A 115,343-nucleotide genomic window follows, 5' to 3' on the forward strand; every position below is an offset into this window, starting at 1 on the left:
TTGAGAAGTTCTCTCCCAGGGAGTGGTACACTTTTCAATTCCCGTAACTGGTACACTTTTACGTTCCCATTGACACGGTGACTCTTGATCGTCATCCTTGGGTTTGAAGCTCTTGAGGGAGGCCCACGCCTGGATCAGGGTGCCGTCAACGCTGAAGTGATCTTTGGAAAGCAGCTTGTTGAGCTTGGCCTGCTCAAGGATTTCCGCCAGAAACTTTGCGGCAACATCGGTCTCGATCAACCGCTCCTGATTCGTGCTGAAGCTGGAATTATCCCAAATCGGCTCATCCAGGCCCAGGCCAAGGAACCAGCGAAACAGGATGCTGAAGTGAATCTGCTCAACCAGCCTGACGTTACTGGGAATCGAGTACAGCACCTGAAGCAGCATGGCTTTGAGCAAGCGCTCCGGCGGAATCGAGGGCCGGCCAGTATGGGAGTACATCTTACTGAACACCGGCGAAAGGTTTTCCAGTGCCGCATCTACCATCTGCCGAATCGGCCGAAGGGGATGGTCTTTGGGAACGAAGGATTCCGGCGAGAGATAAACGAACAAAGCATCAGATGGTTGCTCAAAACCGCGCATATTTATTCTCCTGGAATATCAGCTGGTTATGCGCAACATAATAGCACGAAACTGTGTCAAAGTGGTCGTAAATACTGATAGTTTTTCAAAGACCTGATATAGGATGCTTGCTTCTTATATAGGAAACCGCGGTGGCAACCTATATAGGAAACTCTTATTGACCAGCCCTGGCCATCCTATCATCTGCTGCCGAAAAAGTGAATTGATCCATAAAAGCTTTCCAATCGCCACTATATGACGTCTCTATATTCATGTCAAAGGAGAAACCGACCAAAACAAAGGGGCCGCGTCTCAATTCCGGACACTGTCACGAACTGAGACGCGACCCCTGGAATCGCCCTTGATTCAATGGGAGCTATCGCGTTTACCTCCTTAATCCAGCTAAGCGCATCACCCGAACTTCATTTCATGCACTACACGCAACGATTGATTGAATCATCGAACGTTCTCATGACCTTAACCAGCACCCCCTTCAGCCCCCGCGTTTATAGGCTTCAAAGTGCCGTTGAGAGGTAATCCCAAGTGTTCGAAACCTTTCTGACCCAGCCGGACTAACCGGTCAGTCAGCGTTTGATCAGGCGGAGCACGAACAGCAAAACGATAGCACCTACCGTTGCGGTGACGAGCTGGCCCAGCATCCCGTAGGCGGAGAGGCCGAGAAGACCGAACAGGAATCCACCGAGGAGTGCACCTATGACACCGACGATGAGGTCTCCGGCGAGGCCGAACCCACCACCTCTCATGATCTGGCCGGCCAACCAGCCGGCAGCTACTCCAATCAGTAGAAACCAGAGTATGCTCATTGTTCTTCCTCCTGGGTGAACGCCAAATGGAGGTCGATGGCCCTGAAACCCCTCTACCTCCCCAGCCCCGCCAAATACGCCACCAGAAACTCGTCCCAGGCGGTCTTCTTGGTGAAGTCCAGGGTCTTGTAGAGGGGTGAGAGCTTCCGTTTGGGGAAGTAGATGGAGATCCCTCCGGAGTTGTCCACGCCCGTCCCCTTGTACCCGGCGGCGACGATGGCAGCGGCGGCGGCATCCTTGACCTTGGCGCAGGCGGTTTTGGCCGCCGGGCTGGCTACCCCTTTGCCGATCAGATCGCAGAGGTCGAGGAGATCGCAGTAGTCGTCGTAGGGGCGGCTGTACTCCTGGACCTGTGACCGGGCATTGACGAGGGCTGTGCGGGAGGCGGCGTCGCCCAGGGTTCCCGTCAGCGCCTTTGCCAAGCCGTCCATGGCCGTGGCCAGGGGGTTGAGTGCCAGGAGTTTCATGGCCGACTGGGTCACGTTTTCGTTGGTCTTGTAGGAGGCCAGGTACTGGGCGACGATGGTTTTCGAGAGCTCTTCCGGAGTCATGGCCGGCTTGGCTGCCAGGGCCTTGAGGATGCGGTCGTAGGGCCACCCGTCGCCGGGCTCGGTCTCTTCGGAGCCGACGCTGTAGTCGGCCACGTCGCGCATCTGGTAGGCCACCTCGGCCATGCTCATGAGGCAGGCGTCCATGCCGACGATGTCGATCTTTTTCTTGAGCTTTTTCTTGATGGCGGTCATCACCTTCTTCAGTTCGATGTTGTCGAGGAAGTCCTGGGCCTGGTCGTCGAAGGCGATTCCCCGCTGCTTGATGGCGGCTTCCACCGTGGTGCTGAAGAGGGCACGGCGGGTGCGTCTGATGCCGGCCCGGGCCTGGGCCAGGGGAAGGGCCTTGGCGCCGGCGGTGGCCCCGCGGGTGGCCACGGGCTGGGCCTTGCGGGATACGGGGGGCGCGGCCCCGCTGAAGACGTCCCCCTGGTAGAGGTTGGCGTCATCCCACCCGGCGCCGTGGTTCCAGAGGACCAGCAGGTAGTGGTCGGCCGGGTAGTTGGCGACCCCCCAGGTGACGAAATCCTCCAGCACCTTCGGGTCTCCCATGTTGGTCTCCCCCAGGGACTGCACCGCATCCTTGGCCAGGGGGGTCCCCTGTTTCAGGCAGTAGCGGACGGTTGCCTGCTTCGCACCGGCCCGGTCGAACTGGGCAAGGACGGCGATCTTGTCGGTGGTCCCAACGGTTTTCATCTCCTTCAGGTCCACAACGCCGGCGCTGTCCAGGTTGTTGTCGCCGGCGAGATAGACCATGATGGTCCAGTTTCTTTGGGTATTTGCTTTCGTGGCCATGGCGTCCTCCTTGAGCTGTAAATACTCTTCATAAATGTAAGTATAGGGCCGAAATGGTCCGGTTCAAGAGGGCTCCAGGCATTTCATTCCGGCATCATCACCTTCCTCATATCGATTATGGCAAGTGTCGGAGCCTCTTCCGGGTCGGAGTATTCTATGAGTGCGATGACATTGATGGTTCCCCAGCCGTCGTAGGCGACGGTGAAATTGTCATCGGGTCCGGTCGCCACCAGTTGAACAGTGAAGGTGGGATGCGCCATGCGATAGGTGATGGAGGAAATCGACTTTTTCCCCCCAGGGATCGACGCAGGATCAGGAAAGAGCTTGAAGTTGTACACATCACGGCCGTCGGGGTTTTTGAACCCAAGGCTTTTGTACGTGACCTTGAACTTGATCTTTCTGTTGAAGAGTTCAGGGGTTGACGCGGACAGTCGGTCAAGATTCCTGAACGGTTCATCGGAAAGGGCAGCTTTTATCAAGGCAATGCTATCCTTGATTCTATGGAGCCGGTGTTCTGCCAGTCTCTGTGAACTGACTGCCATGTCCCGGGACCGGCCTGCTTCTGTCCGCTGCTGGAAGGCATAGAAGGTCAGACCGGCAAGGAGGGCCATGACGCACAGGGCCGCTGTGGCAACGATGCGCATCTGCCTCGACTTTACCTTCGACTGTTGAAGCTCCAGCTCCCGCTTTCTCTCTGCCCGCTCCTGGTCGTGTTTTTTCTGCTCCTCTCTCCGGATTTCTTCCACGGCCTGCTGCTCCACGAACCGCCGGCGCCAGTCCAGAACCGCCGGGGCGAGAACGTCGTGAAATATCTCGTAACTGGGCGGCGTTGCTGCCTGGCCCGCGGGCGGGGCGATGGTGCGGAGAATCCGGCTTTCCGAGAGGAGGGTTACCACCGGGATGACCTGGTCCGCCAGGTCGCCGGCCCATTTGCCCAGGTCATCGAGGCGGCAGGCGACCTTTGTGCCCGAAGGGGTTACCAACCGGTCGAAAAAGCCGGCGCACAGGGTCTGCTCCCGGGGCTCGAGCTTTGCCATCACCGCATCCAGATGGGTCCGCACGATCTCCTGGGCGCCCCCCAGCCTCTGGAGTGTCGCCAACCGGAGGGTGCGCGAGTTGGCGCCCAGTTCTTCCTCCCACAGGCGCGTAAGGACAAGCTGCAAAAAGGGGGTCTCGATCCGGGTGTCGTCCTCCGCATCTTGGGGCTGGCCGGCTCCCGCCGCTGGGGCGAGGGATACGGAGCCCGACCGAACCTGGTCGATGATGGTGCTGACCAGCTCATCCTCGATGGTCATGGCCGATTCTGGTTTGTCCTGACGATCGTTATAGGCCGCGAGCGGTTTGCGTATGGCATCCTCCGCGGCGGCTGCGTCCAGATGCCGCAGGCGCAGGAGATTTCCCATGAGGTTCGGTATGCGCGCCCGGAAGCGGTCAAGTCGCGACAGCCCGTCCTCCCGCAGGGCCAGGAGAAAGTTGGCGTCGATATCGTCGCGATTCACCGCCCGGGCAAATTCGCCGTCAAAGGGGTTAGACGCGTCCGATTCGGGGTGGTAGAGGAAGTACTCCTCGAACTGGTCGAGGAGGATGAGAATGGTGACGCCGGACTCATTGCCGGCGCTGAAAAGAAGCTCGTCCAGGGGGATATCCACGTTTGTCTTCACGGTCTTCCCGGTTGCCAGCGCAACGCTCTTCAGGCACTCGCCCTTGAGGGCGGTCAGGAAGTCGGGTCGCTGCCAGTCGCGGAACACGACCACGGCAGTCCGGGGCTTTGCCCGGAGCAGGGGTACGACCCCGGCCATGAGGACCGAGCTCTTGCCGACGCCGCTGGCACCATAGAGGACGGTCATGGCCGAAGCGTAGAGGTTTGAGGCGATCACGCGCTGGTCCCGCTCACGGCCGAAAAAGAAGTCCCGTTCCTCTTCCGTGTAGGGCTGAAGCCCCACATAGGGGCAGAATGAATCCGGCAGTGTCATGCTACCCTCCCTGCTGTTTCATCTTCAGGGTGAACTCATCCAGGGTGAGGTCGAAGATGCTGACGTTTCGCTTCTCCCAGAGCTTGCGGGCCAGTTCCGACGGCTTGAACTGTATCGCCCACGAGGGGAGCGTCTCCTCGTCCTCATCGCCTATGCGCCTGGGCGAAAAGCATTTGCTCAGGTTTTTCAGGATGACTCTCAGGTTCCAGTCACTGAGGCTGTAACCGAGGAAGAGGAAGCTCCTCTCCCGAAAATGATCGTAGAAGATGGCGGGGATAGCCGTATTCGCCGTCATCCGGGAGAGAAATTCCACGTAATCCTCCTCCGTTATCACGAAGTTGTCCCACTTGTCGGTATCAGGCTCCAGGGTGCCGTGCATCTTGTAGATGACGGTCGTCTTTGCGAGATCCAGGTCCAGGTCGTTGGGTGCCTTGATGAGCGGCTCGGTTTTGCCGTGGGGCCACCAGAGAACGGCATTGGCGATGTCTTTGCGGTCGGCGGGATAGATCACCAGGTCGTAAGGTTTGCCGGCCTTCTGGAAGGCCTGCTCAAGGAGGGTGTCGTAATTGGTTGCCACGATGACCTGATGGGCCGGAACGGAGGCCAGGAACGTGTGGAGCTCTCCGGGCTGATAGGCGTGGTTGAGGACTTCGCGCAGGCGTTCCCGGAGAAGGCGGCGCCCCGAAACATCGGCGTAGTAGGACGTTACCTTGGCCAGGTCATCCCGGTCTCCCGGATACTCGGAGGGGAACATGGTTTCGGTGGCGAGGAAATTCGACAACTCCCGCCCGCTGGGAAGGAATGCGGGGTTCCGGGGGTCCCAGGGGGTGTCCGCGGAACGCCCCGCCATGGAGGCTCCCGCTCCCAGAAACGGGACGACCTTCCCTGCTTTCATGCGGTTCCAGATGACGCCATAGGGTGGTTCAGCCATACAATACCTCACAAGAAATCATAGAGAGTTTGCTCGAAAATAAGCATTCCAGGCTCGCATCCCGTCTTATCCGGTCGCATTGTTCAGTATAGGACTGTCTGGCGACTCTTCAAGGAAACGGGCTGAAATGAGGACGTTATTTCAATGGCGCTTCTCCGTTGACACCCCGACATCGCACGGTAGTATTGGTTGTTGTTAAGATTTGATTCGTTGAGCCGGACCCTTCGGCAAGAAGGAATCTGATGATTCCCCTTCCGGCCCGGCGTCGACGGAAATGGCGACTGTTGTGGATTGCGGCTGACTTTTGCCGATCGCTTCTGCGGGGAGGAGGTGAAACAACCGCACCGGAATGTGCGTTGGCCTGTCTCTGCGGTGTCGGGTGCACCGTCGACGGTAAAAATTCTAACTCAAAGGAGGACCAGGGATGGTCACAAAGAGACTATTGGCTACGGCAGCGACGCTGCTTCTCACCGCCGGAGGAGCGGCGGCGGGGACATCGGAATTGACGTGCAAGGAAGCGGTGGGGAAGAAGATATTCTTCGACCAGAGGCTTTCCGTTAACAAGAACCAGGCGTGTGCCGCGTGCCACGCCCCGGAGGTCGGCTGGACCGGTCCTGACCAGGAGATCAATAAGCATGGCGCGGTTTATGAGGGGTCGGTCATGGGGCAGTTCGGTAACCGCAAGCCGCCCAGCTCGGCCTATGCCACAACGAGCCCCTTCTTCCGGCTGGTGAACGTTTCCGATGCGGCGTTTGCGGGCGGAAACTTCTGGGACGGCAGGGCCACCGGCGCGAAACTGGGGAACCCGGCCGCCGACCAGGCCCAGGGACCGTTTCTGAACCCGAAGGAGCAGGCCCTTCCGGATGCCGCATGCGTGGTGTACCGGGTGTGCAATTCGGACTACGGCATGCTTTTCCAGCAGGTCTGGCCCGGTGCGTGCGATATTGACTGGCCAACCACCATCGATTTCGAAAGCGCCTGTTCAAATCCGTCCCAAGGGCCGTTCAGCCTGGATGCCATGACCAGGGCGAAGGTTGATGTGGCCTACAACGACGTTGCGTACTCCATTGCCGCCTATGAGGACTCCAAGGAAGTGAACGCCTTCTCGTCCAAGTATGACGCCCACTTGAATGGGAAGGCCGACCTGTCGGACAAGGAAAAATGGGGGCTCAGGCTTTTTAATGGCAAGGGAAAGTGCGCCAATTGCCATATAAGCACCGTGGAACAGAAATGTGCCGGCGGCAATGACTGCGTCTCTTCACGATGCCCCGACCCTGTTGACCGTGACAGGATTTCTTGCGGGAAGGGATATCCTCTCTTCACGGATTACACGTTCGATAACCTGGGAGTTCCGAAAAATCCCGAGAACCCGTTCTACGGCCAGCCTGAAGGCGGCCCGAACTGGATTGATCCGGGGCTGAAGGGGTTCCTCTCTACCCGCATGGATTTTGCCATGTATGCCGACAAGAACTTCGGCAAGCACAAGGTGCCGACCCTCAGGAACGTGGACAAGCGCCCCTATCCGATGTTTGTCAAGGACTACGGGCATAACGGCTACTTCAAGAGCCTGAAGGAGATTGTCCACTTCTACAATACCAGGGACAAGTTTCCCACCTGCAACCCGGGTGATCCTGGGGAGAAAATGACCTGCTGGCCGGCTCCGGAAGTCTCCGACAACGTCAACAAGACCGAATTGGGAAATCTCGGCCTGAGCGACATGGAAGAGGACGCCATCGTCGCGTTCATGAAAACCCTCTCGGACGGTTACCGGCAGTATAATCAGGATTCTCAGTGAGCAACCGACGTGGAGTCCCGGCCGGGGCTCCACGTTCCTTCTTCCGGCCACGCTTTCCTTCTTCAAGTCTCATGTATGATCAATCTCTCCTTCTGTATTTACTTTAACTAAAATTAACATGCCCATGGTCTACTGCTGGTGTCGGGGGCAGGCGTTGATGTAGAAATTTGGTCATGTCAGCGTCTGTCCGCCAGGCTGTCACGAGCATGGGAATTATATGTTGTTCACTGTGCCTAAATTTTGTAATACTAGGGCGCCCCTGAACATCCTATGGAAATCCACCCGGAAGGAGTTGTTATATGAACAACCAGATGCAGGTGACCTACCTCAAGGAATGGCAACACCTGGAGGAGTGTGCCGAACGCATGCTCCCCCTGATCGGCAGGCTCTACCGCGAGCATAACGTCGTGACCACGGTCTACGGCCGCACCCTCGTCAACAGCACCACCATCGACATCCTCAAGTCCCACCGGTTCGCCCGGCTGATTCTCGATGACGAGCTTTCCGTGCTCGACACCTTTCCCATTGTGGAGGCAATGGCACGGCTTGACCTGGCCCCGGCCCGGGTCGACATCGGCAAGCTGACCGCCCGCTACAAGGCCGAGGGGGGCGGGATCGGCGTTGACGACTTCGTGCGCCGGGAGCTGGCATCGGTCAATACCGGTCGCAGCCCCATCCTGAGCGAGCCCCGTGACATCGTCCTCTACGGTTTCGGCCGCATCGGCCGCCTCCTTGCCCGGATCCTCGTGGAGAAGGCGGGAAGCGGCGAGAAGCTGCGGATCAGGGCCGCCGTGGTCCGCAAGGGAGGGGCCGACGACTTGGCCAAGCGGGCGAGCCTCCTTCGCCGCGACTCGGTTCACGGCCATTTCAACGGCATCATCACCTTTGACGAGGAAGAGAACGCCATCATCGCCAACGGCAACATGATCCGGATCATCTACGCCGACTCCCCCGAAAGCGTCGACTACACCCAGTACGGCATCCACAACGCCATTCTCATCGACAACACCGGCAAGTGGCGCGACCGTGACGGACTTGGCCGGCACCTGAAGGCCCCGGGGATCGCCAAGGTGGTCCTCACCGCCCCGGGCAAGGGGGATATCCCCAACATCGTGGCCGGCGTGAACAATGAGCTGATCACCCCGGAAGAGAATCTCTTCTCCGCGGCCAGCTGCACCACCAACGCCATCGTGCCGGTGCTCAAGGCGGTCAACGACCGGTTCGGCATCGTCAGCGGCCACGTGGAGACCTGCCACTCCTACACCAACGACCAGAACCTGATCGACAACTACCACAAGGCGTCCCGCCGGGGCCGGAGCGCTCCCCTCAACATGGTCATCACCGAGACCGGCGCCGCCAAGGCCGTGGCCAAGGCGCTCCCCGAACTGACCGGCAAGCTGACCGGCAACGCCATCCGGGTGCCGACCCCCAACGTCTCCCTGGCCATCCTCAACCTGGAACTGGCACAGGAGGCAAGCGTTGCGGAGATCAACGGCTACCTGCGTAAAATCTCCCTGGATTCAGCGCTCCAGAACCAGATCGACTACACCAATTCGTCCGAGGTCGTTTCCAGCGATTTCGTCGGCTCGCGCCATGCCGGCGTGGTCGATTCCCTGGCGACCATCTCCCAGGGGAAGCGCTGCGTCCTCTACGTCTGGTACGACAACGAATTCGGCTACAGCTGCCAGGTGGTCCGCATGGTCCAGAAGATGGCCGGTCTGGAACTGCCGTCAGTGCCGAACTGATAAGGCGACGCCATATCCTGGTTTGCAACGGAAGGGCACCCCACGGGGTGCCCTTTCTGCTGTCCGGCGTTATTCTTCACGAGCAGGCACTCCGTTCCAACAGTCTGCACCTGCAGACTTGCGGTATATGATTTGAGGATTGTAATAATTGTAAGTCCATGAAATAATATCTTCTTTTTTTGATTACCGTCACACATCCGGAGCCGACGCTCCCAGGAGGAATGATGCAGGACCGCCGCGAGGACACACTCCCCGCTAGAGACCGATTCGATTCAGACGCCAAGAGATGGGGTGTTGCGAAAGTAGTCGCCATCTACCTCTCATTCGGTGCCGTCTGGATGCTTGTCAACGCCGCATGGATGGGATCCGGAGCGGGGATGGTGCAGCAGGGGCTCTTTATTCTGTTGTCTGCCGGCCTGGTGGCGGTTCTCGTGCATCATCTCACGCGGAAGATAGAACGGGTCCGGAGCATGCTGCGGGAGGGTGAGCGCCGGTTCTATCAACTGGCTGAACTCCTGCCGCAACCGGTCTATGAGGCAGATCTGGATGGACGCATCACCTTCGCCAACCGCAAGGCATTCACGGCCTTCGGGTTTACCGAGGAAGATTTCGCCCAAGGGATAAATATCCTGAAAGCAGTTGCTCCCCACGATCAGGATCGGGTCAACCATAACCGAGCCGGCCTCCTTGCCGGAGTTCACACTCCCGGAACGGCCACCCAGTACACGGTCCGCCGCAAGGACGGAAGCACGTTCCCGGCAATTGTCTGCACCGCTCCTCTCTTCAGGAAGGGGAGCCCCGTCGGCACCTGCGGTGTCGTTGCCGACATCAGTGAACAGAAGCAGAGAGAGGCGGAGATATCCCGCCTGAACCTGGAACTGGAGCAGCGGGTTCAAGAGCGCACTGCCGAGCTTGCATCGGCCCTGAAACACATGGAATCGTTCTCCTATTCCATTTCCCATGACCTGCGGGCACCGCTCTGCGCCATCGAGGGGTTTTCCCGCGTTCTCATTGAGGATTTTGACGAGCAACTCCCTCCCAGGATGCTCCTGTACCTTCAGCGAATATCCCACAACGTCCATCGGATGGCCTCCCTCATCGACGACATTCTGGCCTTCTCCCGCTACAGCCTCGCTCCACTGCAAAAGCGCACGGTTCAGATCACGAACCTGGCACGTGCGATTCTGGATGACCTCCTCAACGGGCAGGAAAACCGCCGGATCCATGTAACGATCGGTGATCTCCCTCAATGTGAGGCTGACCCGGCCCTCTTGCATCAAGTCCTCTTCAACCTGCTGGAAAACGCGCTGAAGTATTCCCGCTACTGTGATCCGGCACATGTTGAGGTCAACGTGTTGCTGGACGGACCGACGCCGGTCTATTTCGTCCGGGACAACGGTGCCGGCTTTGACATGGAATATGCCCATAAGCTGTTTGATGTATTCGAGCGGTTACACGGGCAGGATGAGTTCGAGGGGACAGGCGTCGGGCTGGCTATTGTGAAGAACATCATCCAGCGGCACGGGGGCGAGGTATGGGCCGAAGGAGCCGTCGGCCAGGGTTCCACCTTTTACTTCACCCTGGCACCGGCATCGGATTGCCGTAGTTGCCAGTCATCTTGATGAAGCACTCCCCACAGATACCCCCCATTTATTCAATTACCTCCCTCCCTCCACCCGCAGCAGATGCACCGCCCCGGCCTCGTCGCCGGTGACGACGGTCTTTCCGTCAGGCGCGATGGCGGCTGGTACCAGCGCCCCGTCGCCGGTGAAGGTGGCAAGGGGCTTCAGGGTCTCCAGATCCCAGAGGATAAGGCTTCGATCGTCGGAGGCGGAGACGGCCCGGCGGCCGTCGGGGGTGATGGCGACGCTCCATATTTCCCGGCTGTGCCCCCGGAGGGTGTACATGACCTGGCCGGTGGCCAGGTGCCAGAGTTTCAATGTTCGGTCGCTGGAGGCGGTGAGGACCCGGAGGCCGTCGGGGAGGAAGACGCAGTCGTTCACCTGGTCCCGGTGCAGGGGAGGGTAGGGGCGGAGGCTCCCGGTGCGGAGATCGCGGATGATGAAGGTGGGGAAGTGGGCCACCAGGGCCAGGAGCGTGCCGTCGGGGGAGACATCGGTAACCCGCGCCGGGGAGGGGAGGCCCGTGACGCCGAGGGGCTGGAAGGTTTCCAGATCCCACTCCCGCAGGGTGGAGTCCTGGCCGGCGGAGAAGGCGCGCCGGCCGTCGGGGGTGACCACCACCGACCAGACTTCCGCGTCGTGGCCCCGGAAAACCCAGAGTTCCCGCCGCTCCTCCAGATCCCAGACCCGCACGGTGCGGTCGTGGGAGGCGGTGACGGCCCGACGGCCGTCAGGGGTGATGACCACGTCGCGTACCCAGGTTTCGTGGCCGGTGAGACAAAATATCTCGGTGCCGGTGGCGGCTCCCCAGACCTTGACTTTTCGATCCCAGGAGGCGGTGACGAACCGGTTGCCGGAAGGGGTGAATGCAGCGGTAGTGACCGTGGCGCCGTGGCCGGTGAGGGGCGGCGAGGCAGTGGCGCCGGCCAGATTCCAGACCTTGAGGGTGGTATCTTGGGCGGCGGAAACGGCGGTGGCGCCGTCGGGCGTTATGGCCGCGGCGCTCACCTTGAAGGTGTGGCCTCTCAGGATTTCCCGGGCCTTGGGTTGGTCCATGTCCCAGCGTCTCAGGGTGAAATCCCAGGAGCCGGAGACGATTTCCCGCCCGTCCGGGGAGACCGCGACGGAACTGACCCCGTCGGTATGACCGTAGTAGGTCCAGAGCTCGGTCCCTTCCTCCAAATCCCACCGCTTCAGGGTGCAATCCTCCGAGCCGGAGACGAACTGACGGCCATCAGGGGTTACTGCCACGGCCAGCACCTGCCGGCTGTGCCCCTCGAAGGCGCGGCGAAGCTCACCGTTTGCGGGGTTCCAGGCCTTGATGGTCCGGTCGAAGGAGGCCGAGAGGAGGGTCTGGCCATCGGGGGCGACGGCCAGGGCGTTTACCCCGTAAGTATGTCCCCAGATGATTCCGCGCTCCTGGCCGGTTTCCGGGTCCCAGAGCCGCACCGCGTTGTCCCAGGAACCCGAGGCGAGCCAGCTGCCGTCGGGCGCCACGGCCAGGGAGCTGACCGGCATGGTGTGCCCCCGCAGGATCAGGAGGCATTCGCCGGTTTCCGAATCCCAGAGCCGGACGGTGGCGTCCCGCGAGCCGGAGGCGATCCGCCTGCCGTCCGGAAAGACCGCCACGGCCAACACCTCGGACTCATGCCCCTTGAGAACCATCAGTTCTGCGCCGCTCGCCAGGTCCCAGACCCGCAGCGTCCCGTCGTCGGCAGCAGAGACGGCCCGCCTGCCGTCGGGTGTGATGGCGACACTCCGCACCGGATGGGTGTGGGTGCCGAGGACCCGCTCGACGGCCCCTCCGGCCTGGTAGAGGGAAGGGGTTGCCGGCTTCAGCCATCCATCGCCCCGCTGGGGACCGGCATGGGCGATCAACGCCTGGAGTTCCGGTTCCTGCCGCGAGATGAGTCGGCCCGTCAGTTGGCTGGCAAACTGTGACTTATCCACTGCCATGACGCTTGTCGAAAGCCGCAGGGCATGGGCCAGGTGGGCGATGGCCGGGTCGGTGGGGAGAAGGCTCAGATCCGCCAGGAGCGCGGCCACGTCGAGGGCCTGGAACTTGGCGTGGAGCCAGGTGAAATCCAGGAGAAGTGACCGCAACTCTGTCGTTGCGCCGGCGCCGGCAAGGTGGAAGGGGAGCTCGGCCAGGGGACGGGGGTGTTCCGTGTTCCACGAGCCGTCGGCACCGTTTTTCCGGGCCCCTGCCCGAAAGTAGCCGGCCAGCCGTTCGTGGGCCTGCTGAAAGTGTCTGCTCGGCGGCGAGTCCGGGGTAGCCATGGCCAGGTAGCGGCGGAAGGCGGCAAAGCGGAGCTGGTCGTGGAAGAAGCCGATGAGCCCTCCGCCCCCCTCCTCGCCGGATGGGCGGAGAAAGGGCTCCAGGGCGCGGTAGAAGCGGGTCCAGGGGAGTGGAGCCGTGGCCTCGCCCCCCTCCCGGAGAAGGTCGATGATTTCCGGTTCCAGAAGCCCGTCCCGGGAAACGGCCACGGCAGAGAGAGCCGCGGCAGCCAGGTCGGCGCCGTGGTCCCGCTCGAGCCGTTCGAGGATCTGGTCGAAGAGCTCCGTCACCGTTGGCGGCAGGGCCGCGATCCGCTCCGTAAGGGTCTCGAAGTCGCCGTGGCAGCAGAGTTCCTCCAGGGCCGCCACGAGGTAGAGGGGGAGGGCTGCGTCTGGCCGGGCCACGGTGTCAAGGAGCAGGGTCTGCTGGGGAGGCGAGAGCCTCTTGCCCCGCCGGGCCAGGTGCTCTTCCGCGAGAATGATGCGGGAATCGTCCGGCAGCGGGGGGAGGATGACGAGGTGATCGGCCGGAAGGTGCTCCGCCAGCTGGTCGAGGCAGGGGCCGCCAAGGGCGCTGGCCACCACCTTTACCGCCGGCGCCAGGGTTCGGGGAAACCAGTCCAGTTCGTGGCTCCCCCCCAAGGGGTCCAGTTGGTTGAGGGCGTCGATGAAAAGCGTCACCGGCCGCACCGCCCCGGCGGCGGCCAGGAAGGCGGGGAGCTGGAGCCGCAGTTTGGCGGGGTCGGGGGATGGTTCCAGATCCAGGCGGCAGGCGCGGCGGAGCTGCTCGCAGAGGGAGCGGAGCATGGCGGTAACCTCCGTGGATCCGGGGGCCGCACCCACAAACCAGGGGATCACGACCATGTCGGGGGATTTTTCCCGCAATCGCTCGACGCAAGCTGCCATAATTGTCGACTTGCCGCAACCGGGTAAGCCGGTAAGTATATATGGCAATTGGTCGCCCTGGTCCTGGATGTACCCCATGACCAAGGCTATCTCGTCGTCTCGGCCCAGGCAGCGGGCAGCCCGCTCCCGGGCGAACCGCTCGTGCCACGACTGTCCCGTGATCTCCGGGCGCTTCCCGTTTTTCAGGAGCGGCTCAATGGCCCACCAGAGATCGTTGAGGACCCGGGTCCCGAATTCCTCCATCCCCGTAAGGGCAATGGTGCCGTGGGCTGCAACCGCCTGGCGGGCTTTCTCGCTGATTGTGCCCCACTCCTCCGGCTGGATGACGCCGTCCTGCAGTGCGCTGCCACCCTCTGCTGTCGGCAGGAAGAGGGGGTCGATCCTGAATCCGCCGAATCCGGCCCGGTACTGCCGCACGATCAGGTTTGGTCCGGCTGCGGCGCGAAGTTCCTCCCGCAGTAGGGACAGCCGCTGCCGCGCCTCGGTGTCGGCCTCCGCAAAGATCGGGATGCAGGCCGGGGGGAATGCGGGGTGGCGATGGATTCCCTCGGAGCGGAGGAAGATGAGGGCTTTACCCTGAGCGAGGCTGCGGCTGAGTGCGCCGTGCCTCATCTCGAGGGCCGTTACCGACTCCCCGGCGCCGGGGAGTCCGGCCCGCTGCCAGAGGCGGGTGAGGGTGTCGGCCGTTTCCGGGGAGATTGCCGCGTCCCGCCGGAGCCGGAAACGGGCCGGCAGCGTGGTCCGGTCCCACTGGTAGCAGGCGTCCACAAGGTCGATCTCCTCCTCGCTCAACTGCCCGCCGTCCCGCACCGCAGCAAAGAGCTCCGCCGGCACCTCCTCCGGAGGCGGTACCCAGCCGTACCGCTCACCCAGGAGCCCCAGGAAGAGGTCACAGCGTCCGATCTCATCGAGGCAGACCGTCAGGGCGCCCCGCTGCCGGGCCTCCTCCTCCGTCACCCCCCAGCGGAGATCCACCCCCACGAATTCCGCCCCGCGGCGTCGGCAGCGGCTCCGCAGCTCCGGGAAAACGACCCGGTTCAGCCAGTCCCGCTCCGCGTGCATGTCGCGGAAGGTGGAGGATATGAAGAGGCGGATGGTTTTCATGGATAATGGAGAGATTCCTGGTTCAAGGGGCACCTATTGAGCGAAAAGTTTGTTCGTGTCGAGGACATGGACCTGACCGGTCCGCTTGTTGACTTCGTCGTGCATGTGCTCGGTGCCTCCGGGTCCATCACCACCCTTGCGGTTCCAGAGGCAGATGAAATGGACCCTCTCCTCACCCCAGGCAAGGGCCGTATAGAGGAGCCAGAGGTTGGTGCGGACGTAGGGGCTCAGGTCGGCAGGGCACGGCCCCAGTTCGTCGGGCATGATGAAGAGGGTGGTGAGGGGGTTGTTCTTTACGGCGAAGAAACGGTCTCGCCACCCTTCTCCGGCAAATGTGACGGACTGGTTGAGAAACTCGGGGATGTCGAAGGTGATCCGCATCCTAACCTGCACCCCACGGGCAAGGCATGCTTCGGCGAAGAGGAGGTCGCCGCCGCAGGCCCCGCCGCAGAGGGCCAGGTCGCTGGGGCCGGCGCCAAGTTCGTCCAGCTTGGCAGCGATGGCGGCAGCGGCGATTGGTTCTTTGTCCGGGGGGAAGCGGGGGTCAGTGCGGTCGAGAGCATCGATCATGTGGCCGCTGAAGAGAAAGACCTGTCGCGGTTCCCAGGGCGCGGGGATCACGGAGAGCGCCTGATCGAAGACGGCCATGGCCGCCTCCACCTGGGGAATGCGAAACTGGAGATCGCGCAGCACCTGTAGGTGCTGCCGGGTGGAGTCGAGGGCGTACCAGTCGTTTTCGGCGGCGATGGTGGCGCTGCGGTATGCCTTGACCACCACCGGGGTGTCGCTGGTGAGAACTTCCACGTCGCCGCAGGCGGCCCGGGCCCAGTAGTCTCGCCGCTCGGGGGTTTCCCGGGCGATAGCCGACTGGATCGCCCAGCGGACCGCCCCCTCCAGGGTGCGGATTTTGTTGTCGTCGCCGATTCCGGTCAGATGCCGCCGCAGGACGGTGAGGGTCAGGGCGTTGATCCCCGCGAAGAGGTGGCGCGGGTCCTTGAGGAAGGCCCGTTTGTAGGGGGAGATGGCGTCGTGGAGGAGCTCTTCCCAGGATGCCGCCTCGGCCACATTCTGCTCCGGTGTCGCTGCTGTCCGGCGCCAAGTGAAGATCCAGTTCTCCTTCCGGACCCTTCCCAGGAGCGCCAGGGTCTCCGGGTTGTCGGGGAACTGCTCAGCCAGGTCCTGGAGCCAGACGATCTTCTCGGCGAAGGAACCCTCCCGTCCCAGGAGCACTCCTTTCTGTTGGAGCGTCTCCAGGTCGTCGGGGTCGATGGCGAGGGCCTTCTCGAACTGCTCGAGGGCGAATGCGGTCCTTCCGAGCCGGTGGAGCGCCCGGCCGGCGGTGCGGTAGGCCTCCACCGCCAGGGCCTGCACCGGCACTTCCTCGGCCAGGACGATGATATCGCCGGGACGGTCCTTCTTGCGGGCTACCTCCACCCGGTCGGCCCAGTCGTCGTACTTGTCCCAGAACTCCAGGGCCTCTCCTACCTTCAGCTCCTTCCAGTCGGGTTCCTGCAGAAATTCAAGATGATGGAACACGGGGCTGATCTTTTTGCCGTGCCAGGAGGCGATGGTTTCGCGGGCCATGGCGGCAAGACCCTGCCGGTCCTTTTCCAGGGAGGCAGGATCGGGGCGTCCCCCGGCGAGCCGGTAGCGGAGGTTGCGGTCGGAGTAAACGTCGAAAGGCATCCGCTCACGGGTCGTGGCGCATATCTGAACCACCCCCCGGGCACGGAGGGCGTGGCGGACCCCCAGCTCATACCAGACGTTGGCGTTATCGATGGAAAGGTCGGCCACAACGAGATCGGCCAGGAGCAGTTCCTGGAACATGTCGGTGCGGATGTTGCCGGCGATGATCTCGTCGTCGGCCCGGTAGACCTGGAACCGTTCGCTCTCCAGGGACGGCCTGATGAGGTCGGCGTAGACGGCGTCGAAGTCGATCCCTTCCTTGGTGCCGTAGGGCATGATGACAAAGGCGTGCAGGGGCATGGGGGCTCCCGTGTGAGTGTGTTGTCTTTCATTATAATGGAAAATTGGTGTGTTGCTACCGGCGGATGGAAAAGTGCGGCCCGCCAGCCTGGGTAAGATAGTCTGAAAAGAGGGTAAATTTCAACTAATTCAATGGATTAGCTTGTGTGGAACATGGCGCGGTGAGATGCATGGCATGTTGACAGTGCCGGCTCTTTCGTGGCATAATCGTCAGAATTTTTTAGTCAAAGTAAAATCGTCCTCCCTCCTGCACGTCACATGGGTAACCAATGAGCTTTGTCCATCTCCATCTCCACACCCAGTACTCCCTCCTCGATGGCGCCATCCGCCTCAACGATCTGGTCAAGAAGGCCAAGGACACCGGGATGCCGGCCGTGGCCATCACCGACCACGGGGCCATGTTCGGCGCCATGGAGTTCTACCTCAAGTGCAAGGACAAGGATGTGAAGCCGGTCATCGGCGCCGAGGTCTACATCGCCCCGGGCTCCCGCTTCGTGAAGGAGGTCAAGGGAGGCGAGGCCGGCGCCGGCTACCATCTCCTGCTCCTCTGCGAGAACATGACCGGCTACAAGAACCTGTCAAAGCTGGTTTCCATCGGGTTCAAGGAGGGATTCTACTACAAGCCCCGCATCGACAAGGAGGTTCTGGCCGAGAACGCCGAGGGGCTCATCTGCCTCTCCGCCTGCCTGAAGGGGGAGGTGGCCTACCTCTGCGAGCGGAACCGGATGGAGGAGGCAGTGGGAGTGGCCCGCTGGTACGCGGACCTCTTCCCGGACCGCTACTACATTGAACTCCAGGAGAACACCCTCCCCGAGCAGGACAAGGCCAATAAGGGGCTTCTGGAGGTGGCGCGGGAGGTGGGGCTGCCGCTGGTGGCCACCAACGACTGCCACTACCTCAACCGGGAGGATGCCCGGGCCCACGAGGTGCTCCTCTGTATCCAGACCGGCAAGACCATGAACGACCCGTCGCGGATGCGTTTCTCCGCCGACGAGTTCTACGTGAAGACCCCCGAGGAGATGGCCGCCGCGTTCCACTACGCCCCCGAGGCCATCAGCAATACCGTGAAGATCGCCGAACGGTGCGACCTCTCCTTTGACTTCAAGACCTACCACTTCCCCCAGTTCGATCCCCCCGAGGACCAGACCCTCGACCAGATGCTGGAGGATGCGGCCCGCAAGGGGCTGGAATCGCGGCTCAAGGCGATCCGGATCAAGAACCCCGCCCTGACCCCGGAGCAGGAACAGGGATACTGGGACCGCCTCCGGATCGAGCTGGACTGCATCAAGCAGATGGGATTCCCCGGCTACTTCCTCATCGTGGCCGACTTCATCAACTGGGCCAAGGACCACGGCATCCCCGTGGGGCCGGGACGGGGCTCGGCGGCCGGCTCCCTGGTCGCCTACTCCATCCGAATCACCGACCTGGACCCGATTCCCTACAACCTCCTCTTCGAACGCTTCCTGAACCCGGAGCGGATCTCCATGCCCGATATCGACGTGGACTTCTGCCAGGACCGCCGCGAGGAGGTGATCCACTACGTCACCGAGAAGTACGGCCGCGACAAGGTCTGCCAGATCATCACCTTCGGGACCATGTCGGCCCGGGCCGTCATCCGCGACGTGGGGCGCGCCCTGGACATGACCTACGGCGAGGTGGACAAGATCGCCAAGCTGGTGCCGGAAGTCCTCGGCATCAAGCTCAAGGACGCCATCGCCCAGGAGCCCCGTCTCAAGGAGGAGGCGGACGCCGATTCCCGCGTGAAGGAGCTTCTCGACGTGGGCCTCTGCCTTGAGGGGCTCGCCCGCCACGCCTCCACCCACGCGGCTGGCGTCGTGGTGGCGCCGAAGGTGCTGGAGGAGTTTTGCCCCGTCTACAAGGACCAGAAGACCGGCTCCCTCACCACCCAGTACTCCATGAAGTACGTGGAGAAGATCGGTCTCGTGAAGTTCGACTTCCTGGGGCTCAAGAACCTGACGGTCATCCACAACGCGGTGAAGATCATCCGCGCCGGCAAGGACCCCAACTTCGACATCGCAGCCCTGCGCGACGACGACCAGGCCAGCTACGAGCTCATCTCCGCCGGCAACACCACCGGCGTCTTCCAGCTTGAATCGAGTGGCATGAAGGAGATGCTCGTCAAGCTGAAGCCCTCCTGCTTCGAGGACGTCATCGCCGCCTGCGCCCTCTACCGGCCGGGCCCCCTCGGCTCGGGCATGGTGGACGACTTCATCGACCGCAAGCACGGCCGCAAAAAGGTGGTCTACGATCTGCCGCAACTGGAGCCGATCCTCAAGGACACCTACGGGGTCATCGTCTACCAGGAGCAGGTCATGCAGATCGCCCGAACCCTGGCGGGCTACTCCCTCGGCGGCGCCGACCTGCTGCGCCGCGCCATGGGTAAGAAGGACCCGGCGGAGATGGCCAAGCAGCGGGACATCTTCCTGGAAGGGGCGAAGAACGGCGGCATCGACCTCCAGAAGGCCGGCGCCATCTTCGACCTCATGGCCAAGTTCGCCGAATACGGCTTCAACAAGTCCCACTCGGCCGCCTACGCCCTGGTGGCCTACCAGACCGCCTTTCTCAAGGCCCACTATCCGGTGGAGTTCCTGGCCGCCCTCCTCACCGAGGACATGGGGAACACCGACAAGGTGGTGAAGAACATCGCCGACTGCCGGGAGATGGGGATCGAGGTGCTGCCGCCCGACATCAACGCCTCGCACCTCTCCTTCCGGGTCCTGGGGAACTCCATTCGCTTCGGCCTCGGCGCCGTGAAGAACGTGGGGGAGGGTGCCATCGAGGCGATCATCGAGGCCCGCAAAGAGGGGGACTTCAAGGACCTCTTCGACTTCTGCGAGCGGGTCGATCTCCGCAAGGTCAACAAGCGGGTGGTGGAAGCCCTCATCAAGTGCGGCGCCTTCGACTCCACCGGCGCCCGGCGCTCCCAGCTCATGGCGGCCCTGGAAGATGCCATGACCATCGGGCAGAAGATCCAGCAGGAGCGGGAGAGCGCCCAGGTATCCCTCTTCGGCGCCGAGGAGATCGTCCGGACCAACGGCAACGGCAAGGGAAAGGTGCAACTCCCCGATATCCCCGAATGGGACGACAAGCTGAAACTGGGACAGGAGAAGGAGGCCCTCGGCTTCTTCATCACCGGCCACCCGCTGGGGCGCTACGAGAAGGAGATCAGGCGTTTCTCCACCGCCGACACCGCCACCCTGGAGGAGCGGGCCGACAAGAGCGAGGTGAAGCTCTGCGGCATCGTCACCTCCCTCAAGGAGCTGATCACCAAGAAAGGGGACCGGATGGCCTTCGCCACCCTGGAGGATCTTCTCGGCTCCGTGGAGGTGGTGGTCTTCCCCGAGGCCTTTGCCGCCGGCTCCGAGTACCTCAAATCCGACGATCCGCTCCTTATTTCGGGCACTATCGACAAGGGGGAGAAGAGCATCAAGATCATGGCCAACGAGGTGGTGCTCCTGCGGGACGTGAGCAGCCGGGAGACAAAACGGGTGATCTTCACCCTTTCCGGCGACGGCCTTGACCGCAGCCGTCTCGAAACCCTCAAGGGTATCATGCGCCGCCATCCCGGCAGCTGCAAGACGCTTCTGGCCATCGAGATCCCCGCCCAGTGCCGGGCCACCATCGCGCTCCCCGATTCGTACCAGGTGGCCCCCACCGAGGAACTCTCCCTTGAAGTGAAGAACCTCTTCGGCTATCATGCCGTGTCTTTTGAGTAACCCGCCCGACAGCGTTGACAATACATCGAAGGAATCGTGCAAAGGAGACTATTAATGGCTTCCCAATATCAACTCGAATTCGAAAAGCCAGTGTTTGAGCTGGAGCAGAAAATCCAGGAGCTGGCCGACATCGCCGCCGACAACGTAGAGCTGAAGACCGAGGTCGCCAAACTGGAGAAAAAAGTCGACAAGATGCGGGAGGTGATCTTCGCCAACCTCTCCCGCTGGCAGATGGTCCAGGTGGCCCGCCACATCGACCGTCCCTTCACCCTCGACTACATCAAGCACATCTTCACCGACTTCGTGGAGCTCCACGGCGACCGGCTTTTCGGCGACGACCACGCCATCGTTGGCGGTATGGCCAAGCTGGACGGCGAGCCGGTCATGATCATCGGCCACCAGAAGGGGCGCGACACCAAAGAGAAGGTCTACCGCAACTTCGGGATGCCGAACCCCGAGGGGTACCGCAAGGCCCTGCGCCTCATGGAGATGGCCGAGCGGTTCCGGATGCCGATCATCACCTTCGTCGACACCCCCGGCGCCTACCCTGGCATCGGCGCCGAGGAGCGGGGCCAGGCCGAGGCCATCGCCCGCAACCTCCGGGAGATGGCGAGCCTCACGGTACCGATTGTCGTCGTCATCACCGGCGAGGGTGGCTCCGGCGGGGCTCTGGCCATTGCCGTGGGCGACCGGGTCCTGATGCTGGAGTACTCCATCTACGCCGTCATCTCCCCCGAAGGGTGCGCCGCCATCCTCTGGTCCGACGGCACCAAGGGGGCCCAGGCCGCCGAGGCCCTGAAGCTGACCGCCCCGGACCTCAAGGAGCTGGATGTGATCGACGAGATCGTCAAGGAGCCCCTGGGGGGCGCCCACCGGGACCACGAGACCATGGCCAAGAACCTCCATCAGGCCCTTGCCCGGCACCTGAAGGAGCTGAAGGCCCTCTCCGTGGAGCAGCTCGTTGAGGGGCGGTACCAGAAGTTCCGCAAAATGAGCAGATTCGCCGGGTAGGCATCGCAAGGGCTGGATACGACGGGCTGAAGGCTAAAGGTGGAGGCATCTTTAGCCTTTCGCCTTTTCAGGAGACATGCATGGAAGAACGATTGCAGAAAATACTCTCCCAGGCCGGCATCGCCTCCCGCCGGGAGGCCGAGCGGATGATCACCGACGGGCGCGTGGCGGTGAACGGCAAGCCGGTCATCGAGCTCGGGGCCAAGGCCGACCCCTCCCGCGACGCTATCACTGTTGACGGCAAGCCGGTTACCGTGGACGAAAAGCGGGTCTACATCATTCTCAATAAGCCGGTGGGGTATGTGACCACCCTGAAGGACCCCGAGGGACGCCCCATCGTGACCGATCTCCTGAAGGGGCTCGGGGTGCGGGTTTTCCCCGTCGGGCGCCTCGACTACAACACCGAGGGACTCCTCCTTCTCACCAACGACGGTGCCTGGGCCAACCGCCTTGCCCATCCGCGTCACGAGGTGGACAAGGAGTACCTGGTGCGGGTGCGGGGAACCGTCGCCCGGGAGCAGATCACCCGTCTGGAGCAGGGGGTTGAGCTGGAGGACGGCAAGGCCGCTCCGGCACGGGTTTCGGTGACCAAGCAGAGCGACAACAATACCTGGGTTTCCATCACCATCCACGAGGGGCGCTACCGGCAGGTCCGCCGGATGTGCGAAGCGGTCAGCCTCTCCGTGGTGCGGCTCCGGCGGGTGCGGTACGGTACCCTCGCCATGGGAGACCTGAAGATCGGCGAGTACAGGCATCTCACGCCCGGGGAGGTGGTTGCGCTGGCAGACGGCATGAACGGCGCGCGCGGGAAGGCGCCGCGTCGTGGAACTTCCCCGCAGAAAAAAGGGAAATAGTGTGGCGCTGTCGTAACTGGTGTAACGATTGGCGGACACTGGTGCACATCTTGTGGGCATTGTTTTGCCGTCATGGGGTACGTATCGGCACACGGTGGGAGATTTCGGGCGGTAAAACCGGCATCCGGAGAAGGTTCTGGGAAAATCGTTCGTTGTTTGACTGTTGGCAAGTTCATTGCATGTTGTTTGGCAAGAGGCTGGCGCTTCAAACTGTTTCCCATGAAGGGGAGAAGGAGGTTGCCAATGTTCGTGAACTGCTACGATGGGTATGGGGTCTGTATGTTTTCCGTGACGCTCAAGGAAGGCGTTGAGGCAAAGAGGCTCGGAAATCACATCTATAGCCAGCATGAACTTGTGGATCACTGGAGTGTTTCCGATTGGCCCGAAGGGGCGGTGGTGAGGTACTGAGCAGGCTTCCTCCTGTCCGGCCGAGCCGATAGTGGCAATGGCATGCCATACGATACAGGTGACTCCCCGGCACAACCGAGGCGTTTACCGTTGAGACCGATGAAAAGAGGGCATCCCGCTGGGGTGTCCTTTTTTCGTTCAATCTCCAAGTATGCAGCGTAGGGGGGACGTACTGGATTGCTGGCTTTCTTCCTCTGGAAGTGTTCTACTTGAATTTTAATGATGACACGATACTGTTTAGTGTCATACGCGGATGGAGAGGGGGGGGCCGTTGAAGGAGGAAGACACCATTGGAAAGCTAGGGGAAGGTGACTGCTCTAGCGGGGAGAAAGAGCGGCATTGGGATGGGGAAGGCGGGGGCGAGCAGGAGATTCGTTTCCTTGCTCATTTGCTGGAAGGCTCCAGCCAGCCCTTTAGTATCGGTTATCCTGATGGCAGAATAGGTCACGTGAACGGGGCATTCGAGCGACTTACCGGCTATAGCAGGGAAGAGTTGCAACAAATGGGTTCGGCCGCCGCCCTTACTCCGCCGGAATGGCTGATGATGGAGCAGGCGAAGCTGGAGGAACTCTGTCGAACCGGCGAGCCCGTAACCTATGAAAAGGAATTCATCAGAAAAGATGGCTCGCGGGTCCCGGCAGGGCTTATCGTCCACCTCAGGAAGGATGGGGCGGGGAGACCACTCTATTATTACTCTTTCATACATGACATATCAGAGCACAAGAGGATGGATGAGCGGATCAGGCGTCTTTCCTATTTTCCGCAGTTCAACCCGAACCCGATCATCGAGACCGATTATGCCGGCAGGGTCATTCTCTGTAATCCGGCCACCTACAAGATCCTGGAGAGCATCGGCGTGGGGGCCGACCCCGGCCTGTTTGTTCCTGGTGATCTGGGCACTATTCTGCATGGGTGGGACAGGCAAAGCGAAACAAGCGCGATTCGCGAGCTTTCCCTAGGCACAAGGGTCTTCCGCGAGACCATTGTTCTTACACCCCTGTTTGCAGTCGTGCGCATCTATCTCCACGACATCACTGATATCAGGCAGGCCGAGAAGGCATTGCGCGAAAACGAGAAACGGCTCCAACTCTTCATTGAGCACGCTCCCGCAGCACTGGCGATGTTCGATCGCGACATGCGCTATCTGTGTGTCAGCCGGCGCTGGTTGAGAGACTATGGGCTCGGCGACCGTGACCTGCGCGGTCAATGCCATTACGACGTTTTCCCTGAAATTCCCGAGGAGTGGAAGGAGGCCCATCGCCGCGGGCTGGCGGGGGAAGAACTGCGGGCGGAAAGGGACCGTTTCGAGCGGGCCGACGGCTCGGTGCAGTGGTTGCGATGGGAGATTCACCCCTGGTACGACTCGTCGGAGCAGGTGGGAGGAATTGTCATTTTCACCGAGGATATCACCGAGAGCAAGAACGCGGAGGAAAGGTTTTTACAGTTGAACCGGGAACTGGAGCGGCGGGTTGCCGAATTGCAGCTTATCCTCGATACCTCGCCCATCGGTCTCGCTATCACCAATGATTCACAGGGCGCCATCATCCGGGGCAACCCGGCCCTGGAAAACCTGCTTGGCGTGGCGGTCGGCAGCGAACTTTCGAAAGGAGCACCAAGCCCGGCCAGATACCAGGTTTTTAGGGATGGTGAGGTGCTTGCTCCGTCAGAATTGCCCATGCAACGGGCTGCCCGGGGTGAGGCTGTCGCTGGAGAAACCCTCGACATCGTTCGAGAGGATGGGACATGTCTTAATCTTTACTGTTCCGCGGCAACGCTATGGGATAGTGAAGGACAGCCATGCGGTGCCGTTGGCGCCTTCATGGATATAACCGGGCACAAGGAGTTGGAGAATGTTGTCATCAAGAGTCAGCTCGACACCTATGCCATTCTCGACAACATCCCCTACAGCGCCTGGCTCAAGGATACGGAAGGTCACTACGTGAAGGTGAACTGGCCATTCGCCACAAGCTGCGGCTATTCATCCCCAAAAGAGGTTATCGGGAAAACGGACTTGGACCTCTGGCCGGTGCATCTGGCCGAGGCATTTCGAGCCGACGACCGGGAAGTCATGAAGAGCGGCCAGAGAAAGTTTGTTGAGGAGCACACTGTTGAGAATGGCGAGGAACGGTGGTTCGAGACGTTCAAGGCGCCCCGGTTTGACCAGAACGGCACGGTCATCGGCACAACCGGTATTGCTAAGGACATTACCGAACGCAAGAGGGCTGTCGAAGCTTTGCAGTCGGCCCACAACGAACTGGAACAGAAGGTTGCGGAGCGAACCCGTGAGCTTGCCGACGCCCTGAATGAATTGCGGAAAGAGAGCTCACACCGTATCCATGCTCTGGAGGCGCTTCGCGAACAGGAGCGACTCCTCATCCATCAGGGGCGTCTCGCGGCCATGGGGGAAATGATCGGCAATATCGCGCACCAGTGGCGGCAGCCGTTGAATACGCTCGGGCTCATCATTCAGGGTCTCTCTATGAGTGAAGAGTTGGGGGAACTCACGAAAGATCACCTTGATGAAAGGGTAAACCGGGCCATGCAGCTGATTTTTCACATGTCCCAGACCATTGACGACTTCAGGAATTTCTTCAGGCCCGACAAGGAAAAAGTCCGGTTTGAAATGAAACAGGCAATCAACAACGCTCTCTCCCTTATGAGAGATAACTTTAAGAGTCTCGGGATAGAGGTTTTGTTCGACTCCCCGCAGGGCATGTCCATAACCGGATATCCCAATGAATTTTCCCAAGCGCTTCTCAATATCCTCACGAATGCCCGGGATGCCCTCCTGGAGCGAAAGGTGGAGAAGCCACGTGTCTTGCTGCGCCTGTTCGCGGAAGATGACCGCGTTGTGGTCACCATCGCGGACAATGGCGGTGGTATTGATAGGGAGATCATCGGAAAGGTATTCGATCCGTACTTCACCTCAAAGGGACCGAGCAGCGGTACAGGGCTCGGGCTCTTCATCGCGAAGACCATTATCGAAAAGAACATGGGGGGTACGCTTACCGTGCGCAATAGCGGCGAAGGAGCGGAATTCAGGATCATGGTCTGAAATGGGGACTTCTGTGATCACGACAAAAAAAATAGCCGTCATCCTTGGAGTTGTCGCTGTTATTGCCGGCGGGGTCTTCGTTACCATGGTCCTACAGGGGGGAAGGTCCGGAAAGGTTTCCCGCTCGCCCGAACGCCTGGTGTTCGCCGTTGCCGCGCTGCTGGATTCCGTGCCGGTGTTAGTCGCCCATCACCAGGGATTTTTCGTCCAGCAAGGGCTTGATGTTGAAATCAAATTCTATTCCGCCGGGAAAGACGCCTTGGCGGCGGTGCGTCGCGGTGAGGCGGATTTCGCGACGGTGGCGGATTTCCCCATTATGCTGGCTGCCCTGGATGGCGCGGATATACGGGTGCTTGCCACCATCAGCAAGAGCGGCAGGGAAAACAGCATCGTGGCGAGAAAGGACAGCGGGATCACCGTGCCGGCCCACATCCGGGGGAAGGTGGTTGGCGTCATTCCCGGAACCACCAGTGAGTTCTTTCTCGACGAATTTCTGGTCATGCACGGGATCCCGCGCAGTGATATTGTCGTTGTGGAGTTGACTCCGGGAGAAACGGTGAATGCCCTTCTCTCCAAGAGGGTCGATGCGGTTTCTACCTGGGGCCAACACGCCGCAGACCTGTTGAAGGGGCTGGGGGATAACAGTATCAGGTTCTTCGCCCAGGAGACATACCAGATGTATTGGAACATCGTTGCCTCCAGGAATTTTGTTGCCGGCCACAGGGACACGGTCCAAAAAGTCGTCACAGCCCTTGACCAGGCAAACAGCTCCATCAGGAATAATGCTGATGGGGCGAAGAAGACGGCCATGGAGGCTTTCCGGGTTGATCCGGCGCAGCTCAGGGAAGTATGGCCTGACTATGAATTCGACCTTGCCCTTGATCATACCCTGCTCCTGACCCTGGAAAGCCAGGCGCGATGGGCGATGAAACAGAATAGGACCACTGTCCGGGAAGTGCCGAACTTTCAAGAGTTCATTTACGCGGATGCCTTACGCCGCATCAAGCCGGCTGCAGTTTCGGTAATGAGGTAGCCTCAGGTGTCAATCAGGAAACGTCTGGCCGTCATGGCCGTCCTTCCCCTCGGAGTGGCCTTGTTGGTGAGCATATATATCGCCAGCATGGACAGGCGTCTCGACGACAATGTGAAAGAGTTGCAGTTTGTCACGGCCCTTGCACAGGATGTTTTTGATCTGAACTTTCTGTCCGACCAGTACCTGATCTACCAGGAGCGTCAGATCAAGGCCCAGTGGCTCGTGAAGCACGATGCCATCGGGAACAAGCTCGCCGATAAACTCCAGGCCGGCCAGGGAAACGACAATCTATGGCTTAGGTTACGCCGGACTCACAAGGATATGGGGCATATCTTCACCCAGTTGAGCAATGATCTCGAGGTCCGTGGCAAGTTCACCACCACCGGACAACTGAGCGATCGGAACGAGCGTCTTGCAGGGGTGCTTCTCATCAAGGCTCGCGAAATGTTCAGCACTGTGGTGCGCCTTGCCGGCAGCAAGCAGAACGAGCTTGCGTCGATGCGGGAAAGATTGAATCTCAGCGTTATTGCGCTGTTCATGTCACTCGCGTTGGTGATCAGCGCCATCTCCGCCATCAGTTCCAGGACCATCATCACTTCCATAGCCCGATTGCGGCGTGGCATGGATATTGTGGCTGCCGGTAGCCTGGATCACCGGGTTGAGCGGTTGGCTGACGACGAACTGGGGCACCTGGCCACGACCTTCAACGGCATGACGGAAAGGCTCCAGTCGGCCGATGCCAACATGCGCAATTCCGTCGCCGCGTTGCGTCAGGAGGTCGCGGAACGTAAACGTGCCGAGGAAAAAGCCCGTGATCTGAATAATAAGCTTGAGGAGAGCATTGCGGCATTGGAGAAAGAGATTGCCAATCACCGGCAAACTGGGGAAGAGCTTCGGAACAAAGAGCGTCTCCTCATTCTCCAGAGTCGCCAGGCGGCCATGGGAGAGATGATTGGCAACATCGCCCACCAATGGCGGCAGCCGCTGAACCTGCTGGCTCTCATTGTCCAGAGCTTGCCGGAATGCGGCGAGGGTGGCGAGTTACGTGCGGAACATCTGAAAGCCTGTACGGAAAAGTCAATGAAGGTAATTTTCCACATGTCGCAGACCATTGACGACTTCAGGAATTTTTTCATGCCGGACAAGGAAAAGGTGCTGTTCAGAGTCTGCGACGCTGTCTCCAGGGCGGTATCCATTATCGAAGGAAGCTTTGCCGGTTCCATGATCAGGATCGACACCCAATCAGCGGGTGATCCGGTTATAAACGGCTATCTGAATGAATTCTCCCAGGTGCTCATCAATATCCTGCTGAATGCCAGGGATGCTCTGGTGGAGCGCAATGTTGACAATCCGCGGGTGACGATCACAATCAACACGAGAGACGGCAAGGCAGTCGTCGTCATTGCCGATAATGCCGGCGGCATTCCTGAGGAGATTATGGAGAAGATATTCGATCCCTATTTCACCACCAGAGGTCCGGACAGGGGGACAGGGGTCGGTCTGTTCATGTCGAAAACCATCATCGAGAAAAACATGAACGGCTCCCTTACCGCACGCAATGTCGGGGAAGGAGCTGAGTTCAGGATAGAGGTCTGAAATGGAACTCCAGCAATATCCGGATTTTCGTCTGTCGCTTCTCTACGTGGAGGATGAACCCGAAATCAGGGAGCTTCTCAGGAGCGTGTTGGTAAGGAAGTTTCCCAACGTGGATATCCGGACTGCAGAAAATGGCATGGCCGGATTGGAACGGTTCAGGGAACAACGGCCGGATATCATTCTGACCGATATCCGCATGCCGGTCATGGATGGCATCCAGATGACCCGCAGGATACTGGAAGAGGACCCGGCAGTAAGTGTCATCATCATTTCTGCCTGCAGTGAAACGGACTACCTGCTGGAGGCCATAAAGATGGGGATCAGCAGGTATGTGCTGAAACCCATTAACCACAAGCTTCTCTTTGAGGCTATCGACGACTGCGCCGCCCGAATCATCCATGAACGTCAGGTCAAGGCGCAGAACGAATTGATTCGTCGGCTGAATGAAGAGCTGGAGCAGCGCGTTGCGGACCGCACCGCCGAGCTTGAGGCCTCAAACCGCGAACTCCAGGCTTTCTGCTACTCGGTCGCCCATGATCTGAGCACCCCCCTGCGAGGAATAAACGGCTACAGTAACATACTCCTTGAAGAGTATTCCGACAGGCTCGATGATGAGGGCAAGAGCTATATCGAACGGATGGGGGCGGCGGCCGAGAGGATGGGGCAGTTGATCAACGACCTTCTTGAGCTTTCTCGGGTCACGCGCAGAGAATTACATCGGGAGAAGATTGACCTCAGTTATCTTGCCCACCGTATCGTTCTGGATCTGCGGCAGCATGATTCCGACCGCCAGGCTGAAGTCACCATTGCCGAAAACGTTATGGACGAAGGCGACCCGATTCTCATCCGGCTGGCACTGGAAAATCTCCTTGGCAATGCATGGAAGTACACCGCCAGGGTTTCAAGTCCCCGAATCGAATTTGGGACCTGTATCGCCAATGGCGAAACGGTCTATTTTGTCAGCGACAATGGCATCGGATTCGATATGGCCTACGTCCACAAGCTTTTCATCCCGTTTCAGAGGCTGCACGGCATGGGTGAGTACGGAGGGACCGGCGTCGGCCTGGCGGCGGTGCAACGGATCATCTCCCGGCACGGCGGCAGAATTTGGGCCGAGGGCGAACCGGGAAAGGGCGCGACATTCTATTTCACCCTCAGACGTCCGGCAACCGGTTCTCTCGTGGAGGGTTATCCGGGGGCTTGATGCAGCATATGTGAAGGTGATAATCGAGGCAGGAGAACGGACAGGGGTGGACATTTAGATACATTAAGGTAATGAAAAAAGGGGTTAGCAACCGCAGTTGCTAACCCCTTGATTTTCTGGTGCCGAAGACTGGACTCGAACCAGCACACGGTTGCCCGCACAAGAACCTGAATCTTGCGTGTCTACCAATTCCACCACTTCGGCGCTAGGATTTAAATCTATAGCAAAGTCGTTAATTGATTGCAAGGAATTTTTAGGCTGCCGATCGTCGTGATTGTTGGTTCCTGGTATGGTCACTCTGTACGACGTGTAGACTGATGGCCTTTGTTGTGGGAAAGCGCTTCGAGGATTTGTTCGAAGAGGCGCTGGAAGTTGAAGGGTTTGCCGAATACCTCACGGATTCCGGCGGCGGTTGCCCGTTCTTCGATTCCTGGGTAGAGGTGCCCGGTTCCCATGAAAATTATCAGTTCCGGTTGGAGGCGCCTGGCGTGCTGGGCCAGTTCGAATCCATCCATCCCCGGCATGTTCTGGTCGGTGAGAAGGACACCGTAGGACCTTTCTGTAAGCAGTGTGAGGGCATCTTCACCTCTTTCGGCGCATGTAACGTCTATCCCCTCGCTTTCCATGGCCAGTTTCATGAATATGAGGACATCGCGGTCATCGTCAACGATGAGGATGCGTTCTGTTGGCCGGATAGTGGCGGTCCTGTGCCCTTGAGTCGGGTTCATGGGGATTCCTTGTGGTCGTATGGGTAAAGTGGTTTGCTGTGTCAATGTGTGACTATCTGTCGTATTTGTCAATATTTAATATGACTTATTGTCATATTTTTAATCGCGTTGACACCGGGGGGAGAAAGGGGTATATGAGCTTATTTGCGCGGGGAGTCAAACCTGCGCCGCTCTGGTACCGATGCTTGTCGCGTTGCAGAAGAAAACCTTGGGAGTTGCCGTTGAGCTGTGATATCGGGCGAGAACTTAAAAGGTTGAGGAAAGATCGGGAACTGACGCAGAAGGATTTGGCTGCCCGCGTGGATGGCGGTCTCGACTATACCTATATCGGGAAGATCGAGCGGGGGGAGCAACTCCCGTCCCTGAAAATGCTCATGGGGTTGAGCGCTGCGCTCGGAGTGCCTGTCAGTCATTTTTTTCAGGAGGAATCGCCGGTAAACTCTCCGCTTCGCTTGGCTGAATCCGACGTGAAGTCCACGGAGCTACACAAGGAGTTGCGCCAACTCCATCCTGACGATATCCCCCTGGTGGTTGACATTGTCAGGGTGCTGAACCGCCATCGAAAGGCCGAACGGAAAAGAGCCTATCAGTCTGCATCCGAAACGCTCCCTCTTGCCGCAGAGGATGGTCCGTCCTACAGAAAGCCCTGATTTCCATGACCTTGCCCGCATCTCCATCCGGAATCCGAAACAGGGAGCGCCTCGACAAGCTCCTGGTGGACCGGGGGCTTGTTCAGTCCCGGGAGCGGGCCCGCGCCCTCATCATGGCCGGCCAGGTGGTGGTGAACGACCATCTGGCGGACAAAGCGGGAACCCAGGTGCCCCTGGATGCCGATATCCGCCTCAAGGGGGAGGATATCCCCTTTGTGAGCCGCGGCGGGCTCAAGCTTGCCCGGGCACTTGACGAGTTTGGCCTCGACGTGGCGGACATGGTTGCCATCGACGTGGGGGCTTCCACCGGCGGTTTTACGGATTGCCTTCTCCAGCGGGGCGCCCGTAAGGTTTACGCTGTAGACGTGGGGTACGGCCAACTGGCTTGGAAGCTCCGTCAGGACCCGCGCGTGGTGAACCTTGAGAAGACCAACATCCGGTACCTGGAGCCGGACGCACTCCCTGAGGTTCCTGACCTGGCGGTCATAGACGCCTCGTTCATCTCCCTGGACAAGGTGCTGCCGCCGACCCTTCGCCTCATTTGCGCCGGTGGCGCCGTTGTTGCCCTCATCAAACCCCAGTTCGAGGTGGGCAAGGGCGAAGTGGGGAAGGGGGGGGTCGTGCGGGATGAAGTGAAGCACCGGGAGGTGGTTGACAACATCGTTGCCCTGGCTGAATACCTCGATCTTCAGGTGGGTGGCATAACCGAATCGCCGATTCTCGGGCCGAAGGGGAACCGGGAATTTCTGATCCATCTGATTAAACGGCACATTTCCCCTGATTCATAACCTCAAAAACCCATCACATCGATTATGACCATCCGCATTCTCCATACCGCCGATCTCCATTTGGGCTCTCCCCTGAAAAATTTCGGGGAAGTGGCCCGGGAGCGTCGGCGCGATTTTCTTAAGACCTTCGACCGAATCGTGAACCTCGCCATCAAGCGCGAAGTCGATTGCCTCCTGGTGGCTGGCGATCTCTTCGACGCAACACAGGTGGACGCCGAAACCGTGGGGCGCGTTCAGGACGGCTTTGAACGCCTCGCTGGACGTGGCATCCGCGTGGTTCTTATCCCCGGTACCCACGACAACGTGGTCTCAGCCGAAAGCGTCTACAACCGTACTAAATTTGCCGGCGCCCATATCCTGAAAGATCCTGTGGTGACGGACCCCTTCGCGCTGGAAATCCGGGGGGGAACGGTCCATTTCTACGGGTTCGCCTACCGCTCCGACCGCTCCCGGGAGGCCTTGGAATCGATGCGGCGCCGCGAGGGAGCGGGGATTCATGTGGGGCTCCTCCACGGCTCTCTCAAGGGAAGCCCCGAGTGGGAGATGCGGAAGAAGGATATCCCGTTCACGACGGCGGAACTGGTGGCACTGGGGCTCGACTACATCGCCCTCGGCCACTATCACAACGTGGGCTGCCTGGAGGATCAGGGGCGGGTCGTTGCCTGCTATCCCGGTTCTCCCGAGGGAAAGAAGTTCGGCGAGAACGGCGAGCGCCACGTCCTCATTGTCGAGGTGGGGGAGGGGAGCGCGGTTGTCGAGAAGGTGCCGGTGCAGAGCCGCATCGTGGACGAGTTGACGGTTGACGCATCCCTTTTCTCCGAGGCGGGTGCCCTGGAGGGAGAACTTGCGCGGCTCGCCTCTCCCGATCTCATTGCCCGCATCCGGCTCGTAGGCACCGTGGAGGATCCCCTCGACATCGCTAATCTGGCCGGCCGGCTCCAGGGGAAGTACGCCTGGCTCGAACTTCTGGACGAAACCGACATCTACAACAGCGATCATGTGAAGCGGATGGAACGTGAGGACTCAATCCGGGGGCTCTTTATCCGGAAGGTCCATGCCCGGTTCGAGCAAGCGGAATCCGAGGCCGAGCAGGAACTCTGCCGCGATGCCCTGAAGCTCGTCATGGGGCGCTTCATGCGAGAAGGGGGGGACTGATGCTCTGGATAACCTCAGTGCAGCTCCCCGCCTTTGGCCGTTTCGGGGGGGAGGAGTTCACCTTCCGCCGGGGCATGAACCTGGTGTGCGGCAAGAACGAGGCAGGAAAGTCAACGATCCTGGCTGCCATCGCCGGGACCATCTTCGGCTTCCGGAGAGAAAAGGACCGGTTCGTCCCCTGGGGTGGTGGTGAACGTTGCGAGGCCCGGGTGAGCTTCGCCTATGACGACCGGGAAATGACCATTGTCCGCGATTTCCTGACCGATCGGGTCCAGGCGGTGGAGCGCTCCGGAGACAGGCTCCTGTGGCGGTTCGAGGGAAAGGTCTCTCCGGCGGGGCGGAGCAGCGAGCGGGAGGAGTACCTGGCGAAGATCGAGGAGGTCTGGGGCTTCGCCGAGGGGGATATCTTTCGGAACTCGGTCTTCGTGGGCCAACGAGACCTGAAAATCGAGGGGGACGGCGCCCTCACCACCCGGATCAAACAGCTCCTCTCGGGTTTCTCCGAAATGGATTACGACGCGGTGGTGGACAGCCTCGAAAAGGAGCTCTACGAGCTGACCAGACGCCCCGGCGGGAGGGCCAAGGATCGTGAGCTGGAGGAGGTGCGCGCCCGGATGGCCGAGTTGGCCGAGGCCTGGCGCACGGCGAGCCGGACCATGGAGGAAGTCGGCAAGGCGGAAGCGGAGCTGGCGGAGCTTCGGGGCTTCATCGACGTCGGCCGGGCCGACCTGGATAAGGGGGAGAAGTATCTCCAGCGGGTGAAAAAGTACCATGAGGACACGGGCCGTGAAGCAGTGCTGCGCAAGGAGTTCGACCGTATCCAGGCGGAGCGGGAAAAGGTGGAGGCACTTGAGGCCCAGCGGAGGACCATTGAGGCACGGCTTGCCACCCTGGGGAATCTGACGGATTTGCCCGATGGCTTCGATAGGACCATTGGGGCTTACTGCGCTGCCAGCGAGCGGCTGGAGCAGCTGGAAGAGGAGATGGCGGGGCTGACCGGGGAGTCAGATGACGTTCGCAAAGTGCCTCTCGGGCTGCTTCTGTCCCCCATTCTCGCGTGGGGGGCGGCTGTTGCGGCCTGGTTCCTCGTGCCCGCGTCTGCCTACGTGGCGACCGGTATTGCCCTTGTGGCGACCCTGGCCGTTGTTGTCTATGCCGCCCGGTTGAACAGCGCGCGCAATGCCAACGCATCCCGCCGCCAGGGGAGAATCGACGGCCTTGCTGCCGAGACCGACCGGCTACGCAGCGAGGCCGCCCGTCACGGGGGAGCGGTTGCGGAGCATCTGGGCGACATCGACCCGGCCAGTGCTCGGGGGGTTCTTGAGGAGATGGAAGGAGTCGAGGAGATCGTTGCCGAGCGTGACCAGGTGGCAAGCGCCCTCAAGGTGCTCTCTCCTTTGGACGATCTCAAGGCCCAGGGGACGGAGCTTGCCCGGGAGTTGGCCGTGGTGCGGGAAACCATGGAAAGCGTTGTCGGCAAGGGGTTTCCGGTCATGTCCCACGAGGAGTTCACCGCCGCCGAGGCGAAGATGCAGCGGCTGGCAGGGGAGGTGAAGGAGAAGGAGCGGGCCGCCCTCGTCAAGGAGCAGGAGTTGGCGGTGCTCCGCACGGGGGGGCTCGACCTTGAGGCCATCGCCGAGGAGGGGGAAGAGCTCAAGTCCCGTGAGCAGCGACTCGTGCGGCGGACCGGCGCGTTGCGGCTCGCCGTGGAGCTTCTGCGGGAAACCCTCGACGAATACCGGGCCACGTACCTGGCACGGCTCTCCTCGGAGATCAACGGGAAGCTCTATAACCTCACCGCCGGCAGGTATCGCGAGGCCCGTCTCGACGACAATTTCAACCTCACCATCGGCGCCGATGGTGAGCTCAGGCCGGCAGAGGCCTACAGCTGCGGAGTCCAGGACCAGGCCTATCTTGCCTCCCGGCTTGCCTTGGGCGGTATCCTCTCACGAGGGAGAAAATTGCCTTTTCTTCTCGACGACCCTTTGGTAAATTTTGACGACGAGCGAAAAACTGCCGTTCTGGCTACACTTAACCTCATTGCTTCAGGCCACCAGGTCATCCTCTTTGTTCATGACGAACGCTATCTCCGGCTCAAGGGGGCAGATCTCTGGAATCGAATCCGAATCGACATGAAAGGAAAACCGGATGGACAACTGCATCTTCTGTAAGATCATCAACGGGACCATTCCCGCCAGGAAGGTCTACGAAGACGACGACCTCGTCGCCATCGAGGACATCAACCCGGTCGCACCGCACCATATCCTGCTCATTCCCCGCAAGCACATCGTGAACGCCCTTGACCTGACCGCCGGGGATGACGCTCTTGTCGGGCGCGTTTTCAGGGCCGCGGCAGCCATCGCCCGGGAGCGTGGGGTGGACGAGCGGGGATTCCGCATCGTCCAGAACACCAATGCCGATGCCGGCCAGTCGGTCTTTCACATTCACTTCCATCTCCTTGCGGGACGGCATCTGGGGTGGCCGCCGGGATAGCCTCATTGTGTCCTGTCTGTGCCGAACCAACGAGATTTAGTGGAGGTAACCCATGATGCGCTTCGCATGCACCGTGACGATCCTGGCTCTGGCCGTGGCGGCCCAAGCCGACATATACAAGTGGGTGGACCAGCGAGGGACAGTCAACTACACTGAAGACCTTGGCAAGGTTCCCAAAAAATACCGGAAGAAAGTAACGGTTATTCCCGAAGGTGGGGCGCCTGCGGCCGAGGTGACGGAAACGGTCGTCGAGCGGGGAGGCAAAGAGAAGAAGCCGGAGACCGGGCAGAAGGAAGTTGAAAACGCACCAGCCCCTAAACAAGAAAAAAAGAAGGCGGTCTACGGCGGCAAGGATGAGGATGCCTGGAAAACCGAGTTCAGGACGCTGAGGAGTGAGATCAAAGCCAACGAGGCAGAACTTGCCGCGCGTCGTGGCCGGTTGGCCAATCCCGGCACCATGAGCCGTGGCGATTTTCTGGGAGTCCAGAGGGAAGTAAAGAGGATCGAGGAGACGTTGACCGGCCTGAATACCAAGCTTAACGCTCTTGAAGAGAGTGCCCAACGGGTCGGCGTGCCGTTGGAACTGCGGAAGTAGGGCAGAGAAGTTTCAGAAAAGAAAAAGCCCGGAGGGGGAAACCTCCGGGCTTTTTTGTAATTGACGCCCAGCGGGGATGCTTTCTCATATCCGTCGGTAGAAGCGGTCGTGAAGCCGGGCAGGACGCTCTTTTGCGACCGTCGGGCCTGGTCTTTCGCAGCCGTTTCCCCTTTTGGGGCGGTTGTTACGCGCCTGACGGAAGAGACGTACGCTTACTGCGCCATTCCCTGGACGTCAATTAGTTAAGTTGCTCCGGGATAACCGTACAACCGCTGGACCCTCTGACCATTGGTAAACTTTTTGTCGGGAAGGCGCTTCAGGCTTCCCTGTGCTGCGGGCTTGCTCACCGCACCTGAACCCGTATGGCGTCATGGGTTAACCGTCAGGTCCCTCAACCGGTTGTTACCTGATTCCCAGAGCAATTTTCAAAGAGCGGCACCTTTTGACTGAAGTGTATCTCCGTGGATGATGCTGTCAACGGGGGATGAAAAATTTTTTTGGCTGCTGCCAAGATAGCGCTTGTCGTGGTGGAGGGCGTCGATTGACAGGGGACGGCATAATTGCTAGGGTAGACCGATTCCGCCCTGAGAGGAGCATCCATGCAGCTTCCGCATATAGACCCGGTTTTCCTGCGCATCGGTCCCCTGGAATTCCGGTGGTATGGCTTGATGTACATACTGGGGTTCATTGCCGCTTATTTCATCGTTCTCCGGAGGGCCCGAAAGCGCTCCCTTCCCCTTTCAGCGGACGATGTGGCTGATATTATCTTTTACCTGGCGGTGGGTGTGATTCTTGGCGGTCGGCTGGGATACATCCTTTTTTACAATGCCCCCTACTATCTCGAACATCCCCTGAAGATATTCGCCGTCTGGGAAGGGGGGATGTCATTCCACGGGGGGCTCATCGGCGTTGTGTTGGCGGGGCTTTTGGTGGCGCGGAAAAAAAAGATGCAGTTCTTTGCCCTGGCAGACCTCTGTGTCCTTACTGCTCCGGTGGGGCTTGGTCTCGGGAGGCTGGGCAATTTCATCAACGGGGAACTCTACGGGCGTGTCACCGATATGCCGTGGGGGGTGGTCTTCCGTGAGGGAGGCCCGATGCCGCGGCACCCGTCTCAACTTTACGAGGCGATTCTTGAAGGGCCGGTGCTGTTCATAATTCTGATGGTAGTTGGAAGGAAGGAGCGCCCGGCAGGGGTGGCCTTCTGGACCTTTGTCTCCTGCTATGGGCTGTTCCGTTTCTTTGTCGAGTTTTTCCGTGAGCCCGACTCTCAGCTGGGTTTTATTATGGGCCCCTTTTCCATGGGGCAACTGCTCAGTTTTCCCATGTTTCTTCTCGGACTGGCGATGGTGCTGATCATCACGAAGAAGGGGAAAAACGCCGAATAACAGGCAAACTCACGGGTAAAACCGCAGACACTTGGTCATCTCCAGCATATTTCCGCCGTTAATCTTTTCGTATTTCACCGTATCCATCAGCTGCTTGATAATGAAAATCCCCCTGCCTCGGTCTTCGAGTTGGTCAAAGTCGGGCGGGGGGATGCTGTTGATGTTGAATCCCTGGCCATCGTCGAACACGCGGATGAGAAGGTCCTGGTCAGTGATGTTGATGTAGACGTGGACCATCTTGTCGGGGTCGTTGGCGTTGGCGTGCTTGATCGCGTTAACCATCGCCTCGGTAAGGACAAGGTTTATATGGTAGGCGAGCATGTCCCGATCACCGTCGAAGCGGTCGAGTTCCTTGGCGATGTCTTCGCCGATCCTCCCGATGAGGCTCAGGTAGCGGGTTTGGTTCGGCACCTTGATATCAACTTCGATCTCTTTCCTGTCCATCCCTCACACCCCTAGAAGTTTTCAAGTGCTTCCGCCGTTGAGCCGAATATCTCGAAGACCCGGTGAAGGCGGGTCAACTCGAACATGGACTTGACCTGGGGCTGCAAGCTCGATAGCTTGAGGCTCCCCTGGTGGGATATGGCGTTCTTGAAGCCGGAAACCAGGGCGCCCAGGCCCGAACTGTCGATAAAGCGGACATCGGTAAGGTCAACGAGGATATTCTTTTTACTCTGCTCGAAGAGTTCCTGCATTTTTCCCTTCAAGTCGTTGGAGTTATGGGCATCGAGCCGCTCTTCCTTTACGAAGATGATCAGGATTTCGTTTCGTTCCTCAGTCTTGAGATTCATGGTCCACTCCTTGATTTCAGGTCTTTCCGAAAAAACGACCGTCATTGTATATTGTTCGATTTTCTATTGTACACCAAAAGGTTTCGCCGCGCTCTGATTTTGACTCATTAGCTGCCGGGACGGAAATACTTTAAAGACGACCATGGAGATGTCGTCGTTGATGACCGATGTGGCGCTGAAGCTTTCCACCTCTGCGAGAATGGTTTCGATAATGGCCTCTGCGGGTCGGGAATGGCTTTGGGTGAGGATGTCGCAGAGGCGCCCTGTGCCGAAGAATTCTCCAGACGGGTTCTGGGCCTCGGTGATGCCGTCGGTATAGAGGAGCACCACGTCGCCCTGCCGGAGGGATATGATCTTTTCCTCGAACTGGACGTCCCGCTTGACGCCAAGGATGAGCCCCTCGGCATCCAACTCCACGCAGGCACGCTGACCCTCGCGGAAGATGAGCGGAGGGTTGTGGCCGGCGTTGGCGTAGGCGAGGACGCAGCGATCGGTGTCATAGCGGACGTAGAACATGGTGATGAAGAGCTCGGCGGCGGAGAGATCGTCGTGGAGCAGTTCGTTGAGTGTCGCGAGAATTGCCCCGGCGGTCTTGTCGGAACGGGCCTGTGCCCGGAGCACGCTTCTGGTTTCCGCCATGATGAGGGCAGCTCCCACGCTGTGCCCCGACACGTCGGCGATGACCATGTCGATGTTGTTGGCGCCATGCAGGAAAAAGTCGTAGTAATCCCCCCCCACGTGGGTTGCCGGTTTGCAGCGCCCCGCGATCTCTATTTTCTGGATAACGGGGGGACTGGAGGGGAGGAGCGAAAGCTGGATCTGCTTCGCAATCTCCATCTCCTTGAGAACCCGGGCGTTTTCCAGGAGAATGCGTTCCTTTTCCTCGCGCTCCCGCTCCCTTGCTTCCATTTCCGTGACTATTTTCACTGCCTGGGCCAGCTGCCCCGCCAGGCTCTCCAGGAGATCGAGGAACGGTTCGTTGAAGAGGCCAACGATGTTCTTGGAAAAGACCGACAAAATCCCGAGTGGGTGTTCTCCCTTGCGGGCGATGGGGATATGGGCGAAGGACTTGATCCCTTCACGTGCCATCAGGTCCCGTGAGAGCGGCTTGGTGATGTACTGGGTATCGTTGACGAACTGGATCCGGTTGGCCGTGAATGCCTCGCCGATGTATGTTTCGCTTTCGGGGTCCCAGTCCTTGCCGATGATTGCGGCTATTCCCTTCCCCCGGTAGCTTCTGACCCGCAGGACTCCCTTTTCGTCAATGAGCCTGATGACCGCCAGATCGAGCTTGAATTCTTTGAGGATAAGCGCCAGAAGATCGTCCATGATGATCTGGAGGTCCAGGGTCCTGTTGATGAGCTCCGATGCCTTGAGGCGCACGTAGAGGGCCTCGCGGCTTTCCGCGAGCGACGCCTGGACCGTGCTGAAAATGTCGTAGACCGGCTCCATCCGTGATCCCAGATCCGAAAGGTAGCTCTCCACAATGGCTCCCGCAGCCGCAGCACCCACCGATCCTGCCAGGGTCTTTTCAGTGAAGCGCTTCAGCTTCGGCAGTTCGAACTCCGACACCCCTCCCTGCGCAGTGATCTCCCGGTTCCCCATATACTCGGCAATGGCCGTGTTGGCCTGTTTTTCCCCAATGAACTTCGACATGAGGTTTACGAACTGCATGATCGTGACCGGCTTCGACATCCGCTTGGTTTCCCAAGGGACACCGTTTCGATCTGACGTGAAGACGTCGACGAATTTTCGCACCTGCTCCCGCTCCTTGTCCCCCTGGGGGAGGAGGATGGAAAGGGCCACGTATCCCCCCACGTTGAAGAGCATGCTCCAGAAGAGGGAATGGGACCAGAGGTCGAAGCCGGCAAGGCCGAAGAGTTCTGTCGGCTTGAGCAGGGCAATGCCGAAGGGACCCTCGTCGAGGATTGCCCGGGAGAACCGGCCCGACATGATGAAGGAGGGAAGGAGCAGGGTGTAGAGCCAGAGGATGAAGCCCAGGATGATGCCGGTCAGGGCTCCCACTTTGTTCGCCCGGCGCCAGTAGAGCCCCCCCACGAGCGCCGGACCGAACTGGGCCGCCGCAGCGAAGGAGATGAGCCCCATGTTTACGAGCATGAAGGTTTCGCCCACTACCGTCTGGTAAAGGAAGCCGAGCGTAATTACCAGGGCGATGCAGAGGCGCTTCAGGTTGATGAGCATGGCCGGGAACCAGGGACGTGGGGTCAACCGGACCACGATTGGCATGAGGAGGTAGGTGACGAACATGGTGGAGATGGCCACCGACTCCACCATCACCATCCCGGCGGAGGCCGAGAAGCCTCCGAGAAACGCCAGCAGCGCCAGCCACGAGTGGCCGCTCTGCAGCGGGAGGGAGAGGACAAAGAAGTCGGCCCCGAGGGCTCCGCCGGTGTGGAGAATGCCGCCGAGGGCGATGGGAACCACAAAAAGGTTGATGAGAAACATGTAGGCCGGCAGCAGCCACATGGCTTTTTTGATATGGTTCTCATCGCTGTTCTCGATGACCATGATGTGGAACTGGCGGGGGAGGAGCATGATGGCGCCCATGGAAAGATAAAGGGTGGTCAGCCACCGGGCATAGGTGGTCTCGCCAGGGTCACCGAGGGTGGTCAGGTGGTTGAGAAGATCTCCTTGGGCGTCGATGCGGGAGAAAATGTCGCCGAATCCCCCGAAGATCCCGTAGGTGATAAAGGTACCGACGGCGAGGAATGAAGCCAGTTTGACGACCGACTCCACGGCAACTGCGGCCACGAGACCCTCGTGGCGCCGTTCCGAGGAATTCTGGCGCCGGGCGCCGAAAATCATGCTGAAGATGCTCAGGATGAGAGCTGCGAAGAAGTTTGTGTGCAGCGAGAAGGGGTAGTTTTTGTGGAGCAGCGGGAGTTGGATGTAGGGGTAGCCGCAGATGATGTCGAAGGTGCTGGACACCGCCTTGAGCTGAAGGGCGATGTAGGGCATCACTCCGAAGATGGCAATGATGGTGATGACGGCCCCGAGCCACTGTGACTTGCCGTAGCGGGAACTGATGAAGTCGGCGATGGAGGTGATGTTGTTCTCCTTGCTGATCCGGACGATCTTGCGCAGGAGAAACCACCAGGTGAATGCCATGAGGGTGGGACCCAGATAGACGAGAAGAAAGTCGAGGCCGGTGGTGGCCGCCTTGCCGACGCTGCCGTAGAACGTCCACGAGGTGTGGTACACGGCGATGGAGAGAGCGTAGACATAGGGGTTGGCGATGATGCTCTTTCCCTCTTCCCGCTTTCTGTCGGCATAGTAGGCAACCCCGAAGAGCAGGACTATGTAGAGGAGCGATACTCCGACCACCAGTTCAATGCTCAGGATCAACGGTGATCTCCTTCGTCCTGCTCGTCTTCAGGCTGGTTGATGGCCTTGGTGAAGAGGTAGATGACTGCTATTGATAGTGCCCATCCTCCCACGAAATAGAGATAGAGCAGGGGGATGGAAAAGACCCGGTACGGTTTGTTGAAGATCTGGATGAACGGATAGTTCATCATGACGAAGCCCAGGATAAAGAAAATCACCCACGATTCCCGCAGCCTCAGCCGTTTGAAGAGGGCAACCCGCAATTTCATCCACACGGCAGTATCTCCATGGCGTCAAGGAGCGTGTCGAGCAGCTCGGTGACCGGTTTGGAGGTGTCGATCCTGATCATGCCTGATTCGTCGCCGGCAGGGGCTTCGAACTCCCCCTTCTGTAAAAGGTAGATATCCCACCGGCCGTCCGAAGGTTCATCACACTGGTTTCTCCTGGCCTCCAGACGCTGCCTGACGGTCTCTTCCGGGCAGACGGCGTGAAGCAGGTGGAAACGGGAGCCGTATCGATCGGCCAGTTGCCGAAAGAGGTCACGATCGGTTCTGCGGCGGAAGGTGGCGTCCACGATGATACTGCGTCCCGTCTCCATGGCCGCCTCAGCCCGCTTGAGGATCTCTCCGTAGGTGCGGGCGGTGACGGACTCCGCGTAGATGCCTTCTCCGTAGCGGTCCCAGTGGTGCTCTTGCGGTGCAGAACCTGTTAGTTCCTTTCTTACCACATCGGAACTGACTATTTCCAGCCCAAGGTCAAAGGCCAGTTCCCGCGCAAGGTAGCTCTTGCCGGTTCCCGTGAGGCCGCAGGTCAGGATGAGCGACGGAGGGAAGGCCCGACGGGCGATGTAGCCGCGTGCAAGACGGAAATAGCGCCGGGAGCGCTCCTTGGCTGCGGCCTTGTCCGCCGGCGGAATCTGCTGGTCGAGAAGCCGCATGCTCTCCACCTTTCCCCTGACACAGGCCCGATAGACCTTGTAGAAGTCAAGGACGTCGGCGACTCCGTCATCGCCGGTTGTCCGGATGTATTCATCCAGGAACGGCGAGCAGAGGTCAGATCTGCGATTAACGTCGAAATCCATCAGGAGGAAGGCGATGTCGGCGGCCGTGTCGCCGTAGCGGAAGCGGGTATTGAATTCGATGCAGTCAAAGATGCAGATACTGCCGTCAGAATCCAGACAGATGTTTTCCATGTGGATGTCGCCGTCGCAGTCGCGAATGAAGCCGTTGGCAACGCGTCGGGCGAAGATGGCGGCATTTTCTTTCATGAAGCGGTCGACCCATTCTTCGATGCAGCGAAGATCCCGTCCGCTCAGGGTTTCTCCCGCAAACTGGCGGGTCTGGCGGAAATTTTCTTCCCAGTTGGCTCGAATGACGTCGGCTCCGCCGTAGCTGTCGATCTCTCTGCTCCGTTCGGCGCGGCGGTGAAATTCGCCGATTACCCGGGCAATGGCTCGGATATCAGCCACGGAAACCTCACCCGCACACAGCAGTCGGTCGAGCATCCGTTGCGCCGGGAGCCGCTTCATCTTGACCGCATAATCGATGACCCGTCCATCGCCGGAAAATCCGGCCCTGCCAAGCGTTTCCCTCACTTCCTCTACGCCGAGGTAGATGTCGGGGCAGAGGCGTCGATTGAGGCGAACTTCTTCGTTGCAGTAAAAGCGGCGTCGATCTATGGTTGAAAAATTGAGGAAGCCGAAATCCACCGGCTTTTTGACTTTGTAGGCGAAGCGATCAGTCAGAAAGATGTAGGAGACATGGGTCTGGACGAGCTCCACGGAGTCCGTGTGTTCCGGGTAGGCTGAAGGCTTCAGGAGTGACCGTATGAATCGCTTTTCCATGCCGTCCCCACAGGGCGGAAATATACCATACACAGTACCATAAACGCCGCTCCGCGCAAGGTTTGCGCTTCCTTATATTCATTTGACGGGTCAGGGTTATTGTGTTAGCTTTTTTGATGAGTTTTGGGATACACGTTCCGCTGGAACGGCTTTTGTATTCCGACGGAATGCAAGTCTTCTCATCCCTGTCCATTCTGAACGCTTATTTCACTTTACCATATTCGCAACAACTGAGTAGATGCGGGGCTTTCGGGCGCCTTTTCCGCTTCTGGCAGACGTAGGCACGGGTAACTGCATGAAGAAACGTATTGTCGTGGCATTATTCCTGGCTCTTTCCTTTCTTCCGGGATGCGCCACAAACGGCGCGGGGAAGCCGGTTCCCCCCAACGAGCACTCATTTCGTCCAACCGTCAATATTGCCGGTTCGAGGGCTCTCTACATTTATTCACTGTCGCGCCTCCGCGAGCTGGACGGGGATTTCGAGGGTGCGCTCACGCTCCTGAATGGCGCCATTGAGGCTGACCCCAACTCCGCTTTTCTTCATACGGCAGCCGCGGAGATCTATCTGAAATCGGGCAAGCTCGACGATGCGCTCCGCGCAGGTGAAAACGCCATCCGCGTCGATCCCGGGTTCCGTCCGGCACGGATCATTGCCGGAACCATCCTGGCAAACCTCAAGCGGGACAAGGAAGCCATTGTTCACCTCAGCAAAGCCATTGAGCTTGATCCGACCAAGGAGGATGCCTATCTCCATCTGGCCGTCTCCTATGTCCGAACCTTTGATTACGAGCAGGCGGTTAACACCCTCAAGTCTCTGATCAAGATCAACCCCGAGTCATCGCTGGGGTACTATTACCTGGGCAAGACCTACGACCAGATGAAACTCCAGAAGGAGGCGACCAACTATTACAAGAAGGCCATCGAGATCAAGCCCGATTTCGAGCAGGCTATAATCGACCTGGGGATTTCCCAAGAGGGGCTCGGCCTCTATGATGATGCCATCGCCACCTACAAGCAGCTGCTTGAGACAAATCCGTTCAACATGAACGTGCTGCAGCACCTGGTGCAGCTTTACCTCCAGCAGCAGCGGTTGGAGGATGCGCTCCCAATGCTCATCGTGATGAAGGATCGGGGTGTCGGCGGCCTGGAAACCCAGCGTAAGATCGGCCTCATCTATATGGAGTTGGAACGCTATGACGAGGCGATCGCCGAATTCGAGCAGATCCTTGCCCGGGAACCCAAGGCCCACCAGATTCGCTTCTACATTGCGAGCGCTTACGAGGAGAAAGAAGAGTTCGACAAGGCCATAGAGGAATTCAGTAAGATTCCCCCGGGAACCGCCAATTACGTTGAGGCCTTGGGGCACATCGCCTTTATGTACCGGGATCGGGAAAAACCTGAGAAGGGAATCCAGATCTTAACGGATGCCATTGCGGCCAATCCCGATAAATTGGACCTCTATCTCTATCTGGCCGGTCTGTACGAATCTATGGATAAGTTTTCAGAAGGACTTGCCGTTCTCAAGGGGGTTGAAGGGAAGTTTGCCGAGGACCCGAGGCTCCACTTCCGGATGGGAACCATCCTTGACAAGATGGGGAACAAGGAGGAGTCCATCGCCCGGATGAAGCGGGTTATCACCATTACGCCCGACGATGCCCAGGCCCTCAACTATCTTGGCTACACCTACGCCGAGATGGACATCAAACTGGATGAAGCCCTCCAGTACCTCAAGAAGGCAGTGGCGCTTCGTCCCAACGACGGCTTTATTCTCGACAGTCTCGGCTGGGTCTACTTCAAGTTGAAGCGTTATGACGAGGCCGTGCCGCTCCTGGAGCGGTCACTCAAGGTCGTGGAGGATGATCCAACGGTCATGGAGCACCTGGCCGACGCCTATGCAGCCAACCATGAATACCGCAATGCCTTGAAACTTTACAAGAAGATCCTCGACGCCGACCCGGGTCGCAAGGATATCGCCGAAAAGAAGAAAAAGGTCAGGGCGGAAAGTCTGGAGAAATGACGGCACGGCTGTTCTGCTGTCTTGCGGCACTGGTTACCCTTGTTTCGTGCAGCGGCGGCGCGCCTCCTGCGGAGTTGCCGCGGCGGGGAGCAGGGTCCCCTGCCTACGGCGATGCCCTGGTGGTTGGCACCATTGGCGAACCGTCCAACCTGATCCCGCTGCTTGCCTCCGATTCCGCCTCCCACGATGTGGCGGGGAACGTCTTCAACGGCCTTGTGAAGTACGACAAGAATCTTGAACTGGTGGGGGATCTGGCAGAGTCGTGGCAGGTCTCCCCCGACGGCCTCACCATCACCTTCAGATTGCGCAAAGGGGTGAAGTGGCACGACGGCACCGAGTTCACCTCCCGCGACGTCCTCTACACCTACCGAGTCACCATTGATCCCAAGACCCCCACCGCCTATGCCGAGGACTTCAAGCAGGTGAAGAGCGCAGAAGCGCCGGACCGGTACACCTTCCGCGTGACTTACGGCAAGCCCTTTGCCCCGGCTCTGGCCTCCTGGGGGGCGGGAATCCTGCCGGCCCACCTCCTGGAGGGGAAGGACATCACGAAAAGCCCACTTTCCCGCCATCCCGTGGGGACCGGCCCCTACCGGTTCAAGGAGTGGATTGCGGGGCAGAAGGTCGTCCTTGAGGCATTTCCCGACTACTTCGAGGGGCGGCCCTACATTGACCGGTTCGTCTATCGGATCATCCCCGATACTTCCACCATGTACCTGGAACTGAAGGCGGGCGGCCTCGACATGATGGGGCTCACGCCGGTCCAGTACGCCCGGCAGACCGATACCCCTGAGTTCCTGGCCCGTTTCAACAAGTTCCGCTATCCGGCCTCGGCGTACACCTACCTGGGATACAATCTCCGCAACCCTCTTTTCGCCGACCGGCGGGTCCGACAGGCCATTGCCTGCGCCATCAACAAGGACGAGATTGTCCACGGGGTGCTTCTGGGGCTGGGGCAGGTGGCCCACGGTCCCTTCAAGCCGGGAACCTGGCCATACAATCCTTCTGTGAGGGACTTCGGCTATGACCCGGCCCGGGCAAAGGTGCTGCTGGCCGAGGCGGGGTGGCACGCGATCGGGTCCGATGGTATCCTTACGAAAGACGGCAAGCCCTTCAGTTTCACGATTTTCACCAACCAGGGAAACGACCAGCGGCTCAAGACCGCCCAGATCATCCAGCGTCGCCTCGCAAAGGTTGGGATCGAGGTGAAGATCCGGGTTCTGGAGTGGGCGTCGCTCCTCACCAACTTCATCGACAAGCGGAATTTCGACGCCCTCATCATGGGATGGACCATTCCCCAGGATCCGGATATCTTCGACGTGTGGCATTCCAGCAAGACCGGCCCCAAGGAGCTGAACTTCATCGGGTTCAAGAACGCCGAGGTGGACCGGCTCATCGAAGAGGGACGCAGTACCTTCGATCAGGAAAAGCGCAGGCGCTGCTACTGGCGCATTCAGGAAATACTTGCCCAGGAGCAGCCCTACACGTTTCTCTTCGTCCCCGATGCCCTGCCGGTCGTGAGTGCCCGCTTCCGGGGGATCGAGCCGGCGCCGGCCGGGATCACGCACAACATCATCCGGTGGTACGTGCCCAAGGAAGAGCAGGTGCATTAACTGCCGGGACCAGGGACCGGGACCAGTGAAGGCTTACGTCTTTCCCGGCCCCGGTTCTTGGTCCCCGTTTCTCCGACTTATGATCAATTATCTTGCAAAGCGACTAATAATGATGGTTCCGCTCCTTCTGGGGATTACCCTCATCTCCTTTGTGGTAATCCGCCTGGCCCCCGGCGAGCCGGTGGAGGCCATGACCGCCATGAGCCCCAAGATCACCGCCGAGACCCGCCAGCGGCTCCGGGAGTTCTACGGCCTCGACAAGCCGCTCCACGTCCAGTACGCCACCTGGCTCAAGCAGGTGGCAACCCTCGATTTTGGCCGCTCTTTCGCCCCCGACAATCGGCCGGTGACCGACAAGATCAAGGAGCGGATTCCGGTTACCATTTCCCTCAACCTCATCGCCCTAATCCTGGAGTTCGGCCTCGCCATACCCATCGGCATCTTTGCGGCCACCCACCGGGACACCCTCTACGACAAGGGGATCACCATCTTCGTCTTCCTGGGGTTCGCGGTGCCGACCTTCTGGCTGGCACTGCTCCTTATGTACTTCTTTGGCGTGAAACTGGGCTGGCTCCCCATATCGGGGCTCCACTCCCTGGGGAGCGAGACACTTTCCCCTATGGCGTGGTTCGTGGATCTGGCGAAGCACCTGATCCTTCCGGTCTCCGTGGCCACTTTCGGGAGTCTGGCGGGGCTCTCCCGCTACATGCGCTCCAACATGCTGGAGGTGATCCGCCAGGACTACATCACCACGGCCCGGGCCAAGGGGCTCACGGAGCGGGCCGTGGTCTACCGGCACGCCCTGCGCAATGCGCTGCTGCCGGTCATCACGTTCCTCGGCTTCTCGCTCCCCGGCCTCATCGGGGGGAGTGTGATCTTCGAGACCATCTTTGCCATCCCCGGCATGGGGCAGCTCTTCTATCAGGGAGTCATGGGGCGGGATTATCCTCTTGTCATGGGCATTCTGGTGATCGGCGCCTTCCTTACGCTCGTCGGCAACCTCCTGGCCGACCTCGGCTACGCCCTGGCCGATCCTCGGATTAGGCACGGAAGGGGGTAGGGATGGGTTTTCGGGAAAGCTGGTTCCATGCGGTATTCTGGAAGCGGTTCCGGGGGAACCGCCTTGCTGTGGCTGGCGGGTGTGTCGTCCTTCTCCTCTTTGCCGTTTCCCTCCTGGCTCCGTACATCACCCCCTGGGACCCCCACGCCATCGATGCCTACCACGTGCTCCTTCCCCCCTCGACAGACCACTGGTTCGGCACCGACGAGCTGGGGCGCGACGTCTTTACCCGCGTGGTCTACGGGGCGCGGATCTCCCTCAAGGTGGGCTTTGTCTCCGTGGGGATCGCCGTGGCCATCGGGGTGGTGCTGGGGCTCGTGTCGGGTTTCTACGGCGGCATCGTCGATACCGTCATCATGCGGTTCGTGGATATCATGCTCTGTTTCCCCACCTTCTTTCTGATCCTGGCGGTGATCGCTTTTCTGGAGCCGTCCATCTGGTATATCATGGCGATTATTGGCCTCACGGGATGGATGGGGGTGGCGCGGCTCGTGCGGGCCGAGGTGCTGTCGCTGCGGGAGCGGGACTTCATCCTGGCGGCCCGGGCGCTGGGGGCGTCCGATGCGCGGATCATCTTCCGCCACATTCTTCCCAACGCCCTGTCGCCGGTGCTCGTCTCTGCCACCCTTGGCGTTGCCGGGGCCATACTCACGGAGTCGGCCCTGTCGTTTCTCGGCATCGGCGTGCAACCCCCCACGCCCAGTTGGGGGAACATCCTCACGTCGGGCAAGGACTACATCGAGTTCGGCTGGTGGCTCTCCCTGTTCCCCGGCCTGGCCATCCTGGTGACGGTCCTTGCCTACAACCTGCTGGGGGAGGGGATTCGCGACGCCCTTGACCCACGGCTGAACCGCTGAAATTTTTTGATGAATCCGAGGAGTCTTATGTCAGACAACTACAAACCCGCACGGGAGCCGGTGGCAGAGCCCGTCGTCAACAAGGACGAGTTCGCCATTGTGACCGTCGATGACGAGATCAGGGCAGACGGGCTCTGCCAGTCGCTGCTCAAGCGCTTTTATGACTCGCTTCTGGAGGGGGGGATGGATCCCCAGGAGGCAACTCGCGTGGCCAGCGGCGCCGATTACTATGTGCGCGATTTCCTCGTGGGCTACAAGCATTGCAATCTCTTTGACGAGCGGCCAGGAATCGTCCGTCAGTTCGCCGGCAACTGGTATATCGTCAACACCATTGAACCCTCGATAGAGGAGCTTGCAGGGCACCTTCTCGGGGTACGTTCCTTTTACCGCTTCCTCAATGGTCGAGGTCTCATTGGCGGGGATTTTCTCGCCGCCATGGAGCAGGAGTGCGGCGATGGGGCTTTCTACGAAAGCCGCATCCGGAGTTTCTGGGAAATCACGGGTGACGGTTACATCGCGTGGGAACGCGAATGTTCGCTGAAGCAAAAATGAGATCAGGGAGGAAAGCCATGAGACTTGCTCGACTGCTGTTGCTGCCACTTATCGTAATCGGAACGTTGTCAGGCTGTGCCGTCAACATGGCAGACATCCACGGCTTCAACGTCATCTCCATTGAGCAGGAGAAGGAGCTTGGCAACAAGTTCGCGGTAGAGATCGAAAAACAGTATCCGGTCTACAATGACCCTGAGGCCCAAAAGTACATCGACCGGCTTGGCCGCCGGCTCCTGACCGGCGCTCGGGAGGTGAATTTCGACTACGTCTTTAAGGTGGTGAAGGATGACAGCGTCAATGCCTTTGCCATCCCCGGCGGTCGGCTCTATGTCCATACGGGTCTCCTCAAGGCGGCCCAGAGCGAGACGGAGGTGGCGGCGGTCATGGCCCACGAGATCAGCCATTCCGTGGCCCGGCACGGCACCCGCCAGATGACCCAGCAGTATGGCTACTCCCTGGTCCTCTCCCTGGTCCTGGGGCAGAACTCGAACATGCTGGGTCAAATTGCCGGTGAGCTCTTCGGCAAGGCGGGAATGATGTCCTACAGCCGGGAATACGAGAACCAGGCTGATTTCCTTGGGGTGGAAACCATGTCCAAGGCCGGGTACAATCCCCAGGGGATGGTCTCCTTCTTCCAGAAACTTGATGCCATGGGCAAGCAGAACTCAAGTACCCTTACCAGCTTCTTTTCTTCCCATCCTCTGACGTCGGAGCGGATCCAGCGGGTTCAGGCTGAGATTGCCCAGATCCCTCCCCGCACCTACCCCTTAGTGGATAATACCGAACTGCAGAAGATAAAGGCCCGCATCAAGTGATGGACGACCGGGACAAACGCTGGGACCGGATTGCCGGAAAACTGGATTATCTCTTGGGTCGGCTCGACCGGTTCCTGGACGACTATGTTCCCCCGCCGCCTCCCGACGATCAACTCTTCGAGTGTCATATCGCTTTCCGGTGGCGGCGGGTAGGGGAGGGGGGCTCATTTCTGCCGGTGGAGCATCCACACTTGCCCGATCTGAACGACCTAGTGGGGATCGACCTGGTCCGTGACGAACTGGTTCGCAACACCGGGCAGTTCGTGGCCGGGTATCCTGCCAACAACGTCCTTCTCTGGGGTGAGCGGGGGACCGGCAAGTCAACCTGCGTGAAGGGGCTTCTCCGGCGCTTTTCGGAGGAAGGTCTGCGGCTTGTGGAGGTACTCCGGGACGATCTCTTTACCCTGCCGGCCATCATCGGGCCCCTCAGGAAGATGCCGCATCGCTTCGTCCTCTTCTGTGACGACCTCTCCTTTGGCGAGGGGGAGGGGGGGTACCGGGAACTCAAGGCCCTCCTTGAGGGTGGGATCGAGGAGCGACCCTCCAATATCCTCTTTTACGCCACGTCCAATCGCCGTCACCTCCTCCCGGAGCGGATGGAGGACAATCTGGGGGGAGAGATCCATCCCGAGGAAGCGGTGTCGGAAAAGCTCTCCCTGGCCGACCGCTTCGGCCTCAACCTGAGTTTCTATTCCTTTGACCAGACCACCTACCTTGCCATCGTCGCGCGGTATGCCGAAAAATTCGCCTTGCCCGTCGACCCGGAGTCACTCAGGAGAGAGGCTCTGCAATGGGCGCTCTTCAAGGGGAGCCGTTCGGGAAGGTCCGCGCGGCAGTTTGTCGACGATCTGGCAGGGCGGTTGCGGGTGGCAATGCCGGACGGCATGCGTTAACCGGCGGAGAAGCGGAAGATGGCTTACAAAGTGCGCAGTGCCACAGTGGTAAAGCGGGGAAGCGTCGGGTTTCGTCCAGTATCGCCGGGACCAGACCTGACCAAGGAGCCGTGCTGAGGCCCCAAGACTCCCGCGGTCAGCGGGACCATCAACGAGCATGTCCCCGGTTTTGTCCGCTGGCATGAAACTCCTGCCGGCAGGGTGCCGATTGTTTCGACGGAGTTCCGGTTTGCCGACCGGCTCGGCGCCTGGAAGGCCCGGTGGGGGATCGGGCGGATGTCGTACCTGGTGCCGCCGGGCCTCTACGCCATTGGCTCCCCCGGCCCCGAAGACCCCGTGGTGGTGACTGCCAACTACAAGATGAGCTACGATCTGGTCAGGAGGGAGTTTTCGGGGCGCAGCGTCTGGCTCCTCGTCCTCGAAACCTTCGGGATCAATGTCTGGTGCGCCGCCGGCAAGGGGACCTTCGGCACCGATGAGTTGGTCCGTCGGGTGGAGAAGGTTGGGCTCGCCACGGTGGTTACGCACCGCACGCTCATTCTCCCGATTCTCGGCGCTCCCGGCGTGGCCGCCCACCAGGTTGCCCGGCGGAGCGGATTCCAGGTGTGCTACGCCACGATCCGGGCAGCCGACCTCCCCGAGTACCTCGATAACGGCATGGTGACCACACCTGGCATGCGCCGGCTTACCTTTACCGCCCGCGAGCGGCTCGCCCTCACCCCAATCGAACTGGTGACGACCGGGAAGTGGGGCGTGCCGTTCGTGGCGCTCCTCGTGGCCCTGTCGGCATTGTCCGGCGGGCTTTTATCCTTCTCAACCCTTGTGTCTGCGTTGGTTCTCTTCGTGGGGACCATACTGACCGGAGCCGTTGCTGCGCCGGTTCTTCTCCCCTGGCTTCCGGGTAAGAGTTTTGCCGTGAAGGGGGCGGTGGCCGGTTGCTGCTGGGCAGTTCTGTTTATTGGGGTAGGGAGGGAGACAACAGGATGGCTTGACGCCATGGCCCTCGTTCTCGCCGTGCCGGCCGTGACCGCCTTCCTGACCCTCAATTTCACCGGCAGTACCCCCTTCACCTCCCGGTCGGGAGTGAAGAAGGAGATGCGGCTCGGGCTTCCGGCCATGGCGGTGTCGCTGTTCGCCGGCATATTCCTCTGGATCGCGGCTCGATTCCTCTGAGCGCAAGGAGCGATTAGTGTGAAAGGTTTCTCCTACCTCACAAACGTTGCTACCCTGGAACTCAACCGCGAAGCCTGCATCGGGTGTGGCATGTGTGTGGCGGTCTGTCCCCATGGAGTATTCGCGCTGCAGGGCACCAAGGCCGAAATACGGGATTTCGACGCCTGCATGGAATGCGGCGCCTGCGCCGTCAACTGCTCCGTTGGTGCCATCGAGGTCGATTCGGGAGTCGGGTGTGCATCGGGGATGATCAATGAGTGGCTGGCGAGTATCGGCGCGAGGAAAACAAGAGGCGGTGGCTGTTGCTGACATTGAAAGCTCTTGTCCATTGACTTGCCGTTTGTATGGTGATAATGAATTATTTCAAAAATTTGAACCACTGGAGGGATTGCGCATGAACGAGACGGGAAGAAGAATTGCACGACTCATCATCGGTGTGGCTGTCGCCGCATCTGCAGCAGTGGCGTTTGCTTCCGAGGGGGGCGTGGGGGTCAGCGCCGATGAAGCGCTTCAGCGCCTCATGGACGGAAACAAGCATTATGTGGAAGGTCAGATGGGCGCTTGCCGCGAGAGCGATACGGCGAAACGGGAAGGGTTGGCAAAGGGACAGAAACCCTATGCGATCATTCTCTCCTGCTCCGATTCGCGGGTTCCGCCCGAGATTATTTTCGACAAGTCCATGGGTGAGCTGTTCGTGGTGCGGGTTGCCGGCAATATCCCTGATCCCGTCGTTCTCGGGAGCATCGAATACGCTGCCGAGCATATCGGTTCCCCCCTCATAATGGTGCTTGGCCACGAGCGCTGCGGTGCCGTGACCGCCACCGTCGACAGCAAGGGGAAGGCTGAAGGGAATATCGGCGCACTTGTGAAGACCATTGCTCCGGCTGTCCAAAAGGTAAAAAAGGCAATGAAAGGCAAGCCCAAGGCAGAGTTCGTGGAAGCTGCCTGCGATGCCAACGTCAAGCTCGTTGCGGCCAATATAACCAAGAAGTCGCCGGTCGTTGCCAAGCTTGTCAAGGAAGGAAAGATCAAGATTGTGACTGCCAAGTATGACCTGGACGAGGGTAAGGTCACACTCTTCGAGGATAAGAAGTAAAAAGTAGCGACACCTTCCGGCGCCACTCTGGTACGCCACCAAGAAAAGCCCGCTTTGGCGGGCTTTTTCAGTTTTTGAGAACCTCTTTGATTTTTGTCAGGAGTTCATCGGGTTTGACCGGCTTCGCAATGAAGTTGATTCCCTCGTCGAGTACCCCCTTCCGGTTGATGATGTCCTGGGTGTAGCCACTTATGAAAAGGGCCTTCATCTCCGGTCGGGCGCGCCGGATTTCTTCATATACGGACTGTCCGTTCTTCTTGGGCATAACAACGTCGAGAAGAAGAAGGTCTATCTTGTCTCTGTTCTCCATAAACCGCCTGACAGCTTCGGCCCCGTCGCTGGCCTCGATGACCGTGTATCCACTGCGCTCAAGAACCAGTTTCGAGAGTTTGCGTACGTCCCGGTCGTCTTCGGCAATCAGGATGGTCTCCTGGTTTCCCTGGGCAGCAATTGCTGTCTCGTGACGCTCCGCGGTTTCCTTTGTCGCCACGATGGGGAGGTATATTCTTACGGCCGTCCCTTTGCCCGGTTCTGAATCAACGGTGATGAATCCGTCATGCTGTTTCACGATGCCATAGACCATGGAGAGTCCGAGCCCTGTCCCCTTGCCGACCTCCTTCGTGGTGAAGAAGGGGTCGAAGATGCGTTCCTGCGTTTCTCCGTCCATGCCGGTGCCCGAATCTGCAATGGTCAGAATTGCATAGTAGCCGGTTTTTCCCTTTTCAAGGGGGCCAAAGAAATCTTCTTCCAGGAAGTCGCTCCCCGTCGTAACAGTTAGTGTGCCGCCGTCCGGCATGGCGTCGCGGGCGTTTGTCACGAGATTCATCAGGATCTGGTCGATTTGCCCTGCATCCACATGGCACACGAGGGGTTCTCTGGAGAGCGAGGTGACAAAGGTGATATCCTCGCTCACCAGTCGATGGAGAAGCTTCTCTATACCCTTCACAATGTCGTTCAGATTCGTCGGGTGAGGAGAGATTACCTGCTTCCTGCCGAAGGCGAGGAGCCGTTTAACGAGATTGGTGGCCCGGTCAGCGGCTGAGAGAATCTGTTCCACGTATATGCGATAAGGGTTGTCATTCTTGAGGCTGCGCTGCAGAAGTGTTCCGAAGCCAACGATGGCGGTTAGTATGTTGTTGAAATCGTGGGCCACTCCCCCGGCAAGAGTTCCGATAGCCTCCATTTTCTGGGCGTGGCGGAGTTCCTCGGCCAGGAGTTCCTTCTCTGCTTCGCGGGTTTTCAGTGTTGTGCCCAGGTGGTTGAACGCCGTGGCAAGTCGGCCGATCTCATCCTTCGACTCCACGGGAACGGGCTCGAATGAACCACCCCTTTCGAGAACCCTGATTCCTTCGGTGAGTCGGTCCAAGGGGCGCGTAATTCTGCGTGTTATGATGTAGGTGAAAAAGGTGCCGAGAAGGAGGAAGCCCGCTGCCATGAAGACGCTTGTGTAGAGGAGTGTGTCGAGTTTTTCCCCGAGAAGGTTCTTGTCGACGATGATTCGTGCATAACCGATGACGCGAGGCGTCGTCCGCGGCGGCTGGTCGAGGAACAGTGATTCGTCCGCGAGGACGGACGAACTCGACATTACCGGCGCCCAGAACTCGAAGATGTCATCTCCTTCGTAAACCGAGGGTTCAGCTGTCCCTTTCAGCCGTTCGAAGCGGGAACTCCAATGGGGAAAGGCCCGACCGGAATTGTTGATTACTTTCTTGTGAGCCTGTTCCTGGAGTGCTTTTCCCTCTGCCGTCACGATTGAGACAAAAAGAACCCCTTCGTGTTCCAGAATTCCCTGGATGGGATCCCTTAGAAGTTCTGCGTTTTCGGCGAAAACACCGAGGCGGATATTGTGGGCCAGCAGCTTCGCCAGGAGTTTTCCTTCGTTGACCAGACTATCCTTCAGGGCGCTTCGCTGTTGCTGGAAAAAGAAAACCGTAAACGAAACCGAAATTACCGCGATAAAGAGTGTGAACAGGAGGAAAAACCTCAGTCCAACGCTGTCACGACGGTTTTTCAGTGTATTAATGAGATCCATTACGTATCCTAGCGTATGACCTTGGCCCGGCTCAGAACCTCTTCGTTAAGGGAGAGGCCAAGCTTGCGCGCTATCTTGCTGTTTATCATGATGACCGCGCCATGCGGTTCGCTGCGCGGGATGCTCTCGGGAGGGGTTCCCGACAGAATCTTTCTGACCATCTCACCGGCCTGCCGTCCCACCTCGTACGGATCAACATCGAGCGCCATGAGCGCTCCCATCTGAACATACTTGTCTGAAAACGTGATGATGGGAATCCTGTTGTTCAGGGAGAAGAGCAGGAGGTATTCGACCGTTTCCGGTGTAAGAATCGTTGCATCGGGAAGCATGAGGAATGCCTCGATGTCTCCCTTCATCCCTTCGACAAGGTTCAGGGCATCGCGCGATGAACGGACTTCCCGCGCCACGAGGTCGATACCGAGAGATCGTGCCATTGCCTGCGTTTTACGGAAAAGGGCTCCGCTTCGCGCCGGGTTGTACAGGGTCCCCACACGTTTGAGCCGAGGCAGTGCCTTTTGTGCTGAAATCAATTGCCGCTCCGGCGCCACGTGCATGCCAATTCCGGTGATGTTTGATCCTGTCGTGAGGGTATTATGCTGATCGAAGACCATCAGGTAGACGATGGGAGTGTCCTTGATTTTCTTTACCCTGTTCATGGCTTCCGTGCCGATGGCCACAATCACATCGGGCCGTTCATCCCGAACCGATTTTGCCGCATCGAGGCCGTCAAGGTCAGACAAAACCAGTTTCTTGATGTTACCGGTCACGGCACTTCGCACTCCTTTGGCCGCTTCCTCATAAGGTGCGACCCTGAGGCTTTGCAGAACGAGCACCTTCCGAGCCGCCTCGCAGGGCCAAGCAGGGAGTAACAAGGTGAAGGCAAGGGCGAGAGTGGCGAGCATCCGGAAGAGGATAGAACTGTTCACATCCCTTCGCCGAAGCAACGTCCGGTTTCCATGCCTATTGCCGAAGTCCCTGCCATGGGTTGGATTACGGTCTTGTCGGCGATTTGACATTTTAGAAATAGTGTCTGCCAATTTTTTGTTTGCCTAAGTCGTTAATTTGACTCGATTTGTAGCGCGAGTATAGAGCTAAATCGCTGGATGTTCATGGAAAACAGGACTCCTGCCGCTGTGTTGAATGTGGAGAGTCAGTAAGGACAGAGAACTGTGCGATTTTAGTGCCATTTAGGCAATAATACCGAAGTGTTGATCATTTTGTGGTGCAAAAACATTTGTGAATAATCCGGCTAATGATAATTAGCCTTTATTTCTCGTCATATTTAAGGTTGCTATTAATTTTATTTAAACATTTTGTGCATAAATAGAATTATATGCCTCGAAAAGGAGTACTTTTTGCATATTCTCATTTCTTGAAAAATGCATTACTAACTGCAATATCGTGGCAGGGCCTAAGTATATTGAGGGCTTCTGTGGGTTGGAGGAAGATGGATGACGTTTCGGGATAAGATCATCGAGAAACGGATTTCTGTGGCCACGGCCGCCTGTGCAGGGGCTTTACTGTGGCTCGGTTGCTCAGTGGTCCCGGCTTGGGCTGATAATGACGAAATGAAAGTGCTTGAGATGTTTTATGAGGACAAGGAACTCGTGGTTACTCCCACGCGGGATCCGAAGCCGATCTCGCAGGTTGCCGAAAACGTGACCGTCATAACCGCCAAGGAGATTCAGGCCCTCAATGCCCATACTCTGGCGGAGGTGCTTAATACCGTTCCGGGAATCCATGTGGAACCACGGGTGACGCCGGGGGGGTTATCCCCCACGGTTTCCATTCAGGGGTCCGAAAGCAACCATGTCCGGGTGATCATGGACGGGGTCACCATCAACAACGTTTCCGACTTTGTGGCGGATCTGGGGGCCATCCCGGTTCAACGCATCGCTGCGGTGGAGATAATCAAGGGGCCTGCCTCCTCGGCGTGGGGCTCCTCCCTGGGGGGGATCATTAATATCATCACTAAATCCCCTGACGAGTCCCGAAGCGTGGGTGGCATGGTTTCGGCCTCCATGGGCGAGCGTACGACCGGCGATTTTCGCCTGGAGCTCTCCGGCACTCGTTCTTCTCTTGGGTATTACCTTGCCGCCGACGGCATAACCTCCGACGGTCTCCTTCCCCATACGAACGTGGGCAGCGGCAGCGTGTACGGCAAATTGACCTGGGAACCCCATGAGGATACCCGTGTGTTTGCCACCTACAGCTATTCCCGTGGGACGCGGGGGGTGGGGGAGTTTCCTCAATACGGATTGCAGGACGGGGACTACGAGCACTTGATTGCAACCCTTGGCATGAGCCATGCCTTGAGTGAAAGTCTTGATCTGGATATCACGGGCCGTTTCTCGCGCCGCGATTACAGTGACGCTTCTAGTGCGCTGGGAACTGGAGAGGAATTGAGCAACAACAGGTATGAGCAGCCCAACCTCGGTGCAAGTGCCAAGCTAGCCTGGCGGACGGGAATCCACAGCGTCAACATCGGAACCGATTACGATAACGGCACAATAGAAGCAGAGTTAAGTGAAAACGGCGGAACGGTTCGGTCAAAGACCCATGGTCGCCTGGAGCGGCGGGCTATCTTCGCCAACGATACGATCGTCTGGAACAGCTGGTCGATCACTCCCGGTATTCGCTACGACTGGACCAGTACCAGCGATGATTTTTTCAGTCCGAGCCTTGGGGTGACGTATAACCTGAGCGAATACACTGTACTGCGAGCCTATGTGGCCCGGGGATTTAATATCCCTTCTTTGACCGCAACTACCGTTGGCGCGCGAGGATTGCAGCCAAATCCCCATCTGGAAGTGGAGAAGGTTTGGTCCTATCAGATTGGCTTCGAAACGACCCTTCTCAGGTATCTCTGGCTGAAGAACACCCTGTTCCGCCATGATGTTTCTGGCTTTCTTGCTTTTGAGACTAACAGTTATGTCAATCAGGGGAAGCAGCGTCGGCAGGGGATAGAGGTGGAGGTTAAAACCATCCCCTTTTTTGACACTACCATTTCAGCCGGCTATACCTTCATCGATGCCCATGATCGGCTCTCTGAGGAACGTGTACCGAACATTCCCCGGCAGACCTGGGATGTTACCGTGAACTATGACGACCGGAAGTTCCTGCGTGGGGGGCTTGTTGGGCGCTACACCTGGTGGAACGCCCAGGGTGATTTGAACGGCCGCTATTCCGCTATGATCTGGGACCTGACCAGTGGGGTACGGTTTCCGTCCGCCAACAAGCTCGGGGGGGAGTTCTTTTTCGTTGCCCATAACGTCTTCAATGGATCCCAGTACCTCAGTGATCTGGCCAAGAGTCCGGGTCGCTGGTTCGAGGGGGGGGTCCGCTTCAGCTTTTGAGTTGAAATTAATCGGAACATTTGGTAATTACAAATTGTTTTTTTCTTGATTTCAGACGGGGGAAAAGTAGAATAGCGTTTTAGGAGCAACATCTCACCAGGAGGGAGGCACTTATGCAACAGGATGTTAGAGTCGCGAAGGCTGAAGAGATGGCGGAGGTGATGGTCGTGTCGGAGGGGACAAGCGGTTCCGAGCCGCAAATCGGTATCTGCTTCGGCTCATACTTCATTATCAGGTGATCGAGCACAAGTAGTTTTGGCAAAAGGGGGAAAGCTTTCCCCCTTTTTTTATGGAAGCTCACCATTGCCCGGATCTGACCCGGTAAATCATTAAGATCCGTTGGCGCCAGGGAGGGCCGCCATGCACCTTTCCCGTTATCTCAAAAGGTACCCCTGCCCCGAGCGGCCGGGGCACCTAATCCTCTTTTCTACCAGAACCGCCGCCATCGCCGTTGTGCCTGAGAATGTCGTTGCCGATATCGAGCAGGGAACAATCAGCCCTACAACCGCCGAAACTCTCTCACGCCTCGGATTTCTCGTCCCCAATCCCGAAGTCGAGGCGGAACAGGTACGTCAGTTGTTCACGATGATCAATGGGCAGCGCACCGTTGCCACCATCATCGCCGTTCTGAACATGGACTGCAACCTGGCCTGCACCTACTGTTTCGAGGGTGGCCTGAAGGGAAAACGGTACATGGATTCTGCAACGGCAGAACGGCTGGTTTCTATTCTGGACCGCCGTTACCTCGCTGACGGCGTCTCCCTCAATCTGGATTTTTACGGCGGGGAACCGCTCCTGAGCATCAACCTGATCCGTTCCATCACCACGAGGCTGAAAGAGCTTTCTGCCGCGCATGGGCTCTCCTGTTCCTTCGGCATGGTCAGCAACGGTACGCTGCTAACCGGCGATGTGGCTCGCGAACTGGCCTCGCTCGGCGTTACCGGGGTCCAGGTCACCCTTGACGGCATCCGCGAGAACCATGATCGATACAGGCCCTTTGTCTCCGGAAAGGGAAGCTTTGATGTGATAGTGCGGAATCTGCTGGAAGCGTGCGATCTGCTCGATATCAGCATCGTCTGCAACTACACCCAGGAGAACTACCAGGGATTTCCCTCCCTGCTCGATTACCTCCTCGAAGTAGGCCTGAAGCCCGAACGGATTGCCTCTGTTAATTTCGCCCCCATCTCCCGGATCGGCGCAGGTGAGCTCCCGCCCGAGTTCAGCGATAGCTGTGCCTCCCACAACCTGCCGTGGGTTTACGAATCGCAGCTCTTGTTACGTCAGGAGGCTCTGAAGCGGGGCTACTCAGTGGCGAAGCTCCGCCCGCCGCTCTGCATGGTGGAACTGGCCCATGATCTCGTGGTTACCCATGACGGGGAATTGTACAAGTGCCCGGCTTTCATGGGGCGGAAGGGGCTTGCGGTTGGTACGCTGGAAACGGGCGTCACGGACTACCGGGAATCTCACAATCTCGACCTCTGGAAAAATGAGGAATGTCTCAACTGTGAGTATCTCCCCTTCTGCTACGGCGGGTGCAGGCTTTCGCGGCTCGCGCAGACGGGGGAGATTAAGGGTGTGGACTGCCGAAGGGACTACTACGAAGCATCCCTTGAGCGGTATGTCCGGCAGGAGATGGCCAACACGTCCCGTAAACGATGACTTTGCCGGAGACGAATGTGATCCCGTGAAGCACTGCGCGATCGGTGGGGGTTACGGCACTGTCACCTGCACTACCGAGCTTGTCTCGCCATTGGGGTTAATCACCTGAATCCTCAGATCCTTATCCGTCGGATCGGCGGGATAGCGCTGGTAGACCAGTTTCGAGCAGTCCACAAAAGTCAGGAACTCCCGTTCCCCTGACGGAGGTGCACCCGCCCTGAGCAGTTTGCCGGCTCCCGCGTTCAGTCCCACCTGTAGACTGTTTTCTTCCACTACTATTGTTGTCCCTGGCTGGAAATTCTTCCCTTCGATAACCAACTTGTAATAGGTGACCGATGCGTCGCTCCTCGTAACGCTGAAAATTTCCGGGGTTGCCACGATGGCAAGGGTCATGGGGGTGGTGAAGGTGTCGTCGGGATTTTTGACTTGGACCTGATGGAGTCCTCCAGGGGCTTGGGGGACAGTGAAGGTGAGAGATTGCTCCGAACCGAAGCTGCTCTTCACCACCGATCCATCGAAAAGCACTTGGCTTGATGGCTGGAAATTGCGGCCGGTGATGGATAGGACGCGTTCGCCCGCCGAGGAGCAGACGCTGATGGTGTCGGGAGAAATGGATTCGACAAAGGGTTTCGGCGCCTGGATCGAGAAATTGTAGGTACGGCTTGTGGCGCCGTCGCGTTTGAGGAAAAGGGCGTAAAGTCCCGGAGGGAGTTTCGGGATGGTGAAAGTGAGCAGTTCCGGACCAACGACTGTGGTCGGCACTTCGATTGTGCCCAGGAATGCTGAGGTCTTCGCGGTAAAGCCGGTTCCCGAAAGGGTAACGGTGATATTCGGCTCGCCCTGGGCCGGAATGATGCTCAGGATATTGGGAGCAGGGGGGAGGGCCGGTCTCTCTGCCACCGTTGAGCTTGTCTTCTTGGACTTGGTTTGAGGGGCGCCCTGGGCGGTCACCGCAGACAGCAGCGCCGCAAGCGCCACCAGTGCAATTCCACGTTGTTTCATGAGGTCTCCCGTCTGAAGCGTACTCCGCACCAATTAAATCACCCGTTAGCGCGATGTCAACGGTTGAGCGTCATGGCGAGCCAGATGCCCGAGAGGGCAAAAATGACGTTTGCCGCCCACGCTGAAACCAGGGAGGGAAGGACGCCGGTCTGGCCGAAGGAGATGAGAATGGCGTTGATGATGAAGTAGGCGAAGCCGAAACCGATACTGGCACCAATGCCAAGGGCGACACCGCTGGAGCGGCTTCCCCGCAGTGCGAACGGGATGCCGAGAAAGGCCATGATGAGCGACGCAAAGGGAAGCGATATTTTAGAATGCATCTGGGCTTCGTAACGGGTGGTTTCGTACCCCCCCTTTTTCAGCTTTTGGATATACTCTCTCAGCTTCAGAAATCCCATGTTGTCAGCGTATTTGTCCACCACTTTGAGGTCTTCTATCTGGAGGTTGAGGTTGACCGGTATACTGGCGATCTGGGTTGTTTTGGCAACGCCGCCGCCCTGGAAATCCCGCACGGTGACTTTCCAGAGAGTCCATTGGCCACCGTCCCAACTCCCCTGTTCTGCATCTATTCTCCGGGAAGGAGTCATCCCCTCCGAAAAAGACCACAGTGTTACCCCCCTCAACGTCTGATGGTCGGGATCAAAGGCCCGTGCCATGAGTATCGCCTTGTTGTCCTTGTGCCAGATATTGTTCTGGCGGAAGAACGTATTAGAGCTCTTTTTCCTGATGAGGACCTCCTCGATGAAGCGCATCTGGCTGTAGGTCTTCGGCAGAATCAGCTCGTTGGACACGATAACGAAAAGGCTGGCAGCGCAGGCTATGGCCAGGATTGGCGCACTGATTTTGCGGAGGCTCACGCCACAACTGCGCATGGCGATGATCTCGCTGTTGCGCGACAGCATCCCCAGCGTCAGCAGCGTGGCCATGAGTACCGCAAGAGGAATTACCTGGGTGGCGATTTCGGGGATCTTGTAGAGGAAGAACCGGGCAACATGTATCCACAGGGGATCGAAGCGAAGAAAACGTCCGATCTTTTCCAGAAAATCAATCACCAGGTAGATGGCTATGAATGATGCAAGGCAGAGCCAGAAAACCCGCAGATAGGCGGAGGCTATGTAACGAGTCAGGATGCTCACGCAGCCTTCCTCCGGTGGAGCCACTCCCGCGCCTCTCCGATAAGGGTTCGCCCCCTGTCGATCAGTGGAAAGGGACGTTCAGTCGCCGCGAGCCTCAGCAGGTAAATGCCAAAGGCGGTGAAGAAGACATTGGGGAGCCAGACAGCTAGCGGGATGGGAAGGATTTCCTTCTCCGCAATGGTTTTGCCGGCGGACATGACCACGTAGTACAGCATGAGGATGATGATGCCCGCTGAAAAGCCTCCTGCTCTTCCCGACCGCTGGTTCTGGATGCCGAGCGGAACGCCTACCATTGCGAATACGATGCAGGCGAAGGGGAGCGCAAATCGTTTATGAAGCTCAATTGAGACATCGCGGCGGAACTTTTCGTTGTTCTGTCGGTTCCCGCGACTGGCAATAAGCTGCGTGAGGGTCATATCCTGTTCGTCGAGTTGGTTTTTTTTCGCATTCTGGCGCAGGTCCACATGGAGGTCGTAGCTGCGGAACTCAACAAGACGGTAGCCTCCAGGATCTATCCCCCGATGAATGCTCCCGTTTACAAGGTGAAGTCGGACGTTTTTTTCTTCGGGGGCTGCCGCGATTACTCCGGTTGAGGCGAAGATTGTCATTGGTTCTTCCGGGTTGCGCTCGTCATGGATCAGGATGCCTGATATCTTGTGGCTTGCCTGGTCATAATCGTCAATATACACAACCAAGCCGGGGAAATCGTCGATAAATACCTTTTCCTTGATGGTTGTGGCAGCCCGTGACTCAATAACCTCGTAGAGAAATCGCTTGAAGGAGGTATTGCCCCAGGGGAGTGCATAGACCGTTATGAACGTCGTGACGAGATAGGCAAGGACGGCGAACGTGAAGACTGGCGTGAGAAGCGATCCGAGACCAACCCCCCCCGCCTTCATGGCTGTTACTTCGCTGTCCGCCGACAGTCTGCCGAAGGAAAGAAGTACCGCCAGCAGAAATGCCATGGGGATTGCAACGAGCAAGAAAGAAGGAAGCATGTAGAGGATGAGTCGACAAACGTCAAGGAATGGCACCCCCTTGGCGAAGACCATCTCTGCCAGTTTGAGCAGGCGCCCCATGAGAAGTACAAAGGTAAAAACCGCCATGCCGAGGACGAACGGAACGGCGGTTTCCTTGAAAATGTAACGGAACAGAATGCTGGTCATGGAGGCGCGATGATACACGAAGGCATGGGGGTTGTAAATAACGGAGGGGTGCACATCACAGTTTGCCCTTGTCAATTGTCTGCTCATGTGCTATACGAGTTCGGTTTCTAATTCGCACGCTTTCTGTCCGGCCGGTGGTGTCCGCGTCTGATGCGGGTTCCGGCTGTCGGGGAAGCGGAGGCACAACCAAAAAGGAGAAAAAGTATGTCCAGTGTAACAATGAAGGAGCTGCTGGAGGCCGGCGTCCATTTCGGCCACCAAACCAAGAGATGGAATCCGAAGATGAAGCCGTACATTTTCGGGGCACGGAACGGGATTTATATCATTGATCTCCAGAAGACCGTCCGCCTGTTCAAAAATGCTTACAGCTTTGTTCGCGAGTGTGCCCAGGCCGGTGAGACGATTCTCTTTGTCGGGACCAAGAAGCAGGCCCAGGACGCCATTGGTGAGGAGGCGTCGCGTTGCAACATGTATTATGTTAACCAACGCTGGCTTGGCGGGATGCTTACGAACTTCGCCACCGTGAAGCAGAGCATCGATCGCCTCAAGCGCCTTGATGCCATGTTTGCAGATGGTACCGTTGAGGCCTACACCAAGAAGGAAGCCCTCCAGTTGGAAAAAGAGCGCCAGAAGCTTGAAAAGACCCTCGGCGGCATCAAGGGGATGGGGAAGGTTCCCGGTGCGCTTTTCGTGGTTGACCCGAAGAACGAGACGATTGCCATCAGCGAAGCCAAAAAGCTCGGCATTCCAGTCGTGGCGGTTGTTGATACCAACTGCGACCCGGATCCGATTGATTATGTCATTCCCGGAAACGACGACGCAATTCGAGCCATCCGTCTCCTGACCTCTAAGATGGCCGATGCGGTTCTCGAAGGTGCCCAGGCTCGGGATGCGCAGTTGCAGACCGGCGAAGAAGAGATGGCTGCTGCCGAAGGTGAGTCGGAGCAGGTAGAAGCGTAAGGTTATTAACCCCTGTCCGTTTGGCGCGGGGCGTATTTCATTCAATTCAAAGAACAGGCCGACGCTCGTCGGCCCTGTCCGGGAGGATACAGTGAGCATCACAGCTGCACAGGTAAATGAGCTGAGAAAAGCTACCGGAGCAGGACTTATGGACTGCAAGAAGGCCCTGGCCGAGACCGGCGGCGATCACGAAAAGGCCATCGACTATCTTCGGAAGAAGGGGCTTGCCGCCGCCTCCAAGAAAGCTGGTCGCGTTGCTTCTGAGGGCGCGGTGGGTTCCTACATTCACGCTGGCGGAAAAATCGGAGTTCTCGTCGAAGTCAACTGCGAGACCGACTTCGTTGCGCGTAACGAAAACTTCCAGGCTTTCGTGAAGGATATCGCCATGCACATTGCGGCGGCCGCTCCCCAGTATGTGCGCCGCGAAGAAGTAACCGCGGATGTTGTCGAGCGCGAGAAGGAAATCTACCGCGCCAAGGCACGGGAAACCGGCAAGCCTGAGAATATTATCGAGAAGATCATCGAGGGGCAGGTCAATAAGTTTTATGCCGACATCTGTCTCCTTGAGCAGCAATATGTGAAAGATTCGGATAAGACGGTCCAGCAGTTCCTCAACGAGACCATCGCGTCGATCGGCGAGAATATTTCGATTCGCCGCTTTGTACGGTACGCGCTGGGTGAGGGGCTTGCGAAGAAAGAAACCGATTTTGCAGCAGAGGTTGCTGCCGCTGCTGGTCTGTAAGAAGATGAACGGGCCGGCCATGCTCCATGGCCGGCCTTTTTTACGTCCACAGCAGAATATGAGTTCCATTTACCAGGCGTGAGGGCCGACACACCATGGGAACACCGTACTACAAGCGAGTATTATTGAAACTGTCCGGCGAGGCCCTTGCGGGCGACCAGGGCTACGGCATCGATCCTCTGACGATCACGACCATTGCCGCCGAGATCAAAGAGGTTGTGGCATCTGGGGCTCAACTTGCCCTCGTTATTGGAGGCGGGAATATTTTCCGCGGTCTGGCAGCTTCCTCCAAGGGGATGGACCGTGCCAGCGCCGACTACATGGGGATGCTGGCCACCATGATCAATTCACTGGCCATGCAGGACGCACTTGAAAAGATAGGAGTCGATACCAGGGTACAGTCGGCCATTGCCATGCAGGAGGTCGCAGAGCCGTACATCAGGCGGCGGGCCATGCGGCACCTGGAGAAGGGGCGGGTCGTCATATTCGGCGCCGGTACCGGTAACCCGTATTTTACCACCGATACAGCGGCAAGCCTGCGAGCCATGGAGATCGGAGCAGATGTTATTCTGAAGGGAACCAAGGTGGACGGCGTCTACTCGGCCGACCCCAAGAAGGATCCCACCGCCCAGAAATACCCCCGGCTCACGTATCTGGAGGTCCTCAAAAAAGGGCTTCAGGTAATGGATGCAACTGCTACCTCACTGTGTATGGACAACAATCTCCCCATCATCGTTTTTGACATCACCACATACGGCAACATAAAAAAGGTGGTGTGCGGTGAAGAGATCGGCACTGTTGTGAAAGGAGAATAGCATGACGAAAGAAGTCATTACCGACATGAAGGCGCACATGGAAAAGTCGGTTGACGCACTTCGCCGCGAGTACCAGAAGGTGCGCACCGGCAGGGCCACCACCGGGCTTCTCGACGATATCAAGGTCGAATACTACGGGAATCCCTCGCCCCTCAGTCAGGTGGCGACCCTTTCTGTCCCCGAGCCCCGAACGATAACCATCCAGCCTTGGGAGGCCAAGTTGATCCCGGTTATCGAAAAGGCGATCATGAACGCGAATCTTGGCTTTACCCCGGCCAATGACGGTAAGACGATCCGCATTTCCCTTCCGCCTCTTACCGAAGAGCGCCGGAAGGAAATCGTCAAAACGCTCAAGAAAATGGCTGAAGATACCAAGGTTGCGGTTCGCAACATTCGCCGTGACGGGATTGATAGCCTCAAGAAGCTGGAGAAGGATAAGAAGATTTCCGAAGACGATCTGAAGCGCGCCGAGAAGGAAGTGCAGGATGTTACGAACACGTTCGTGGCAAAGATTGACGAAGTCCTTACCCACAAAGAGAAAGAGGTTCTGGAGGTCTGATGCCGCGCTAAGCGGGAAAAAAGTATTTTTCCGCTTTTTGCTTGCGCACCAAGTGCTTTTATGCTTTAATCCCCTTTAACCCCTCAATTAAAGGGGATTTTTTGTTTCTGGGTATCCCATGTACGGTCTCTCACACGACAAACTTCCCCGCCACTTGGCCGTCATTATGGACGGAAACGGCCGTTGGGCTCAGGAGCGGATGCTCAAGAGAATCATTGGCCACCAGAAGGGGGTCGAGACGGTGCGGGTGATTGTTGAAGAGTGTTCCCGCCTTGGCATCAAGTATCTGACCCTCTTTGCCTTTTCCGCAGAGAACTGGCTCCGCCCCAAAACAGAAGTGAAAGCCCTCATGTCACTTCTCAAGAAGTACATCAGGGTCGAAACAGCACGGATGATTGACAGCAATATACGGTTCAACGTGATCGGTGCCCGGCAGGAACTGCCGCCGGACGTGAATCAGGCTGTGCAGGAGGCCATTGACAGGACAGCGCGCAATACAGGTATGGTGCTGACGCTTGCCCTTTCCTACGGTGCGCGCCAGGAAATTCTCATGGCTGCCGAGCGCATTGCTGCCGACCTCTCCTCAGGCCGTCTCTCCTCTGGCGATATTGACGAGAAAACCTTCTCCTCATACCTGTTTACGTCTGGCATGCCCGATCCCGATTTCCTCATCAGAACGAGCGGCGAGATGCGGATCAGTAATTTCCTCCTCTGGCAACTCGCTTACACAGAGCTCTATTTTACCGAGGTCAACTGGCCCGAGTTCACCGCAAAGGAGCTCCACCGTGCTCTGCACGACTATCAGTCCCGCGAGCGGCGCTTCGGCCGTACGAGTGCCCAGCTGCAGAACAGGAGCTGACCATCAAGCGTCTACTGACCGGGGCCATTGCCCTGCCTCTGCTGATATTGTTCATCCTTAAAGCGAGCGTCTTTGTCTTTGCCTGCTTTGTTGGTCTCCTGGTGTTACTCGGTCTGGGTGAGTTCTACCGGATGGCACTCCCGAAACGGCCCGTGGTAGGAAACGTTGCGTCGCTGTCCGGGATGCTCGTCCTGCCTGTTTTAGTCAGCCCTGAGTTGCTACTGCGTTTTGTGTCGGTCCCTGCCGGGAACGGCGTGTTGTTCGCTCTTACGCTTCTTTTTCTCGCCGTTGCCATTTTTTTTCTCTTCAGTATCAGAGATATCCGTCAGAGCGCGGCCGAAGTAGCCCTCGTCTGGTTGGGATTCGCCTATGTCCCTTTACTCCTTTCGCACCTTGTCCTCCTCAGGGCTCTCCCTGATGGAGTCTCATGGGTGTTTCTGATGCTTCTGATAGTCATGTCCGGCGACACTGCGGCATACTATGTGGGAAGCACTCTCGGAAGACGGAAGCTTTACCCTGTTGTCAGTCCCAACAAGAGCATTGAAGGTGCTCTCGGCGGGCTCTGCGGGAGTCTTGCAGGTACCTTGATTGCAAAATACACGTTCTTGCATCAGCTAACTGTCGCCGACTGTGTGGTCACTGCTTTGGCCGTAGGGGCGTTGGGGCAGGTCGGAGATCTGTTTGAATCGCTTCTCAAGCGCAGCTTCGGCGTTAAGGATTCAGGCGTCATCATTCCTGGACACGGCGGCATCCTCGACCGGCTCGACAGCATTCTCTTTGCCGCACCCGCACTGTATTACTATGCCTATCTGGTAGTCGTGGCCCGATAGGTTTCCTGACGAGGGAACATGAAAAAGCTCACCATTCTTGGCTCAACCGGTTCCATCGGGACCAGCACCTTGGAGATCGTCGCTGCGCACCCGGACCGATTCCAGGTGATTGCCCTCACGGCGGGGAACAACCTGGAGCTTCTCAAACAACAGGTTGAAGCGTTTCGACCCAGGCTTGTCAGCGTTCTGACCGCTGAACTGGCCCGACAGCTGGATCGGATGCTCACGGGCCCAAAACCGGAAATCCATCATGGGGTTCCCGGACTTATCGCCGCTGCCACTGCCGGTGAGGCCGATGTCGTGGTTGCCGCTATTGTTGGCGCTGCCGGCCTCGTGCCGACCGCCGCCGCAATCAAGGCAGGCAAGGACGTCGCCCTGGCCAACAAGGAGACCCTGGTCACTGCCGGCCGGATCATGATGGATCTTGTCAGGGAAAAAGGGGTCCGGCTCTATCCTGTCGACAGCGAGCACTCGGCGGTCTTCCAGTCCCTTGAGGGGCAGAGCGGAAAGGACGTGAAGCGGATTATTCTGACCGCATCGGGGGGGCCATTTCTGAATCTTCCCCTTGACCGCCTTTCACGGGTTTCGGTCGCCGATGCCCTCAACCACCCCAACTGGAGCATGGGGCAAAAGATAACCATCGACTCGGCCACCATGATGAACAAGGGGCTGGAGGTGATTGAGGCCCGCTGGCTCTTTGACACGCCGGCGGAGCGGATTGCCGTGAACATTCACCCCCAGAGCATCATTCACTCCATGGTCGAGTATGTGGATGGCTGTGTTATGGCCCAGTTGGGAGTTCCCGACATGAAGGCTCCCATTGCCTATGCCTTGACCTATCCGGAACGGATTCCTACGGGGGTGAAGCCCCTTGACCTGACTGCGTTGTCAGGACTCACCTTCCTTGCTCCAGACTATCAGCGTTTCCCCGCCTTGAAACTGGCCTATGATGCCCTTGCTGCGGGAGAAAGCATGCCGGCGGTCATGAACGCCGCCAACGAGGTGGCTGTCGAGGCTTTCCTTAAGGGAAAAATCGGGTTTACCGGTATCGCCACGTCTATCGCTCGAACCATGGATGCACATGAGCCCCATACCCTTGCCACCATCGAGGATGTCCTTTCCTCTGACCTCTGGGCGAGGGAGAAGAGCAGGGAGCTCATCGGGTTGTCCTGACGGGATGTCCGTCACCTTTATCGAGGCACCAGATGACCAGTATCGTTTCGGCAATTATTGTTCTCGGCATACTCATCTTTGTTCACGAGTTTGGGCACTTCCTCTTTGCCAAGCTCTTTGGCGTCGGGGTCGAGAAGTTTTCCCTCGGCTTCGGGCCTAAGCTTATCGGAAAGAAGATGGGTGAAACCGAGTACCTCATTTCCGCGTTCCCCTTGGGGGGATACGTAAAAATGGTGGGCGAGGGTGGGGGTGACGAACTCTCTGACGAGGAAAAGGCCCGTTCCTTTGGGGAAAAATCGCCCCTCAGGCGTATTGGGATTGTGGTGGCAGGTCCCGGGTTCAACCTGATTTTTGCCTGGCTCGTATTCATTGCGGTATTCATGGTAGGTGTCCCCTCCGCGACCACCAAAATCGGCGAAGTGGTCAAGGACAAGCCGGCGGCCAGGGCTGGCATCGTTGCGGGCGACAGAATTACTGCTGTGAACGGCAAGAAGGTTGATCGCTGGGAGGAAATGGCCACGGAGATCGCGTCATCAAAAGGACCATCCCTCCTTGTTGAGATCAAGCGCGGCGGGGAGACGAAGGCTTTCCAGCTTAAACCCGAGATGAGGACCGGTAAGAATCTCCTCGGTGAAACCGTGACCTCACCCGTAATAGGGGTGGTTGCGGCGGGAGAGACGGTTATTGACCGCTATCCTCCCGGTGAAGCCTTCTCCCGGGGGAGTGTCCAGACCTGGAACGTTATCGAACTGACTGCCCTTTCCCTGGTGAGGATCATTGAGCGGGCCATCCCCCTCGACACCATCGGTGGCCCGATTATGATTGCCAAGATGGCCGGCCAGCAGGCTGAGGCTGGCGGGGTGAGCTTCCTTGCCTTCATGGCGCTCCTCTCGGTGAACCTGGGGGTACTCAATCTTCTCCCCATCCCGATTCTCGATGGTGGTCACCTCTTTTTCTACCTTTGGGAGTTGATCTTCCGGAGGCCGGTAAGTATGAGGGCTCGGGAAATTGCACAGCAGATTGGACTTGCGCTTCTCATCGGGCTCATGGTGCTTGCCTTTTACAACGATATCGCCCGCTACCTCGTGGGGAACGGGTAGTGAAGCTTCTTACCGTCGACACCTCTACCTCAACCTGCAGTGTGGCCCTTGCCATCGGTGGGCGCCTCATTGCCGAGTCCCTGCTTGACAGCGAGCGTACCCTTTCCGAGAGGCTCCTTGCATCGATCGACACGATACTTCGCGATGCCGGGCTCATTCTTGCCGATCTGGATGGCTTCGGGGTTGCCTTGGGGCCAGGCTCTTTCACTGGTGTCCGCATCGGGGTGTCGACCGTCAAGGGGCTTGCCTTGGCAACGGGAAAACCGGTGGCCGGTTTTTCATCCCTCGCCATGCTTGCACTTAACCTCCCGGTCAACTCACTTCCTGTCTGCACTCTTTTCGATGCGCGGAAAAAGGAAGTCTACGCAGGGATCTACCGTTGTGGCTCACTTCCCGAACCACTCCATGCCGACTGTGTCATGGCTCCGGAACGCTTCCTGGCTCTGGTCGACGGTCCGGCTCTTTTTGTCGGCAATGGGGCGCTCCGATACCACGAACTTATCGTGGAGACCCTTGGCGACCGTGCCGTTTTTGCGCCGGCCCACTGCCATCAGCCTCGGGCGGCGGCCGGTGCGGTTCTTGCCCTCGAGGTGTTCCGTTCTGGCGCGCTTACACCACTGCCTTTCCTGAACCCCACCTACATCCGTCCATCCGAGGCCGAACTGTCAAGAATGATGCGGGAAACGCTATAACGCCATTTTAATGGTGTTGACAGTCCCACCCGGATGTATTATTTTCACACTTTCCTTTTGTACTTCGATCTGTTTGAGATGATTGAATTTTGGATTATGCTCGCGAAACAGTTGGTCGGATCGAAGGCTCTTCTTGGGTACCACCCCATTTGATTTTACAGCAGAGGTTTTTCAGATGCGCAGTGACACGATAAAGCAGGGGATCGAACGGACTCCGCACCGAGCCCTCATCAAGGGAACCGGGGTTCCCCAAAGCGAGATGGCAAAACCCTTCATCGGCGTTGCCACCAGCTTCACTGACCTTATCCCCGGTCACGTCGGAATGCGTGACCTGGAGCGATTTATCGAGAAGGGAATCCACAGCGGCGGCGGTTACGCCTTTTTCTTCGGTATTCCCGGCGTCTGTGACGGCATCGCCATGGGGCACAAGGGGATGCACTACTCTCTCCCGACCCGCGAACTGATTGCCGACATGGTCGAGTCGGTGGCCGAAGCCCATCGCCTCGATGGCCTCGTGCTGCTCACCAACTGCGATAAAATCACCCCCGGTATGCTTATGGCGGCCGCTCGGCTCGATATCCCCGCCATCGTGGTAACCGCCGGCCCCATGATGGCTGGTCGCGGCGTGGAAGGGCGTCGCTTCTCCTTCGTGACTGACACCTTTGAGGCCATGGCCCGCTACAAGGCCGGTGTCATCGACGCGAAGGAACTCCAGGTCTGCGAGGACAACGCCTGCCCCGGCATGGGATCGTGCCAGGGGCTCTTTACCGCCAACACCATGGCGATTCTCACTGAAACCCTCGGCATGAGTCTCCCTCGTTGCGGGACGGCCCTGGCGGTTTCGGCCCTCAAGCGTCGCATTGCTTTTGCCTCGGGTGAGAAGATCGTGGATCTCGTCCGCAATGGGGTTACCCCGCGCCAGATCCTGACACGAGCTGCATTTGAAAACGCCATCCGGGTGGATCTCGCCCTCGGGGGTTCCTCCAATACGGTCCTCCACCTCCTGGCCATTGCCCGGGAGGCAGGGGTCGATCTCCCTCTCGAAACCTTCGATATCCTTTCCAAGGAGACGCCGCAGATTGCCTCCATGAATCCTGCTGGAGAGTATTTCATGGAGGACCTTGACGCGGCCGGCGGTGTTGTGGGGGTGTTGAAGCAACTCGGAGACGCCATTAAGGACAGCCCGACCGTCTTGGGGCTTACCACCCGTGAACTGGCCTCCACCGTGGAATCGGTGGATGAGCGGGTGATCCGTCCCGTTGCCGACCCGGTCAAGAAGGAGGGGGGAATCGCTGTCCTCTTCGGTAATCTCGCACCCAAAGGTGCCGTGGTGAAGCAGTCAGGGGTGTCTGCTCCCATGATGCAGTTCGAGGGGGTTGCCCGCTGTTTCGACTCGGAGGAACTCGCCATGGCCGCCCTCATGGGGGGGAAGATCACGTCCGGCGACGTGGTGGTCATTCGTTACGAAGGGCCCAAGGGTGGTCCGGGGATGCGGGAGATGCTCGCACCGACCGCAACCCTCATGGGACTCGGCCTCGGCGATTCCGTTGCCCTTATTACCGACGGCCGCTTTTCCGGCGGCACCCGCGGCCCCTGTATCGGCCACATATCCCCGGAGGCGGCAGAGGGGGGCCCCATAGCCCTGGTTGAAGAGGGGGACAGGATCCGTCTCGATATCCCCAACCGGAAGCTGGAGCTCCTTGTGGATGAGTCGACCCTCGCGGAGCGCCACAGCCGCTGGATAGCCCCCGAGCCCAAGATCAAGACCGGATGGCTTGCCCGCTACGCCAAGGTGGTTACTTCGGCATACACCGGCGCAGTTACCACCGCTGAGTAGGAGCGATTTCCCACAATCGTTCCCGCAGACCAGATCGCTCCATTATCTGATTTCCCTCTTGGGAGGTTTTTTTATGAAAATGACAGGTGCACGAATCCTCCTTGAATGCCTCAAGCGTGAAGGGGTGGATACCGTTTTCGGCTACCCCGGTGGCACGGTGATCAATCTCTACGACGAGCTTTTCAGCTTCAAGGATATCCGCCATATCCTTCCTCGCCACGAACAGGCAGGTGTCCATGCGGCCGACGGCTTTGCCCGGGCCACCGGCAGGGTCGGTGTCGCCATCGCTACCTCCGGCCCCGGCGCCACCAACACGGTTACCGGCATTGCCACCGCCTACATGGACTCCATCCCCCTTGTGGTGATAACGGGCCAGGTGCCGACGGCTCTCATCGGCAACGACGCGTTCCAAGAGGTGGACATCATCGGCATTACCCGCCCCTGCACCAAGCACAACTTTCTCGTGAAAGATGTGAAGGACATCGCCACCATCATCAAGAAAGCCTTTTACATTGCCCGCACTGGGCGTCCAGGGCCGGTTCTCGTGGACCTGCCGAAGGATGTGCAGATCGCTACGGCCGAGTTTGAGTATCCCGAATCCATTGAGCTTCGCAGCTACAAACCGACCGTGGAGGGGCACCCGAAACAGGTAGAGAAGGCTGTGTCCATGCTTCTCGCGGCGAAGAAACCGGTTATCTACGTGGGAGGGGGCGCCATTTCCGGCGATGCCGCCGGTGAACTCACTGCCCTGGCCACCAGGCTTCACATCCCGGTCACCACAACCCTTATGGGACTCGGCTCCTTCCCCGAGGACGACCCCCTCTCCCTCAAGCTTCTCGGGATGCATGGCACCTATTTCGCCAACATGGCGGTGACTAACTGCGACCTGCTGGTTGCCGTGGGGGCGCGCTTCGACGACCGGGTGACCGGCAAGATCGCCACCTTCGCTCCCCATGCCAAGATCATCCACATGGACGTGGATCCAACATCCATTCGGAAGAACGTCCGTGTGGATCTCCCAATAGTCGGTCAGGTCAAGGAAGTGCTTGGTCGCATGCTCAAGTCCCTTGATGAGAGTGGTGACAAAGTGGCGGCATTCCATGCGGCGATTGAGCCGTGGCTTGCGGAAATCGAGGGGTGGAAGCAGAAGCATCCGATGACCTACAAGCAGACATCCTCGGTGATCAAGCCCCAGTTCGTGATCCAGAAACTCCGTGAGCTTTCGGCTCCCGATGCCATTGTGGCCACCGACGTGGGACAGCACCAGATGTGGACTGCCCAGTTTTTCGGTTTCCGCGAGCCCCGTACGCTCCTGTCGTCCGGCGGGCTCGGGACCATGGGGTTCGGATTGCCGGCGGCCATGGGGGCCCAGGCAGCCTTTCCGAACCGCCAGGTCATTGCTGTTTGCGGCGACGGCGGTTTCCAGATGAACCTCCAGGAGATGGCAACGCTGGTCCAGAATCGACTCCCCGTGAAGATTGTCATACTCAACAACAACTTCCTCGGCATGGTGCGCCAGTGGCAGGAACTCTTCTTCGACAAGCGCTATTCACAGACCTGCATGGAGCTTCCCATCGATTTCATCAAGCTTGCCGAGGCGTTCGGGGCAAAGGGGTTCCAGGCGACAAAATCCGACGAGGTGGAAGCTACCATCAAGAAGGCCTTCGAGACGCCGGGACCGGTTATCATGGAATTCAAGATCGCCCGGGAGGAGAAGGTTCTCCCCATGGTTCCTGCCGGGGCGTCGCTCAATGAAATGGTGCTCAATGCCTGATTGGTGCGGTTGCGCGCCAGGGATTCCGATCTTGCCTGCTCTTCAGGAGGTTTTTTCATGAGACATACAATCACCGTTCTGGTGGAAAACGAATTTGGTGTGTTATCTCGCGTTGCCGGCCTCTTTTCCGGCCGCGGCTTCAATATCGACTCTCTCTCGGTGGCTCCCACGAACGATGAGACCATCTCCCGGATGACCATTGTGACTCGCGGGGACGATCAGATTCTTGAGCAGATATCGAAGCAGCTCAACAAGCTCGTCGATGTCATCAAGGTAATCGACTTTACCGAGGGGGAGGTTATCGAGCGGGAGATGGCTCTTGTCAAGGTTACCGCCGAGGATGCCGCCCGGGCCGAAGTCCTCAGGATTGCCGATATTTTCCGGGCTAAGATTATCGACGTAACCCCCAAGTCGTTTACCGTCGAGGCGACCGGGACTCCGGAAAAAATCGACGCCATTTTGGAACTCCTCCGTCCCCTGGGGCTCAAGGAGTTGGTCAGGACCGGGCCGGTGGCCATAGGTCGCGGTGCAAAGGCGTTGAAGGGCTAGCAGACATTTTATTCTTGTCTGGCAATACAACGTAATAATTGATTCACTACACTCGAGGAGGAAAGAATGAAGATTTACTATGACAAAGACTGCAATATGGGGGTACTCAAGGGGAAAAAAGTAGCCATCATCGGCTACGGCTCCCAGGGACATGCCCATGCCAATAACCTGAAGGATTCGGGCATTGACGTTGTGGTGGGGCTCCGTGCGGATTCCGCGTCGGTCAAGAAGGCCACCGAGGCCGGCCTGACCGTGCTCCCCACTTCTGAAGCGGTTAAAATCGCCGACGTGGTGATGATTCTCCTCCCTGATGAAACCCAGGGGGATATCTACCGGGAAGAGATCGGCCCGTTCCTCAAGCAGGGCGCCTATCTCGCCTTCAGCCACGGTTTCAATATCCACTTCGGCCAGATCGTGCCGCGTCCTGATGTGAACGTCATCATGATCGCTCCCAAGGGGCCGGGGCATCTGGTTCGCCATGAGTACACCAAGGGTGGCGGCGTGCCGAGCCTTATCGCTATCCACCACGACCCGGCCGGCAATTCCCGTGATGTGGCCCTTGCCTACGCCTCGGCCAACGGTGGCGGCCGCGCCGGTATCATCGAGACTTCGTTTAAGGAAGAGACCGAGACCGACCTCTTTGGTGAGCAGGCTGTACTGTGCGGCGGCATCTCTGCTCTGATCCAGGCCGGTTTTGAGACGCTGGTCGAAGCGGGTTATGCGCCGGAGATGGCTTACTTCGAGTGCCTCCACGAGACGAAGCTCATTGTTGACCTGATCTACGAAGGCGGTATCGCTAACATGCGCTACTCCATTTCCAATACTGCCGAGTATGGCGATCTCACCCGCGGGCCGCGGGTTGTTACCGGTGAGACCAAGAAGGAGATGAAGAAGATTCTTGAAGAGATCCAGACTGGCCAATTCGCCAAGGAATGGATGCTGGAGAACAAGGCCAACAAGCCGGTATTCACCGCCCTGCGCCGCAAAGGCGCCGAGCACCAGATCGAGGAGGTCGGTGCGCGTCTCCGTTCCATGATGTCGTGGATCGGCGCCTCCAAGATCGTCGATAAAGCGAAGAACTAAGCAGAAACCGCAGCAGAGACAGGGAGGCCGGGTACGGGAGAGGGTAGGAGCACCCAAACCGCATCCGGCCTCTTTTGTGGTTTGCGTGAAATTGATGTCGTCACAGTCGGTGGTTTGGTTTATGATTGTCAAAAAATCTGAGGTCCTTTGATGCGCAACACAAATACCCCCATAGCAGCGGAGGGATACCCCTTTATCGTCGGTGCCGCGTTCATTACCGTGGTGCTGGCTGCCCTTGGTTCAAAAATACCCGCGTTATTGTTCCTGGCGTTGCTTTTTGGTGCTTTGACCCTCTTTATCGTTTTTTTCTTTCGCAACCCCGAGCGAACCACCTCTGCAGACGAAAACGCGGTGATTGCCCCGGCTGACGGCGTCGTCATCTACCTTGGACCTTCCCGCGAGGAGCACCTTGGTGAGGAAATGACCAAAATCAGTATCTTCATGTCGGTTTTCAACGTCCACGTGAACCGTGTGCCAATAACCGGGAAGGTTTTGGACACCTTCTACATCAAGGGCAAATTCCTTGATGTCCGAGACGAGCGGGCAACGTTTGAGAACGAGCAGTCGGGGCTCATCATTGAAACGGTTAAAGGGATGAAGATGGTCGTTGTCCAGGTGGCTGGCCTCATCGCACGCCGTATTGTCTGCTACGCAGCCAAGGGAGATCAACTTGTTCGCGGCAGGCGTTACGGTTTGATACGCTTCGGTTCCCGCCTCGACGTTTATTTGCCACGCGAAACTGTAGTACGCGTCAGGATGGGCGACAAGACCGTTGCGGGCGAAACTATCCTAGGGTTACTGCCATGAACGGTGAAAAAATCGACATGAGCGAGAGCATGCGGAAGGGGATTTATATCCTTCCGAATCTCTTTACCACGGGAAGCCTGTTTGCCGGCTTTTACGGTATGGTCGCCACCATGAACGGCGATTTCAAGACCGCCGCGCTCTGGATTCTTATCTCCTCCATCTTTGATGGCCTTGACGGCAAGGTTGCGCGGCTTACTGGCACCTCCAGCAAGTTCGGGGTCGAATACGACTCGCTCGCGGATGTGGTATCCTTCTGTGTCGCTCCGGCACTCCTCACATACAAGTGGGCGCTCCAACCCTTTGGCCGTTTGGGGTGGCTTGCGGCGTTTCTCTTTGTCGCCTGCGGGGCGCTCAGGTTGGCCCGCTTCAACGTTCAGGTCAACACGGTGGAGAGCAAGCGTTTCGTGGGACTGCCGACCCCTGCAGCTGCGAGCATGGTGTCGGCCATGGTGCTCCTTTTCTATCACTTCGGCTGGCCCAGTTCCTACAAGAAACTGGCGATACTGATCCTCATTTATCTTCTCGCTTTTCTCATGGTGTCCAACTTCCGGTACTACTCCTTCAAAGATCCTGAGTTGATCAAACGCCAGCCCTTTGCCTTTCTCGTGCTTGCGGTGCTTCTCCTGGTGGTTATTGCGGCAGAACCGATCGTCATGCTCTTTCTAATTTTCATCTGCTACACGTTTTCGGGTATTGTTGGTTTCTTGATGACCTGGCCACGACGGCGCAGACTCGAGAAGGCGATCCATAACAAACACACCAAGGAAGAGCCATGAGCTATCCAAGGATCTGTGTGAAGCGGGCTTGAATTTGGTTAGGACAAACAAGATTTGAAGCTTTGGAACCTTGCGAAATCCATGTGGAATTGTCTTGACACGCTGTCTCGTTGTTTTCTATTATCACAGAACAAATCGTAAAGGCAGAGAAGAGGAGTAGTAGTCCTCATCCTTATTGTGCAGTTTCCAGAGAGCCGGTGGGTGGTGCGAACCGGTATAAGGACGGATGAACTCGCCTCGGAGCTGCTCCGGTGAACGCGGACATTACCTGTGTCCCCTAGCCGGAGACGTCGCCCGCGTGAAGGGGAAAATGAGGTCCGCTTCAGTGAGGGTTTTACTCATTGGGGAGGATAAAAAGGGTGGTACCACGGAGCAAAGTCTTCGTCCCTTGTCTGGGCGAAGGCTTTTTTTATTTTGGGCTCAAGTGAACACTGACGGCCTTGATCAACCCGTCGGTGGTATGAGACATCCATCACGCAAAGGGAGGTAGACCATGGCGGAACTGAAGACCATCAAGATTTTTGATACAACGCTTCGCGACGGCGAGCAGTCGCCGGGCAACAGCATGAACATTGAGGAGAAACTGCGGGTTGCCAAGCAGCTTCTGAAGCTGAACGTAGATGTCATCGAAGCGGGATTTCCCATCGCTTCCGAGGGGGATTTCGAGGCGGTCAAACGGGTTGCCCAGACCATCAAGGGACCGGAGATCGCTGGCCTTTGCCGCTCCAGCGACAAGGATATAGACCGAGCCTGGGAGGCTCTCAAGTATGCAGGGGAAAAGGGGCGTATCCACACCTTCCTCGCCACCTCCGAGATTCACATGAAGTATAAATTGAAAATGACCCGTGAGCAGGTCCTTGAGAACGCGGTCAAGGCGGTGAAGCGGGCAAAATCCTACACGCCCAATGTGGAGTTCTCCTGTGAAGATGCAGTCCGTACCGACTTGGCTTTCCTGGCGCAAGTGGTAGAAGCGGTGATCGGCGCCGGAGCCACAACGGTGAATATCCCGGATACTGTCGGCTATACGATTCCCTTTGAGTACTTTAATATTATCCGCCACCTTAAGGAGAACGTATCGAATATCGAAAAGGCAGTCATTTCGGTTCATTGTCACAATGACCTTGGGCTTTCCGTGGCAAACTCCATTGCAGCCGTTCAGGCAGGGGCAGGGCAGGTGGAGTGCACCATCAACGGCATTGGGGAGCGGGCGGGGAACTGCTCCCTCGAAGAGTTCGTCATGGCCGTCAAAACCCGCCACGACATCCTCCCCTTCAGGACAAACGTCGCCCATGAGCAGATCGTTCCTGCCAGCCGGCTCCTCTCGACCATTACCGGCATCGGAGTCCAGCCCAACAAGGCGATTGTCGGGGCCAACGCCTTTGCCCATGAGTCGGGTATTCATCAGCATGGCGTCCTCATGGAGAAATCGACCTACGAAATCATGACCCCGGAATCAATCGGGCTCAAGACGAACGTTTTGGTGCTCGGCAAGCATTCGGGGCGTCACGCCTTCAAGAAGCGGCTTGCGGAACTTGGGTACGAGCTTTCCGATGAAGACCTGAACCGCGCCTTTGAGCGTTTCAAGGCCTTGGCTGATCTGAAGAAAGAAGTTTTCGACGAAGATCTTGACGCATTGGTTGCGGACGAAGTGATGCGTCCGGCGGAGAAATTCCGGCTCTCCCATATCACGGTCACGTGCGGTTCCTTTGCGGTCGCTACTTCGACGGTGCAAATGGAGATTGACGGTACGGCGGTGCGAACTGCCGAGCTGGGGGATGGACCAGTTGATGCGACCCTCAAGGCAATCAAGAAGCTGACCAAGACCAAGGCGAAGCTTCAGCAGTATAATGTCGGATCAATTACTGGCGGAACCGATGCCCAGGGCGAAGTGACAGTGCGGGTGACAGATGGCAACGAAACGGTTGTGGGGCGAGGTTCTTCCACAGACATAATTGAGGCGTCGGCAAAGGCTTACATCAATGCGCTCAATCGACTCCACGCAAAAATAGAGCGAATCCACGAAAGTCTGTGATCTGGTGTCGGTGAGAGACTTCGGTTGCTCTCGCTGACAGTTGAGATTTCAATAGAGGCGCTCATTTGAAAAAACGAAACCCCGCTGAATTGTTCAGCGGGGTTTCGTGTCTGTTAGGGGATGAGTCGATTAAGCTTTTTTTACGTTGGCTGCCTGGAGTCCCTTGGGACCGGTGACCACATCGAAGGTGACAGCTTCGCCTTCCGCAAGGGTCTTGAACCCGTCGGACTGGATGGCTGAGAAGTGGACAAAAACGTCCTCCCCGTTTTCCTGCTCAATGAAGCCGAAACCTTTGGCGTCGTTGAACCACTTAACCTTGCCCTGTGCCATTTTCCTACCTCCTTTTTTGGTGCCTCCGGATCATTGCCGGAACTTCGTGGGATGTTGCTAAAGTTTCCGGAGTCTTGGGGCAGGAAAACCGCAAAGCATGCGCGTCTTTGTTCTGGTTTTCATTTGCTGCGTAAAGCTTCCGAAACTTGCTACGCTAAAAAATTAACAGCGTATAATTACGTTGTCAAGGGTTTTTCCCTTCCGTATTTAGAACATATTGAGCTTTCGGATAAAGGCGATGAGGAGGCCGTAATGCTGGTGATTGAACTGCAGGGAGATGCGGGGCAGTTTCAGCAGGTTGGGTTCATCGGCCTCTTCAGGGAGAGGAGCGCAGGGGAGAATGCGGGTCTCCGGCAATCGTAATTCGGGAAACTCGTTTTCCAGTTCCTCAATCTGTTCGGAGGTCAGTTCCTTGTTGAGTCGGATGATGAGCCTTGTTTCGAAGAATCGGAGCGAATGGTAATTGCGGTAGAAATCCTCGATGACACGGATTGCTTCATCTTCATCGCGGGTTATGGTGAAAATGGAGAAGTCTTCGGCAGAGATGAACCCTTTCCCAAGGATGCAATTCTTCACGAAGTCGAACCAGCGATCCCAATAGCCGGTGTTATCGTCAATGAGCACTAGGGGTTTTGGCGAGGTTTTTCCGGTCTGGATGAGGGTGAATACCTCCATTGCCTCGTCAAGAGTGCCGAACCCGCCAGGAAAAACGGCAAGGGCGTTCGATTCCTTAACAAAGGCCACCTTCCGGTTAAAGAAGTACTTATAGTTGATGAGCCGGGGGTTTTTGAGCATGACGGGATTGGGCTGTTGTTCAAAGGGAAGACGGATGTTTACGGCAAAGGAGTGCTCGCTGCCGGCGCCTTCGTTTCCAGCCTGCATGATCCCCGGTCCACCACCGGTGATGATCATGAAACCTTTCTCTGCAAGTTTACGGCTGAAACGGACACAAGTCTGATAGATAGATTCCTGGGGTTCCGTGCGCGCCGAACCGAAAATGGTAATCTTCCGTTTCTCCCGGTAGGGGGCAAAAACGTTGGTGGTGTAACGCATCTCCTTCATGGTGTTGTTGAGAAGTTTCAGGTCTGCCAGATAATCGCACTCCTGGCCGGACTTGAGGGCGGAAATGATCATCTCCCGGATCATCGCCGGATGATGGATGGCATCGACCTTCTCCATGAGGGTGTCGATCAGTTTGTCGATTTCGCCGTTTGTGCGAGAAAAATTTAATTCCATTACCGGTGAACTCCCGCTGAAAAATTTCTGCATAATAGCACGCCATAATCGTCCAAGCAAATGTTAAGCCGGACCGAACAAATATTACGTTGATTTATCAGGGGGGTTTGTTTACATTTGCCCCCATACTTTCATCACACTGCGAAAGGGTAGTTCACATGGGTAAGACCACAGCGGAAAAGATTTTTGCAAGTCACTTGGTCGATGAGCCGTTTTCCGGCACCAAGGTGCTCCGGCTCGACGTGGTGATGTGCCACGAAATTACCACTCCCATAGCCATTGCCGACCTGATGGCGCGGGGTAAAGACCGGGTTTTTGACCCCACGAAGATCAAGGCGGTGATTGACCACGTCACGCCGAGCAAGGACTCGAAGACCGCCACCCAGGCGAAAATGCTGCGCGACTGGGCACGGCGGCACGCCATCCAGGACTTCTTTGATGTGGGGCACAACGGCGTGTGTCACGCACTTTTCCCGGAGAAGGGGTACATCCGCCCCGGTTACACGGTCATCATGGGTGATTCCCATACCTGCACCCATGGCGCCTTCGGTGCCTTTGCCGCCGGTGTCGGCACTACCGACCTGGAGGTCGGTATTCTCAAAGGGGTCTGCGCTTTCCGTGAGCCCAAGAGCATTCGGATCAACCTGAACGGCACCCTTCCCAAGGGCGTTTATGCAAAGGATGTCATCCTCTACGTCATCGGCCAACTCGGCGTTAACGGCGCCACCGACCGGGTCATGGAGTTCCGGGGACCGGTGGTGGACGCCATGACCATGGAGTCGCGGATGACCCTCTGCAACATGGCCATCGAGGCGGGAGGCACCTCCGGCATCTGCATGCCCGACATGGTGACGGTGGAATACCTCTGGCCGTTCATTGAGAACGAGTACCCGTCCAAAGAGGCTGCCCTCGCCGAGTTCAGCATATGGCGCTCCGACGACGATGCCGTCTACGAGCGGGTGCTTGATTTTGACGTTTCGGCACTTGAACCGATCGTTACCTTCGGCTACAAGCCCGATCAGGTGAAGCCGATCAGCGAAATTGCCGGTTCTCCCGTTGATCAAGTCTATCTGGGTTCCTGCACTAACGGTCGCCTTGAAGATCTGCGGATTGCTGCCCGGATTCTCAAAGGGAAAAAGATCGCCCCGTCGGTACGGGGGATTCTCTCCCCAGCCACGCCGAAGATTTACAAGGACGCCATGGCCGAGGGACTTATCGACATTTTCATGGAGGCGGGTTTCTGCGTCACGAATCCCACCTGCGGCGCCTGCCTCGGCATGAGCAACGGCGTCCTGGCTGAAGGGGAGGTCTGTGCATCCACCACGAACCGCAACTTCATGGGGCGGATGGGGAAGGGGGGGATGGTCCACCTCATGTCCCCGGCCACGAGCGCCGCAACGGCCATCGAAGGGGCGATCGCCGATCCCAGGAAGTACCTGTAATCCCGCTAATGGATGAGACAGTAGCCCTTGTGGATGCTGGCCACCCATGACCGACTTTTTCAAGGAGAATGCACCATGAAACAATTTGGCGGCCCCGTACTCTATCTCGACCGCGCCGATATCAATACCGATGAGATCATCCCGGCCAAGTACCTGACCGAAATCACGAAGGAAGATCTGAAACCCTATATTCTTGAGGACTTGAAGCTGCCGGGTTTCGATCCGAAGGGTGAGAAGACCAGGTCCGCACGGGTCATCGTGTCCCGGGCAAACTTTGGGTGTGGCTCCTCCCGGGAGCATGCACCCTGGGTTTTCGAGGTCAACGGCATCACCGCCGTTATCGCGGAGTCCTTTGCCCGGATTTTCCGACAGAACATGTTCAACTGCGGCATGGCAGCCATCGAGTTGCCGAAGGAGAAGATCGATCTCCTCTTTTCCTTTGACAACTGCCCTGACACCGCCATCGGCATCGATGTTGAAAAGCAGACCCTGACCATTTCGGGAGGAGGAAGGAAGGAGATAATTACCTTCGATGTTTCACCTTTCGACAAGGCGCTCGTCCTCGCAGGCGGGTGGGTCGACTATGCCGACCAGAAATACTGAGCAATAGATCTACCCCCGTGAACATTTCCGAGAGGCCTGCGTCATACGTGGGCCTCTTTCTCTATGAACGGGCGCAAGGGGGGATTTTTTGTTGACTCACCCCGGTTCATGAGAGTATGTAATCAGTCTGTACATTTTTTTGACACGGTGGAATTCCCCTCCATGCGTCTTCGCATCCTGTTTATCTTCTGTGTTCTCGCGACGCTCCTGGCTGCGCCCCCCGACGCGTCGGCAGGGGGTGAGGCGGAGCAGGGAACGATAGTGACCCTCTGGCCGTTCTTCGACTATCGGGAGAGTCCCGGCAACGGCTTCAGTAATCTTTCGATTCTGGGTCCCTTGATCAAGGTCCAGCAGCAGGGGGAAGAAAGAACAACTGCGGTCCGTCCCTTTGTCTACCGCACCGTCGATGAACGGGAGCAGAGCGCAACAACGAGCTATCTCTATCCGCTCGCCTCGTCGCGGGAAGCTCCGGACGTGTCGACCTTTCAGGTGTTGCAGCTCTTCCAGGTTAATACGTTTCGCAAGGATGAGCCGGACAAGGTGAAGAGCGATTCCATGCTCTTTCCGTTCTATATTCGCGGCAAATCGGAAACCTATGGGCCGTATACCTCGGTATTTCCGTTTTACGGAACGCTTTATGAGCGATTATGGCGGGACGAGATCCACTACACCCTCTTCCCGCTATACAGTCGCACGGTCAAGAAGGGGACCACGACGCGAAACTACCTCTATCCGTTTTTCTCGACCACCTCAGGGGTGGGGGAGAGCGGATTCCAGTTCTGGCCCCTATACGGCAGCGCCGCCAAGGAGGGGAGCTACGAGCGTCGCTTCGTCCTCTGGCCCTTCTACTTTCAAGAGCGGAAGGGGCTCGACACGGACAACCCAACGGAGCGGCTCACCGTTTTCCCTCTTTATTCGGCTACCGAGTCCCCCCGGCTCTCTTCCCGCACCTATCTCTGGCCTTTTATGGGATGGACCAGCGACCGGGAGGCGAAGCAGGAGGAACGACGTTACCTTTGGCCCCTGGTCATGACTGCCACGGGCGAAAAGCGGGACGTAAAGCGCTATCTTCCCTTCTACGCCGAGGAACGGAGCAAGGAAACCCTCAAACGGTGGTATCTCTGGCCCCTCTATCGGCACGACGAGCTTGCGTCGGACACCTATTGCCGAGATCGCGACCGTATTCTTTTTTTCCTGTATTCGGACTTGCGGGAGCAATGGCCCGTGGACCACGCAGAACGGCGGCGGACAACATTCTGGCCCCTCTTTGTCTTCAATCGTGATACTCATGGGGTGAAGCAGTTCAGCTTTCCGGCACTTATGGAGCCCATTTTGCCTCAGGAAGGGATCGAGCAGAGCTGGGCTCCCCTCTGGCGGGTCTATATCCAGAGGTGGAGCGATTCCGGTGATTCCACCGTATCGTTTCTCTGGAACCTTTACTGGCACGAGCGGAGGGGAGACGATCTGGCTTATGAATTGTTTCCGCTCGTTTCGTACCGCTCGGAAGGCGCACGGGCCGACGTCTCCGTGCTGAAGGGACTCATTCGGTTACGACAACATCAAGGGGTGAAGACCCTGAGCCTCTTCTGGCTTCCCTTCGGCATAACCTGGGATGCAAGTGGAAAGGCTGCGGCTGGACAGGAGAGCACTATGACGAACAGTGCGAGGCTTGAACCGTGACAGGCGTGTTCGAGCGCGTAGGGAAACGGGTGATTGCGTTTAACGAAATCGTGGGAGAGATGGTCATGCTCCTCTGCCAGACCGTCTGGTTTTTTCGTGAGGCGCCGCGCAACATCCTGAGCATCTTTACCCAGATGTCGATCATCGGTTACGAAACGCTGCCGATGGCTTCAGTCATGGCATTCTTCGTGGGGATGGTCCTGGCGCTCCAGACCGGGGCCGAGCTTCAGAAGTACGGTACCCAGAACATCATCGGCGGCATTGTGGGACTCTCCATGGTTCGGGAACTGGGGCCGGTCATGACGAGCTTCCTCGTGGCCGGGCGGGCCGGATCAGCCATGGCGGCCGAGATCGGGGTCATGAAGGTCTATGAGGAAATCGACGCACTCAAGACCCTCGATATCAACCCCGTGCGCTACCTTGCCATGCCACGGCTCATCGCCTGTCTCATCTGTGTTCCGGCGCTGGTCATTTACGCCGATTTCGTGGGGATTCTGGGGGGGGCGCTCCTGAGTCACCTGCATCCGAAGATTTTCATTTCCTATTCAACCTATTACGACAGCCTCAATACGGCGCTCAAGTTGAAGGAGGTTGGTGCCGGGCTTCTCAAGGCCACGGTGTTTGGCTGCATCATCGGGGTGGTGTCGTGTTACACCGGTTTCAAGACTACCGGAGGGGCCCGGGGAATAGCCCAGTCCACCACCAGGGCTGTGGTTCTCTCATTTATGCTGATTCTGGTGGCTGACTATTTTCTGACAAGGATTCTGCTCTAAGCAATCGATTTCAATCGGGGAATTACACGATGTGCGAGAATGGTGTGCAATGCGGCCGCCCAGGCCGGTGCGGAGGGGGCGCGGGGTATTATGTCAATTGAAAAAAAGGTCGGATTTTTCTTTATAGCCGGACTTGTGCTCCTGGGGGTAATGCTGGAGCTTGGGGAGAAATGGAATCCCTTTCAAAAGGCCATTCCGTACAAAACCTACCTTTCAAGCACCACAGGTCTCAAATTGGGCGATCCGGTCCGGTTGGCAGGAGTGGAGGTCGGAAAGATCACAAAGATCGCCATTGCCGACAGTCGGGTCGAGGTGAATTTCGAAGTGAAGCCCGGGACTGCCATCAAAGCTGATTCAGTGGCCGCTATCCGGCTCACCAACCTCCTCGGTGGACAGTTTCTCGGCCTTTCCTTCGGCTCGCCGGACGCGCCGGTTCTGCCGCCGGGCAGTGCAGTCAAGAGCCGCGAGATTTCCAATATTGATGTCATCGTGGATAACGTGAGCGACCTCACCAAGGACGCAAAAGTCCTGATCAACGACCTGACCGTCAATCAGAAGGAAGTGTTTCAAAAAGTTTCCACGATGCTTGACGAGAACCGGGGTAACCTGCGGGGTGCCATCGAGAACATGAACAGCATCACCGCAAAGATGGACCGGGGGCAGGGGTCGCTGGCGCTGCTCCTGAACGACAAGTCCCTCTACCGTAATACCAACGAGTTGGCGGCGAGCATGAAGAATGTCACTGCAAAGATCGAGAAGGGGGAAGGGAGCCTCGGCAAGTTCGTCAACGACGATGCCTTTTATCGGGATGCCAAGGGGGCTGTGGCGAACCTGAATGATGGTGCCAAGGACATCAAGGAGATAGCCGCCAAGATCAACCGGGGGGAGGGGAGTGTCGGCAAGCTTGTGAACGATGAGAGCCTCTACAATGAGCTCCGGGACGCCTCAAAGAACGTCGGAGAGGTCGCCAAAAAAATCAATAATGGGCAAGGCACTCTCGGCAAGCTCGTGAATGACGATACCCTGTACCGCGACACCACGACAGCCATGAAGAAGCTGGACAAGGCGACCGAGGGGCTGTCCGACACGGGCCCCATTTCAGTCATCGGAAGCATGGTGGGGACGTTGTTCTAGCGCGAATAAAGCGTAGCGGAAAAATCGTGAAGTTCACGGGGACGCGGGGTCGCATGAAGCGGCTTCCGCGTTTCGTTTGTCAGGAGGGATGAATGGAGGATATCTTAAGGATTGCCGTTGGAACCGTTACGATGCGCCCCTATGTATTCGCGTTTTTCGCCGCCTACCTGGTGGCAGCCGTTCCCCATCTGGGGTGGCGTAAGATAGCTCTCTTCACGGTTGTGGGGTACCTCATCGCATTTCTTTCCGAGTATAGTTCCATAACTACCGGCATTCCCTACGGGTGGTACTACTACATCGACGTGACCCGCGACCGGGAACTCTGGATAGCGGGGGTACCCTTTTTCGATTCACTCTCCTATGTCTTTCTCACCTACTGCAGCTATGCCACGGCCATCTTTGTCGTTGCGCCCATCAAAACGTGGCGCTGGGACCTGGTGACGCTGGAGACCCGCTCCCTACGCAACTCCTTTGCCGTTCTCTTCCTGGGCTCCCTTTTCCAGGTCTTTCTCGACATCATTATCGATCCGGTGGCGCTCCAGGGGAGCCGTTGGTTTCTGGGGCAAATTTACGGCTACCGGGAGGTGGGAGCCCACTTCGGGGTCCCCCTTTCCAACTATCTCGGCTGGTGGATCGTGAGTTTCATGCTCGTCTTTGCGCTGCAGCGAATCGACGCTTGGGGCGGCAGCAGTCGCAGCGACCGACCGGCAGGGGTGGCGAATCCGCCCTTGCGCGCCCTCTACGGGCCGATCCTTTATGTCTCGGTCCTTGTCTTCAATCTCAGTGTGACCCTCTGGATCGGCGAGCGCCTCATGGCGCTGACCGGCCTTTTCATCGTCATCCCCGCCATGGCAATATCGGCAGTGACCATTATCCGCCGCACTAACCGATACCGTAAGGAGGAGCTGGCGGAACATCTGAGGGACTTCCCCTGGTCCGTAGCATCAACCCGCAAGGGATAGACGGAGGGACTGCCCCAACCCTTATCTGCGGGCAAGAAACTCTGCGGTTGCCAGAACCCCGTGGGCGAGCCGTTTGCCGGCGATGCGGGAGTTGCGGGCAAGCCTCAGAAGCTGGGGGATGATCCAGGGCTTTCGGGCGATAGTCGCCAGGACTTTCAGGGGGCGGATTGCCATGTCATCGTCGGTGAATTCGTCAAGGGAGAAGGAAAGCTCTTCTTCAGCGTCGTCGCTGATGGCGCGAAGGGCCACGATTGATATCCCGTGACGGTGGGCGGCCTCGGCCACCGCGGCCGTTTCCATGTCGAGAATCGGCGAGGATATTCCGTTCGGGAGTGAATGAGCCAGATCGCCCTTCTTGAGAATCCGGGCGGATGTGATAATTTCGCCCCTGGTGACCCCGTCGCATATCCTGTCGAGCTCCTCGGCCAGTTTTTCGGCCAGTTCCCGGTCGATTCCCCTGCGGAGGACAATCTCCCCCGTACCGGCAAACCAGCTTGTCATGCCCACCGCCAGGTCTCCCACCTTGAGGCCGGGCAAGGCGGCACCACCAAAACCAAAGGATAGGATGGCGACTGGCGAGGCTGCAGCCACGAGTGCATCGGTTGCCGCTGCCGCCCTGTCGATCCCCATCCCTGATTCCACAAGAAAGATGTCATCATTGCCGACCCGCAACCGCCACATGGGGAATCTCCCGCCGTGCAAGCGTGTCGCAGGTCTCGCCAGTCGGAGGAAAGGCCGTATCTCGTCGGGCATTGCCGCAATAAGTCCGATAGTACCCATGGGCGGCACTGTACCAAAGGGAACCCCGTGCGGCAACGCATTTCATCCCTTGACACGTTACAGCCTTTGAGGTAGCGTTATCCGTCCCACCTGCCGAAGGGACACAATCCTAGCAGCAGCAAATCTTTTGCCCCCATCAGGACTATTGTCGGTTGTCTTATTCAGCGCTCAGTGCCGGGCATCATCGATGCGTGGCGTTTATGCGTGCCGTCGTGTTTTGTGTGGGGTGGAGCCGGAACTTTTGTTATGAAAATAACAGCCATTATTCCAGCCAGATACGCCTCGACCCGTTTTCCCGGCAAGGCTCTCGCCGAGATCATTGGCAAGCCAATGGTTCAGCATGTCTACGAGCGGACAGCCAAGGCCGGTCTAGTATCCGAGGTTATTGTCGCCACCGATGACGAGCGGGTTGCCGAAGCCGTTCGTGCCTTCGGAGGCCGGGTGGAAATGACTTCCGCGACCCACGAAACAGGTACCGACCGTCTTGCCGAGGTTGCCGCTCGCATCGATGCAGATATCATTGTGAACGTACAGGGTGATGAACCCCTTATCGAGCCTGCCATGATCGATGAGGCAATTACGCCTCTGGTTACCGACGCATCGATCCGGATGGGGACCCTCAAGAGCCGTATCAAGTCGCTGCACGATTTCCTGAGTCCCAATGTGGTTAAGGTTGTAACCGATCGCGAGGGAGATGCCCTGTACTTCTCCCGTTCGCCGCTCCCCAACTTCCGCGACAAGTGGAACGACCTGAAGGACGAGGCGTTCGTCACGGGACGGCTTTTGTGTTACAAACACGTGGGGCTCTATGTCTATCGACGCGACTTCCTCCTGGCGTTCGCCCGGATGGCGCCCACTCCCCTTGAGCTTGCGGAGAAGCTGGAGCAGTTGAGGGTTTTGGAGAACGGTTTCCGCATAAGGGTGGTGGAAACGTCCTTCGAGTCGATCGGTGTCGATACGCCGAGCGATCTGGATAAGGTCGTCGAAAAGTTGTCGAGATTCCAAATCTGAAGGTTCGTGGGCACGAGGGGACGGCTTCAAGCAGGTAATCCCTCCGATGTCCCTTACCATTGGCTTGTTTTAGGAGCATTCATGAAAACCAAGTTTATCTTTGTGACCGGTGGAGTTGTTTCCTCCATAGGCAAGGGGCTTGCCTCGGCATCCCTCGGCGCTCTCCTGGAGGCCCGGGGCCTGCGGGTTTCCATGCAGAAGCTCGATCCCTACATTAACGTCGATCCCGGTACTATGTCCCCCTTCCAGCATGGTGAGGTTTTCGTTACCGATGATGGCGCCGAAACTGACCTGGACCTCGGCCACTACGAGCGCTATACGTCGGCCCGGCTTTCCAAACGGAGCAACTTCACCACGGGCCAGGTCTACTTTTCGGTCATCGAGAAGGAGCGTCGCGGCGACTATCTGGGAGGGACCGTCCAGGTAATCCCCCACATCACCGATGAGATCAAACATAAGATTCTCGAGAATGCCAAGGGTGCCGATGTAGCCATCGTTGAGGTTGGGGGCACTGTGGGGGACATCGAGTCGCTGCCATTCCTTGAGGCTATCCGCCAGTTCAAGGCCGACCGTGGCGCTGGCAACGTTCTCTATCTCCACGTGACGCTCGTTCCCTACATCAAGACCGCCGGCGAGTTGAAGACCAAGCCGACCCAACACTCAGTCAAGGAGTTGAGGGAAATCGGCATCCAGCCCGATATTCTCATTTGCCGCTGCGAGAAGGACCTGCCCCACGACATGAAGGCGAAGATTGCCCTATTCTGTAACGTGGAGGAAAAGGGGGTCATCACCTCCGCCGATGCCGAGCACATCTACGCAGTCCCCCTCGCTCTGCACAAGCAGGGGCTCGACGACCAGGTTGTTGATAAGCTTAATATCTGGACCAAGGCCCCTGATCTGGCTCCTTGGGAGAGCGTGGTGGAGAAACTCCGCAACCCGCTCAAAGGAGAGGTTCACATTGCCATCGTCGGCAAGTACGTGAACCTCACCGAATCGTACAAGTCCCTTGCCGAGGCCCTGACCCACGGCGGGATTGCTAATGACTGCCGCGTTTTCCTCCGATATCTCGATTCCGAGAAGCTGGAGAGCGAAGGTCTCGGTGGTCTTCTGGACGACGTCGACGCTATTCTCGTGCCGGGCGGGTTCGGAGAACGGGGGACCGAAGGAAAGATCAAGGCCATCGAGCACGCCCGGACCCGGAAGGTTCCGTTTTTCGGCATCTGTCTCGGCATGCAGATGGCGGTCGTTGAGTATGCCCGCAACGTCTGCGGCCTTGACAACGCCTTCTCCAGCGAATTCCGACCCGACTGCGTGAATCCGGTGATTCATCTTATGGAGGAGCAGAAGGGGGTGGAGCGTAAGGGAGGAACCATGCGGCTTGGGGCCTATCCCTGCTCCCTCTCGAAGGGGACCTTCGCCCACCGTGCCTATGGCTCCCTTGACGTCTCCGAGCGGCACCGCCACCGCTACGAATTCAACAACGCCTTCCGGGAGATTCTGGTTTCCAAGGGGCTCGTCATTTCCGGCATCTACAAGGAGGGGGACCTCGTCGAGATCGTCGAGGTGGCTGATCACCCTTGGTTCCTCGGCTGCCAGTTCCATCCGGAGTTCAAGTCCAAACCCCTCAATCCCCATCCGCTCTTCAGGACGTTCATTGCCGCCGCCCTAGAACACCGGGGCAAGAGATCACAGGCTTAGTTCATCTGTCTAGGTACCGAGGTTCCCATGACCCGAGAAATCGCCATTGGCAACGTGAAGATGGGGGGCAGCCGTCCCCTGGTGCTCATCGCCGGTCCCTGCGTTATTGAAAACGAGACGGCGACGCTCCGCTGCGCTGAACGCCTTATGACCATCGTGAACGGGTTGTCGATCCCGCTCATCTTCAAGGCTTCCTATGACAAGGCGAACCGCACCTCGGTCACCGCCTTCCGGGGACCGGGGCTTAAGGAGGGGCTGCGCATCCTCGCCAAGGTCAAGGAGTCTCTGGGCCTTCCGGTCATCTCCGACATCCACTCCATCGAGCAGGTGCAGCCTGCGGCGGAGGTTCTCGACATTCTTCAGATTCCGGCGTTTCTCTGCCGCCAGACCGATCTCCTGGTTGAAGCAGCCCGTACGGGGTGCGTGGTGAACGTGAAGAAGGGTCAATTTCTTGCCCCGTGGGACATGGAGAATGTGGTTGGCAAGATCGTTGCCAGTGGCAACGAGCGGATCATCCTCACGGAGCGCGGTGCCTCCTTCGGCTACAACAACCTGGTGTCCGACATGCGGAGCCTCCCCATCATGCGGCGGTTCGGTTTCCCGGTGGTTTTCGACGCAACCCACAGCGTTCAGCTCCCCGGTGGGCAGGGTGGTTCGTCCGGCGGACAGCGTGAGTTCGTGGAGTATCTTTCCCGTGCCGCGGTGGCAACGGGCATTGACGGGATATTTCTGGAGGTTCACGAGGAGCCGGACAAGGCCCTTTGCGATGGCCCCAACTCTGTCCCCCTTGACGACCTTCCCGTTCTGCTGAAAAAACTCAAGGCTATTGACGCCATAGTAAAATAGGAGTCTGGAGCTGGTGCCCTGGAGTAGGTAAATTACCGGTTTCTGGGCTCGGTCCTCGATCACGGATTTCAGATGATTATCGAAGAAGCACGCAAAGTCATCCGCATTGAGGCGGACGCCCTCATGGCCCTTGCGGATTCCATCAACGGCGAATTTGAACAGGCCGTTCGCCGCATCCTTTCAACCAAGGGGAGGGTGGTGGTGACCGGCATGGGAAAATCGGGCCTTATCGGCCAGAAGATCGCCTCTACCATGGCCTCCACCGGTACTCCCGCCTTCTTTCTCCATCCCGCCGAGGGAATCCACGGCGACCTGGGGATGATCATGAAGGGTGATGTGGTGATCGCCATCTCAAACAGCGGCGAAACCGACGAGGTGGTGCGAATCCTGCCCATCATCAAGCGGCTCGGTGCTTCCCTTATCTCCATGTCCGGCAACCCGAAGTCGTCACTGGCGAAGGCCGGCGACGTATTTCTCGATATATCGGTCAAGGAGGAGGCATGTCCTCTGGGTCTGGCGCCTACCGCTTCCACCACAGCCACCTTGGCCATGGGTGACGCCCTTGCCGTGGCGCTTCTGCTCGAGCGTGGATTCCGTCCCGAGGATTTCGCCCTGTTCCATCCCGGGGGCTCCCTCGGCAAGAAGCTCCTTCTCACGGTGGGGGATCTGATGCACGCGGGTGATGCCGTGCCGATTGTTACGTCCGATACTCCCATGCGGGATGCACTGTTCGTGATCACCTCCAAGGGGCTCGGCGTCACCGGGGTAGTAGACCGAGGCGGGGCGCTTCTGGGGGTGATTACCGACGGCGACCTCCGCCGGGCGCTCAGCAAGGGACTTGCGGTTTTGGAGTTGCCGGCCGGCGAGCTCATGAGCCGCAACCCCAAGCGGATCAGGCGCGGAGAACTTGCTGCCAAAGCCCTTCAACTGATGGAGCAGTACTCCATTACCTCGCTGTTTGTCTTTGAGGGTGACGACGATGCGCAACCGATGGGGGTCATCCATCTGCATGACCTCCTTAAAGCGGGGTTGGCCTGATGGAAGGGCGTCTCAGAAAAATACGGCTTCTTCTCCTTGATGTGGACGGTGTCATGACCGACGGTCGGATTATCTTCGATTCCAATGGAATCGAGAGTAAATTCTTCAACGTTAAGGATGGTCATGGCATCAAAATGGTTCAGAGGGCAGGGATTGAGGTGGGAATCATTTCGGGCCGCGGGTCGGTGGTCGTGTCTAACCGGGCTGCGGAACTGGGGATTTCTCTTGTCTACCAAAAGTCCCTCGACAAACTAACCCCGTACCGGGAGATTCTGGAAAAAACCGGATTTACCGATGATCAGGTTGCCTTCATTGGAGATGATGTCATCGATATCCCGGTGTTGCGCCGAGTCGGCTTTGCAGCGGCTCCGGCCGATGCTGTGGATGATGTTTTTCCTCATGTCCATTTCACCACCCGCAATCGCGGTGGCTGGGGGGCTGTTCGCGAAATCTGTGATCTGCTGCTCAGGGGGCAGGAGAAATGGGATGAAATAACGGCCCGTTATTTTAGTTGATTTTCAGTTTGCTCGCCTAAGGTTCATTCTACCCTTCAACTCCCTCCCGTTGGTTACGCCCCAAACTTGTTGCCTACGAAATTTACATCAGCCCATACGCAAGGTTTCTGTAAATTTCTGTCAAGGCGAATAGCACTTTTCCCGATAAGGTCTGTATATCCAGATGATGATTATGTTCGACTCAGGAAGAGAGAGTTGTGGGACGTCTTTGGGCCATTTACCCCATAACATAACGGTATTTACTCAGTTTGTGGCGAGAGTAATGCAATCTTACAATCTCCGTGCCAAATTTCTTCTTGACATCTAGAATCTCCTTTACAGTGATTGGGCGAGATGGTATACTTCGGCAAAATATATGGTAAAACCCAATAAAATCAGGCATATTCTTGCCTCTGCCATTGTTCTTGCTACTCTCTATATTGCCGTCTCTCTGGCGTTGAAGCTTGGGTCGGGCGGCAAAAAAGAGGAGGGTCTGCCAGCCCTTCCTCGCAATGTGGAGATATCCCTCAGCAAGATTCATTACACTGAAACCAAGGATGGTGTCAGGCAGTGGGATCTCTTTGCAGGCAAGGGTGAATACGACAAGGCGCGGGATGTTACGAGGTTGACAGATGTGCGTCTGGTGCTCCATGAGAGAGGCAAGGAAGGTGAAATCACTCTTGTCTCTGATCGGGCCGATTACTTTAACGCCTCGAAAGTTGTTGTGCTGACCGGCAATGTCGTGGCGAAAAGTGAGGGCGGCATGGAGTTTGTCACTGGGCGGGCATCCTACCAGTCGAAACGCTCTCTCGTGGTGACCGATGACAGGGTCAGGTTTACCGATGGTGGGATGAGCGTCTCAGGCGTGGGAATGGAACTGTCCGTCAAGACGCGTCAAGTGAGGATTTTGAGAGACGTAACCGCGACTGTCGCGCCGGGGAAAAAGGGATAATATGAAACGAATGCTCACGGCGCTGCTTTTCCTCGTGGTTTCACTGGGGACCGCGCATTCCGCACAACTCCCGAAGGGGGCGCGGCAGGGCCAACCCATCACCATTAAATCCAATGAGTTGTCCACGGACAGCAGGAATAATACGGCAACGTTCACCGGCAAAGTCATCGCTCGCCAAGGTGATCTTACCATCTACGCAGATAAGTTGGTTGTCCACTACAAGGCTGATGGTGGCGATCTCGACAGGGTCGAGGCATCGGGCAACGTACGGATCGTCCAGGGAGACCGCCTCGCCACGGCTCGTGAAGGGGTCTACCAGAGTGCCGAGCAGAAGATCGTTCTTACCGGCGACCCCAAGGTTTTTCAAGGTGAGAATACGGTGTCCGGCAAAGTCATCACCTACTTTGTGAACGAAGAGAAAAGCATTGTCACGGGCGGTCCGGACACAAGGGTGGAGGCGGTCATTACGCCAAAGGAAAAGGGGAAGGATGGCGGCCAACAGCGCTGATATGGTTTTGCAGGCGCATGGCCTCCGGAAGGGATTCGGCAAGCGTGTCGTCGTGAATGGGGTTGACCTGCGGGTTGCCACCGGCGAGGTGGTGGGGCTGCTGGGACCGAACGGCGCTGGAAAGACCACCACGTTTTACATGGTTGTGGGACTCTGCCGACCGGATGGGGGGCAGGTCTTTATCGGCGACGAAGAGATTACCGCTCTCCCCATGTATCAGCGTGCGCGCATGGGGATCAGCTATCTCCCTCAAGAACCATCAGTTTTCCGTAAGCTTACGGTGGAAGAAAACATACTGGCCGTGCTGGAGACCATGGATCTCTCAACATCTGAACGGCGTGAGCGAGCCGCGGAGCTTATCGGCGAGTTTAAGATTGGTCATATAGCAAAAAGCAAGGGATACGCCCTCTCCGGTGGGGAGCGTCGGCGGGTCGAGATAGCACGGGCACTGGCCACGGATCCCCTTTTTATTCTTCTCGACGAACCTTTTGCCGGCATCGATCCCATTGCGGTGATTGATATTCAGGGGATCATCACTGAACTGAAGGCGCGGGGAATAGGGATACTGATCTCTGATCACAACGTGAGAGAGACCCTTGGTGTATGCGATAACGCCTACATCATGAGTGCCGGCGAAGTGATAGAGTATGGCGATCCGGTCAAGATTGCCGGAAGCAAGCAGGCCCGGGAGATTTATCTGGGAGAAAAATTCAGACTTTAATCTTTACGGTATCCATGGTGAGCTATGCCTCAGGCGTCACGGGGCGGGCGTTTCTGATCCTGCAGCATGAAACTGTTTCTAGGGTGTTCCAGTTATGGCCATTGAAATGCGTCAACAGATGAAGCTGACCCAGCAACTGGTGATGACTCCCCAGTTGCAACAGGCCATCAAGCTTCTTCAACTCTCACGGCTTGAGCTTCAGGACCTTGTCCGTCAGGAGATGGAGGAGAATCCGGTCCTTGAGGAAACCCTCGAGCTTGAAGAACCCAAAGAGCAGGATCAGTTGGAGCAGTCCGAAAAGGAAGAGACACCTTCCGGTGAGGACAAGGAGTTCCAGGAGGTGAAAGCGGGAGAGGAGACCCTGCGCGAAACCGACTGGGACAGCTATCTAGAAGGTTATAATTTCAGCGCGGGCGAGCAGTATTACGACGACGAAGATCGCCCCTCCTACGAAAATGTTCTTACCCGCAAGGGCACTCTCGGTGACCACCTCATGTGGCAGTTGAGCCTCACCCGGTTTTCCGACGTGGAGACGGCGGTGGGTGCCGAGATTATAGGCAATATCGATGAAGACGGCTATTTCCGTGCCACAGTGGAGGAAATTGCGCGGTCTCAGGGCGTTGACGAAGCCCTTGTCGAGACATGCCTCAAAAAGATTCAGGAATTCGACCCCATGGGGGTTGGTGCGCGGGACCTTAGGGAGTGCCTCCTTATTCAGGTGGAACAGCTTGGCATGGGGGGAAGCGTCGTGGAGGGGATCCTGCGTCACCACCTTCACGATCTTGAAGCCCGCAAATACAAGCAGATTGCCAAGGCTCTCGGGGTCGACATCAACGATGTCCTCATGGGGGCGCGGCTCATTGCCGGGTTCGATCCCAAGCCAGGGCGGATCTATGGCTCCGAGGATGTTCATTACATCTCTGCCGACATTTTTGTGTACAAGATCGGAGAGGACTATGTGGTGGTGCTGAACGACGAGGGACTTCCCAACCTCCGGATCAGCCCCTACTACGCGGGAGAGGCAAAGGCGAGCGGTCAGGTGGATGCCAAGGCCGAGGAATATATCAACGACAAGGTCCGTTCGGCCATGTGGCTCATTAAGAGCATTCACCAGCGCCAGCGGACCATTTACAAGGTGGCAAAGAGCATCGCCAAGTTTCAGCGTGACTTCCTCGACAAGGGTATTGAATATCTCCGACCCCTTGTACTCCGCGATGTTGCCGAGGACATCGGCATGCACGAGTCGACCATTAGTCGCGTCACCACCAACAAGTACATGCAGACCCCCCAGGGGCTCTTCGAGATGAAGTATTTCTTCAACAGTGGCATTTCTACGGGAGAGGGTGATTTCATCGCCTCTGAGAGTGTCAAGAACAAGATCAAGGAAATCGTCGAGGCTGAAGACCCCCGCAAGCCTTACAGCGACCAGCGCATTGCCGATCTTCTGTCGGCTCACAGCATCAACATCGCACGGCGCACGGTCACCAAGTACCGTGAGATGCTGAGAATAGGCTCGTCTTCGGAGCGCAAACGGCATTTCTGAGCCGTTGCGCGCCGAATATTATTTTCTTTCGACGTTTCGGGTTGAAGGTTTGCGTTTTCGTGATTTAAGAGAATCAAGGAGCAGGTGACCCGAAACGCATCTACCGCAAGGAGGAAGCTATGCAAATTACCACAACGTTCAGGCACATGGAGCAGAGCGACGCCCTCAAGGGCTACGCTGCCGAAAAACTGGAAAGGGTTAAGAAATATATTGACGAACCCATTACCGCACAGGTCTTCCTCACCGTGGAGAAAATCCGCCACATGGCCGAGGTGACCCTGACCGCCAAGGGAGTCACCATCAAGGCCGCCGAAGAAACCAACGACATGTATGCTGCCATTGACGCCGTCGTGGACAAGATCGAGCGCCAACTCCGGCGGTACAAGGAGCGGCTTAAGGACCACAAGCCGGCCGTCGACAATCGAGCCCTCGAAGTGCAGAAGACCATCCTCACTGCCGAGAGTATCGACCAGCAGCAAGAGCCGGTTATTGTCCGCAGCAAGACCATAACCATCAAGCCGATGTCCGTCGAGGAGGCAGTTATGCAGATGGATCTCCTCCACAAGGACTTCCTCGTTTTCACCGATTCCACTACCGAAGTCATCAATGTCGTCTACCGTCGCAAGGACGGAAACTACGGTCTCATAGAGCCGTCGCGCAAATAATGAGGGGTGCGCCGCGCCGCTGATGACTCGCGTGCGCGGCGCCCTTCCCCTTTGCCTTGCGGCGTGGAGGGAGATCAGCCGTTGAACACCATCAGCCTCTCAATCGAAGACCTCCTCAATGACACGGAGTACGGTCTCGACCTCTCCCTCATTGCGGGGAGGGGAGGGGTCGGTCATCGTGTGTTCAGCTCCCGCATTCAGAAGCCGGGCTTAGCCCTCACGGGGTACACCGACCACCTCCATCCGGACCGGGTACAGGTGCTCGGGAATACCGAAATATCCTACTTGCGCCAGCTCCACGAGGAACTTGCTACAATTTTTGTCGACAAGTTCTGCGAATACCCTATTTCCTGCATCATCGTTACCAAGGGGCTTGATCCGCCCCAGTTCCTCAAGGATGCGGCCGAACGCGAATCAATCCCCCTTCTGGTGACGCCACTTCAGTCGTCAACCTTTATCTCGCTTATTACAAAGTTTCTTGAGGAGCGGCTTCTCCCCACGACTCATATCCATGGTGTGCTCGTGGACGTTCTCGGCGTGGGTGTTCTGCTGCTGGGGAAAAGCGGCATCGGTAAGAGTGAGTGCGCTCTTGACTTGGTCATACGCGGTCACCGCCTCGTGGCGGACGACGTGGTGTTCGTGAAGAAGAAGATGCCGGCAGCCCTTGTTGGACAGGCGGCCGAGGCAATTCAGTATCACATCGAGATCCGGGGGCTTGGTGTTCTCAACATCAAGAACCTTTTCGGCGTCTCCTCCATCCGGGAGAAGAAAATCATCGAAATGGTGATCGAACTGGTTGAGTGGGACCCTCAGCACGAATACGACCGTCTCGGCCTCGACGACGAAGTATATACCATTCTCGATCTGGAGCTCCCCTACATCAAGATTCCCGTCAGACCCGGACGCAACCTTACCTCCATCATCGAGGTGGCGGCCCGCAACCATCTCCTCAAGGGAATGGGATACCACTCGGCCCGGGAGTTCCAGGAGAAGCTCCTGGCTCGGATGGAAAACCGTCCTCTTGGGGATGAGGTGGAGTAGCCGATGCGCGTTCTGGTAATCTCCGGTCTGTCCGGTTCGGGCAAGTCGACGGCGGTTCGCGTTCTGGAGGATGAGGGCTTTTTCTGCATCGACAATCTTCCGGTTCAGCTCTTTCCGACGATCATCGAACTGGTCAACAAAGCCCAGGAGACGGTGCCGGGGGTGGCCTTGGTCATGGACATCCGGGGGAGGGATTTTCTCAAGGGCTTCGAGAAGATCTTCCAGGAGATCGATGATGCCGGGCATACCATCGAGATCATCTTTTTCGATGCAACCGACGAAGTGCTGATCCGGCGCTTCTCCGAGACCCGCCGGCGCCATCCTGCCCTGGAGAGCGGCTCGGTCCCCGAAGGGATTCGTTATGAACGCGACCAATTGTCAGGGCTCCGACGCCTTGCCACTATCGTCATCGACACGTCGGAGCTGAACGTTCACCAGCTCAAAGAGATGGTACTGGCACGGGTGAAGGGTGAGGCCGGTGCCCGGAGGATGACGATCCATCTTCAGTCGTTCGGCTACAGGTACGGGATTCCCCTGGAGTCCGATCTGGTTATGGATGTCCGTTTTCTACCTAACCCGCACTTTGTGCCGGAGCTTAAACCCCTGTCGGGGCTGGACCCCGGCGTTCGGAGCTTTGTTCTTGAAAAACCCGAAACGGCCCAGTTCCTTGCCCGGTTCGAGGGGCTTCTTGAATACCTTCTTCCTGCCTACCAGCGGGAAGGAAAATCGTATCTTACAATCTCCATTGGCTGCACCGGCGGCAGGCACCGTTCCGTTGCTCTTGTTGAAGAGCTCCGCCGATTTTTCGACCGCGCAGACATTGCGGTGAAGGTGAGCCACAGGGATATGGAAAAGGGATGAAGAGATGATTGGATTGGTGCTCGTAACCCATGCCGGCCTTGCTGAGGAGCTCCTCAGGGGTGCCGAGATGATCGTAGGACCCATTGAGTCCGCCGAAACCGTAGGAATCCGGCCAGGAGACCAGGCCGACGCGATCATGGAGCGCATTGCGGAGGCCGTGAAACGTGTTTCCGTGGACGGTGCGCTTATCATGACGGACATGTTTGGCGGGACGCCTTCAAATATGAGTCTTTCCTTCCTCGAGGCCGACCGCATCGAGGTGTTGACCGGCGTGAATCTGCCGATGGTCATCAAGTTTGCTGCCGAGCGGGACCGGATAGCTGTTGCCGAACTGGCCACGTCCCTCAAGGAGTGCGGCCGCGAGAGTATCGCCGTGGCCGGAGATTATCTGAAATAACCGGGAACTACAGGGATTGAAATGCTCGACCAGGAATTCACCATCATCAACAAACTCGGTCTCCACGCACGGGCCTCGGCCCTTTTTGTCAAGACGGCAAGCCGTTTTCGCTCTGACATAAAGATTGTGCGAGAGGGAATCGAAGTGAACGGCAAGAGCATTATGGGTATCATGATGCTGGCCGCGGCCAAGGGAACGCTTATCAGGGTAAAAATCGAGGGGGAGGACGAGGCGGAAGCGATGGCCGCCCTCGGAGAGCTTATAACCAATGGATTCGGCGAGGAATGAAACGAAGATTTTTCGCGGAATAGAAGCCTCGGCCGGCATCGCCATCGGCACGGCGCGCTTGACCGACCGCAGCCGCGTGGCGGTCACCGAGGTTTCCATCAGCGACGAAGAAGTGGAGCTGGAGTGTGCACGCTTTCTCGCTGCGCTCCAGGATGCCCGGGAAGAACTCCTTGCCGTCAAGGAACATCTGGCGTCAAGCCGCGGTCCGGAACACCTCTATGTTGTCGATAGCCACCTTCTGATCCTTGAAGACGGCATGTTGACCCGTGGTACCCTCGATCTGATTGCCGGCGAGAAGATTAATGCCGAAGCTGCCCTCAAGCGTAACCTCTTAAAGTTCAAAGAATTTTTTTCTGCAATTGAAGATGAGTATCTGCGCGAACGGGCAGGTGATGTAGAAACCGTCGTGGAGCGCATCATGCGCGCCATGGTGGGGAAGCGGCAGGAATCCATCGGCTCCATTGACGGCGGCAAGATCATCATCGTCGCCCACGATCTCTCCCCCACCGACATTCTCCAGATCGACAAGAACACGGTTATCGGCTTTATAACTGATCTGGGTGGGCGAACATCACACACCGCAATCCTGGCCAGGGCACTGGAAATTCCTGCAGTCGTAGGCCTTGAAACGATTACCGGCGAAGACATCGACGGACTGCCGATAATCATCGATGGCACTGACGGGACGGTGGTCGTCAATCCCGACCTGGAAACCTTCCGCGATTACCTGCGGCGCAAACAACGTTACGACTATCTGGAGCAGGAATTTCTTAAACTGCGGGATCTCCCTGCCGAGACCGTGGACGGCCATCGGATTTCACTCATGGGTAACATTGAGTTTGCCGAGGAGATTCCGACGCTTAAGGGTCACGGAGGTGAGGGGATCGGTCTTTACCGGACCGAGATGCTTTACATGAACCGCCAGGGACTTCCCGACGAAGAAGAGCAATATTTGGCCTACTCCGCAATCGTCGAAGCAATGGCTCCCCTGCCGACAACCATTCGCACCCTCGACGTGGGGGGCGATAAACTCGCCACTGACCTCCATCTTGAAGATGAGATGAACCCTGCCTTGGGACTGCGTGCCATTCGTCTGTCCCTCCGTAAACCCGAGGTTTTCAAGACCCAGTTGCGAGCAATTCTGCGCGCCAGCGTGCGGGGAAAAGTCCGGATATTCTTCCCGATGATTTCCGGGGTAGAGGAAGTGCGCGCCGCTAAGGCAATTCTGGAGGAAGCGAAGAATGAACTCCGTGCTGAAGGAGTTCCCTTCGACAACGCCATTGAAGTTGGCATCATGATCGAGATTCCCTCGGCTGTGCTCGTTGCCGACATTCTTGCCCGGGAGGTTGATTTCTTCAGCGTCGGCACCAATGACCTCATCCAGTACTCGTTGGCCATCGACCGGACCAACGAGCATCTGGCGCACCTCTATCAACCGATGCACCCCGCTGTTCTCCGATCTCTCCGGACGGTGGTCGATGCGGCCCATGCCGCCGGTATCCGCGCCTGCATGTGTGGCGAGATGGCGGGCGAGAGTCGCTATCTTCCCATACTTCTCGGTTTGGGGTTCGATGAACTTTCCATGACCGGCGTGTCGATTCCGCGAGTCAAGAAAGTCCTGCGCCGGGCCGTCAAGGCTGACGCCCAGTTGCTCGTTTCCCGGGCCTTCACTTTTTCTACCGCAGCCGACGTGGAGACCTTCCTGAACAGCGAGATTTCCGCGCGGTTTTCCGAGAGTTTCGACTGATTCCTTCCCGTTTTCTTCCTTGACATCCGTTGTCGCCAGCTTATACAATTCACATCTTTGCAAAACACCAAGCAGCCCATATTTACCTGTGAGGAGGAATGATCAGCAATGGAGATGAAGGACTATATTTTTACCTCCGAATCGGTTTCCGAGGGACATCCCGACAAGGTCGCGGATCAGGTGTCGGATGCCATTCTTGATGCAATTCTCGCTCAGGACCCCAGGGCCCGCGTTGCCTGCGAAACCCTGGTAACCACCGGTATGGCGGTTATCGCCGGGGAGATCACCACGAGTGCCGTGGTGGACTATCCGAAGGTTGTCCGCGAGACCATCCGGGAGATCGGCTACAACGATTCGGCCATGGGGTTTGACTGGGAAACCTGCGCGGTGCTCGTCTCCATCGATAAGCAGTCCCCCGACATCTCACAGGGCGTCACCGAAGGGGAGGGGATGTTCAAGGAGCAGGGGGCCGGCGACCAGGGACTCATGTTCGGCTATGCCTGCACCGAAACCCCCGAGCTCATGCCGATGTCCATCACCTATGCTCACAAGCTGACCCAGAAGCTGGCCGAGGTGCGCAAAAACGGGGTGCTGGACTTCCTCCGCCCCGATTCAAAGTCCCAGGTTTCCATTGAATATGTAAACGACAAGCCGGTGCGGGTCGACACGGTTGTCATCTCTTCCCAGCATACGCCGGAAGTTTCTTACGAAGCTATCAAAGAAGGGATCATTGAGGAGGTCGTGAAGAAGATCATCCCGGCAGACCTCATGGACGAGCGGACCAGAATGCTCATCAACCCCACCGGCCGCTTTGTTGTCGGCGGCCCCATGGGTGACTGCGGCCTGACCGGACGCAAAATCATCGTTGACAGCTACGGCGGCCATGGTGCCCATGGCGGCGGCGCCTTCTCCGGCAAGGATCCCTCGAAGGTGGACCGCTCCGCCGCCTACATGGGGCGTTACGTGGCCAAGAACCTGGTAGCCGCCGGCCTGTGCGAGAAGTGCGAGGTTCAGGTAGCCTACGCCATCGGTGTTGCCGAGCCTGTTTCGGTCATGGTCGACACTGCCGGCACGGGCAAGATTTCCTCCAAGCGGATTGCCGAGATTGTCCGCGAGGTATTCGACCTGCGGCCGCGCGCCATCATCGAGCAACTCGACCTTCTGCGTCCCATTTACCGGAAGACCGCCGCCTATGGCCACTTCGGCCGCGAACTCCCCGAGTTTGCCTGGGAGCGGACCGATAAGGTGAATATTATCCGCCAGAAGGCGGGCATCTAGCGAGTAGCAAGGTAGTAGGCAGCGAAGTAGTAAAAAGGCCGGATGACATAGTGTCACCCGGCCTTTTTGCGTTGGGAATAATGCTCCCTCACGTGCTTCGTCGCCAACTCGCTACATCGCTACCTCGCTGCCTTTCCTGCTGAACCGGTATCCCAGCCCCCGAACGGTCTGGAAATAGATCGGCTTCGCCGGATTCGGCTCAAAGTATTTTCTGAGCCGAACGATGAAGTTGTCGAGGGTCCGGGTCTCGGTGTCGGAGGTGTATCCCCAGACATTTTCCAGGATATCCCGGCGGCTGATGGCTTCTCCTTCCCGCTGGAAGAAGAGGGAGAGCATTTTTACCTCCAGTTCTGTCAGGTCGATTTCGCCCTGGGCGGTCCGCGCGTGGTAGGAGAGAAGGAATACCTCGTTGTCGCCGAAGCGGTATGCTTCCTCCACCGGTTCCGGGCGGTACCACGCGGAGCGCCGCAGCATTCCGCCAACCCTCAATAAAAACTCGTTTAGACTGAAAGGTTTGGTGAGGTAATCATCGGCGCCGCTCTTAAGCCCCGTGATCCGGGCGCCTTCGTCGGATCGGGCCGTAAGGATCAGGACCGGCACCCGGCTGTCCATGGTCCGGATCCGCTCGCAGACCGCGAATCCGTCCATACCCGGGAGCATGACATCGAGAATGATGAGGGCGAAGCGGTCGTAGGCGAGGCGCTCCAAGGCCTCTTCGCCGCTCTCCACGTGGCTTACCCGGTATCCTTCCATCTCGAGGTTGAAACATATTCCCCGGGCCAGATGCATTTCGTCTTCCACCAGGAGGATGTGGGGTTTTTCTTCGGTCATGGGGAGCCCCCCTTACGGCGGGGGAGGGGGAGGCTGATGATGAAGCTGGTCCCCTTCCCGATGCCCGCACTCGTGGCGGTAACGGTTCCGCCGTGCTCCTTTACCACTGACTTGACAATCCAGAGACCGAGGCCGGTTCCCCGGATGGCTTCGCCGCTGCTGCGGATGCGGTAGAACTTCCGAAAGACATTTTTGAGGTCGTTCCGGTCTATCCCTTTGCCATTGTCCTGGAAAGAGAGGGTGCAACGGTTCCCGTCCCGTTTCAGCGTTACGCGGATCTCCGGAGCACCGATGCTGTAGAGGATCGCATTCTCGAACAGGTTGCGCAGGACCGTTTCCATCCCCTCCACATCGATGGCCGCCGATATGCCGTTCTCTATATCGAGGAAGACGCTTCCCCCTTCGGGGAGAGCGTGGCGCTGCTGGTCCATGTAGTGGGTCACCAGGGCGGAAAAATCCACCACCGGGTACCGGGAGGCGCGCCGCCGTTGTTCCAGCTTGGCGACCATCAGGATATTGCTGGTGAGATTGTCGAGCCGGTCGATGTCCACGAGCATGGTGTCGAGGAACCGCTCAAGCTTGTCAGGTGGAGGTTTGCGGAGACGGATCGTCTCCAGGTGGAGCTTGATGGAGGCCAAGGGAGACTTGAGCTCGTGGGTTGCCTGGGAGATAAAGTCCTTTTGCTCCAGGTTCAGGTTCGACTGGCGGCGCCAGTATATGAAGATGACGTAGACCCCCACCAGGATGATGACGAGGAGTACGATCCCCTCCACGAGCACCGCCCAGTCGAAGCCGCGGCCCAGGAGTTCGGGGCGGTAGCGTTCGGCCAGTTCCCGGAACTCCTTGTGGCGACCCACGAACCAGGTGATCCAGAAAAAAACCAGGAGCCCCCAGACAACCTGGATGCCGATCAGTGCCATGAGGGGATTGACGAGTCTCTTCAGCCACTTCATGGTGTTTTGTGTAGCACCCCCCTGTCTCGTTTGCAAGGGAGGATTTCGTTTTACAAAAGTATTACACATATACTGTTTACGGTTCTGGTATGGTTGTCGAGACAAACGACACCGGCAGGGGAGGAATTTGATGGGACCGCTGAAGATTGGCAAGCATGAGGTAAGGTATCCGCTCATCCAGGGAGGGATGGGGGTTCGCATCTCAGGATGGAGGCTTGCAGGGCATGTGGCCAAGTGCGGTGGCGTGGGGCTCGTGGCGTCAGCCGGGATTTCCCTCAATAGCGGGCTCTACACCGGGTCCAACTACCTTCAGTCCAATCCCGAAGCCCTTCGGCAGGAGTTGCGCAAGGCCTACGAGGTGGCTCCGGACGGCGTCATCGGCGTGAACATCATGGTGGCCCTCTCCGACTATGAAGATCTCGTTCGGGCCGCCATTGACGGCGGTGCCAAGGTGATAGTCTGCGGCGCTGGGCTTCCCATGACGCTTCCCGAACTGACCGCCCATGCCCCCGACGTGGCCATCGTGCCCATCGTCTCGTCGGTGCGGGCCGCCCAACTCATCGCCAAGAAGTGGGACAAGGGGTACGGTCGCCTCCCCGACGCCGTGGTGGTGGAAGACCCTGACACCGCCGGCGGCCACCTGGGTGAAAAGCTCGAAAACATCGGCAGCGGTGAGTACGACCACTACGGCACCATCCGCGCCATCAAGGAATTCTTCCGCGCCGAGTACGGCAAGGCGGTGCCGGTCATTGCCGCCGGTGGCATATGGGACCGTGCCGACCTCCTTCACGCCATTGCCGAAGGGGCCGACGGGGTCCAGATGGCGAGCCGGTTCGTGCCGACCGTGGAATGCGACGCAGAGGATGCCTACAAGCAGATGTACCTGGACTGCCGTCAGGAAGACATTGGCCTCATCATGAGCCCGGCGGGACTTCCGGGACGGGCCATCCTCAGCAACCAAGAAGGGATCGCTCTCTACGACCAGATCAATTCCAGCGAGTGCAACAACGGCTGCCTCAAAAAGTGCTCCTACAAGGAGACGGGCGAACGGTTCTGTATCGTGAACGCCCTCGACCGGGCCCAGCAGGGGGATGTGGAGTCGGGACTCGTCTTCTGCGGCACCAACGCTTGGAAGGCCGACCGTATCACCACCGTTCAGGAGATATTCGACGAGCTTTTCGCGGAGGAGGCCGGTCAGGCTGAAAAGGCCGCCTGAGACAGTTTTCGTTAGCCTAGGAGAAAGTGGGGGTGCCAGCAGGTGCCCCCTTTTTTTGCGAAAACGGCAATTCGACTTTGACCCTGTTGTGCCACAAATGCTATAAAATCCCTTTACCTGCTGCAATGATACTAAGACAACCAATAACAACGGAGGATACGATGTCGAAAACCAGCACACCGACCGCGACGAGTGCCGCGTTCACTGACTGCCACGTGAGGGACCTCTCCCTTGCCGCCTGGGGGCGCAAGGAGATGATCATTGCTGAAACCGAGATGCCTGGCCTCATGGCCATCCGCGAGGAGTACGCCGCCAGCCAGCCCCTGAAGGGTGCCCGTATTGCCGGTTCGCTCCACATGACCATCCAGACCGCCATGCTTATCGAAACCCTCACGGCCCTCGGCGCCGAGGTGCGCTGGGCATCGTGCAACATCTTTTCCACCCAGGACCACGCCGCTGCCGCCATTGCCGCTGCCGGCATCCCGGTCTTTGCCTACAAGGGGGAATCCCTGGAGGAGTACTGGGAGTTCACCCACCGGATCTTCGAATGGCATGACGGCGGCACCCCCAACATGATCCTGGACGACGGCGGCGACGCAACGCTGCTGCTGCACCTGGGGAGCGACGCGGAGAAGGACCCGTCGGTCATCGCCAATCCCACCTGTGAAGAAGAGCAGTACCTCTTCGCCTCCATCAAAAAGCGCCTGGCCGAGAAGCCGGGGTGGTACTCGAAGGCTGCCGCCGCCATCAAGGGGGTCACGGAAGAGACCACCACCGGCGTGCACCGGCTCTACCAGATGCACGAGAAGGGGCGCCTCAAGTTCCCGGCCATCAACGTCAACGACTCGGTCACCAAGTCCAAGTTCGACAACATCTACGGCTGCCGCGAGTCCCTGGTGGACGGCATCAAGCGGGCCACCGATGTGATGGTGGCCGGCAAAGTGGCCGTCATCTGCGGCTACGGCGAGGTGGGGAAGGGGTGCGCCCAGGCCATGCGCGGGCTCCAGGCCCAGGTATGGGTCACGGAGATCGACCCCATCTGCGCCCTCCAGGCCGCCATGGAAGGGTACAAGGTGGTCACCATGGAGTGGGCCGCCGACAAGGCCGACATCTTCGTCACCACCACTGGCAACATCAACGTCATCACCCACGACCACATGAAGGCCATGAAGCACAACGCCATCGTCTGCAACATCGGCCACTTCGACAACGAGATCGAGGTGGCGGCCTTGAAGCAGTACCAGTGGGAGAACATCAAGCCCCAGGTGGACCACATCATCTTCCCCGACGGCAAGCGGATCATCCTCCTGGCCGAGGGGAGGCTCGTGAACCTGGGGTGCGCCACGGGGCACCCCTCCTACGTCATGTCCTCCTCCTTCGCCAACCAGACCCTGGCCCAGATGGAGCTCTTCTGCAACCCCGGCAAGTACCCGGTCGGTGTTTACATGCTTCCCAAGGAGCTGGACGAGAAGGTTGCCCGGCTGCAGCTCAAGACCCTGGGCGCCATGCTGACGGAGCTCACCGACGAGCAGGCCGCCTACATCGGCGTGCCGAAAGAGGGGCCCTATAAGACTGATCATTACCGGTACTGATCGGTAGAGAAGTCGAAAAAAGGCCGCTGGGAGCGAATCCCGGCGGCCTTTTTTCGTTGAAGCGTTTCGGCGCACAAGCGTCCTCTTCCCGTGCCTCAGAAGGGGCGAATCCTACTTTTCTCCCACCAGCCCCTTCAGCTCCTCGATCAGTTCCGCCAGAAAATCATACCCCTTCTGCCAGAAGTGGGGATCGGCCAGATCGATCCCAGCCGGTCTGACCGTGTCGGCCGGCGACTGTGCGCCGCCGCTCTCCAGGATTCCCACATAGGTCGGAATGAATGCTTCTCCGTCCTCCAGGTATTTCCGGTAGAGGGAGAGGACCAGAAGCTCCGCGAAGGTGTAGGAATAGCAGTAAAAGCGGGCGTGGATGAAATGGGAGATGTAGCTCCATCCCCAGCGGTAGGGCTCGATCATATCCACCGCGTCGCCGTAAAGCTTGCCGTTCTCCTCCCACCAGAGATCGCAGAGCCGTGACGAGGTCAGGAGCCCCTCCTTCCGCTCCTTGTGCATCCGCTCCTCGAAGCGGGTGAGGACGTTCTGGCGGAAGGTGGTGGCGATGATATCCTCGATCTTGGCGCAGAGGAGGGCGATTTTCACCTGCGGGTCGGATTCCCGTTCGAGAAGGAAACGGGTCAGGAGCATCTCGCCAAAGACCGACGCCGTCTCCGCCAGGGGAAGCGGCGCGTGGTAGTTGAGCATGGTCTGCTTCTGGGCCAGGACGAAGTGGAGCCCGTGCCCCAGTTCGTGGGCCAGGGTCGCCACATCCCGCAGGTTTCCGGTGAAGTTGAGGAGCACATAGGGGGAGAGGCTCGGTGTCATCCCCATGCAGAAGGCGCCGCCGCTCTTTCCGGGGCGCGGCAGCACGTCAATCCGCCGCTCGGTGAAAAAGGCGGCGCAAATGTCCCGGAAGCGAGGCTGAAACGCGCCGTAGGCCTCCAGCACCAGGTTCTGCGCTTCCTCGTAAGTGAAGCGGCGGTCTGTCTCGCCAACCGGAGCGTAGACATCGGTGTTCTTCAGCTTGGGGAGCCCCAGAAGCCGCGCCTTGAGGCGGAAATAGTCCCGGGCAAGGCCGTAGTTGGCCTCGGAAACATCCATGAGGCGGTTCACCACCTCCTCGGGGATCTCGTTCCCCAGGTTCGTGGGCTCCATGGGATGGCGGTAGCTGCGGAGCTCCAACTCCTGGCCATGGTCGAGAGCCACGGTGTTGAAGATGGCGCCGAGGGCGATCCCCTCCTCTTCGTGGCGCCTGAGGAAGGTGGAGAAGGCCCGCTCCCTTACCGCCGCGTCCGGGTGGTGGAGGAGCCCCAGGAGTTCCTCGCCGGTGAATTCCTGTTCCTCTCCGTCCAGTTCCATCCGGTAGCGGAAGGATGCCGACAGCTCGTCGAAGAGCCGGGTAAAGGCATCGGCTCCCGTGAGGTTTTTCAGCTTCAGGAGCTGCTCCTCCCGCTCCGTGAGGGTGTGGGGCTTGAATTTGCGCACGCTCTCCAGGTAGTGGCGGTAGCCGGCCAGGCGGCCGTCTGCGATCATCTCCGCAAAGCGCCCGTCAGGGATTGCCATGATCTCCAGATCGAAGAAGAGGAGCTCGCGCCCCATGAGGTTGCCGTACTCGGCGGTCCGCTGGGAGAGCTTCTTGTGTTCGTCATTCTCGGCGTCCGCCGCGAAGAGGAGGTGGGCATAGAGCTGGGGTTTCACGATGAGCTCGGTAAGGGCCTCGTAGCATCGGAGCGCCTCCAAAAGCGCTGCTACATCGAGCGAGGCAACCTTTCCCTGGAAGTCTTCCCGGAATACCTTCGCCTCGGCAGCTCCCCTGGCGAGATCGGCTTCGAGTTCAGAGGCGTTCGGTGCGGTGTACAGGGGATCGGTGTCCCAGAACATGGCGGTGATGTCGGAAGTCATGGCGGTCCTTTCGCGAATAGGTTTGAGCTTACATTGCGCACTACCCCTTTGGATTACCACAGGAGAGCGAGAAATCAATAGCGTTTTGGAAAGAGAGGGGGGATACTTCGGACCCAGAGGATGCTGTGACCATGATCGACGACATTACCATCGAACTCCCCATCGACGGAACCCTCGACCTCCACACCTTCCGGCCGGGCGAGGTGAAGGAACTCATTCCCGACTACCTGGCGGCCTGTCGGGAGCGGGGGATCTATTCCGTGCGGATTATCCACGGTAAGGGGACGGGAACTCTGCGCCGGACCGTGCACGCCATCCTGGAGCGACATGATGCTGTGGTCTCGTTCCGGCTGGCTGGAGAGGACGCCGGCGGGTGGGGGGCGACACTGGTGGAATTGAAACATATCTCTGTCCAACAATAATGCGGCACCGCCGGACGCGTTGCTGACAAAAAAGAAAGGCCCGCATTCGGCGGGCCTTTCGTCGTTCATCATCTGCTGTCGCCGGTCAGGCACACTCGGAATAGCCGCAGACCCGGCAGACGGCGCAGCCGCCTTCGTGCTCCACGATGCCGCCGCACTCGGGGCAGGCGCCCCGCTCGGGGGCTGCGGTTTCGAGCCCCACGTCATAGCCTGCCGCCTGCATGTGGGCCTGGATCGCCTTGGCCACGGCATCGGCGCAGGAGAGGACCTTGTTGTCGCCGAAGCCGGCGGGGAGGTGGCAGGAGATACCGAGAAGCTGCTTGATCACCTGCCGAGCCTGGACGCCGCTGCGCCAGGCCAGGGACACCATGCGGCCAATGGCCTCGCACTGGGAAGAGGCGCAGCCGCCCGCCTTCCCCATGGTGGTGAAGAGCTCGAAGAGCCCGGCCTTGTCCTCGTTGACGGTGACGTAGAGGGGACCGCAGCCGGTCTGCATCTGGTAGGTCCACCCCTTGAGGGCCTTGGGACGGTCCCGCTTCACGGCCCGCTTCTCCTCCGTCTGGACAACCTTCTCCTTTTCCTCCTTGGCGCCCGTGGAGAGGACCTGCTCGTCCCGGGAGCCGTCGCGGTAGATGGTAACCCCTTTGCACTCCAGCTTGTAGGCCAGGCGGTAGACTTTTTCCACCTCTTCGATGGTGGCGGTGTTGGGGAAGTTGACCGTCTTGGAGACTGCGTTGTCGGTGTATTTCTGGAAGGCGGCCTGCATCTCGATGTGGTCTTCCGGAGTAATGTCGTGGGCGGTCACGAAGACTTTGCGGACATCCTCCGGAATCTCCGGCAGGTCGTGGACGGTGCCGTGCTGGGCGATCTTCTGCATCAGTTCTTCGGAGTAGAAGCCCCGCTCCCGGGCAACCTCCTCGAAGATAGGGTTCACCTCGACAAGGATATTCTTGTCCAGGACCTGGCGTACGTAAGAGACCGCGAAGAGCGGCTCCACGCCGCTGGAGGCATTGGCGATGATGGAGATGGTGCCGGTGGGGGCGATGGTGGTCACCGTGGCGTTGCGGATGGAACCCTCGCCCGGCCGGTCAAAGATGGAGCCCGCGAAGTTCGGGAACGCCCCCCGCGCTGCGGCCAGCTCCCGGGAGTAGGCGTGTCCTTCGTCGTTGATGAAGCGCATCACCTTCTCGCCCAGGCTGATGGCCTCCGGGGAGCTATAGGGGATCCCCAGGAGGATCAGCATGTCGGCCCACCCCATGACGCCGAGGCCGATCTTGCGGTTGGCGCGGGTCATGTCGTTTATCTGGGGGAGGGGGTAGTTGTTCACCTCGATGACGTTGTCCAGGAAGTGGACCCCCATATGGATGACTTCCTTGAGGCGCTTCCAGTCCACGTCGCCGTCTTTAACCATCTTCCCGAGGTTGATGGAGCCCAGGTTGCACGACTCGTAGGGGAGGAGCGGCTGTTCGCCGCAGGGGTTGGTGGATTCGATTTCGCCGATCTGGGGAGTAGGGTTGTCCCTGTTGAGGCGGTCCAGGAAGATGATCCCCGGCTCGCCGTTTTTCCAGGCCTGCTTCACGATGCGGCTGAACACCTTGCGGGCGTTGAGAGTCCCGCAGGGTTTGCCGTCGCGGGGGTTGCGCAGGTCGTAGTCGGCATCTTTCTCCACCGCCTCCATGAAGGCCTCGGTGAGCCCTACGGAGATGTTGAAGTTGTTGAGGTGCTTCTGGTCATCCTTGCACATGATGAAATTCATGATGTCCGGATGATCCACGCGGAGGATCCCCATGTTGGCGCCGCGACGGGTTCCCCCCTGCTTGATGGTTTCGGTGGCGGCGTCGAAGACCCGCATGAACGAGATGGGGCCGCTGGAGATGCCTGACGTGGAGCGGACCACATCGTTGGCCGGCCGCAGCCGCGAGAAGGAAAAACCGGTGCCGCCGCCGGACTTGTGGATGAGGGCCGTGTACTTGACCGCGTCGAAGATATCCTCCATGGAGTCGCCCACCGGGAGGACGAAGCACGCGGAGAGCTGGCCCAGCTCGCGCCCTGCATTCATGAGGGTAGGGGAGTTGGGGAGGAACTCGAAGGAGGTCATCAGGTCGTAGAACTTCTGGGCCAGCGCCTTGGTGTCGGCCTTCTTGTCGAAATTACGGTCGGCAACGGCAATGGCCTCGGCCACGCGCCGGAACATGTCGGCGGGGGTTTCGAGGACGTTCCCGTCAGTGTCTCGCTTGAGGTAGCGCTTCTCGAGCACGGTGCGGGCGTTCTTCGAAAGGCCGGGGATATCCACTGTCGTTTTCGTTTCTGCCATAATTTCCTCTCCTTGCGCAGTGTTTGGTGAATGATGCAGTTTAAAGGCTGTTTGCCATATATGTTGTGGTGCCGCAAAAGAATATCCACAATATCTATGGTCTGTCAAGGGGTAAAAAAAATTGACCTAACGGGTTGATTCAACAAGGCATTACTCCATCGGCCGATTTGCTGCGCGTGCAGGTGGGGTGCCGGCAATTTACATTCCTGAGGTTTTGTGCTAGTTTTTTTTATTTTTCTGGCGGACGGAACAGACCATGGAACATAGCTTGAAATGCACCATTGAGCTGCTCGAAGAGGAAGTCAGCGCCCTCAGGGAGCTGATTGAGGTGGCGAGGACGGTGGTTTCCACCCTCGAACTCGATCAGGTCCTCCTGGAGATACTGACCAGCGCGATGCGCTTTGCCGACGCCTCCGCCGGGAGCATTGTCCTCTACGACACCGTTCAGGGGGGACTGACTCTCCACGCCCACCAGGGGTTTACCCCCGAATTCGTCTTGGCCGAGCGGTGGGAAATCCGCCCCGGAGGGGTCACTGAACGGGTTGTCTCCGGTGGAGAGATCCTGTTTGTCAACGACACCGAAGATTCCACCCTCCTTGTCGACCCCATTGTCATCAGGGAGGGGATCAGATCCCTGGCCTGCATTCCCCTCAAAGTGCAGAGCCGGCTTGTGGGCATTCTCTACCTGTGCGATTTTGTCCCCCGGGAGTTCGATCGGGAGAGAATGAAACTTCTGGACGTTCTCGCCTCCTTTGCCGCCATGGCCATCGACAACGCTCAGCTCCATGAACGGACCCGGCTCATGGCCATAACCGACGCCCTGACCGGTCTGTACAACCGTCGCTACTTCCAGCAGATGTTCAGCCGGGAACTGAACCGGGCCAAGCGTTACGGTAACCCCCTCTCACTGATCATGATGGACGTTGATGACTTCAAGAAGTTCAATGATACCTATGGACATCCCCTTGGCGACAAGCTCCTGGGGAGCATGGGGGATATTCTCTCGGAGGCGTTGCGCAATACCGATTTTGCCTTTCGCTACGGAGGCGAGGAGTTTATCGTGCTCTTGCCGGAAACCGACTTTTCCAGCGCGCTCCATGTTGCGGAGCGGCTCCGGGAGTCCGTGGAACAGAAGAGTGTCGACGAAATGCGAGGGATCGCTCTCAATGCCGTAACCGTAAGCGTCGGCGTGGTCTCCTATCCCCAGGACGGCGAGACCTGCGACGACCTCCTCAATGGCGTGGATGAACTCCTCTATCGGGCCAAGGAGTATGGCAAAAACAGGGTCTACTACCGGAGTATGGGAGAAACATCATGAGGCGCTCCACAATGGCGACC

General features: G+C 58.2%; 98 protein-coding genes, 1 tRNA gene, 1 pseudogene and 1 other annotated feature (1 of these 101 running past the window's edge). Of the genes and pseudogenes, 74 read left to right on the forward strand and 26 right to left on the reverse strand.

What is annotated here, in order from left to right; genetic code table 11:
- From KI811_RS13390 to KI811_RS13410, 5 genes are all read right to left on the reverse strand, one after another.
- Nucleotides 1-582, reverse strand: a 582-nt coding sequence (locus KI811_RS13390; protein WP_246551758.1) for a transposase, incomplete at its 3' end; no start/stop codon positions are given.
- Between the two features lie 563 nt (nt 583-1,145).
- Nucleotides 1,146-1,385, reverse strand: coding sequence for a GlsB/YeaQ/YmgE family stress response membrane protein (locus KI811_RS13395; RefSeq protein ID WP_214186985.1), 240 nt, complete (start codon nt 1,383-1,385; stop codon nt 1,146-1,148).
- A 53-nt stretch (nt 1,386-1,438) separates the two neighbouring features.
- Nucleotides 1,439-2,728, reverse strand: a complete 1,290-nt coding sequence (locus tag KI811_RS13400; protein WP_214186986.1) for a clostripain-related cysteine peptidase — start codon at nt 2,726-2,728, stop codon at nt 1,439-1,441.
- Between the two features lie 83 nt (nt 2,729-2,811).
- Nucleotides 2,812-4,701, reverse strand: coding sequence for an nSTAND1 domain-containing NTPase (locus KI811_RS13405; RefSeq protein WP_214186987.1), 1,890 nt, complete (start codon nt 4,699-4,701; stop codon nt 2,812-2,814).
- 1 nt (nt 4,702) lies between these two features.
- Nucleotides 4,703-5,632, reverse strand: a complete 930-nt coding sequence (locus tag KI811_RS13410) for an SIR2 family NAD-dependent protein deacylase (RefSeq protein WP_214186988.1) — start codon at nt 5,630-5,632, stop codon at nt 4,703-4,705.
- 424 nt (nt 5,633-6,056) lie between these two features.
- Between KI811_RS13410 and KI811_RS13415 the strand changes: the two genes are divergently transcribed.
- The 3 genes from KI811_RS13415 (at nt 6,057) to KI811_RS13425 (ending at nt 10,794) form a co-directional block, all read left to right on the forward strand.
- Entirely contained in the window at nt 6,057-7,427 is a 1,371-nt protein-coding gene (locus tag KI811_RS13415; protein WP_214186989.1) for a cytochrome-c peroxidase, read from the forward strand.
- Between the two features lie 299 nt (nt 7,428-7,726).
- Nucleotides 7,727-9,172 carry a glyceraldehyde-3-phosphate dehydrogenase gene (locus tag KI811_RS13420; protein ID WP_214186990.1) on the forward strand — a complete coding sequence of 482 codons (1,446 nt, stop codon included), beginning with the start codon at nt 7,727-7,729 and terminating at the stop codon, nt 9,170-9,172.
- A gap of 224 nt (nt 9,173-9,396) precedes the next feature.
- Nucleotides 9,397-10,794 carry a sensor histidine kinase gene (locus tag KI811_RS13425; RefSeq protein ID WP_214186991.1) on the forward strand — a complete coding sequence of 466 codons (1,398 nt, stop codon included), beginning with the start codon at nt 9,397-9,399 and terminating at the stop codon, nt 10,792-10,794.
- A gap of 36 nt (nt 10,795-10,830) precedes the next feature.
- Here KI811_RS13425 and KI811_RS13430 read toward each other — a convergent pair whose 3' ends face one another.
- Nucleotides 10,831-15,081 (reverse strand): DUF4062 domain-containing protein, encoded by a 4,251-nt coding sequence (locus KI811_RS13430; protein WP_214186992.1) that lies wholly within the window; start codon nt 15,079-15,081, stop codon nt 10,831-10,833.
- A gap of 33 nt (nt 15,082-15,114) precedes the next feature.
- Nucleotides 15,115-17,067, reverse strand: a complete 1,953-nt coding sequence (locus tag KI811_RS13435; RefSeq protein WP_214186993.1) for a TRAFs-binding domain-containing protein — start codon at nt 17,065-17,067, stop codon at nt 15,115-15,117.
- Between the two features lie 269 nt (nt 17,068-17,336).
- Here KI811_RS13435 and dnaE point away from each other — a divergent pair, with 269 nt between their 5' ends.
- The 8 genes and pseudogenes from dnaE (at nt 17,337) to KI811_RS13475 (ending at nt 29,965) form a co-directional block, all read left to right on the forward strand.
- Nucleotides 17,337-20,804, forward strand: a complete 3,468-nt coding sequence (gene dnaE / locus KI811_RS13440; RefSeq protein ID WP_214186994.1) for a DNA polymerase III subunit alpha — start codon at nt 17,337-17,339, stop codon at nt 20,802-20,804.
- A gap of 54 nt (nt 20,805-20,858) precedes the next feature.
- Nucleotides 20,859-21,815 (forward strand): acetyl-CoA carboxylase carboxyltransferase subunit alpha, encoded by a 957-nt coding sequence (locus tag KI811_RS13445; RefSeq protein ID WP_214186995.1) that lies wholly within the window; start codon nt 20,859-20,861, stop codon nt 21,813-21,815.
- 80 nt (nt 21,816-21,895) lie between these two features.
- Complete coding sequence (locus KI811_RS13450) at nt 21,896-22,669, forward strand: pseudouridine synthase (RefSeq protein ID WP_214186996.1); 774 nt, start codon at nt 21,896-21,898, stop codon at nt 22,667-22,669.
- A 243-nt stretch (nt 22,670-22,912) separates the two neighbouring features.
- Nucleotides 22,913-23,077 (forward strand): hypothetical protein, encoded by a 165-nt coding sequence (locus KI811_RS13455; RefSeq protein WP_214186997.1) that lies wholly within the window; start codon nt 22,913-22,915, stop codon nt 23,075-23,077.
- A 355-nt stretch (nt 23,078-23,432) separates the two neighbouring features.
- Nucleotides 23,433-26,132: pseudogene (locus KI811_RS13460) on the forward strand (PAS domain S-box protein); the annotation flags it as partial.
- A 13-nt stretch (nt 26,133-26,145) separates the two neighbouring features.
- Nucleotides 26,146-27,165: an ABC transporter substrate-binding protein gene (locus tag KI811_RS13465; protein WP_214186999.1), complete on the forward strand. Its 1,020-nt coding sequence runs from the start codon at nt 26,146-26,148 to the stop codon at nt 27,163-27,165.
- Between the two features lie 6 nt (nt 27,166-27,171).
- Nucleotides 27,172-28,761, forward strand: coding sequence for a sensor histidine kinase (locus KI811_RS18665; protein ID WP_214187000.1), 1,590 nt, complete (start codon nt 27,172-27,174; stop codon nt 28,759-28,761).
- A gap of 1 nt (nt 28,762) precedes the next feature.
- On the forward strand, nt 28,763-29,965 hold the full coding sequence (locus tag KI811_RS13475) for a sensor histidine kinase (protein ID WP_214187001.1): 1,203 nt from the start codon (nt 28,763-28,765) through the stop codon (nt 29,963-29,965).
- A 117-nt stretch (nt 29,966-30,082) separates the two neighbouring features.
- On the opposite strand, the gene KI811_RS13480 is transcribed toward KI811_RS13475, so the two are convergent.
- Nucleotides 30,083-30,169, reverse strand: a tRNA-Leu gene (locus KI811_RS13480).
- Nucleotides 30,170-30,258: 89 nt separating this feature from the next.
- Nucleotides 30,259-30,693: a response regulator gene (locus KI811_RS13485; protein ID WP_214187002.1), complete on the reverse strand. Its 435-nt coding sequence runs from the start codon at nt 30,691-30,693 to the stop codon at nt 30,259-30,261.
- Nucleotides 30,694-30,914: 221 nt separating this feature from the next.
- On the opposite strand from KI811_RS13485, the gene KI811_RS13490 reads away from it, so the two are divergent.
- From KI811_RS13490 to lgt, 7 genes are all read left to right on the forward strand, one after another.
- Nucleotides 30,915-31,343, forward strand: a complete 429-nt coding sequence (locus KI811_RS13490) for a helix-turn-helix domain-containing protein (protein ID WP_214187003.1) — start codon at nt 30,915-30,917, stop codon at nt 31,341-31,343.
- 5 nt (nt 31,344-31,348) lie between these two features.
- A complete protein-coding gene (locus KI811_RS13495) occupies nt 31,349-32,131 on the forward strand; it encodes a TlyA family RNA methyltransferase (RefSeq protein ID WP_214187004.1) in 783 nt (260 codons plus the stop codon).
- Between the two features lie 24 nt (nt 32,132-32,155).
- Nucleotides 32,156-33,286 carry a metallophosphoesterase family protein gene (locus KI811_RS13500; RefSeq protein ID WP_214187005.1) on the forward strand — a complete coding sequence of 377 codons (1,131 nt, stop codon included), beginning with the start codon at nt 32,156-32,158 and terminating at the stop codon, nt 33,284-33,286.
- Entirely contained in the window at nt 33,286-35,457 is a 2,172-nt protein-coding gene (locus KI811_RS13505; RefSeq protein ID WP_214187006.1) for an ATP-binding protein, read from the forward strand. Before KI811_RS13500 ends, KI811_RS13505 begins: the two co-directional genes overlap by 1 nt.
- Nucleotides 35,435-35,779, forward strand: coding sequence for a histidine triad nucleotide-binding protein (locus KI811_RS13510; protein WP_004512144.1), 345 nt, complete (start codon nt 35,435-35,437; stop codon nt 35,777-35,779). The genes KI811_RS13505 and KI811_RS13510 overlap by 23 nt, the downstream gene beginning before the upstream one ends.
- Nucleotides 35,780-35,831: 52 nt before the next feature.
- Nucleotides 35,832-36,374 carry a DUF4124 domain-containing protein gene (locus KI811_RS13515; RefSeq protein ID WP_214187007.1) on the forward strand — a complete coding sequence of 181 codons (543 nt, stop codon included), beginning with the start codon at nt 35,832-35,834 and terminating at the stop codon, nt 36,372-36,374.
- Nucleotides 36,375-36,973: 599 nt separating this feature from the next.
- Complete coding sequence (gene lgt / locus KI811_RS13520) at nt 36,974-37,759, forward strand: prolipoprotein diacylglyceryl transferase (protein WP_214187008.1); 786 nt, start codon at nt 36,974-36,976, stop codon at nt 37,757-37,759.
- 9 nt (nt 37,760-37,768) lie between these two features.
- Here the strand turns inward: lgt and KI811_RS13525 are convergent, their stop codons facing one another.
- The 5 genes from KI811_RS13525 to KI811_RS13545 all read right to left on the reverse strand — a co-directional run bounded on the left by KI811_RS13525 (nt 37,769) and on the right by KI811_RS13545 (nt 43,738).
- Nucleotides 37,769-38,203 (reverse strand): ATP-binding protein, encoded by a 435-nt coding sequence (locus KI811_RS13525; RefSeq protein WP_214187009.1) that lies wholly within the window; start codon nt 38,201-38,203, stop codon nt 37,769-37,771.
- A gap of 11 nt (nt 38,204-38,214) precedes the next feature.
- A complete protein-coding gene (locus KI811_RS13530) occupies nt 38,215-38,550 on the reverse strand; it encodes an STAS domain-containing protein (protein WP_214187010.1) in 336 nt (111 codons plus the stop codon).
- A gap of 63 nt (nt 38,551-38,613) precedes the next feature.
- On the reverse strand, nt 38,614-41,916 hold the full coding sequence (locus KI811_RS13535; protein WP_214187011.1) for a sodium:solute symporter family transporter: 3,303 nt from the start codon (nt 41,914-41,916) through the stop codon (nt 38,614-38,616).
- Nucleotides 41,913-42,164, reverse strand: coding sequence for a hypothetical protein (locus tag KI811_RS13540; protein WP_214187012.1), 252 nt, complete (start codon nt 42,162-42,164; stop codon nt 41,913-41,915). The genes KI811_RS13535 and KI811_RS13540 overlap by 4 nt, the downstream gene beginning before the upstream one ends.
- Complete coding sequence (locus KI811_RS13545) at nt 42,161-43,738, reverse strand: bifunctional aminoglycoside phosphotransferase/ATP-binding protein (RefSeq protein WP_214187013.1); 1,578 nt, start codon at nt 43,736-43,738, stop codon at nt 42,161-42,163. The genes KI811_RS13540 and KI811_RS13545 overlap by 4 nt, the downstream gene beginning before the upstream one ends.
- A gap of 295 nt (nt 43,739-44,033) precedes the next feature.
- Here KI811_RS13545 and KI811_RS13550 point away from each other — a divergent pair, with 295 nt between their 5' ends.
- The 10 genes from KI811_RS13550 (at nt 44,034) to KI811_RS13595 (ending at nt 53,814) form a co-directional block, all read left to right on the forward strand.
- Nucleotides 44,034-45,755, forward strand: a complete 1,722-nt coding sequence (locus KI811_RS13550; protein WP_214187014.1) for a tetratricopeptide repeat protein — start codon at nt 44,034-44,036, stop codon at nt 45,753-45,755.
- On the forward strand, nt 45,752-47,368 hold the full coding sequence (locus tag KI811_RS13555; protein ID WP_214187015.1) for a peptide-binding protein: 1,617 nt from the start codon (nt 45,752-45,754) through the stop codon (nt 47,366-47,368). Before KI811_RS13550 ends, KI811_RS13555 begins: the two co-directional genes overlap by 4 nt.
- A gap of 79 nt (nt 47,369-47,447) precedes the next feature.
- Complete coding sequence (locus KI811_RS13560) at nt 47,448-48,428, forward strand: ABC transporter permease (protein WP_214187016.1); 981 nt, start codon at nt 47,448-47,450, stop codon at nt 48,426-48,428.
- 2 nt (nt 48,429-48,430) lie between these two features.
- Nucleotides 48,431-49,285: an oligopeptide ABC transporter permease gene (gene opp4C / locus KI811_RS13565; RefSeq protein ID WP_214187017.1), complete on the forward strand. Its 855-nt coding sequence runs from the start codon at nt 48,431-48,433 to the stop codon at nt 49,283-49,285.
- Between the two features lie 27 nt (nt 49,286-49,312).
- Nucleotides 49,313-49,837: a hypothetical protein gene (locus tag KI811_RS13570; protein WP_214187018.1), complete on the forward strand. Its 525-nt coding sequence runs from the start codon at nt 49,313-49,315 to the stop codon at nt 49,835-49,837.
- A gap of 17 nt (nt 49,838-49,854) precedes the next feature.
- Complete coding sequence (locus KI811_RS13575; protein WP_214187019.1) at nt 49,855-50,652, forward strand: M48 family metallopeptidase; 798 nt, start codon at nt 49,855-49,857, stop codon at nt 50,650-50,652.
- Complete coding sequence (locus tag KI811_RS13580) at nt 50,652-51,545, forward strand: ATP-binding protein (protein ID WP_214187020.1); 894 nt, start codon at nt 50,652-50,654, stop codon at nt 51,543-51,545. The genes KI811_RS13575 and KI811_RS13580 overlap by 1 nt, the downstream gene beginning before the upstream one ends.
- Nucleotides 51,546-51,563: 18 nt before the next feature.
- Nucleotides 51,564-52,718 carry a mercury methylation corrinoid protein HgcA gene (hgcA, locus tag KI811_RS13585; RefSeq protein ID WP_281415208.1) on the forward strand — a complete coding sequence of 385 codons (1,155 nt, stop codon included), beginning with the start codon at nt 51,564-51,566 and terminating at the stop codon, nt 52,716-52,718.
- Nucleotides 52,719-52,736: 18 nt separating this feature from the next.
- Nucleotides 52,737-53,027 (forward strand): mercury methylation ferredoxin HgcB, encoded by a 291-nt coding sequence (gene hgcB / locus KI811_RS13590; protein WP_214187022.1) that lies wholly within the window; start codon nt 52,737-52,739, stop codon nt 53,025-53,027.
- Between the two features lie 85 nt (nt 53,028-53,112).
- Nucleotides 53,113-53,814, forward strand: a complete 702-nt coding sequence (locus KI811_RS13595; RefSeq protein WP_214187023.1) for a carbonic anhydrase — start codon at nt 53,113-53,115, stop codon at nt 53,812-53,814.
- Nucleotides 53,815-53,881: 67 nt separating this feature from the next.
- Here the strand turns inward: KI811_RS13595 and KI811_RS13600 are convergent, their stop codons facing one another.
- Nucleotides 53,882-55,846 (reverse strand): ATP-binding protein, encoded by a 1,965-nt coding sequence (locus tag KI811_RS13600; RefSeq protein WP_214187024.1) that lies wholly within the window; start codon nt 55,844-55,846, stop codon nt 53,882-53,884.
- Nucleotides 55,847-55,854: 8 nt separating this feature from the next.
- Complete coding sequence (locus tag KI811_RS13605; protein WP_281874162.1) at nt 55,855-56,772, reverse strand: ABC transporter substrate-binding protein; 918 nt, start codon at nt 56,770-56,772, stop codon at nt 55,855-55,857.
- Between the two features lie 525 nt (nt 56,773-57,297).
- Between KI811_RS13605 and KI811_RS13610 the strand changes: the two genes are divergently transcribed.
- From KI811_RS13610 to gptM, 3 genes are all read left to right on the forward strand, one after another.
- Complete coding sequence (locus tag KI811_RS13610) at nt 57,298-59,202, forward strand: TonB-dependent receptor plug domain-containing protein (RefSeq protein WP_214187025.1); 1,905 nt, start codon at nt 57,298-57,300, stop codon at nt 59,200-59,202.
- A gap of 113 nt (nt 59,203-59,315) precedes the next feature.
- Nucleotides 59,316-59,441, forward strand: a complete 126-nt coding sequence (locus tag KI811_RS18805) for a hypothetical protein (protein ID WP_281415209.1) — start codon at nt 59,316-59,318, stop codon at nt 59,439-59,441.
- A gap of 121 nt (nt 59,442-59,562) precedes the next feature.
- Complete coding sequence (gptM, locus tag KI811_RS13615; protein WP_214187026.1) at nt 59,563-60,861, forward strand: geopeptide radical SAM maturase; 1,299 nt, start codon at nt 59,563-59,565, stop codon at nt 60,859-60,861.
- A 51-nt stretch (nt 60,862-60,912) separates the two neighbouring features.
- Here gptM and KI811_RS13620 read toward each other — a convergent pair whose 3' ends face one another.
- Genes KI811_RS13620 through lptF form a run of 3 tightly spaced genes read right to left on the reverse strand, consistent with a single transcriptional unit; the run spans nt 60,913 to nt 64,165 of the window.
- Nucleotides 60,913-61,863: an IPT/TIG domain-containing protein gene (locus tag KI811_RS13620; protein WP_214187027.1), complete on the reverse strand. Its 951-nt coding sequence runs from the start codon at nt 61,861-61,863 to the stop codon at nt 60,913-60,915.
- Nucleotides 61,864-61,919: 56 nt separating this feature from the next.
- On the reverse strand, nt 61,920-62,999 hold the full coding sequence (gene lptG, locus KI811_RS13625) for an LPS export ABC transporter permease LptG (RefSeq protein ID WP_214187028.1): 1,080 nt from the start codon (nt 62,997-62,999) through the stop codon (nt 61,920-61,922).
- Nucleotides 62,996-64,165, reverse strand: a complete 1,170-nt coding sequence (lptF, locus tag KI811_RS13630) for an LPS export ABC transporter permease LptF (protein WP_214187029.1) — start codon at nt 64,163-64,165, stop codon at nt 62,996-62,998. The genes lptG and lptF overlap by 4 nt, the downstream gene beginning before the upstream one ends.
- Nucleotides 64,166-64,369: 204 nt before the next feature.
- On the opposite strand from lptF, the gene rpsB reads away from it, so the two are divergent.
- The 16 genes from rpsB to KI811_RS13710 all read left to right on the forward strand — a co-directional run bounded on the left by rpsB (nt 64,370) and on the right by KI811_RS13710 (nt 80,753).
- Nucleotides 64,370-65,125, forward strand: coding sequence for a 30S ribosomal protein S2 (rpsB, locus tag KI811_RS13635; RefSeq protein ID WP_214187030.1), 756 nt, complete (start codon nt 64,370-64,372; stop codon nt 65,123-65,125).
- 91 nt (nt 65,126-65,216) lie between these two features.
- The gene (gene tsf, locus KI811_RS13640; protein WP_214187031.1) at nt 65,217-65,867 is read left to right on the forward strand and encodes a translation elongation factor Ts; all 651 of its coding nucleotides are present in this window, start codon (nt 65,217-65,219) and stop codon (nt 65,865-65,867) included.
- Nucleotides 65,868-65,962: 95 nt separating this feature from the next.
- The gene (gene pyrH, locus KI811_RS13645; protein WP_004512115.1) at nt 65,963-66,682 is read left to right on the forward strand and encodes a UMP kinase; all 720 of its coding nucleotides are present in this window, start codon (nt 65,963-65,965) and stop codon (nt 66,680-66,682) included.
- 1 nt (nt 66,683) lies between these two features.
- The gene (frr, locus tag KI811_RS13650; RefSeq protein WP_214187032.1) at nt 66,684-67,241 is read left to right on the forward strand and encodes a ribosome recycling factor; all 558 of its coding nucleotides are present in this window, start codon (nt 66,684-66,686) and stop codon (nt 67,239-67,241) included.
- Nucleotides 67,242-67,359: 118 nt separating this feature from the next.
- A complete protein-coding gene (gene uppS / locus KI811_RS13655; RefSeq protein ID WP_214187033.1) occupies nt 67,360-68,100 on the forward strand; it encodes an undecaprenyl pyrophosphate synthase in 741 nt (246 codons plus the stop codon).
- 2 nt (nt 68,101-68,102) lie between these two features.
- A complete protein-coding gene (locus KI811_RS13660) occupies nt 68,103-68,930 on the forward strand; it encodes a phosphatidate cytidylyltransferase (protein ID WP_214187101.1) in 828 nt (275 codons plus the stop codon).
- 18 nt (nt 68,931-68,948) lie between these two features.
- Nucleotides 68,949-70,103 carry a 1-deoxy-D-xylulose-5-phosphate reductoisomerase gene (locus KI811_RS13665; RefSeq protein WP_214187034.1) on the forward strand — a complete coding sequence of 385 codons (1,155 nt, stop codon included), beginning with the start codon at nt 68,949-68,951 and terminating at the stop codon, nt 70,101-70,103.
- A gap of 32 nt (nt 70,104-70,135) precedes the next feature.
- Nucleotides 70,136-71,203: an RIP metalloprotease RseP gene (gene rseP / locus KI811_RS13670; protein WP_214187035.1), complete on the forward strand. Its 1,068-nt coding sequence runs from the start codon at nt 70,136-70,138 to the stop codon at nt 71,201-71,203.
- The gene (tsaB, locus tag KI811_RS13675) at nt 71,203-71,895 is read left to right on the forward strand and encodes a tRNA (adenosine(37)-N6)-threonylcarbamoyltransferase complex dimerization subunit type 1 TsaB (RefSeq protein ID WP_214187036.1); all 693 of its coding nucleotides are present in this window, start codon (nt 71,203-71,205) and stop codon (nt 71,893-71,895) included. Before rseP ends, tsaB begins: the two co-directional genes overlap by 1 nt.
- Nucleotides 71,896-72,070: 175 nt before the next feature.
- Nucleotides 72,071-73,732 (forward strand): dihydroxy-acid dehydratase, encoded by a 1,662-nt coding sequence (ilvD, locus tag KI811_RS13680; protein WP_214187037.1) that lies wholly within the window; start codon nt 72,071-72,073, stop codon nt 73,730-73,732.
- 73 nt (nt 73,733-73,805) lie between these two features.
- Nucleotides 73,806-75,506 (forward strand): biosynthetic-type acetolactate synthase large subunit, encoded by a 1,701-nt coding sequence (gene ilvB / locus KI811_RS13685; RefSeq protein WP_214187038.1) that lies wholly within the window; start codon nt 73,806-73,808, stop codon nt 75,504-75,506.
- Between the two features lie 57 nt (nt 75,507-75,563).
- The gene (gene ilvN, locus KI811_RS13690; RefSeq protein WP_214187039.1) at nt 75,564-76,055 is read left to right on the forward strand and encodes an acetolactate synthase small subunit; all 492 of its coding nucleotides are present in this window, start codon (nt 75,564-75,566) and stop codon (nt 76,053-76,055) included.
- A gap of 66 nt (nt 76,056-76,121) precedes the next feature.
- Entirely contained in the window at nt 76,122-77,138 is a 1,017-nt protein-coding gene (gene ilvC / locus KI811_RS13695) for a ketol-acid reductoisomerase (RefSeq protein ID WP_214187040.1), read from the forward strand.
- A gap of 150 nt (nt 77,139-77,288) precedes the next feature.
- Nucleotides 77,289-77,945 carry a phosphatidylserine decarboxylase family protein gene (locus KI811_RS13700; protein ID WP_214187041.1) on the forward strand — a complete coding sequence of 219 codons (657 nt, stop codon included), beginning with the start codon at nt 77,289-77,291 and terminating at the stop codon, nt 77,943-77,945.
- Nucleotides 77,942-78,721 carry a CDP-diacylglycerol--serine O-phosphatidyltransferase gene (pssA, locus tag KI811_RS13705; RefSeq protein WP_214187042.1) on the forward strand — a complete coding sequence of 260 codons (780 nt, stop codon included), beginning with the start codon at nt 77,942-77,944 and terminating at the stop codon, nt 78,719-78,721. The genes KI811_RS13700 and pssA overlap by 4 nt, the downstream gene beginning before the upstream one ends.
- A gap of 137 nt (nt 78,722-78,858) precedes the next feature.
- Nucleotides 78,859-79,113: a binding site (T-box leader), on the forward strand.
- 101 nt (nt 79,114-79,214) lie between these two features.
- Nucleotides 79,215-80,753: a 2-isopropylmalate synthase gene (locus KI811_RS13710; protein ID WP_214187043.1), complete on the forward strand. Its 1,539-nt coding sequence runs from the start codon at nt 79,215-79,217 to the stop codon at nt 80,751-80,753.
- Between the two features lie 129 nt (nt 80,754-80,882).
- Here KI811_RS13710 and KI811_RS13715 read toward each other — a convergent pair whose 3' ends face one another.
- Both KI811_RS13715 and KI811_RS13720 read right to left on the reverse strand, forming a co-directional pair.
- Nucleotides 80,883-81,083 carry a cold-shock protein gene (locus KI811_RS13715; RefSeq protein WP_004512101.1) on the reverse strand — a complete coding sequence of 67 codons (201 nt, stop codon included), beginning with the start codon at nt 81,081-81,083 and terminating at the stop codon, nt 80,883-80,885.
- A gap of 207 nt (nt 81,084-81,290) precedes the next feature.
- The gene (locus KI811_RS13720) at nt 81,291-82,319 is read right to left on the reverse strand and encodes an LOG family protein (RefSeq protein WP_214187044.1); all 1,029 of its coding nucleotides are present in this window, start codon (nt 82,317-82,319) and stop codon (nt 81,291-81,293) included.
- Nucleotides 82,320-82,477: 158 nt separating this feature from the next.
- On the opposite strand from KI811_RS13720, the gene KI811_RS13725 reads away from it, so the two are divergent.
- The 6 genes from KI811_RS13725 (at nt 82,478) to KI811_RS13750 (ending at nt 88,913) form a co-directional block, all read left to right on the forward strand.
- Nucleotides 82,478-83,761 carry a 3-isopropylmalate dehydratase large subunit gene (locus tag KI811_RS13725; RefSeq protein ID WP_214187045.1) on the forward strand — a complete coding sequence of 428 codons (1,284 nt, stop codon included), beginning with the start codon at nt 82,478-82,480 and terminating at the stop codon, nt 83,759-83,761.
- A gap of 75 nt (nt 83,762-83,836) precedes the next feature.
- Entirely contained in the window at nt 83,837-84,364 is a 528-nt protein-coding gene (locus tag KI811_RS13730) for a 3-isopropylmalate dehydratase small subunit (RefSeq protein WP_214187046.1), read from the forward strand.
- A 162-nt stretch (nt 84,365-84,526) separates the two neighbouring features.
- Entirely contained in the window at nt 84,527-86,044 is a 1,518-nt protein-coding gene (locus KI811_RS13735; protein WP_214187047.1) for a hypothetical protein, read from the forward strand.
- Nucleotides 86,041-86,817 carry an MlaE family ABC transporter permease gene (locus tag KI811_RS13740; RefSeq protein ID WP_214187048.1) on the forward strand — a complete coding sequence of 259 codons (777 nt, stop codon included), beginning with the start codon at nt 86,041-86,043 and terminating at the stop codon, nt 86,815-86,817. Before KI811_RS13735 ends, KI811_RS13740 begins: the two co-directional genes overlap by 4 nt.
- A 90-nt stretch (nt 86,818-86,907) precedes the next feature.
- A complete protein-coding gene (locus KI811_RS13745) occupies nt 86,908-87,951 on the forward strand; it encodes an MlaD family protein (protein WP_214187049.1) in 1,044 nt (347 codons plus the stop codon).
- Nucleotides 87,952-88,043: 92 nt separating this feature from the next.
- Nucleotides 88,044-88,913: a carotenoid biosynthesis protein gene (locus tag KI811_RS13750; RefSeq protein ID WP_214187050.1), complete on the forward strand. Its 870-nt coding sequence runs from the start codon at nt 88,044-88,046 to the stop codon at nt 88,911-88,913.
- A 21-nt stretch (nt 88,914-88,934) separates the two neighbouring features.
- Here KI811_RS13750 and KI811_RS13755 read toward each other — a convergent pair whose 3' ends face one another.
- Entirely contained in the window at nt 88,935-89,693 is a 759-nt protein-coding gene (locus KI811_RS13755) for a phosphorylase family protein (RefSeq protein WP_214187051.1), read from the reverse strand.
- A gap of 246 nt (nt 89,694-89,939) precedes the next feature.
- Between KI811_RS13755 and kdsB the strand changes: the two genes are divergently transcribed.
- The 16 genes from kdsB to metK all read left to right on the forward strand — a co-directional run bounded on the left by kdsB (nt 89,940) and on the right by metK (nt 104,781).
- Nucleotides 89,940-90,704, forward strand: coding sequence for a 3-deoxy-manno-octulosonate cytidylyltransferase (kdsB, locus tag KI811_RS13760; protein ID WP_214187052.1), 765 nt, complete (start codon nt 89,940-89,942; stop codon nt 90,702-90,704).
- 81 nt (nt 90,705-90,785) lie between these two features.
- A complete protein-coding gene (pyrG, locus tag KI811_RS13765; RefSeq protein WP_214187053.1) occupies nt 90,786-92,402 on the forward strand; it encodes a CTP synthase in 1,617 nt (538 codons plus the stop codon).
- A gap of 27 nt (nt 92,403-92,429) precedes the next feature.
- Entirely contained in the window at nt 92,430-93,248 is an 819-nt protein-coding gene (gene kdsA / locus KI811_RS13770) for a 3-deoxy-8-phosphooctulonate synthase (RefSeq protein WP_214187054.1), read from the forward strand.
- Nucleotides 93,249-93,320: 72 nt separating this feature from the next.
- The gene (locus KI811_RS13775) at nt 93,321-94,286 is read left to right on the forward strand and encodes a KpsF/GutQ family sugar-phosphate isomerase (protein WP_214187055.1); all 966 of its coding nucleotides are present in this window, start codon (nt 93,321-93,323) and stop codon (nt 94,284-94,286) included.
- Nucleotides 94,286-94,801, forward strand: coding sequence for a KdsC family phosphatase (locus tag KI811_RS13780; RefSeq protein ID WP_214187056.1), 516 nt, complete (start codon nt 94,286-94,288; stop codon nt 94,799-94,801). The genes KI811_RS13775 and KI811_RS13780 overlap by 1 nt, the downstream gene beginning before the upstream one ends.
- A 355-nt stretch (nt 94,802-95,156) precedes the next feature.
- Nucleotides 95,157-95,732 carry an LPS export ABC transporter periplasmic protein LptC gene (lptC, locus tag KI811_RS13785; RefSeq protein ID WP_214187057.1) on the forward strand — a complete coding sequence of 192 codons (576 nt, stop codon included), beginning with the start codon at nt 95,157-95,159 and terminating at the stop codon, nt 95,730-95,732.
- A gap of 1 nt (nt 95,733) precedes the next feature.
- Nucleotides 95,734-96,240 (forward strand): lipopolysaccharide transport periplasmic protein LptA, encoded by a 507-nt coding sequence (gene lptA, locus KI811_RS13790; RefSeq protein ID WP_214187058.1) that lies wholly within the window; start codon nt 95,734-95,736, stop codon nt 96,238-96,240.
- Nucleotides 96,221-96,961, forward strand: coding sequence for an LPS export ABC transporter ATP-binding protein (gene lptB, locus KI811_RS13795; RefSeq protein WP_214187059.1), 741 nt, complete (start codon nt 96,221-96,223; stop codon nt 96,959-96,961). The genes lptA and lptB overlap by 20 nt, the downstream gene beginning before the upstream one ends.
- A gap of 94 nt (nt 96,962-97,055) precedes the next feature.
- The gene (gene rpoN / locus KI811_RS13800) at nt 97,056-98,504 is read left to right on the forward strand and encodes an RNA polymerase factor sigma-54 (protein ID WP_214187060.1); all 1,449 of its coding nucleotides are present in this window, start codon (nt 97,056-97,058) and stop codon (nt 98,502-98,504) included.
- 119 nt (nt 98,505-98,623) lie between these two features.
- Nucleotides 98,624-99,169: a ribosome hibernation-promoting factor, HPF/YfiA family gene (gene hpf / locus KI811_RS13805; protein WP_214187061.1), complete on the forward strand. Its 546-nt coding sequence runs from the start codon at nt 98,624-98,626 to the stop codon at nt 99,167-99,169.
- An 81-nt stretch (nt 99,170-99,250) separates the two neighbouring features.
- Nucleotides 99,251-100,210 carry an HPr(Ser) kinase/phosphatase gene (gene hprK, locus KI811_RS13810; RefSeq protein WP_214187062.1) on the forward strand — a complete coding sequence of 320 codons (960 nt, stop codon included), beginning with the start codon at nt 99,251-99,253 and terminating at the stop codon, nt 100,208-100,210.
- A gap of 3 nt (nt 100,211-100,213) precedes the next feature.
- Entirely contained in the window at nt 100,214-101,071 is an 858-nt protein-coding gene (rapZ, locus tag KI811_RS13815; protein WP_214187063.1) for an RNase adapter RapZ, read from the forward strand.
- Nucleotides 101,072-101,075: 4 nt separating this feature from the next.
- Complete coding sequence (locus KI811_RS13820) at nt 101,076-101,468, forward strand: PTS sugar transporter subunit IIA (RefSeq protein ID WP_214187064.1); 393 nt, start codon at nt 101,076-101,078, stop codon at nt 101,466-101,468.
- A gap of 21 nt (nt 101,469-101,489) precedes the next feature.
- On the forward strand, nt 101,490-101,756 hold the full coding sequence (locus tag KI811_RS13825; RefSeq protein ID WP_004512078.1) for an HPr family phosphocarrier protein: 267 nt from the start codon (nt 101,490-101,492) through the stop codon (nt 101,754-101,756).
- Entirely contained in the window at nt 101,737-103,503 is a 1,767-nt protein-coding gene (gene ptsP, locus KI811_RS13830) for a phosphoenolpyruvate--protein phosphotransferase (RefSeq protein ID WP_214187065.1), read from the forward strand. Before KI811_RS13825 ends, ptsP begins: the two co-directional genes overlap by 20 nt.
- Before the next feature lie 108 nt (nt 103,504-103,611).
- Complete coding sequence (metK, locus tag KI811_RS13835) at nt 103,612-104,781, forward strand: methionine adenosyltransferase (RefSeq protein ID WP_214187066.1); 1,170 nt, start codon at nt 103,612-103,614, stop codon at nt 104,779-104,781.
- A gap of 111 nt (nt 104,782-104,892) precedes the next feature.
- On the opposite strand, the gene KI811_RS13840 is transcribed toward metK, so the two are convergent.
- Both KI811_RS13840 and KI811_RS13845 read right to left on the reverse strand, forming a co-directional pair.
- Nucleotides 104,893-105,612 (reverse strand): response regulator transcription factor, encoded by a 720-nt coding sequence (locus tag KI811_RS13840; RefSeq protein WP_214187067.1) that lies wholly within the window; start codon nt 105,610-105,612, stop codon nt 104,893-104,895.
- Complete coding sequence (locus KI811_RS13845; protein ID WP_214187068.1) at nt 105,609-106,565, reverse strand: sensor histidine kinase; 957 nt, start codon at nt 106,563-106,565, stop codon at nt 105,609-105,611. The genes KI811_RS13840 and KI811_RS13845 overlap by 4 nt, the downstream gene beginning before the upstream one ends.
- Before the next feature lie 127 nt (nt 106,566-106,692).
- On the opposite strand from KI811_RS13845, the gene KI811_RS13850 reads away from it, so the two are divergent.
- Both KI811_RS13850 and ahcY read left to right on the forward strand, forming a co-directional pair.
- Entirely contained in the window at nt 106,693-107,781 is a 1,089-nt protein-coding gene (locus tag KI811_RS13850) for an NAD(P)H-dependent flavin oxidoreductase (RefSeq protein ID WP_214187069.1), read from the forward strand.
- 161 nt (nt 107,782-107,942) lie between these two features.
- A complete protein-coding gene (gene ahcY, locus KI811_RS13855; RefSeq protein WP_214187070.1) occupies nt 107,943-109,373 on the forward strand; it encodes an adenosylhomocysteinase in 1,431 nt (476 codons plus the stop codon).
- Between the two features lie 111 nt (nt 109,374-109,484).
- On the opposite strand, the gene KI811_RS13860 is transcribed toward ahcY, so the two are convergent.
- Complete coding sequence (locus KI811_RS13860) at nt 109,485-111,269, reverse strand: M3 family oligoendopeptidase (RefSeq protein ID WP_214187071.1); 1,785 nt, start codon at nt 111,267-111,269, stop codon at nt 109,485-109,487.
- A 131-nt stretch (nt 111,270-111,400) separates the two neighbouring features.
- On the opposite strand from KI811_RS13860, the gene KI811_RS13865 reads away from it, so the two are divergent.
- Nucleotides 111,401-111,691 (forward strand): Smr/MutS family protein, encoded by a 291-nt coding sequence (locus KI811_RS13865; RefSeq protein WP_214187072.1) that lies wholly within the window; start codon nt 111,401-111,403, stop codon nt 111,689-111,691.
- An 85-nt stretch (nt 111,692-111,776) separates the two neighbouring features.
- On the opposite strand, the gene KI811_RS13870 is transcribed toward KI811_RS13865, so the two are convergent.
- Entirely contained in the window at nt 111,777-114,005 is a 2,229-nt protein-coding gene (locus tag KI811_RS13870) for a vitamin B12-dependent ribonucleotide reductase (RefSeq protein ID WP_214187073.1), read from the reverse strand.
- A gap of 256 nt (nt 114,006-114,261) precedes the next feature.
- On the opposite strand from KI811_RS13870, the gene KI811_RS13875 reads away from it, so the two are divergent.
- Together KI811_RS13875 and KI811_RS13880 are read left to right on the forward strand one after the other, a co-directional pair.
- On the forward strand, nt 114,262-115,323 hold the full coding sequence (locus KI811_RS13875) for a sensor domain-containing diguanylate cyclase (protein ID WP_214187074.1): 1,062 nt from the start codon (nt 114,262-114,264) through the stop codon (nt 115,321-115,323).
- Nucleotides 115,320-115,343, forward strand: partial view of a right-handed parallel beta-helix repeat-containing protein gene (locus KI811_RS13880; protein WP_214187075.1) — the start only. Its footprint extends 1,311 nt past the window's final position; the window shows 24 of its 1,335 coding nt (coding positions 1-24); the start codon lies at nt 115,320-115,322; its stop codon lies off the right edge, out of view. Before KI811_RS13875 ends, KI811_RS13880 begins: the two co-directional genes overlap by 4 nt.

This window comes from Geobacter hydrogenophilus (assembly GCF_018501225.1).
In the GTDB taxonomy this organism is placed as follows: Bacteria; Desulfobacterota; Desulfuromonadia; order Geobacterales; family Geobacteraceae; genus Geobacter; species Geobacter hydrogenophilus.

What these genes read in the sequence shown, in the direction of transcription:
- KI811_RS13395 (WP_214186985.1), bottom strand. Translation starts at nt 1,385, where the DNA reads ATGAGCATACTCTGGTTTCTACTGATTGGAGTAGCTGCCGGCTGGTTG.
- KI811_RS13400 (WP_214186986.1), bottom strand. Translation starts at nt 2,728, where the DNA reads ATGGCCACGAAAGCAAATACCCAAAGAAACTGGACCATCATGGTCTAT.
- KI811_RS13405 (WP_214186987.1), bottom strand. Translation starts at nt 4,701, where the DNA reads ATGACACTGCCGGATTCATTCTGCCCCTATGTGGGGCTTCAGCCCTAC.
- KI811_RS13410 (WP_214186988.1), bottom strand. Translation starts at nt 5,632, where the DNA reads ATGGCTGAACCACCCTATGGCGTCATCTGGAACCGCATGAAAGCAGGG.
- KI811_RS13415 (WP_214186989.1), top strand. Translation starts at nt 6,057, where the DNA reads ATGGTCACAAAGAGACTATTGGCTACGGCAGCGACGCTGCTTCTCACC.
- KI811_RS13420 (WP_214186990.1), top strand. Translation starts at nt 7,727, where the DNA reads ATGAACAACCAGATGCAGGTGACCTACCTCAAGGAATGGCAACACCTG.
- KI811_RS13425 (WP_214186991.1), top strand. Translation starts at nt 9,397, where the DNA reads ATGCAGGACCGCCGCGAGGACACACTCCCCGCTAGAGACCGATTCGAT.
- KI811_RS13430 (WP_214186992.1), bottom strand. Translation starts at nt 15,081, where the DNA reads ATGAAAACCATCCGCCTCTTCATATCCTCCACCTTCCGCGACATGCAC.
- KI811_RS13435 (WP_214186993.1), bottom strand. Translation starts at nt 17,067, where the DNA reads ATGCCCCTGCACGCCTTTGTCATCATGCCCTACGGCACCAAGGAAGGG.
- dnaE (WP_214186994.1), top strand. Translation starts at nt 17,337, where the DNA reads ATGAGCTTTGTCCATCTCCATCTCCACACCCAGTACTCCCTCCTCGAT.
- KI811_RS13445 (WP_214186995.1), top strand. Translation starts at nt 20,859, where the DNA reads ATGGCTTCCCAATATCAACTCGAATTCGAAAAGCCAGTGTTTGAGCTG.
- KI811_RS13450 (WP_214186996.1), top strand. Translation starts at nt 21,896, where the DNA reads ATGGAAGAACGATTGCAGAAAATACTCTCCCAGGCCGGCATCGCCTCC.
- KI811_RS13455 (WP_214186997.1), top strand. Translation starts at nt 22,913, where the DNA reads ATGTTCGTGAACTGCTACGATGGGTATGGGGTCTGTATGTTTTCCGTG.
- KI811_RS13475 (WP_214187001.1), top strand. Translation starts at nt 28,763, where the DNA reads ATGGAACTCCAGCAATATCCGGATTTTCGTCTGTCGCTTCTCTACGTG.
- KI811_RS13485 (WP_214187002.1), bottom strand. Translation starts at nt 30,693, where the DNA reads ATGAACCCGACTCAAGGGCACAGGACCGCCACTATCCGGCCAACAGAA.
- KI811_RS13495 (WP_214187004.1), top strand. Translation starts at nt 31,349, where the DNA reads ATGACCTTGCCCGCATCTCCATCCGGAATCCGAAACAGGGAGCGCCTC.
- KI811_RS13500 (WP_214187005.1), top strand. Translation starts at nt 32,156, where the DNA reads ATGACCATCCGCATTCTCCATACCGCCGATCTCCATTTGGGCTCTCCC.
- KI811_RS13505 (WP_214187006.1), top strand. Translation starts at nt 33,286, where the DNA reads ATGCTCTGGATAACCTCAGTGCAGCTCCCCGCCTTTGGCCGTTTCGGG.
- KI811_RS13510 (WP_004512144.1), top strand. Translation starts at nt 35,435, where the DNA reads ATGGACAACTGCATCTTCTGTAAGATCATCAACGGGACCATTCCCGCC.
- KI811_RS13515 (WP_214187007.1), top strand. Translation starts at nt 35,832, where the DNA reads ATGATGCGCTTCGCATGCACCGTGACGATCCTGGCTCTGGCCGTGGCG.
- lgt (WP_214187008.1), top strand. Translation starts at nt 36,974, where the DNA reads ATGCAGCTTCCGCATATAGACCCGGTTTTCCTGCGCATCGGTCCCCTG.
- KI811_RS13525 (WP_214187009.1), bottom strand. Translation starts at nt 38,203, where the DNA reads ATGGACAGGAAAGAGATCGAAGTTGATATCAAGGTGCCGAACCAAACC.
- KI811_RS13530 (WP_214187010.1), bottom strand. Translation starts at nt 38,550, where the DNA reads ATGAATCTCAAGACTGAGGAACGAAACGAAATCCTGATCATCTTCGTA.
- KI811_RS13540 (WP_214187012.1), bottom strand. Translation starts at nt 42,164, where the DNA reads ATGAAATTGCGGGTTGCCCTCTTCAAACGGCTGAGGCTGCGGGAATCG.
- KI811_RS13545 (WP_214187013.1), bottom strand. Translation starts at nt 43,738, where the DNA reads ATGGAAAAGCGATTCATACGGTCACTCCTGAAGCCTTCAGCCTACCCG.
- KI811_RS13550 (WP_214187014.1), top strand. Translation starts at nt 44,034, where the DNA reads ATGAAGAAACGTATTGTCGTGGCATTATTCCTGGCTCTTTCCTTTCTT.
- KI811_RS13555 (WP_214187015.1), top strand. Translation starts at nt 45,752, where the DNA reads ATGACGGCACGGCTGTTCTGCTGTCTTGCGGCACTGGTTACCCTTGTT.
- KI811_RS13560 (WP_214187016.1), top strand. Translation starts at nt 47,448, where the DNA reads ATGATCAATTATCTTGCAAAGCGACTAATAATGATGGTTCCGCTCCTT.
- opp4C (WP_214187017.1), top strand. Translation starts at nt 48,431, where the DNA reads ATGGGTTTTCGGGAAAGCTGGTTCCATGCGGTATTCTGGAAGCGGTTC.
- KI811_RS13570 (WP_214187018.1), top strand. Translation starts at nt 49,313, where the DNA reads ATGTCAGACAACTACAAACCCGCACGGGAGCCGGTGGCAGAGCCCGTC.
- KI811_RS13575 (WP_214187019.1), top strand. Translation starts at nt 49,855, where the DNA reads ATGAGACTTGCTCGACTGCTGTTGCTGCCACTTATCGTAATCGGAACG.
- KI811_RS13580 (WP_214187020.1), top strand. Translation starts at nt 50,652, where the DNA reads ATGGACGACCGGGACAAACGCTGGGACCGGATTGCCGGAAAACTGGAT.
- KI811_RS13595 (WP_214187023.1), top strand. Translation starts at nt 53,113, where the DNA reads ATGAACGAGACGGGAAGAAGAATTGCACGACTCATCATCGGTGTGGCT.
- KI811_RS13600 (WP_214187024.1), bottom strand. Translation starts at nt 55,846, where the DNA reads ATGGATCTCATTAATACACTGAAAAACCGTCGTGACAGCGTTGGACTG.
- KI811_RS13610 (WP_214187025.1), top strand. Translation starts at nt 57,298, where the DNA reads ATGACGTTTCGGGATAAGATCATCGAGAAACGGATTTCTGTGGCCACG.
- KI811_RS18805 (WP_281415209.1), top strand. Translation starts at nt 59,316, where the DNA reads ATGCAACAGGATGTTAGAGTCGCGAAGGCTGAAGAGATGGCGGAGGTG.
- gptM (WP_214187026.1), top strand. Translation starts at nt 59,563, where the DNA reads ATGCACCTTTCCCGTTATCTCAAAAGGTACCCCTGCCCCGAGCGGCCG.
- KI811_RS13620 (WP_214187027.1), bottom strand. Translation starts at nt 61,863, where the DNA reads ATGAAACAACGTGGAATTGCACTGGTGGCGCTTGCGGCGCTGCTGTCT.
- lptF (WP_214187029.1), bottom strand. Translation starts at nt 64,165, where the DNA reads ATGACCAGCATTCTGTTCCGTTACATTTTCAAGGAAACCGCCGTTCCG.
- rpsB (WP_214187030.1), top strand. Translation starts at nt 64,370, where the DNA reads ATGTCCAGTGTAACAATGAAGGAGCTGCTGGAGGCCGGCGTCCATTTC.
- pyrH (WP_004512115.1), top strand. Translation starts at nt 65,963, where the DNA reads ATGGGAACACCGTACTACAAGCGAGTATTATTGAAACTGTCCGGCGAG.
- frr (WP_214187032.1), top strand. Translation starts at nt 66,684, where the DNA reads ATGACGAAAGAAGTCATTACCGACATGAAGGCGCACATGGAAAAGTCG.
- uppS (WP_214187033.1), top strand. Translation starts at nt 67,360, where the DNA reads ATGTACGGTCTCTCACACGACAAACTTCCCCGCCACTTGGCCGTCATT.
- KI811_RS13665 (WP_214187034.1), top strand. Translation starts at nt 68,949, where the DNA reads ATGAAAAAGCTCACCATTCTTGGCTCAACCGGTTCCATCGGGACCAGC.
- rseP (WP_214187035.1), top strand. Translation starts at nt 70,136, where the DNA reads ATGACCAGTATCGTTTCGGCAATTATTGTTCTCGGCATACTCATCTTT.
- ilvD (WP_214187037.1), top strand. Translation starts at nt 72,071, where the DNA reads ATGCGCAGTGACACGATAAAGCAGGGGATCGAACGGACTCCGCACCGA.
- ilvB (WP_214187038.1), top strand. Translation starts at nt 73,806, where the DNA reads ATGAAAATGACAGGTGCACGAATCCTCCTTGAATGCCTCAAGCGTGAA.
- ilvN (WP_214187039.1), top strand. Translation starts at nt 75,564, where the DNA reads ATGAGACATACAATCACCGTTCTGGTGGAAAACGAATTTGGTGTGTTA.
- ilvC (WP_214187040.1), top strand. Translation starts at nt 76,122, where the DNA reads ATGAAGATTTACTATGACAAAGACTGCAATATGGGGGTACTCAAGGGG.
- KI811_RS13700 (WP_214187041.1), top strand. Translation starts at nt 77,289, where the DNA reads ATGCGCAACACAAATACCCCCATAGCAGCGGAGGGATACCCCTTTATC.
- pssA (WP_214187042.1), top strand. Translation starts at nt 77,942, where the DNA reads ATGAACGGTGAAAAAATCGACATGAGCGAGAGCATGCGGAAGGGGATT.
- KI811_RS13710 (WP_214187043.1), top strand. Translation starts at nt 79,215, where the DNA reads ATGGCGGAACTGAAGACCATCAAGATTTTTGATACAACGCTTCGCGAC.
- KI811_RS13715 (WP_004512101.1), bottom strand. Translation starts at nt 81,083, where the DNA reads ATGGCACAGGGCAAGGTTAAGTGGTTCAACGACGCCAAAGGTTTCGGC.
- KI811_RS13720 (WP_214187044.1), bottom strand. Translation starts at nt 82,319, where the DNA reads ATGGAATTAAATTTTTCTCGCACAAACGGCGAAATCGACAAACTGATC.
- KI811_RS13725 (WP_214187045.1), top strand. Translation starts at nt 82,478, where the DNA reads ATGGGTAAGACCACAGCGGAAAAGATTTTTGCAAGTCACTTGGTCGAT.
- KI811_RS13730 (WP_214187046.1), top strand. Translation starts at nt 83,837, where the DNA reads ATGAAACAATTTGGCGGCCCCGTACTCTATCTCGACCGCGCCGATATC.
- KI811_RS13735 (WP_214187047.1), top strand. Translation starts at nt 84,527, where the DNA reads ATGCGTCTTCGCATCCTGTTTATCTTCTGTGTTCTCGCGACGCTCCTG.
- KI811_RS13745 (WP_214187049.1), top strand. Translation starts at nt 86,908, where the DNA reads ATGTCAATTGAAAAAAAGGTCGGATTTTTCTTTATAGCCGGACTTGTG.
- KI811_RS13750 (WP_214187050.1), top strand. Translation starts at nt 88,044, where the DNA reads ATGGAGGATATCTTAAGGATTGCCGTTGGAACCGTTACGATGCGCCCC.
- KI811_RS13755 (WP_214187051.1), bottom strand. Translation starts at nt 89,693, where the DNA reads ATGGGTACTATCGGACTTATTGCGGCAATGCCCGACGAGATACGGCCT.
- kdsB (WP_214187052.1), top strand. Translation starts at nt 89,940, where the DNA reads ATGAAAATAACAGCCATTATTCCAGCCAGATACGCCTCGACCCGTTTT.
- pyrG (WP_214187053.1), top strand. Translation starts at nt 90,786, where the DNA reads ATGAAAACCAAGTTTATCTTTGTGACCGGTGGAGTTGTTTCCTCCATA.
- kdsA (WP_214187054.1), top strand. Translation starts at nt 92,430, where the DNA reads ATGACCCGAGAAATCGCCATTGGCAACGTGAAGATGGGGGGCAGCCGT.
- KI811_RS13775 (WP_214187055.1), top strand. Translation starts at nt 93,321, where the DNA reads ATGATTATCGAAGAAGCACGCAAAGTCATCCGCATTGAGGCGGACGCC.
- KI811_RS13780 (WP_214187056.1), top strand. Translation starts at nt 94,286, where the DNA reads ATGGAAGGGCGTCTCAGAAAAATACGGCTTCTTCTCCTTGATGTGGAC.
- lptC (WP_214187057.1), top strand. Translation starts at nt 95,157, where the DNA reads ATGGTAAAACCCAATAAAATCAGGCATATTCTTGCCTCTGCCATTGTT.
- lptA (WP_214187058.1), top strand. Translation starts at nt 95,734, where the DNA reads ATGAAACGAATGCTCACGGCGCTGCTTTTCCTCGTGGTTTCACTGGGG.
- lptB (WP_214187059.1), top strand. Translation starts at nt 96,221, where the DNA reads ATGGCGGCCAACAGCGCTGATATGGTTTTGCAGGCGCATGGCCTCCGG.
- rpoN (WP_214187060.1), top strand. Translation starts at nt 97,056, where the DNA reads ATGGCCATTGAAATGCGTCAACAGATGAAGCTGACCCAGCAACTGGTG.
- hpf (WP_214187061.1), top strand. Translation starts at nt 98,624, where the DNA reads ATGCAAATTACCACAACGTTCAGGCACATGGAGCAGAGCGACGCCCTC.
- rapZ (WP_214187063.1), top strand. Translation starts at nt 100,214, where the DNA reads ATGCGCGTTCTGGTAATCTCCGGTCTGTCCGGTTCGGGCAAGTCGACG.
- KI811_RS13820 (WP_214187064.1), top strand. Translation starts at nt 101,076, where the DNA reads ATGATTGGATTGGTGCTCGTAACCCATGCCGGCCTTGCTGAGGAGCTC.
- KI811_RS13825 (WP_004512078.1), top strand. Translation starts at nt 101,490, where the DNA reads ATGCTCGACCAGGAATTCACCATCATCAACAAACTCGGTCTCCACGCA.
- ptsP (WP_214187065.1), top strand. Translation starts at nt 101,737, where the DNA reads ATGGATTCGGCGAGGAATGAAACGAAGATTTTTCGCGGAATAGAAGCC.
- metK (WP_214187066.1), top strand. Translation starts at nt 103,612, where the DNA reads ATGGAGATGAAGGACTATATTTTTACCTCCGAATCGGTTTCCGAGGGA.
- KI811_RS13840 (WP_214187067.1), bottom strand. Translation starts at nt 105,612, where the DNA reads ATGACCGAAGAAAAACCCCACATCCTCCTGGTGGAAGACGAAATGCAT.
- KI811_RS13845 (WP_214187068.1), bottom strand. Translation starts at nt 106,565, where the DNA reads ATGAAGTGGCTGAAGAGACTCGTCAATCCCCTCATGGCACTGATCGGC.
- ahcY (WP_214187070.1), top strand. Translation starts at nt 107,943, where the DNA reads ATGTCGAAAACCAGCACACCGACCGCGACGAGTGCCGCGTTCACTGAC.
- KI811_RS13860 (WP_214187071.1), bottom strand. Translation starts at nt 111,269, where the DNA reads ATGACTTCCGACATCACCGCCATGTTCTGGGACACCGATCCCCTGTAC.
- KI811_RS13865 (WP_214187072.1), top strand. Translation starts at nt 111,401, where the DNA reads ATGATCGACGACATTACCATCGAACTCCCCATCGACGGAACCCTCGAC.
- KI811_RS13870 (WP_214187073.1), bottom strand. Translation starts at nt 114,005, where the DNA reads ATGGCAGAAACGAAAACGACAGTGGATATCCCCGGCCTTTCGAAGAAC.
- KI811_RS13875 (WP_214187074.1), top strand. Translation starts at nt 114,262, where the DNA reads ATGGAACATAGCTTGAAATGCACCATTGAGCTGCTCGAAGAGGAAGTC.